Raw genomic sequence first — 112,438 nt, forward strand, 5'->3', positions numbered from 1 at the left:
ATCGACGATGCAGCGAAATCGAAGTGATTCACCTCATTGTTGATACCGATGCAGATGGAACTCACTGAAAGGTGAGTTCCATCGTCGCGTGCCCGAATTTGGTTTCAATTGGGTCGAATGGTGACGAGGAACCATATTGATGAACGGACGTTTATCAATGTGTGCAATCAGGAGGGGACCCTGTGAATCTCGTCGTAGTCTCAAACCGAGTATCGCGCGCTTCGGCGAATGAGCCGATGACCGGCGGTCTGGCAGCAGCCTTGCTGCCCGTGGTGGAGAAATCTGGCGCGATTTGGGTGGGTTCCAGCGGCCGCGTGCGCGATGGCGCGCAAAAGGAACCGTTTGCCGAAATTGAAGCGCTGGGCGCCGGCGCGTTGGCAATGCTCGATCTGCCTGCAGCCCACTACGGTGGTTATTACGAAGGCTTCGCCAATTCGGCGCTTTGGCCTGCGCTGCATTCCCGCACCGACCTGATCTGCACGTCGCACGATGATTATCAGTCGTATCGCGAAGTGAATTCGTTCTTCGCGCGCGCGCTGCTGCGGTTCCGCAAGCCCGATACCGCGTTCTGGATTCAGGATTACCATTTCCTTGCGCTCGGCGCAGAATTGCGCGCGCTTGGCGTGACGCATCCGCTCGGCTTTTTCCTGCATACGCCGTGGCCGGCACGCGATATTTTTGGCGGCGTGCCGCATCATCGCGAGCTGGTCGAGGCAATGCTTGCTTACGATCTGATCGGCTTCCAGACCGAAGGTGATCGCGACAACTTCCTGTCTTATGTCGATGGCGAGCTCAGTCTGGACACGACGGGTGGCGTGGTGATGTCGCGTTACGGCGCGTCGCGTTGCGCGGTATTTCCGATCGGCATCGATCCCGCGAAGTTTGCTGCGCATGCTGCCAAGGCGGCGTCGCATCCCGATGTGTCGCGGCTGCGCCGCAGCCTGAACGGCGAGAAGCTCGCCATCGGCGTCGATCGCGTCGATTACTCCAAGGGTCTCGTCAATCGTCTCGATGCGTTTGACCGCATGCTGGAGCTGCAGCCGCAGTTGAAGCGCTCGGTCTCGCTGTTGCAGATCGCGACGCTGTCGCGTGGCACGATCGAGGCCTATGGCGATCTGCAGAACCAGCTTGCGAAGCTGGTGAGCGATATTAACGGGCGTCACGGCGAAGTTGACTGGACGCCGATCCGCTATCTCAACAAGGGCTTCAGCCAGACCGTGCTTGCTGGTCTCTATCGCACCGCGCAGGTCGGTCTGGTGACGCCGCTGCATGACGGTATGAATCTGGTCGCCAAGGAATATGTCGCTGCGCAGAACCCGGTCGATCCCGGTGTGCTGGTGCTGTCGAAATATGCCGGCGCCGCCAACGAGCTCGATACTGCCCTGCTGGTCAATCCGCATGATGTGGACGGCATGGCGCGCACCATCGCGACCGCATTGTCGATGCCGTTGCTGGAGCGCCGTATGCGCTGGGAAGCCATGATGGCGAAGCTGCGCGCTGGCACGATCCAGGACTGGTTCGCCGATTTCGTCGAGGCGCTTCAGCAAGCCCATGTCGCCAATGACAAGACGCCGGTGGAGACGCTGCCGGTTCAGCCGGCCGTACTCTGGCCGGCCCAATCGCTGGGCGCGGGAGTCGGTAGCCGGTTCCACTGAGCCGCGGCGCCAGCCAGGCGAAATGGGGAGGTCCTCCGCGGCGCGCTGGCGCGGGGATGGCTGTGCCGACGCTTCGCAAGCCGATTCGCCGCTCGCCAGGGCGAGCAGGTGGCGCCAAGGCTCCCCGGAATTCCCTATATCCTTCAATAATTTGAGAAAAACCGCCGGGCCGAGCCGGCGGTCCCTTGCAAATCTCGCTCCGGCCCGTCATGAGAAGGCGCGCCGGAGAGATGGCCGAGTGGCTTAAGGCGCACGCTTGGAAAGCGTGTGTGCGGGAAACCGTACCGTGGGTTCGAATCCCACTCTCTCCGCCAGCAGCCCCTCCTAACTAGATCTCCCATTTGTGAGCCGGCCGTCGTCCCTCCCGCTCGCCGCGCGGTAACAGGATGACGTCTGCGTCGATGGCTAGGTTTTTAAGGAGCCTGTATCGGCAGGCTGGGATTGGAAAGGACGCTCTCGCTCTGGGAGATGGGCCTTCCTGAATGGTGCAAAGTCTGGCAAGGCCAAAATGGCCTAATACGTCAGGCTCGTTGGCTTGATTTGAGCTTGAATTATTGGGTAGCCTTTTTGCGTCGTGTCCGGGGCATCAATTGCGTAGATCTCGAATTGTGATCGCTGCTGCGTCTGTCGGAGCCCTCGCTGCGGCTTTGACGTTATGCGCGTATGTTCGAGAGCCTCAAAATGTACTGAGCTTCTTTAAGGCCAAAAATCCAAGTAGTCCCCAGCTCGACGACGCCTCGTTCGTTCAGCGTTTTCCGCAAGCGTTTGATTTTGAAGTGTCGGCTTCTCATGCCGAATTAGAAGTTCAGCGGGCTAAGTCGCAGCTCGCGCAAGCCATGCGATCGCAGCCAGTGCTTCCCGCCGACAGCTCGCTCGGAATCTCGGCGGCGAATGGAAAAGTGCCGCTACCGAGAGTCCGACCGTCGGCGGCCAATTTGATTGCTGTGTCTCTGCCCGATCCAGCGTCAACACCGTCTGATCCTCTGTCCAACGTCAGCGCGGCACTTAGAAAAGTCTTCGCGATGCTACAGCCGTCTGAAACTGTTTTGGCATCTGCGTCACCCGATGGTGGAATCTCCGGCGACGGAAAGGACAGCGCACCTCCAACCTTGGCGGAAACGCGGGCGGCGCTTTACGATATTTCCGCGCGCACCGTTTACATGCCCGACGGAACGAGGCTCGAGGCTCACTCCGGACTTGGCGAACTGATGGACGATCCAACGCAAGTCCACGTCCATGATCGAGGTGCGACGCCACCGCAGATATATGAACTGAGCAAGCGAGAGAAGCCGTTCCACGGCGTTGAAGCATTGCGAATGAAGCCGGTGGGTCAGGGTGATCTATTTGGCCGCGCCGGATTGCTCACGCACAGCTACCTGATGGGACCAAAGGGAGATTCGAACGGTTGCGTATCGTTCAAGGACTACGCAACGTTCTTGCAGGCTTACAAAGCAGGTGCCGTGAAGCGATTGATCGTCGTACCGAGCCTGACCGATCCGACCGTCATGGTGGCACAAAAGACGTAGATATAGCCGTGTCTGTGAGTACTCAGCTATCGCACTTCGGCTCGAGATTGATCTTCAGAACTAATTTTCGCCCAGATTTAGATTGGTAGTGTGCCAACGCCGAATCGGGGGATTCGCATATGACACCCAGTGACTACGCGCGAATGGCGAAAAATTGCGCTGAGCGAGCTGACGCCTTGGAGCCCGGCCCGAAGAGAGACGAGTTGCTCAAGAAAGCACAGCAGTTTCGGTTTTACGCGAAGGTCGAAAATTGGGTGGCGTCACCGGGACTGCAACCCCCGGATTAATTCCGGCGCAGTCAGAGCGGCAAACTCCGCAGTGCCTGGAAGACGGGACGCAGATAGTCCAGCATTTTTGGCGGGTTCTCCGTCATCGGAAAATGCCCGAGCTCCGGCATCTCTGTCACCACGGCGCCCTCGATCCATTCGGCGAGCGCATAGGCATCGCTCACGGTGGCGGAGAAGTCGTAGTGACCGATCAGAAGATGTACGGGGATCTTGTGGCCATCGATGAGCTTGGCGGTCTGTTCGCCGTCGAACTCGTCCGAATAGAAAGCCAGATCGCCGTCATAGATGCCCGGCGCACCCTGCGAATAGATCCATGCGGCGCGTCGGCGATCCTCTGCGGGGCTGGACGGGCTCATCAATCCGCGCACATAGGCTGCCGAATGCCAGCCGCCATTGACGCCCGCATGGGTGAGATAGTCGTTACGACGGCCGCGTGGGCGCAAGGGCGCTTCGAGCGCGATCACGGCCTTCACGAGATCAGGTCGCTCTGCGGCGAGCGCCATGGCGATGCCGGCGCCCATCGAGCAACCCATCACCACAACGGGTTCGCCGATCGCCTGTTCGATGAAGCTCGCACACCAGTCAAGATAGGTCGGCTGATCGAGCTGATAGATGCTGCCATCCCAGCCGACGGGCGGCATCGAGCGGCCGTGATGCGGCATGTCGAAGCCGATCAGGCGCCAGTCGCGCCCGAGTTCGGGATCGCACATCACGCCGTGAAACTGCCGCGTATCCGCGCCGGCTGTGTGGAGGCACAGCACTGGCCTGCCAGTGCCCGTGGCTTCTGAATAGATTTCGGCAATCTGTCCGCCGGCGCTGTGCACGCGGTGATAGCGGCCCTCAAGGCGCGTGAGATCGACTTCGACCGCATGCGCGGCCGGCGTCGTGAGATTCGCGAACACGGCCTCGAGGAATGCGCGGGCCTGCGCAATGACCAGCGCATTGCCGGTCACGGTGAAACTGGTGTTGCGCAGTTGGATCGATGAAAACGAATGATAGGTCGGCGGCGGGCAGGGCGCCAGCACCTTCAGCCATGCTATGGCTGGTCCGGATAGCACGATGTCTGGCGCATGGCTGGGTATACTAACAACCGGCTGGTTGTTGCGACAAGCGATCGCGACGGCGGCCTCGTCGATCCCAAACTGAATTTCAAGATCCAGTCCGCGCGCAAAGGACTCTACCTCCGGCGCGGTGATCGCGACCGCAAGTCGATTGCGAAGCTCGTCGATCAGGCCCATGCCCAACGTCACCTACTTCCTGGCAGTGAGATAGCGGCCAATCTCGACATGGTCGGCCGATGGTCCAAGCTTCTCCAGCGCGGCATCCCACAGTGCAGCGACTTCGTCTGCCAGCGGCGCATTGACGCCGATCTGGTGGGCGAGTTCATCGGCGGTGCGGATATCCTTCGCCATCAGGGCCATCGCAAAGCCCGAGGTGTACTTTTCGGGAATGACGAATTGCTTGAGCTTGTTTTCGGTCGAGTTGTTGCGTCCGGTGGAGGCGTTCAGCACGTCGACAAGGACATTCGGATCGATGCCGAACTGTCCACCGATAGCAACGGCTTCGGCGGCAGCCGCGAGGCCCGCGGCCGAAACATAGTTGTTCAGCGCCTTGGCGGCGTGGCCGGAGCCGAGCGGACCGGTGCGGAACACCGACTTGCCCATGGCATTCAGCACGGGATCGGCGCGATCGATGGTCTTGCCGTCGCCGCCGGCCATGATCGCCAGCGTGCCGTCGACGGCGCGTTTCACACCGCCCGATACCGGCGCGTCGATGAACGCGAGACCTGCCGCGATCAGTTCTTCGCCGAGCGCGCGCGTGCCCATCGGAGCGGACGAGCTCATGTCGATCACCACCGTGCCCGGTGCGAGCTTGGCCTTGAAGCCTTCGACCGCGGCGCGCACGATCTTGCCGTCGGGCAGCAGCGTGATGACGGCGGCTGCATCCTTGACGGCTTCATCGACGGTGGCCGCCGACGTGCCGCCGGCTTCGGTATGTTTGGCGCGGGCTTCTGCAAACGTATCGAAGCCAACCACCTGATAGCCCGCGCGCGCAATGCATGCGGCCATGGGACGTCCCATATTGCCGAGGCCGATGACTGCGATCTTGGCGGGCGGATTGATGGCGGCTGAATTCGACACGGGCGTTCCTCTTCAAGTTCTTATTTTATTCGATATCTGGCGCGGCAGGTGATCGCGCTTGTCAGGGATTATCGCGCCGCAGCGCTTCCAGCGCTATCGCGGCGGCATTCTTGATGTGCTGGACGCAAGCCTGCTCGGCGCCATCTTCGTCGCCGGCCTCGATCGCGACAAGGATGGTCTCGATTTCGGCAAGACTGCGGCCGATGCGATTGGACTGGGTCATCGATGTCATGCGCAGCACCGTGACGCGGTTCAGCAGCATTTTCAGGAAGCGTTCGACGAAAACATTGCCGCAGCCTTCGAGCAGTGCGGCATAGAATTCAGTCTTGGCGGCCAACAGGTCACTGCGGTCTTCCTGACCGGCTACCGCGCCCATCTGGACGAACTGTTTGCGCAATCGTTCGATGATCACCGGGTCGCGCAGCCGCGCACATTCACGGCCGGCATAGCCCTCCAGCAGCGCGCGCAAATCATAGAGCTGCTCGGCTTCCTCGACGCTGATGGTGCTGACGATCGGGCCGCGATGCGGGATCGTGGTGACGAGGCCCTCTGCCTCCAGTTGTCGCAACGCCTCGCGGATCGAGGTGCGGCCGACGCCGACCTGCTCGCACAGCTCACGCTCGATCAGCCGCTGGCCAGGCTTGAACAGCCCGCTACCGATTGCAGAGCGTAGTCTGTTTTCAACCAACAGTCGCAGGCTGGTCGATTCCCGCGAGACATTCAGGTCCGATTCGATCTTTACCATGCGTCAAGTTGACCGCCTATCAGACAATCTGTCAAGCAGCTTGACCGCTCGTCTGTTTTATGTCGAACTGCCGAGGAAGCCGCAAAGGCCGTTCTGCATTCGGAGAAAACGCCCATGTCCAAGACAACCTCCCATCGTGGTGACCTGAGCCGCCGTACGCTGCTCGCCGGAACCGCGTCGCTGCTGGCGAGCCCGATGATTGTGTCGTCGGCGCGCGCGCAGGCGAAGCCTGTCAATATCGGCGTGATCATGCCGTTGTCGGGCGCCAATGCGCAGTTCGGCATCAATTCGCGTAACGGCATCGAGCTGGTTGCCGATGAGATCAACGCAGCCGGCGGCATCAAGGCGCTCGGCGGTGCCAAGATCAATCTGATCGTGGCGGACGCGACCTCGACACCGACCACCGCGGGCACTGTCGCGCAGCGCCTCATCACCCAGAACGAAGTGACGGCGATCCTCGGCGCATTCGCGTCATCGCTGACCATTGCCATTTCGGAAGTCACGGAGCGTCGCGACATTCCGCTGCTCACCATGTCCTTCGCGGACCAGATCACCGGCCGTGGCTTCAAGAACATCTTCCAGATTGTCGCCAAGGCGTCGGCGCTCGGTAAGGCGCAGCTCGACTACACGCTGGCGATTGCGCAGGCGTCCGGCGCCAAGATCGACAAGATCGCGATCATGTATGAAGACACCGCCTATGGCACCGCGCAGGCGGCCGGCCTTCGTGCCGCTGCCAAGGCGGCCAATATCGACATTGCGATGGACGATGCCTATCCGCTGGGGATCACCGACACCACGCCGTTGATCAACAAGCTGCGTGCATCCGGCGCCCAGGCCGTCTTCCCGGTGTCCTATCTCAATGACAGCCTGCTGCTGATCCGCACCATGCGCCAGCAGCGCATCACGATCCCAGCCATCGGCGGCGCGGCCGGTTATGTCATTCCGGATTTCGAGAAGGGTCTCGGCGAATTCGCGGAGAACGTGCTGTCGATCGCGCCCGCCAATTACGATCTCGCCCCCGATCTCACCGAGCGTTTCCGCAAGCGCTTCGGCTACTTCATGGTGCATGAGGCGCTGGAACACGCCGTCGCGCTCGACGTGCTGGTGCAGGCGATTGAGAAGGCGAAATCAGCCAAGGCCGAAGACGTCACCATGGCGCTGCGCGGTGCGAAGTTCACCGGTGGCTGGACCAAGGCGATGACCGGCGGCGCCGTCGAATTCGACAGCACCGGCCTCAATACCCTGTCGGTTCCCGTGATGGCGCAATGGCGCAACAAGGAGCTCGTCACGGTCTGGCCGAAGGACGTCGCCAAGGGCGCTGCGGTCTGGAAGTCCTGACGAACGGAAGAAAGATCGCAGTGTCATTTCTACAAGCAATAATCGACGGGCTGCTGGTCGGCGGCGTCTACGCCGTCATCTCCATCGGCCTGACGCTGGTCTATGGCGTCATGGGCATCGTGAATTTCGCGCAGGCGGAATTCCTGATGATCGGCATGTTCGTGTCCTGGTTCGCCTGGGCCTATCTCGGCCTTGACCCGGTGCTGGCCGCGCCGCTGTCCTTTGCGGTGGCGTTCGGCAGCGGCTGGCTGGTGCAGGGGCAGTTGATTGCCCGCGTGTTGAAGGCGCCCTCGGTGGCGCAGATCTTCCTCACCGTCGGACTGCTGATCGTCATCGAGAACGGTTCGCTGCTGCTGTTCGGCTCGCAGTTTCGTTCGGTGACCACGTCCTATCAGACCATGTCGCTATCGCTCGGTGCGCTGTTTATCAGCGTGCCGTATCTGATCGCCTTCGGCATGTCGCTGGCCTGCGGCCTAGCCCTTTGGTGGTTCATGCGCACGAGCTGGTTCGGCCGCGCGATGCGCGCGACTGCGCAGAATCCAATGGCTGCACAGTTGATGGGGATCGATACGGCGCTGATGTACAAGATCGCCTTCGCGCTCGGCGTCGGCCTCACGGCCTTCGGCGGCGCGGTGATCCTGCCTTATGTCACTGTGTTCCCTGGGGTCGGTGGCCAGTTCGTCGTGCTGATGTTCACCGTCGTTGTGCTCGGTGGTCTCGGCAGCGTGGCAGGAGCGGTCGTTGGCGGCTTGGCCGTGGGCGTCATTCAGGCATTGTCGTCGCTATTCTTTCCGATCCAGTTGCAGAACCTCATTCTGTTCATCGTCTTTATTTTCGTGCTCGCGGTGAGGCCGCAAGGTCTCGTAGGAGCATCCCGATGAAACGCTGGATCGCAATTCTGGCTGTGATCGCCATTGCGGCTGTGTTGCCGCTGCTGCTCAGCCCGACCGGATACTGGATCCGCGTGCTCACCTTCACGCTGCTATTCGCCGCGATGGCGCAGGTCTGGAACATCATCGGTGGTCTGGCCAATCAGACGTCGCTTGGCCACGCAGCCTTCTTCGGCATCGGCGCCTATACATCCACGATCCTGGTGCTGAAGTTCGGCATCAGCCCGTGGATCGGCATGTTCGCAGGCGGCTTCCTCGGTGGCATTGCCGCGCTGATCATTGCCGTTCCGACCATGCGTCTGCAGGGGCATTACTTTGCGTTGGCCACGCTGGCGTTCGGCGAAGTGATGCGCGTCATCGCCAATGTCTGGACGTCGCTCACCGGCGGTCCTGTCGGTCTGTCGGTGCCGTTCGTGCCGCCAAGCATCGCTGCCTATTCGTTCAAGCAGCTATTGCCGCATGCCTATATCGCGCTAATCGCCTTGATCATCGTGACGGTCATCTTCGAGGCGATCCGGCGCAGTGCCATGGGCTATCGGCTGCGCGCCATCAAGGAAAACCCGGCCGCCGCGGAAGTGATCGGCATCGACACCACCAAGGTGAAGCTGCAGACTGCTGTCATCTCCGGCGTGCTGATGGCCATGCTGGGCACGCTCTATGCGCAGGTCGCCGTATTCTTCGATCCGGATACGGTGTTCAGCGCCGCGTCGATCTCCATCCGCGTCGCATTGATTGCCATTCTCGGCGGTGTCGGTACGGCGATCGGTCCGATCCTCGGCGCGCTGTTCATCATTCCGGTCGAGGAGCTGATGAACGATCTGTTCTCGTCGGGCGCGGCAGGCCTGTCGCAACTGATCTTTGGCGTCATCCTGATCGCCGTCATTCTGTGGCGTCCACGCGGCTTCATCACCGTGTTTGACTCGCTGATGGCACGTTTTTCGAACAAGGCACGCTCATGACCATTCTCGATGTGCGTGGCATCTCGCGGCGCTTCGGCGGCCTTCAGGCGCTGTCCGACGTGACGTTCTCGGTGCCGAAGGGGCAGATCGTCGGCCTGATCGGCCCGAATGGCGCCGGCAAGACGACGTTCTTCAGCACGCTGGTCGGCCTCATTCGTCCCGACAGCGGCACCATCCAGCTCGATGGCACCAGTGTGGTCGGCCAGAAGCCGCACAAGGTCGCGGCGCTTGGCATGACCAAGACGTTCCAGAACGTGGCGCTGTTTGCCGAAAGTTCGGTGCTCGACAACGTGCTCACCGCCGGCCTGTTGCGCCACGATGTCGAGACCGCGCGCAAGGAGGCATTGATCTGCCTCGACCGCGTCGGGCTCAAATCCGTTGCCCACAAGCTCGCCGGCAATCTCTCATTCCCGGAGCGCGCGCGTGTCGAACTGGCACGTGCATTGTGCACCGGCCCCAAGGTATTGCTGCTCGATGAGGTGATGGCCGCGCTCAATCCGGTCGAGATGCAGGAGATCATGGATCTGATCCGCTCGCTGCGCGACGACGGCATCACGCTGCTGGTCGTCGAGCATCACATGCGCGCAATCATGACGATCTGCGATCGCATCCTGGTGCTGAATTTCGGGCGTCTTCTGGCCGATGGCACGCCGGAGCAGGTGGCGAACGATCCGGTGGTGGTCGAAGCCTATCTCGGCCGTTCGATGGAGGCCCACAAATGAGCGCGTCTCAGCCATTGCTCGAGATCAAGGGCCTCAATGCCGGCTACGGTGAGATCGAAGTTCTGCACGGCATCGATCTGCAGATGTTCGAAGGCGAGTTCGTTTGCATCATCGGCGCCAATACCGCTGGCAAGAGCACGATCCTGCGCGCGATCTCGCGCCTGGTGCCACATGTCACCGGCACGTTGCGTTTTGCAGGCAATGATCTGTCGAGCCGCGCCTCGCATGACATCCCCACGCTGGGCATCGCGCATGTTCCCGAAGGACGCCATGTGTTTTCGGACATGATGGTGGAAGAAAACCTGATGCTCGGTGCCTTCACCGCGCGGCATGCCAAGGACCTGTCGTCGCGCATGGAAGGCATCTTCGAGCTGTTCCCGCGTCTGCGCGAGCGGCGCGGGCAGTTGGCAGGCACGCTTTCGGGCGGCGAGCAGCAGATGGTCGCTGTCGGGCGCGCGCTCATGCTGCAGCCGAAGCTGCTGCTGCTGGACGAGCCGAGCCACGGTCTGGCGCCGAAGGTCGTCGAAGAGATGCACGATGCCTTCACCAAGATCCACGGCCGTGGAACGTCGATCCTGCTGGTCGAGCAGAATGTCGGACTGGCGCTGGATGTGGCGACACGCGGCTATGTGCTGGAAAGCGGTCGCATCGCACTGCAGGGTACGTCTGCAGAATTGAATGAAAATCCTGCCGTTCGCTCGGCCTATCTCGGCATATGATCGAGGCAGACGCGCGAACGACGTCGAACCCTGGCAATCGCAAACGGAAGGAATAAACATGAGCTACGATCAGACGATCACCCTCGGCGGGATGTTCGACATCGGTCTTGCCGCACGGCGCGAAGTGCTCGGCGCTGCCTATGTCGACAAGTCGATGCAGTCGACCAATGATTTCATGATGTCATTCCAGCACATCACCACGGAATGGTGCTGGGGCTACGCCTGGAATCGTCCGGGCCTCGATCGCAAGACCCGCAGCATGCTGAACCTTGCAATGCTGACGGCGTTGAACCGCGCGCCGGAAATCAAGCTGCACACCCGCGGCGCAATCACCAACGGCGTCACCGTCGACGAGATCAAGGAAGTGCTGCTGCACGCCACGGTCTATTGCGGCATCCCGGCCGGCCTCGATGCGTTCAAGGCCGCCAACGAAGTGCTCAAGGAAATGGGCAAGGTCGAATAGGTCGTCAGCATAACGCTGGCCACTTGAGGCGGCCTTTGCTGCTGCTCCAAAAGTCCGCTCGATCTGCACAAGATCAAGCGGACTTTTCTGTTTACCCCGACGATACGAACAGGAGCGACTGGCGCAGATACCCACGCCGGGCGCTTCTGTTGCATCTGTGCCAGTCTTGCAAACTCAGGCAGCGGGCTTGGATGCCGTGGTCGTGGATGCCGCTGGCGCTGCCTGAGCCTGGGGCTCGGTTGTGGCCTTGGCGAGCGCGTTCCTGAGCGCCTGCTCCTTGGCATCGTCGAGGGACGTCTTCAACACGGTGCCGCCGGCGTCCTGGATTTCCTTGAGGACCTTGTCTGCAGTGATGCTCTTGATGAGAACGAACAGCGCCGCATTTCCCGGCTGAAGATTTGCCGATAGCTCCTTCATGAAATCGTCGTTGATGCCATAGTCGGTCAGTGCACCGCCCAATGCACCGGATGCGGCGCCCAGTGCCACGCCGAGCAGGGGATTCAGGAACAGCACGCCGATCAATAATCCCCAGAAACTGCCGGAGGCGGCGCCGGCCATGGTCGTATTCATCAACTGGTTCAGTTTGACGGGGCCAGCTTCGGTTTTCACCGCGATAACGGCATCGCTGATCGTGATCAGATATTCCTTCTGCAGCTTGAACAGACGCTGCCGTACCTCTTCGGCTTTGGCCTCGGTTGGATAGATGATCGCAACGAGATCTGACATTTCCAATCCTCCTGACTGAGAGATTTCTATTCCGCCACGTGGTCTGCGTCGTTGATGGTTCCTTATGCGGCTATGCTGCCTTGGTTCTCAGCTGCCACGCGTAAGCGAGCCACGCCAATCCGTGGGAGATCATGTCGACGGCCAGCAGAGTGCCGAGAACCCACAGGCCTGTCCTGGGAAAGCCGGTCAGAATGACCAGGCCTGCCAGAATGCCGAAGAGTCCTGAAGCCAGCATGATCCAGCCCCCATTGCTCCAGCGGCTAAATCCAAGCAGCACGCGAATGAAGCCGGAAACAAGCAGCAATATGCCGAGGACATAGGTGAGGATGATCGCGCCGGCGACGGGCTGCTGCACCAGAACGATGCCGAATGCGACGTAGAGAACGGCGAGAAGGATCTGCCACAGAAATCCTCCCCAGCCCTTGGTCCAGAACGCATGGATCATTTCGAATACACCAGCGACAATAGCGGTCCAGCCGATGAACAGCGTGCTGATGACAGTGGCGAGAACGACATCGCCGAGGATCAGGAGCCCGGCCAAAATCAGAACGATGCCGAGCAGCACGCACATCCAGAACGGCGGGGAAGGCAAGCCGGTGACGCTCACCGAGGAACTATTGCCATACGTCGTCATCCTGTTCTCCCGCTCCTGCGCTGCTTGTGCGCTATGATTCGAGGCCGCCGTATCACTGCGCATTTTCGTCACACCATCAGCGCCACGCGCAGACGCGGCGACCATGACGCCACCAGCACACACGGCGACGACGTCGCGACGATCGATGCGGGTGGTGAAGGACCCTGCGCGCCGGGCGCCCGGCCACAGTCACCTGGGCGTTTTCGGTGAGCGGCTCCACCTTTTTGGCAAGGTCTTTCTCCAGCGGGATTGGCGCGGCCTTGGCTGTCGTCAGAAAGACGCTTGTGCCAAGGCCCGTGGCGACCGCGCTGAACAGAAGGCCCTGCAAGAGGTTTCGCCGATCCATCACTTCCATAGGACTTCTCCTTTCACGGATGGAAAAGGAACGTCAGGGATATAAGGAGACGTCGGGGCTGCACGGCAGAGCCGGTAATCGTGGAGCGCGGACGTGCATAGGCGCGCAAATGGCGGTCGCGAATGATAGTTCGCCAATGAAAGCTATTGTGAAGCGATTTTGGGTTTCAGGCGCCAGCCCTTGAACAGTCTCCGACCAGGTCGATTGCCCGGTCGGGACATCAGGCAGCCCAGCCTGTGTTGCGATCGACTGCGGGTCCATGGGACTCCGTTCCGGCTTTTTGTCAGCCTGATTTTTGATATCGCACAGGGCGAATGGATATTACCAAAGGTGTAGTCCGTCAATCGGAACAGAAAGATGGGTATGCCTCGCTGTCTCAATTTGCGGGAATCTTAAGCCGCTTGATTAGATCGGCATGTCGCAACATGTTCGAGAAATTGAGTGATATTTTCAGTTACCTGTCCGTATTTGTCGTGGGCGTCTCTCGCCATGTCTTAGTAATTACATGATACGAGCGGTGACGTTGCATCGGGTCAAACCCTGATGCGCGTGGATACTGTCGAAGGTGTGATAGTATCACTCTGGTGACGGGGCTGTGCCTGCTCACAAGAGGCGGTGCCATGAACAGAGGGGATGCGGGAGGAGGCAAACCGGCGAGGGGGTGGAACGAAGAAACAATCGACCCGCGGCGGGGCGATATCGAGGATGATGCCGCCAGCCCTGACCAGCGAACCCTGCTCTCGATGGCCGGGAGCCTGCTTGTTGAAGTCAGTCTGCCAAAGCTCCTGTTTGCCTGGACCGTCTCGTTGTTGCTACCGGCGGTGTCGTTGGGCCTCGCGGCATTGGTTGCTTCTGCGTGGCTCTCAACCCTGTCGGACAAGGTTCTCGTACTGACGGAGATCGGTGCGTTCCTGGTAGCTATCGGGATCGTCGCGCTGGGGTGGATCGGCTGGAAGCCTCTGTTTCGGGTGGCCGAGGTCAACTTCTGGTCTCTCAATGCGCTTGCCATTCAGCCGGGATATGTCTTCGGCCGTGAAGGGCTGCAGCATCTGACGGAGAAGGTGCTGGGAAGACATCTGACCGCCGATGGAAGAGCGCGGTTGCGCGCCGTGAATTCGGCAGCGGCCGGAATCGCCATTTCCATCTGCGCCGTGGCGGTCGCGATGTGGGCCTGGCCAGCCTCGCGCTGGACAGGAAGCCTGGAAGATCTTGGTGTTCCTCATCGTTTGATCATTCCGACGCTCGCAAATGCCGCAGTCTTGACATGCGGCTACCTTGCCGGGGCATCGCTTGTCTGGGGTCTGGCCGATGCCCGTATGGCGCAGCCTGTTGATCTCGTCGCTTTCGATGCAGCGCCGGCGCATGCCAGGATCTGGCGCGTGGCTCATTTGTCGGACCTTCATGTGGTTGGCGAACGTTACGGGTTTCGCATTGAAAGCGGGCGCGCCGGGGCGCGAGGAAATGAGCGTCTGCAGCAGGTGATGGCGCGGCTGGCCGCTATTCACGCTGTTGATCCGCTGGACCATGTGCTTATCAGCGGCGATATGACCGATGCTGGACGGGCGACCGAATGGGCGGAGTTTCTGGACGTCCTGTCGCACTATCCGGACCTCGTTGCGCGCACCTTCGTGCTGCCCGGAAATCACGACATCAACATCGTGGACCGGGCGAATCCGGCACGGTTGGATCTCCCGTTCAGCCCGGGCAAACGGTTGCGGCAGGTCCGTACGCTTTCGACCACCGCTGCCATTCAAGGCGATCGTGCTTTTGTGGTGAAGGACGGGAAAGGTCATATAACGACACTGACCGACGCGTTGGCGCCGTATCGCCGTCAGATGGCGGATTTCGCGGATCTCGGTGGCCTGCAGCGTGCAGCCCGGTTGCGCGGGATCTTCGATGACCTGTATCCGATGGTGGTTCCGCCTCTGGAGGAGAATGGACTCGGCATAGCGCTGCTCAATTCCAATGCTGAAACACATTTCTCCTTTACCAATGCACTTGGCCTCGTCTCGATCGAGCAGACCCGCCGGCTGGAGGCTTTTATCGCTGAGTTCCCGAAAGCGCGCTGGATAATCGCGTTGCACCATCACCTGATGGAGTATCCGATGCCAGTGACCGCTTTCGCGGAACGCATCGGAACGGCCGTGATCAACGGCAGCTGGTTTGTACGTCGGCTGGAGGCGTTTGCCGATCGGGCTGTCGTCATGCACGGACATCGCCATATCGACTGGATCGGTACCTTTGGATCGTTGAAGGTTATTTCGGCGCCGTCACCGGTCATGGCCGCTGCTGATGCAGCCAGCACGCACTTCTATATTCACAGACTTGCGGCGGGGCCGGATGAGCAGCTTTGCTTGCTTGAGCCGGAGCGGATTGACGTGCTGGCGGGCGCGCGTGACCGTGCGGATGCGGTGGAAGATATGACCGCCAGATCGTCGATCGCGTAATGCTATCACTCGCAATCGTCGGCAGAAATGGCTCGACCAGAAAGCGCGCCGAGCCGCATCGCGTCGTAACTATTCGAATCGAAATCGAGTCAGCTTGTGAGTTGTGCCTGAGGTGGCGATCTTGCGGCGCTGAATAGCCACTGCCATATTCTCGCGCAGAAAGTGGAGGCTCCCATGATCAAGAAGGCCCTGCTTGGACTTTTCGGCGCATCCCTTTTGCTTTGCGTCTCATCGCTGCCGGCTTCCTCTGCCGCATTCAGGGCGGGAACGCTGACATGTATGAGCAATCCCCGGATTGGCCTGATTATCGGCTCGCGTCAGACGCTGCGATGTGTGTTCAGGGTACGAAATGCGTCCCGGCAGTACATCTATGAGGGAACGGTGCGCCGCATCGGCCTGGATCTCGGGGTGACTCCATCGAGCGCCCTGGTCTGGCGGGTCTTTGCCCAAAACTCACAGGTCGGCCGCGGTACGCTCCGTGGAAATTACGTCGGCGCGAGTGGCAGTGTGGCGTTTGGCCCGGGTCTGGGTGCGAATGTTCTGATCGGGGGATCTCGCAGGACCGTGATGCTCCAGCCACTGTCGCTTGAGCGCCAGATCGGCGTGAGCCTTGCTGCGGGAATAGCGACGCTGACGTTACGCTAGCGTCACTCAACTGATTTTTGTTGCTTGCGCAGCCGCAACTGTCGCTCGCTCGGAGGTCGCGGCATGGCGTGCAAGCGTGGTCGCCCTCTGCGGTGCAGTGTCTGTCCTTGAGGTTGTCGCGGTTGTTCTATGTTGAGCGGGGACGCTGGTGTTTTCAGACGGTTGGTGCGGACATCGTCCCGAATTGCTTCGGAATCCAGCCTCTGACCACGCTCGACGGAATCGCGAGGCTCTGCGATTGCGGATAACGCAGCGCACAAGAAAATCAGCCCTGAACCTGCCGCAGCAATAAAGCGCTTCATGACATCTCCTGTTGAGGACCGCTCGAACGAAAACTCATAAATGAAAAAGCTGCGCATCTCCATGCGGTCTAAACGCAGCTTCCTGGTTTGTCAGATCCGCTAATCGTCGCTTAGCCCAAGGCGCCGGCGAGCCGCTTCGATGTCCGATGTATCTTCATCCGATGTGTCTTTGTGATCGGCAACCGGAGCGCCCGGCGAGGCGGGCCGTGAAGACGCCGTTCGCTCCGATCGACGCGTATCCGTCCGGAGCGACCAGAATGCCATGGCAAGGCCGATCACGAAGACCACAACCAGAATCAGAAAGAGCGCCGATTGCTTGATCCAGGAGATCGCGGGAACTGCCAGAGCCATCGAGAGGCCAAGGAATCCCATTTGCAGTGACATAAGGTTCAGCCCGGCGAGAAAGGTGCCGAGCGCCAGCAATATCAGAAGCACGAGACTCGTCGCAGGCGCAGGCAGAAGCTGTTGAACGCCCGCCAGCAGCATGATGTTCATCGTAACAAGAACCGCGATCCAGTGAAGCGCTTGGGTCCACACCAATCGAACCCGAGCCTGCCTGTCATCGAGCTCGGTCCATTCGGTCACGACGCATACAACGCCAATTGCGAGGGCAAGGAACTCCCAATAGCCAATGAGCGGTTTGCCTGAAAAATTCGTATAGGCCACGCCCGCAATTGCAAGCGCGAGGATGGCGAGAAAGGGTAGCTGCCTGAGGACGATGCTTCTCGTTCTGAAGTGAAGATCTTCAGTATGCCGACCCGGTGGCAGATCCAGCTCACTCATCGACGATCCAGTCGTAATTCTGTCCGCTGTCGCGAATTCCGAAACGTCGCGGCCTCCTTCAAAAAGCTAGCCTAGGCCTCTGCGAGGCCGATGCGATATCGGATGATCACCTTAGGGGACCTGGGGGATTTCCCGATGAGTTCGCAGGCCCCAGTTCGTTTCCGGTTTGGGTGAGGCGCAGCCGGACGCAACAAATGCTGGCGCGATCGGCGTTCCCTAATCTCGATCCTGCGTCTCGCCTTAGGGGAAACACCTGATTGTACTGGTGGCAGCGTCAATGATCTGCTGGGAGTTCTCGGCTCGTCGGACGGTCCCTGCGACGGCCGCGCCAGCACGTCTCGTTGCTCGAAGACGATCGAAGGCTCTATGAGAAACGGTTCGACCGAAAGTGCACAAGTCGGGCGAATAGAGATGAAGCTTCGCAAGGTATCGCAGCTCTTCGATACGCTCGATCCGTCTCCGTTCCGCGAGACTGATCTCGCGCTACAGGCTGAAGATTATATCGTTGATCGCGCGCTGGAGTTTTCCGACCGTGTCCCAATTGAAATCGTCATCTATCTGCCGCCAGACGAACTCCGGAAAACGCATGTATCCGATATCGCTGCCGCGGTCAGATACTACTTCGGCCTTCGAAGCCAGGCCGTCTCACGTGAACTCAGCGAGTTATTCAAGACCGGCCGGCTGTCGCTCGTCGTCGGAATGGTGATTCTTTTCATCTGCCTTGTGCTTGGCTGGAGCTTTTCCCAGCGAATGACGGAGGGACCGCTTTCCAGGGTTTTCTCAGAGAGCTTTCTTATTCTGGGCTGGGTTGCGATCTGGAAGCCTTCGGAAATCTTTCTTTACGCCTGGCCACCCGTTGCAGCTCGCAGAAAACTCTTCGACCGGCTTTCCAGGGCGGCTGTTCTGCTCGATGTGGACGACACTGTGTCGCCCACTGCAGAAGGTGCGAACGGATAGCTGGACCGATCTCGGAGGGACCTGGAAACGGTGTCCTCCTATTGCTGCGCCAATGCTGGTCCTTCATTCGACCGATCGTCTTCCAGCGTCAGGTTCAATAGAAAAATGGGAACATCATCCGATTCATCCGATCAGAAGCTCTCGCGCGGTGCGTTGATTGCGCTCGTGGTCGGCTCGATGGTCGGCTCCGGGATCTTTGCATTGCCATCGGCATTCGGGCGCGCCACGGGCGGTCTCGGGGCCCTGATTGCCTGGTGCATCGCCGGCACCGGAATGCTGATGCTCGCTTTCGTCTTTCAGACGCTGTCCCGGCGTCGGCCAGATCTCGATACTGGCATTTTCGCCTATGCTGAGGCTGGCTTCGGTGAATATGCCGGCTTTGCATCTGCGGCGGGTTACTGGATCGGATGCTGTCTTGCCGATGTTGCGTGTCTTGTGCTGATCAAAGCGACATTGGGGCAGTTCTTTCCGGTGTTTGGCGACGGTACAACACCCGTTGCGATCGTGGCCGCATCGTCGCTGCTCTGGAGCGTTCACATCCTCATCCTCCGGGGCATCAAGGAAGCTGCCGCTCTCAATACGATTGCGACATTCGCGAAGATGATACCGATACTCCTTTTCATCGTCGTTGCCGCTTTTGCGTTCAAGGCCGACGTCTTCGCGCTCAATTTCTGGGGTGGTGAAGAGCCGAGCTTTGCCAGCGTATCGAACCAGGTGCGTAATACGATGCTTGTCACCGTATTCGTGTTCGTGGGGATCGAAGGAGCAAGCGTCTATTCGCGCTACGCAAAGGACCGCAACGATGTCGGGATCGCGACGGTTCTCGGTTTTCTTGGTGTGCTTGCCTTGCTTGTCTTGGTCACCATGATGTCCTACGGAATCCTGTTGCGCCCGGAGCTGGGTGCGCTCGCGACGCCCTCGATGGCAGGCGTACTCGAAGCGATCGTTGGGTCTTGGGGCAAGGTATTCATCAGCATAGGACTGCTGATCTCAGTGCTTGGAAATTATCTGTCCTGGTCGTTGCTCGCCGCCGAGGTTCTGCATTCCGCGGCCGTCAATGGCACGATGCCGCGCTTCCTAACGCGCGAGAACGTCAATAAGGTACCCGTAGGCGCGCTGTGGCTTACCAACTGCCTGATTCAGCTTTTCCTGGTCGTCACCTATTTTGCTGAATATGCCTTCACGCTGGCACTGAAGATGACGAGTTCAATGACGCTCATTCCCTATCTGTTCGTCGCGGCATACGGGCTTAAACTCGCATGGACCGGGGAAACCTATCAGACGGAGCCGCATAGCCGCGCCATCGACTGGGTGCGCGGTGCGCTTGCCACGATTTACGCGGCTGTGATGATTTACGCAGGCGGTCTCACCTTCCTGCTGCTTTCGGCACTTCTCTATGCACCGGTCACGATCCTGTTCGTGATCGCGCGGCGGGAACAGAAAGCGACGGTCTTTGCGTCTGCCGAGGGAATCCTGTTCGGAGCGATCCTCGTGGCAGCTGCCGCTGGCCTCTACAATCTTGCGATGGGCAATATTTCAATCTAGTCAGAGTTTCCCGCCTCTACCTAAGCTCGGGATCGTCGTTCAGGTTATCTCCCAGGCAGTCCTCCACATAGAGTCGAAGAACGGCGACGCGCCCGATCGCGAATAGCGGCATCGCAAGCGCAATTCCCAGGACGCCGAACAGAGAGCCGAGCAGGACGATGGCGACCAGTGTCCATGCGGGGGGCAACTCCACCGCGCGGCGCTGAATGAGCGGGCCGATCACATAGCCCTCGATGGATTGAATAACGGTGTAGATCCCGATGGCCCAGATCACCATCGAGGGACCAAGCGGCATTGCCACCAATCCCACGGGGATACTGGCCAATATCGGGCCGAGATAAGGCACGAAGTTCGACAGACCGGCCTGCAGGCCGAGCAGAAAGGCGCTTGGAAGGCCGAGCAAATAGAGCGCCAGCCACACGCAGGCGGTCATCAGGACGATCCGGATCAGTTGCCCCATGAGCCATGAGCGCAGCACGGCGCCCATTTCATCCAGGACAGAACGCATGCGCTCGCGCGAGGAAGGCTTGACCAGCAATACGACGCCGTCGCGATAGGCCTGCGGATCGAGCGAAAAGAGAAGGCCGAGAAATATGATGACGAGCGTATTGGCAAGAAAGCTTGAGGCCGTCCCGACGGCCGATTGCGCGTGGCCAAAGAGCTTGTCGTGATCGGGAAACCAGCGGGAGAAGTCGCGCCCTCCGTCCGGGCCGAACAGATCCACACCAAAAGCCAGCAGGCGTTGTTGCAGGACGTCCAGTTGGGCGTCCATGACGCGCATCAGGATCCGGGCCTGCTCAGGGATTTTTCCAATCCCCCATATTGTCCCTAGCACGATCACTGCAGTCAGGATGACGATCACGATGGCTAGCCGCCACGCGCGCCCGATAGGAATGTATCGACCAAGCGATCGAGCGCAGGCATCGAGAAGCGATGCAAGCAAGATCGCCGCAAATATGATGAGAAGGCTGGACGACGCGCGCCATGCGAGGAAGATGCCGCTGGCAACCCCCAGAATAACGAGCGCTCCCCCGAGGGTCAGCCGCCGGCCAGCGTTCGCGCCTGCCGTTGGAAGATCCCGACTTCGAACGTCCTTGGCTAGGATGGCTTGATCCACTCTCGGCTCAGGCATGGTCCCCCACATCTTCCATAGCAACTAGGGTCCAATCAGTTTCATGCGAATTGCATACCGGACCAGTTCGGCAGTGGAGGAAACTCCAAGCTTGCGCATGGCGGATGCGCGGTGGGCTTCGACAGTTTTCACGCTGAGATTCAGTACCGTGCCGACGGACTTGTTGGTGTGTCCTTCGGCGATCAGCTGAACAACGTTCTGTTCGCGTAACGACAGCAGGACTTTCGATTTGTCCTTCTTGCGGGCCAGGTAGTCGTGAAGCAGTTTTTCCACGACCACACCGGTGAAGTAAGGCCGGTGATTGAGTAGTGCATCGATCGCTGCAATGAGATGATGTCTCGCATCTGACTTCAGCAAGAAGCCTCGTATCCCCGCCAGGAGGGATTCGGTGAGGATTTCATTGCTTTCATGCATTGTCAGGATGAGCACCTCCGTCCGGGGGTGATGCAACTTGATCTGACGGCTCACCTCCAGACCGTTCAGGACGGGCATGGAGTAGTCGATAATTGCTATATCCGGCTTCAACTCCCTGATCATGGCGACCGCGGCTCTGCCATCGCTCGCTTCTCCGCTCACGGCCCAATCCGCACGACTTTCGACGATCGCGCGTAGTCCGGATCGCACCACTTCATGATCGTCTGCAATCAAGATCTGCTTCACAGTGCCGTTCCCATTCGTTGGAACCACTGGCCATATCCAATTGACAAAAGCAGCTCGCTAGAACGAAGGCCCTGAAATGATATGCGTCACGACTGCCAATTCAGTGAAGGCCGTCGATTATGGTTGCGCAATCATGCTTCTACCAGATTATTTCGAACGGCGTAGCGAACCAGACCTGCAGTCGATTTTACGTTGAGCTTGCGCATCGCCGCAGCTCGGTGGGTCTCGGTCGTCTTGATACTCAAATTCAAAGTCTCGCTTACACGCTTGTTGCTGTAACCCTCGGCAACCAGTTTTACGATTGTCTTCTCTCGCGGCGAAAGCGATCGGCCTGTGCCAATATTTCCGTCGGCCGATCCGACCATCGTGTCACAAGTCTCGCCGGCATAGAACGATCTGTGATGCATCAGTGATTCAACGGCCGCGAGGAGCATTTTGTTGGCATCGGATTTTCGTAGGAATGCGCGAACGCCAACTTGAGATGCTTGTAGCTCGAGCGCGATCGAGTCGTGCATCGTGAAGATGAGCACCTCTGTTGCGAGCTTGTACTCCTTCATCCGCCTTGCAACTTCGAGGCCGGTCATGAATGGCATCGAGTAATCAACGATAGCGACATCCGGATGCTTCTCGATGGCGCAAGCAACGGCCTCTTTGCCATCGCGGGCCTCGGCAACGACCTCCCATCCGGGACGTCGTTCCAGAACTGCACGAATTCCAGCCCGCACCGCGTCATGATCATCGGCTATCATAATCTGCTTCATGGTCCTCAGTGCTCCGATATCATTTCCTTACGGGCGGCAAAATACTCTCATCGAGAAGATCCAAGCCCTGGAGTTCATTGCTCTCGCTGAGCGTCAAATTGTTGCATCCGTTAGCTGACCTTTAGCCATGCGACGGTCGGATCTTCGCCGATCCTCGGCCGCCCTGGTGGATATTCACTGGCTTGTTTCCTTTGCGCGAGATGGCTCGTGGAATAGTCGCGTACACCGTTGTCCCGCTACATACCGCTGTGGATGACGAGTGGATCTCAAACGTGCCTCCCATCTGATCCAGTCTCGCTCTCATGGCCGGAATTCCAACACCAAGCGGCACTGCTTTATAGCCATCTCTCGCTCGAGAAATCGGCATTCCGCAGCCGTTATCGCTAATCCGAAGTGTGACGTTGGTGTCTGTGGCCTTGATCGAGATACTTACCTGCGTCGCTTTCGCGTGCCTGAAGACGTTCGCGAGCGCTTCCTGGACAACTCTCAGCAATGAGCGCTGCGTTTCGTTAGGCAATGCATCGACCGCAGCATCGATCTTGAGACGCGTTTCCAGCGATGTCCGCGATGAAAGCCCCACCACAAACTCCTCGATCGCCGACTTCAATCCGCCGTCGAGCAAATTCTGGGGATGCAGGAGGTAGGTGAAAGCCCTGATTTCCCTAAGGGCCTCACAGATCGACGCGTCGATCTCATCACAAATGTCTATGGCGCTGCCGATGCCAGCGACGGCGCACCTCATTCGCATCATATTCAAACTCGCGGCCAGCAGATGCTGGCAAGTCGAATCGTGAAGGTCTGATGCAATCCGCTGCTGCATATCCTCTTGCAGCGCCAAAAGCTGGATACCAAGGCTTGATTTGCCAAGTTTCGATTTTGTTCGCGCACTAGCAGTGCCGTCGAAAGTGTCGTGACCTACGACCTTTGCCCGAACATGAATTCGACACGATTCGTCTACGTGAGCCTTGTGGGCCATCATGTAGTCCGATGCATCTGGGTCGAGCGATGTGTCAGATAACCACTAAGGTTAAATGCCATCGTTCTTCTGCACGAAGTTAGGCCTACTAAATACCTCTGATTGAATCAGCGTCAAGTAAGATGTCGCAAATCGTCCGATGTCGCGACTGACTATACTCAGTCTGAAAATATACGAAGTAACAATAGAAGTAATTTCAGTTAATTGCCGCGTTTGCTTTGCACAAGGAACTCATCGCCTTTCAACTGGCGCATGGATCTTGCTGCGGTTCGAGAGTGTCCAGCAGGGCGCCGGAGAATCGTTGGTGTGATCAGTAGTTTCCCCGATACCCGGTAGATATCCGCACCCCCAGAATACTCTCAGTCACAGAAGAATTGGCGGGCAAGCGATCACGCAGGCAAAAGCCAGCTATCTGGTTTTGCAAGGCGGTCAGCGAATCTGGCGTGCAATTTTGCTCAGTGAGGGTTTCTTCATGCCTGCGTATGCTCGTCATACCTACCTATGCCGAGTGGCACGATATCGGACGATTATAATTATTCTAACAATTGTGCCGGCGCTTCTGCTGGCGGCGTGTGGAAGAGAGGCCGCTGAGACTGCTCCTGTCGTGCGGCCCGTGCGTACAGTCACTGTTGCGAAGAGCGTTGCGGGCGCGCCGCTTTCATTCACCGGCCGTATCGAAGCGGAAGACGAGGTGGCGCTGGCATTTCGCATCTCGGGCCGGCTCATCGAAAACAACGGAAAAACCGGAGGTCGGGTGCAGCCCGGTCAGGTCATCGCGCGGCTTGAATCCCAGAATGAGTTGAACACGTTGCGCCAGGCCCAGGCGGCAGTCGCGGCCGCGCAGGGGCAACTGACTCAGGCCCGCAACCATTTCGATCGCCAGCAGACGCTGCTTGCGCAAGGCTGGACCACTCGCGTCAATTACGACCAGGCAACGCAGGCGCAACAAACCGCTCAATCGCAGGTCGATGCCGCCGAGGCCCAGCTTAAGACGGCACATGATCTGGTGAGCTTTACCGAGCTGAAGGTCGACGCACCGGGCGTCATAACCGCTGTCGGACCTGGCGCTGGAGAAGTTGTCCAGGCCGGGCAAATGATTCTCCGGCTGGCGCGTCAGGATGGCCGCGATGCAGTTTTTGACGTGCCGGCCCAATTTTTCCGATCGGCACCGAGCGATCCGCAAATAGCCGTAAGCCTGACGGACGATCCCGAGGTGACGGCTCATGGTCGTATCCGTGAGGTTGGCGCCCAGGCCGATCCCGTCACGCGCACCTTTGAAATCAAGGTTGGCCTGACGAATCCGCCGGCGGCCATGCGGCTTGGCGCGACCGTCGTGGGGCGCATGGAAATGGATGCCGTCCCCATCATAGAGATCCCGGCATCGGCATTGACGAGGGCCAATCAACAGCCCGCGGTCTGGATCGTCGATCCCGCGAGCCGCACGGTTTCGATCCGAAACGTGGACGTCTTGCGCTTCGAGCAAGCGCAGGTCGTCGTGTCGCAGGGTCTCGACACGGGGGAGGTCGTCGTGACCGCGGGTGTGCAGGCACTCCACCCCGGCCAGAAAATACGCCTGCTTGGGTCTGAGCAATGACCGGCTTCAATCTCTCGGAATGGGCACTTAAGCACCGTTCCCTGGTGATCTATGTCATGATTGTTGCCGTTATCTTCGGTGTCCTGTCCTATTTCCGGCTCGGTCGCAGCGAGGACCCGTCGTTCATCATCAAGACGATGGTCGTTCAGGCGGCATGGCCCGGAGCAACGGTCGAGGAGACCGTCAAGCAGGTTACGGAGCGGCTCGAGCGCAAGCTGCAGGAAACACCGCATCTGGATTTCCTGCGCAGTTTCACGCGGGCAGGCGTCACCACAATCTTCGTAAACCTGCAGGGGAACGCGAACGCCAAACAGGTCGCCGACACCTGGTATCAGGTCCGCAAGAACATTGGCGACATCCGCCATACGCTGCCGGCAGGGGTGGTCGGACCGGGGTTTAACGATGATTTCGGCGATACGTTCGGAATTATCTATGGCTTCACGAGCGATGGCTTCACGCACCGCGCGCTTCGCGACTATGTGGAAGACGTCCGCTCGAAGCTTCTTCTTGTCCCCGACGTATCGAAGATCGAGTTGCTGGGAGCCCAGGACGAGCGGATCTTCGTCGAATTCTCGATGAAGGAACTGGCAAGCCTTGGCATCGATCGCACGGCACTGCTGTCTGCTCTCCAGACGCAGAATATCATAAGGCCAGCCGGCACGGTTCAAACGGGCGACGAGACGTTATCGCTTCGGGTGTCAGGCTCATTTCAGTCCGAGCAGGATGTTGCTGATATCAATTTCGTTGCCGGCGGGCGCATGATCCGCCTGAGTGATATCGCCCGGATTACGCGCGGCTATTCCGATCCGCCGCAACCCCTCTTTCGCGTCAACGGCGAGCCGGCCATTGGCCTGGCCATCTCGATGCGTGACGGCGGAGATATTCTCGCGCTCGGCAAGAGTCTCAAGCGGGCGATGGCTGCGATCACGGCGGATCTTCCGATTGGTATTGAACCGAAGCTCATTGCCGATCAGGCCGTCACGGTCGAGAGCGCGATCTCCGAATTCATGATGTCGCTGCTGCAGGCCATTGCCATCATTCTCGTGGTGAGTTTTATCAGCCTCGGCGTGCGCCCGGGTCTGATCATTGCGCTGTCCATACCGCTGACGCTCGCCATCGTCTTCCCGATCATGAAGCTCGCGGGAATCGACATGCAGCGCATATCGCTCGGCGCACTCATTATCGCCCTCGCGCTTCTCGTCGATGATGCAATGACCACCACGGATGCCACCCTGAATCGCCTGGCCGAAGGCGACAACAAGGTTCAGGCCGCCAGCTTTGCCTTTCGCACCTATGCATTCGCCATGCTGGCAGGAACGCTGGTGACCATCGCGGGCTTCGTGCCCGTCGGCTTCGCCGCGAGTTCTGCGGGAGAATACACGTTCTCCCTCTTTGCCGTTGTCAGTATCGCGCTGATCGTCTCCTGGTTCGTTGCCGTGATCTTCGCTCCGCTGATGGGCGTTGTCATCCTCAAGCCGCCGAAGGAGCGCAAGACAGATACCCCCGGTAGGGTTTTCAGGTGGTATCGCGGCTTCCTGATATTCGCCATGCGGGCGAAATGGCTGACCATCGCGCTCTCGCTGGTGCTTTTCGTCGGCTCGTTTCTTCTTCTCCCGTTCATCCCCCGGCAATTCTTTCCATCGTCCGATCGACCGGAGTTGCTCGTCGATATCAGTCTGCCGCAGAACGCCTCCATTTATGCCAGCCAGACGGCCGCGCAGAAGTTCGAAGCCGCCCTTCAGGGTGATCCGGACGTTGCGCGCTGGAGCACCTATGTGGGCCGCGGTGCTATCCGGTTCTACCTTCCGCTCAATGTTCAGCTGCCAAATGACTTTTTTACCCAGTCAGTGGTTGTCGCAAAGGATGTCGCAGCGCGTGAACGTATCCGCGCAAAGCTGGAGACGCTTCTGGCCAATGATTTTCCCGGTGCGATTACACGGGTCTCGCCTCTCGAGCTTGGGCCGCCGGTCGGCTGGCCCGTTCAATATCGCGTCAGTGGTCCTGACGCAGGCATGGTGCGCGAAATTGCGTTCAAGCTTGCCCAGGTCATCGCCGCCAATCCCAAGGCGAATGGTGTCAATTTCGATTGGATCGAGCCGGCAAGGCAGGTGCGTATTCGGGTCAATCAGGACAAGGCCCGGCTGCTCGGGCTGAGTTCTCAAGCCCTGGCAGGTGTGCTGAATACGGTCATCTCAGGCACCACGGTCACCCAGGTTCGCGATGATATCTATTTGATCGATATCGTTGCGCGCGCGGTCGATGAGCAGCGCGTCTCGTTGCCCAACCTGCGTAATTTGCAAGTTCCGCTGCCAGGCGGGCAGACGGTTTCGCTCAGCCAGTTTGCAACTTTCGAATACGAGCAGGAATATCCGCTGATCTGGCGGCGCGATCGTGTCCCGACCCTGACGGTGCAGACGGATATCACTGCCGGTGCAATTCCGGAATCCGTCGTCAATTCGCTGACGCCGGCCATTGCTGCCCTGGCGAAGACCATTCCAGCATCCTACAGCATTGTGGTTGGGGGCACTGTCGAAGAAAGTCAGAAATCGCAGGCGTCGGTCATCGCCGTTGTGCCGGTGATGCTGCTGATCATGTTTACGGTCCTCATGATTCAGCTCCAGAGTTTTCAGCGGCTGTTTCTGGTCCTGAGCGTGGCGCCCCTTGGGCTCATCGGCGTGGTCGCCGCTCTTCTGCTGTCAGGCCGACCGCTCGGCTTCGTTGCGATTCTGGGCATTCTCGCACTGCTCGGCATGATCACAAAAAATGCGGTGATCCTGATCGGTCAGATCGACGCTGAGCGCGATGAAGGAAAAAGCGTGTGGGACGCGGCGCTGGATGCCTCGAGCTCACGTTTTCGCCCGATCATGCTGACGGCCGTGTCGACTGTGCTTGGCATGATCCCGATCGCTCCGACGGTGTTCTGGGGGCCGATGGCCTTTGCGATCATGGGTGGGCTCTTGGTTGCGACGGTTCTCACTCTGATCTTTCTGCCCACATTGTATGTGGCATGGTTCAAGGGAAGAGAAGGGGCGTCGGACCCGCTCCGATCGACGTAAGCATAGTCAGATCGTGCCAGTGTCGCGCCGGCATCCGCTTCGGCACTTAGGGTAACTCCCCGTCTTCAACCTAGGGCATCACCCGATATCGTGGTGCATCCCGAATGTGCTTTTCTTTCCAGCAGTTGATGTTGGAAGGGGGCGCATGGTGCAAGACCTGATGTTATTTGCATCTGCCCGCGCCTTGCGCGCACCGGCGTTGCGCCCGCCGTATGAGGCTGCGCAATACAATCGATGCGCACGTCCTTTGCGGTCAATCATTCCTCAATCCCGTCGCCGCGTCTTGCGGGCCCCGGTCGCAGGTGGTCGCCTGCATGTCCCATTTGCTCCGGGCCGACCGCATCTGCACATGGGAGTGCTTCGGCCATGAGCAATGCAGGCGACCAGAAATTGCCGCTTTGGACGCTCACGGCCATGGTGGTCGGCGGGATGGTCGGCGCCGGCGTGTTTTCGATACCGCGTAACTTTGCTCAGGCCACCGGCATCTATGGAGCGCTGATCGCGTGGGCCGTCGCCGGTGCCGGCATGTTGATGCTGGGATTTGTGTTTCAGACGCTGGCCAACCGCAAGCCGGATCTCGATGCGGGCGTTTACGCCTATGCGCGGGAGGGGTTCGGGCCCTATGTCGGCTTCTTCTCCGCCTTTGGCTACTGGGCCAGTGCCTGCGTCGGCAACGTATCCTATTGGATTCTGATCAAGTCGACGCTCGGCGCGTTGTTCCCCGCGCTCGGTCAGGGCAATACGGTCACTGCCATCGCAATATCGTCGGTAGGTGTCTGGGCGTTTCATTTCCTTGTGCTGCGCGGCGTCAAGGAGGCGGCTGCGATCAACAAGATCGTGACGATCGCCAAACTCATTCCGCTGCTGCTGTTCGTGGTCCTGGCGATCTTCTTCCTCAAGCCCGATGTGTTCGTCGGCAACCTCTGGGGCGGCGCAAGCGGGGACTACGGAAATCTCTTCGCGCAGATCAAGGCGACGATGCTGGTCACGGTCTTCGTGTTTCTCGGCATCGAAGGCGCCAGCAACTATTCGCGGTTCGCGCAGCGGCGCGAGGACGTTGGTATTGCGACCGTGACGGGATTTCTGGCCGTGCTAGCCCTGTTCGCGTCCGTGTCCATTCTTGCATATGGCATCCTCCCCCGCGAAGAACTGGCGCAATTGCGTCAACCCTCGGTTGGCGGCGTGCTCGAAGCGGCCGTTGGTCATTGGGGTGCCATCTTCATCGGCATCGGTGTGATTATCTCGGTGCTCGGGGCCTATCTTGCCTGGACCCTGATGGCTGCCGAAGTGCTGTCGGTTGCGGCGAAGCGGCAAGACATGCCGGCATTCCTGGCGCGCGAAAACGCAAACCAGGTCCCATCAATGGCGCTCCTGATGAGCACGCTACTTGTTCAGGCTGTGCTCATCGCGACGTTGTTTTCCGACGATGCCTTCACCTTCGCTCTTTCACTGTGCAGCCACCTGTCGCTGATTCCCTATTTTCTTTCGGCAGCTTTCGCGCTGATGCTGGTCTACCGCAAGGAGACTTACGAGACCGATCCGAGCGATCTTCGCAAGGACACGATCATCGCTGTTCTGGCGACAGCCTACACGATCTTCCTGCTGTTCGCTGGCGGTATGAAATTTCTGCTGCTTGGCTTCATCATCTACGCACCCGGAACAATCCTGTATTTCATCACACGGAGGGAGCTCAACAAGCAGCTCTTCACTCCGGCAGAATGGGTCCTGTTCGGCGTCGCTGTCGTCGGATGCGTAGTCGGCATCCACGGCCTCGCCACCGGCTATATCAGCATCTAGGAAATCGATGGGAGTTCATGATGGCCAGTGCAAAGAAAGTCCCGTTTGGTGTGCACTCCGAAGTTGGCCAGTTGCGCAAGGTCCTGGTCTGTGCTCCGGGCCTTGCGCATACACGCTTGACTCCGTCCAATTGCGATCAGTTGCTGTTTGACGATGTGCTCTGGGTCGATAATGCGAAGCGCGACCACTTCGATTTCGTCACCAAGATGCGGGACCGCGGGGTCGATGTCGTTGAGATGCATAACCTGCTCGCCGAGACGCTGGCGGTCCCGGAGGGCAAGGCCTGGATCCTCGATAATCAGGTGGTGCCGAACCAGGTCGGCCTTGGTTTCATCGATGAGCTCAAAAGCTACCTGTCCGGGCTGGACAATCGAAAACTCGCGGAAACGCTGATCGGTGGCCTGTCGACCCATGACTTTCCGGAAGCCCATGGTGGCGCTGCACTCAGGATGGTGAAGGAGGCCGCGGGGGCGACTGAATACCTTCTGCCGCCGCTGCCGAACACGCTCTATACGCGCGACACGACCTGCTGGATTTATGGCGGTGTCACTCTCAACGCGCTGTACTGGCCCGCGCGACATGAGGAAACGATCCTCACCACCGCGATCTACAAGTTTCATCCCGATTTTGCCGGCAACGTCAATGTCTGGTGGGGCGACCCTACAGAGGACCATGGACTGGCCACGCTGGAGGGGGGCGATGTGATGCCCATCGGCAAGGGGGTGGTGCTGATCGGCATGAGCGAGCGCACCTCCCGTCAGGCGATCAGCCAGCTTGCAGCGACTTTGTTTAAAAAGAAGGCTGCGGAGCGCGTGATCGTTGCGGCAATGCCGAAGATCCGCGCGGCCATGCATCTCGATACTGTTTTCACATTCGCCGACCGCGACTGCGTGCTGCTCGCGCCGGACTTCATGAACCAGACACGTACCTATTCCTATCGTCCGAGCGACCATCCGAGCGGTGTCGAGTTGCATGCGGAGAAGAAGTCATTCGTCGGCGTTGTCGAGGAAGCGCTGGGCCTCAAGAAGCTGCGTGTGGTCGAAGCGGGTGGCAGTGACTACCAGCGGGAACGAACCCAATGGGACAGCGGTGCCAATCTCGTTTGCGCATCGCCAGGTGTCGTCTATGCTTACGATCGCAACACTTACACCAACACGCTGCTGCGCAAGGAAGGCATCGAGGTGATCACGATTGTCGGCGCCGAACTCGGTCGCGGCCGTGGCGGCGGTCACTGTATGACCTGTCCGATCATCCGCGATGCCGTAGATTACTGACGTAATCGGCCATTCTCCGCTCGGGGGAGCGAGATCGTGGGACTGTTATCATCGAAGCCAGAACCACCGACCGACGGAGAGTAATTGTCTGGGGAGTGTGCAATGCGTGGATCCGGAATTGTCCTGGCAGCAACAAGCTTCCTTTATGCCAGCGGGGCAATAGCTGCCGACATAGATCTGACCGAGCTCAGAAAGGTCGAATACACGTCGATGAGCCCGACCTGGAGCGTTGTTGGATCCCTGTCGCCCACCTACACGGCCAATGCTCTGTTTTCTCGCGATGACCGGCGTGGGGATTTTTACTATGAGCCAGATGTGAGCTTGCGGCTGGACGGCAAACTTGCGCCGGACCTGTCCTACCGCATTTTTGCACGTGCTCAGTTCGAAGCATTTTCCAGAGAACACGACGGCAATGCCGCCATTGCGCGTCTCGGCGCGCGGCTGACGAAGAATCTGTATGGCTGGAGGATAAGCGCAACCTACGAAAACAGATATGACTACGACGGCGTGTTTCGCGATCTCGCCTTCACCTCTCACGACGTGACGGGTGCCATCGCACGCGATTTCACCTTCGACAATGTCACGCTCTCGCCGCTCCTCCAGCTCACTTATCGGTTCTCTGATCTCGCCGAGGCCAGGCGCTGGCGTTTCGATGCGCTGGTCGGCATCGAGGTCGAGCTGAACTCCAAATGGTCCATCGTCAGCACGCCATTCATCGAGGCATTCTGGTTCACCGATGGCTTGAACCGCGACCGGGAGGATCAGATTTACTCGGCGTCTCTCGGCTTGAAATACAATATCGCCAGCAACGTATCGCTCACCACGAACGTGATCTACGAAGCACGAAATTCCAACGTGGCGCTGCGTCATTATAGAGATTGGATGATCGGCCCACGACTCGACTTCGCGTTCTAGAGATCAGGATACGAGAGGCGATGATGCGGCAGTTGATTGCGACGACAGGCGCGGCAATTCTTCTTATCTGCACGGCATTTTCCGCCAGTGCGGAGCCACGAGACTCCGTTGAGCGCGGCGATCGGATGGATCGGGATGCCTTGCGGGACGATGTGCGCGTCGATCGTCTGAAGATTCCGCAACACCCGATCGTCGTCGAGGAACCCCAGCAGCCCGTTTACAATACGAAGACCAAGCAGAAATCGAAGCGGAGCACGGACAGCAGTCGCTAGGGTGGCTTCCATGAACTTGATCGACACTGGCAATAGGGGTGAGGCGAGGTGGTCGGATGTCATGGGCAGTGCTGTGATCCGCGCTACCGGCTTCTTCTGCTTCTGGCTGGTGCTGACGCGCGGTGATCCCGGTGATGTGGGGCCCGGTCTGATTGCAGCTGCCGCAGCGACCTGGGCAAGCCTCAAGCTGCTGCCTGTCGAGCAGTGGGGACTTCCGCCCGATCAAATTTGCCGGATTCGTCCTGCACCTCCTCCATCAGTCCATTGTTGCAGGAGTAGACGTGGCGCTGCGGGCGCTTCACCCGCGGCTGCCGCTGCATCCGGGCTTCGTCGCCTATCAGGCGCAGCTGCCGCCGGGCAGGAAGCGGAATACGTTTTGCGCGATCATGAGCCTGATGCCGGGTACGCTCCCGTGCGGAACGTCGGGTGACGGCAGTCTGGCCATTCATTGTCTCGATGTGACGCAGCCCGTCGTCGAACAATTGTCGATGGAGGAAACCCTGTGCATGGGGGCGCTCGGAAGCGCGAAATCCGATGCCTAGCCTGCTGTTGGGTGCTTCGCTCTTTGTACTGCTGACGGTGGCATTGGGCCTGTTCGCCATTCTTCGACGATCGGCCGATGCGGACCGGTTGATGGCCGTCCAGCTGCTTGGCACGGGAGGTGTCGCCATCCTTCTTTTGCTCGCGGTCGCAAGCGAGACGTCGCCTGTCGTGGATGTTGCCGTGATGCTCGCGCTATTTGCAGCATTTGCTGCCGTCGCATTCGTCAGAAGCGCGTCCGGTGCGTCACGCGAAGCCAGAGGGGAGTGAGGGCGCATGAGCCGCGTCATGGATATCTGGACCATTTGCGCGGTCTCCGCAGGAGCGTTGTTCTTCCTTGCGGGCACGGTGGGTCTGTTGCGCTTCCCGGATACGCCGACGCGTCTTCACGCGCTGACCAAGGTTGACAATCTTGGCCTTGGCTTGATCGTTCTGGGCTTGCTGCCGCAGACGGGTAGCCTGCTGTTCGCGGTCAAACTGATCATGGTCTGGCTGCTCGTCCAGCTGTCGGGGGCGGTCGTCACCCAACTGATTGCTGGTGCGGTACGCCAGCACGGAGTTGACGGATGAGCATCGCCTCCGTCTTCGATGTCGCTCTGGTCGCGTTGATCCTGGCGATCGGTGCTTCAACGATCCTTGTGCGCACGGCGTTCGCGGCAGTCGTCATGTTCGCCGTCTATGGGCTGCTTCTGTCCATTGCATGGGTTCGGCTCCACGCTGTCGATGTGGCGCTGACAGAGGCGGCGATCGGCGGCGGAATGACCGGCCTGCTGCTGCTTGGCGCCGCCACGCGTTCCCGCTCCGACGATGTCGATCGTGTGAGGGTTGGTTATGCGGTTCGCCTTGCTGCGGGTGCATTGTGCGCGCTGGTCGTGGCGGGTCTTGCCATCGTCGTGCTCCATCCACCGGCGGCCGTTCCGACACTCGCACCGACAGTGATGGAAAATCTGCCGCCGAGTGGTCTCGGCAACCCTGTCGCCGGCGTGCTGTTCGTGTTCCGGGCGCTCGACACGTTGCTCGAAAAGGTGGTCGTGCTGCTTGCCTTGCTTGGAGTTTGGTCGCTGGCGCCGGATCGTACCTGGGGTGGAATGCCGGGCCTACAGGTTTATGCAAAGCCCGATCCCACGCTGATCTTTCTGGCTCAGCTTTTGCCACCGGTGGGAATCGTGTTCGGAATCTATATGTGCTGGGTCGGCGCGAAGCACCCTGGCGGCGCCTTTCAGGGCGGCACGGTGCTGGCTGCGATGTGGCTCCTTGTCATTGTCGCGGGATTGCAAAAAGCCCCTGCGATCAGTCGGCTCTGGCTGCGTGTTTTGCTCGTTACCGGACCGGTGCTGTTCCTTGTTATTGGCCTTGCTGGATGGGTATTCGCCGACGCCTTTCTGGCTTACCCGGCGGGCTACGCCAAACCGTTGATTGTCGCCGTGGAAGCCGCTCTTACGCTGTCGATCGCTGTCGCGCTTGGCATGCTGGCCGCAGGGCCGCCGGAACGGGCGCAACAGCAATGAACGCGGTAACGCTGTTCGGCTTGTGCGGCGCTGCGCTGGTGGGCATCGGACTGTACGGGCTCATCACGAATCCCGAACCGCTACGCAAGATCCTTGCATTCAATTTGCTCGGGAGTGGTGTGTTTCTGCTGTTCGGTATGATCGCCAGGCGGGCGGCGGCTGGGCTCGGCGGTGATCCGGTCCCCCAGGCGATGGTGATCACCGCGATTGTCGTCGCCTTCGCCGCGACGGCCATGGCCATCGCGCTGGTGCAGCGTCTTGCGGATGAGACCGGCCGGGCATCGATCAGGTCCGACAGTTCCGGCGCCGTCGATGGCGAGGGCAAATCCTGATGCCGGCGACAACCGTGCTTGATGCGACGACTGCCGATGGCGCGCTTCTTGTTCTGGCCATCATATTGCCAGTGGTTGGTATCCTGCTGTCGTTTGTCCTTGGCGGACGGTACGCCGAAAAAATTGCCGGGGTTCTGTTGCCCGCAGGTCTCGGCGTGGCATGCATCGTCTTCCTGAGAGTATGGCAGAGCGGAGAGCCGCTGATCTACATTGTGGGTGGTTGGCAGCCCCCGCTCGGCATCACGCTGCGCGCCGACGGACTTTCAGTCGCGATGATGCTGGCAATGGCCATCGTGATCTGCATCATCGGCGTGTTCGCGCATGCGAATTTCGACAGTCGCGCAGCGTCAGTTGAAACCCGCGCACCGCTGGTGTTCTGGGTCATGCTCATGGCGATCTCGGGCGCGATGAACATGATCTTTCTCGGCGGCGATCTGTTCACACTCTACGTTGCGCTCGAACTGCTGACCTTCGCGGCGGTGCCGCTGGTCTGCCTCGATGGTCGCGCGGAGACCTTGCAGGCGGCGTTGCGCTATCTGCTCTTTGCGCTGCTGGGCTCGATCCTCTATCTGGTCGGAACGGCCTTGCTATACGGAAGCTATGGGACCCTCGACATCGTCTTGATGTCGCAACGCGTGCGTCTTGAGCCGGCGACGCTGGCTGCTGCCACGCTGATGACGGTGGGGCTGTTCGCCAAGACGGCGCTCTTTCCACTGCATCTCTGGCTTCCTCCGGCGCATGCTGGCGCGCCGGCGGCGGCAAGCGCGGTTCTGTCGGCCGTCGTGGTGAAGGGATCGTTCTTTCTCATCGTGCGGCTCTGGTTCGACGCCATGCCGGGATTGCTGAACGTTGCCGGCGGCCAACTCATTGGGGCACTGGGGGCGTCGGCGATCATATGCGGCAATGTCGTTGCGCTACGCCAGCGACGGCTCAAATTGCTGATCGCCTATTCGACGGTCGCGCAGATCGGCTATCTGTTTCTGATGTTTCCGCTCGCTGCCGACCCGTTGCATCTCCAGTATGGCGATGCCCTGACGGGCGGCATGCTCCAGGCCATCTCGCACGCCACCGCTAAGGCAGCCATGTTCATGGCTGCCGGACTTGTCTATGCCGCGCTTGGACATGACCGGATCTCGGAGCTTGGCGGGATCGCGCGCGCGCTTCCCATGACGATGTTTGCCTTCGGCCTCGGTGGCGTGTGCCTGATCGGGTTGCCGCCAACGGGTGGCTTTCTGGCCAAGTGGCTGTTGCTGGAGGCGACGATGGAAACGGCGCAGTGGTGGTGGGCAATCGTGATTATCGCAGGAGGGCTGCTCACGAGCGCCTATATCTACATCGTGCTGTCGCGTGCGATGGGCCCGCCGAGCGCGCCGCTGATACTGCACGCCGCGGTGCCAAAGTATCAGGAAGTGGCGGCGCTGGGGCTGGCATGTCTCTCGGTCTTGCTGGGGCTCGTGGCGCTCGGTCCGATCGATGTCTTGCAAGTTGGTCGTCCGGAGGCGCCAATGGCTGCGCTGCAATGATGGAGGCCTATCCCTTGTTGGCTGGCGCCTTGCTCTTTCCGCTGGGGATGTTGCTGGCCTGTTTCTCGCCAAGAGCATTGCTGCGAATGCCTTCGTATCTGGCCTTTGCTCCGATCCCTGCATTTGCAGCAGTTCTTTTTGTCGCCGACGATTCTCCGCTTGTCGTTGGCCCGGCCCGTCTGCATTTGACTTTCGCCCTTGATCTACCCGGCGCGCTGCTGCTCGGCGTTGCTGCGCTGCTGTGGATCACGGCCGGGGCCTACGCATCGCCATATCTGCAGGGCAGGCCGAACCGCGGGCGGTTCGCCGTCTGCTGGCTCACCGCACTGACGGGGTGCATCGGCGTATTTCTCGCGGCCGATATGGTGGGCTTCTATTTGTTCCTGGCGATGCTGACGCTCGGCGCCTGCGGCCTCATCATCCAGCATGAAACGGCCGATGCGTGGCGTGCCGGCGCGCTCTATATCGGCCTTGGATTGCTGGCGGAGACATTGTTGCTCATCGCCTTCGTGCTGCTCGCGGCAGATATTCCCGGCAACGGGCTGTTAATCGCTGATGCCGCCGCCGCATTACCGACGTCGCCGCACCGCGACCTGATCATTGGCCTGTTGATCGCAGGCTTTGGCATGAAGGCCGGCCTTGTTCCATTTCACGTCTGGATGCCACGCGCCTATGCGGCAGCGCCGACGCCGGCTGCCACAGTGCTGAGTGGCGCAGCCGTCAAGGCCAGCATCCTTGGAATGATCCGCTTTCTCCCCCTCGATACAGCACTGCCCCATGCAGGGACGTTACTTGCAGCTGCGGGTTTGTTCGCAGCGCTCTACGGTGTGGTCATTGGAATGACGCAACGCAGGCCGAAGGTCGTGTTGGCCTATTCCAGCGTCAGCCAGATGGGATTCATCGTGGCCGTCATTGGCATGGGCATGATTGCCGGAGATGGCCGCGCTGCACTGGCGGCGATCTTCTATTCTGCGAACCACGTTCTGGTCAAAGGCGCGCTGTTTCTTTCCATCGGTGTGATCGCCGCGACCGGTCGCCGATATCTGTGGTCCATGCTTCTTCCTGTGGCGATCATCGCAGTCGGTCTTGGCGGGCTGCCGCTGACCGGCGGTGCGCTGGCAAAAATCGTGGTCGACGGACCGCTCGGAGACGGGGCTGCCAACACGGTTGCAACGCTGTCTGCTGTCGGCACGACGCTGCTTATGCTGCAGTTCGTACGAGGTCTTGTGACGACCATATCAACGGACCGGGAGGCGACAGCGGCGCCGAGCCTGTTCTGGCCATGGCTGTCGACCGCCGTAGCGTCGCTCATCGTACCATGGGCGCTATTCCTCGCGGTCCCCGAAGGAATGTTGCCCAATCCTCTGGCGCCCGAACTGCTATGGAAAGCCCTGTTTCCAGTTTTGCTGGGCGCCATATTGGCGGCCGTGCTGTGGCGCTGGGTGCGACGGCTGCCCCATATTCCCGAGGGAGATATTGTCGTCGTTCTGGACAGGTGCGTGAAGATCGCTCCGGCCTGGGGCAAGGCTATCGAGCAAGCGGAAGGCGTGCTTCGCCAGTGGCATGTCGCGGGCATTTCACTGCTCGCACTAACACTGGCTCTCGGAGCGGCGCTGTTGGCCCAGTGAGCCCAAGATCGGTATCTCCTGGGATGCTCCTGATGGCGTCAGGCTGACACCGTCGCCAAATTCCCTAAGTTAGCGACGACGCGCTGTCGAAGTTCAACGCGCTGCCGGGTCGATACGCCCAGAAGATCTGCGGCTCGCCAGATCAGATTCTCTTCGAATTCGTTGACCCGCTGATCCGCGTAAACGATCTCCCACATCAGTTGAACGATCCGTCGGCGTCCATCGTCATCGAGGAATTCATTGAGCTGCCGGGTAAAGCGGTAAAGATCGACCGCGCTGCGGGCGACCGCATCTGCATCAACGAGCAGCTGAGCCGTAGCCGTGTCATCGAGCCCATCATGCGATCTGAAAATAGCGTGCAATCTGGCGCGCCTGATATCCGATAGCTCGTTATGGACGGTGGCAACGCGGATGAGCAATGCCGCAGTCACGATGAGAAGCTCTCTCTGCTCGACGTGTTTCCGTTGATTGGCGTCTTCGATCGCACGTGAGATGAACGCCTTGATTGATCCAAACATCACCTGACCACTCTCTCCAGGAACGACGATGACTGTGCTCTTGCGGCCCGCCATCCGGGCCTGCGATATCTGGGAAGTTGCAGGAGCGATCGTCTGAACTGGAGATGGCGTTCGTCCATCGGCGCCGCAACTTTCTTACAGAATTTTAAAGTTTTCGGATTCGGCCAAAAGGAAGGCAAAGCAGCCGCACTTGTGGCGCTCTGGTCCCTGCGAATGATCTGGAATCTTCTCCGGGCGCGCGCGTTGCTGCGGGTACCTGAATCCAGGTCATTGTTCCCCGGGCAATCCGGGTACTCATCATGACCTGTTCAGGGTTTTTCCCGATTAACTATTGCGTGCTGACGGCTAGCCTCGTGCGGCAGACGTGAGGCTATTTTGTCGCGGCTTCGAGAGGGAAGCAGATGTTCAGCATTCGCATAATGACGGTGGCGTGCGCATTCCTGATCCCGCAGATGCTATCCACACCGGCTCACGCGCAACAGCTTTTCCGCGTCGGCGGACTGACATGCAGTACCGGTCCGAGGGTTGGGCTGGTTCTGGGCTCACGCCAGGATATGCAATGTGTCTTCCTGTCGAGCGTGGCTGCGCGACAATATAACTACAGAGGCACGATCAGGCGGGTTGGCCTCGATGTCGGTGTAACCCGAGGAGGGACACTGTTCTGGGGCGTCTTTGCGCGAAACAGTAATATCGGCCGCGGCACATTGAGAGGCAGCTATGTCGGGGCAAGCGGAAATGTTGCACTCGGCCTGGGCCTTGGCGCCAACGTCCTCGTCGGCGGATCACGCCGTACGATCACGCTGCAGCCGCTATCAGTCGAGGGCCAGATCGGACTGAATCTGGCACTGGGCATTTCCAATCTCGTTCTTCGATAGTTCGCATTTAGCGTCGGCTATCGCCGGTGCCGGAATTGAGGCTCTCGGGACGCAAGTGATCACGAGCAAATTTCGGAGTGGAGACCGATCATGCTGTTTCAGGGTGGCTTCACGTTCGCCAATTTCGTGGCCGATGTGTTCGCAGTGTTCATGTTTGTCCTGTGGTTCTGGCTCTTTATCGTTGTTACCGGCGATTTGTTTCGCCGCCATGACGTGTCCGGTATTGGCAAGGTCTGCTGGGTGATCCTGCTCATTGTCCTGCCCTACATCGGCATCTTCGCTTACCTGCTGGTGCACGGCCGCAGTATGGCCGAGAGAAATGCAGAGCGCGCCAAGGAGGCTCGCGACGACCTGCGCCGGGTGGTGGGATTCAGTGTTGCCGATGAAATCGAGAAACTCGATCGCCTGAAATCGGCGGGATCTATTACAGAGGCAGAATATACGCGCCTCAGAGCCAGTCTGGTCCAATAGGCTCGATATCGCTTTACCGGGTCGGTTGGGCGGTCTTCGCGGGGGCGACAATGCTCTCACCGATCCGGCCGACCATATAGGGGAAGAACGGGTTTGATGATGCTCGCATCAGCGAGTCGAGGCTGGCGATCAGCACGTTGCGTTCCCCGCGCGGCGCCAGGGTGCCGAGGTTCTCGCCGAAATCCTCGGACTTGTCCGGCTCCGCCCCATAGAGGGAATCGCTGACCGGAAATGGCAGCGCCACATGCGACAGCGAATAGAAGCCCCGTGGATAGCTCAGGCCGAGCGGGCGGGAATGTTCGGCGACGGTGCCGGCCTCGGTCACACGCTCGATCACGTCGTCATTATTGTCACCGGAATTGGTAATGACGGCGAGGCGGTAGCGCCGCGGACCGGCGGGTACAATGCGTGCCAGCGCGGTGTCGGTGCTGGTGCGGAGCAGCGGGCCAAATCGGGCGGTGCGGTTGACGTCGAACAGGACGAGTTCGCTCCCATTGGCCGGCAGATGGGCATAGAGGTCGGAGACGATGGCCCGCGTGCTGACAGTGAAATCCATCAGTGACTGGAATGTCAGGATGGGTGGAAACCGGTCCAGTTTGCCTTCATTCGCATAGCGCGCGAGCCTCCCTTGCAGAGCCCTGGTCAGAAGATGCGATTGACGCGCGCCGTTCACCGGGAATGAATTGTACTTGAAGGGGTTGAACTCCGGAACGACGTCGAGCCAGGCGGCCTTGGCGAAGGCGGGCAGAATGGCCGGAAATCCCGCGAGGCCGGCAAAGCGTGCAAAACTGGTGATGCCGACCATCGGCGAAATCAGTATCAGGCGGTCGGGTCGGGACAGTTTTTCGTCGTCGATGGCATCCAGCGCATACATGATGGCCAGTGCACCGCCATTGGAAAATCCCACCAGATGCAGCGGCACAGGCGAATCCATGCGCTTCTTGACTTCCCGCACTGCGAGCCGCGTTGCAGCCAACCAATCTTCCCATTCGACGTCGGTCAGCGCGGCCGGAACCGTGCCATGTGCCGGCAGCCTTGGGACAATCGCCAGGAAGCCTTGGTCGCGGTAGAAGCGCGCAATATGGCGCTGGCTGTAGGGGGAATCCGTCAGGCCATGAAGAAGCACGACCGCCCCGATCGGCTTCCCCTTCGGCTCCAGCACAAAGGAGCGGTTGAAATCCTGCACGAAATGCGGGGGATAGACCGGGCTGCCTTCGAAATACCGATTGGGTGGCACACGTTCTGTCGCATCGAGCTTCTGCGATACCTCGCGCTGGACTTCGTCGAAAAGCACCGCCTCAGCCGCCATATATTGCGCCCAGTCGGCAGTATCCAGCTTGCTCGCATGAAGCTCATGCGGAACGTAGGTATGCCATGTCTCGAGTGGCAGTCCGCGCTGCGAATCGTAGATGCGCACAGCGAAGATCGTCATCAGCGCGATGCCGAAAAACGCCATCAGGATCTTTGCAAATCTGAAGATTCTGGCCCGCACGACCGAACCTCGTAAATGACGACGTGGTGCAGGATAGCCCGGAAAATTTGAAGCGCGACGGGAGATATAAGGGAAAGCACCTGAGCGGGTATCGGGCTTTACCCTGATACTCGGCAACTTCTTCGACGATGTCCCGATCCGCGCATACGACGGCAGCCATATGCGAAGCCGTCAGTGGGCCCGGCATCTGAAAATGCGGTTGCCGTTCTCGTCGAGAACAAACACCAGATGGGACCTGCACAGCGCGCCGGCCTTGCTCAATTCCGTCGCAAGGGCCTGCGCCTGCGTGATCGCAAGCTTCGGATTTGAAAGGCGGCTTCCGACCTCATCGGGAAAAACTTTCGGCCCGTCCAGAATATGGAAAAAGTATCGCATCGCGCTCCAATAATTCGGAAGAGCGGCGTGTCCCAGTGAATAATTAGTAAGGCGCTGACACATGCGGTGGCGCGTGACGCACGCCGGCCAAGGGTTTTTCCCGATGGCTATGGCTCTGCAAGTGCATTTCAAATCGGGGCAGGTGAGGGGGCTCATTTGTCAGGGAGTTACGCATGCGCCGGATCTCAACCTTGCTCGTTCTACTCACGCTGTCTGCAGTGGTTCCGCTGGCGGATGCGCTTGCCCAAAGCGCAGCAGGACGCGGCGCGGTATCCGGCGCCATCATTGGCGGCGCCGTCGGCGGGCGGCGCGGTGCGGCCATCGGTGCTGCCACCGGAGCAGCGGTGGGGAGTCACAGGCGGCATTGGCATAACCGATATTACTGGCGCCATGGTCGTTGCTGGGTCCGCACATCGCACGGAAGATCCCATCCGGTATCGCATCGCTATTGCAGGTGAGCGATACGATTGCACCGTTGCGCCTGCAATAGCCATTCCAGCGCATCACGATCTTTCGCTGTGATCGCAAGGGTGATTCCGCGGCTCGGATCAGGTCAACACCCGATATCGTGATGCAATCGCGTCATCCATTATTTCGACGATTGAAAAGGAGGATGCGATGCAGAACCTGAAGAAGCGTTTTTTATTGTCCCTGCTTGTTTCCACGATCGTAGCGAGCGCGAGCATGGTATTCGTCACCACGCAGAGCGAGGCCAAGGGAAGGGCGTGGTGCGCCAAATCACAGTCGCGCGGCACCGATTGTAGTTATGACACGATCGATCAATGCCGTGCCGCGGTCAGCGGAACAGGTGCCTCCTGTCGCAAGCGCGTCCGTTAAGGCACTGTGTCGTTTTTGAATCGGCAGCCGTCGCCACGTCATCTGGCGACGGTACCTTTATGCACAGACGAAGCGCGGCCTTGTGGCAAGGGCCTTCGTCAAACAGACCTTTGCTCTGATGTAACTGAGCAGCGGGCATAGACCGCGTGTCTCAGCATCTCGCGCTCTCTTTATTCCGCCGCGACTGCGACCTGCCCCAGCCTGTCGAATACGACGTCGCCACCCAGAATGGTGAGGTCGCAGCGGGTGTCTTTCTCGACTTCCTCAGGCGCGCAAGTGAAGACGTCGTGGCTGAGCACGGCGATATCCGCGAGCTGGCCCGGCACCAGACGGCCCATGCGCTCTTCAGCGAATTGCGTATAGGCGCCGAAATAGGTGTAGGCGTGGATCGCTTCCGCCATCGACAGCTTCTGTCCTTCGCCAAGTACCGTATGGCGGTTGGACATGCGCGTCGTCATCGTAAACAGGTTCTTGAACGGATCGGTGGTGGAGACCGGTGCGTCCGAGCTTGCTGCCGGATGCAGGCCGGCGTCGAACCATTTGCGCATGGGATAGGCAACATCGGTACGCGCCTGGCCGAGATTGGTGATGTAGAGATCGCCGAATTCATACATGAAGACCGGCTGCGGGACCGGGTCGATGCCCGCGGCGGCCATGCGTGCGATCTGGCTGTCGCTCAGGAAGCCGCAATGCTCGATGCGATGGCGCCGGCCGAGGATCGGGTTCTCCGTCGTACCCGCTTTCTCGATGCCTGACAGCACCTGCTCGATGGCGGCATCGCCGATGGCGTGGATCGCGAGCTGGTAGCCGAGGCCATGATAATGCGCGAGATAGTCGTGCATTTCCTTGTCGGTGTAGCAGAAGATGCCGCGGTTATCGGGATCGCCCACGAGATAGGGCTCCGACATCGCAGCGGTGAGGCCGCCCGCGCTGCCGTCACCGAACACTTTCATCGCGCCATAGCGCAGCATGCCGACCTCGCGGCCGAAACGATAACCTGCAGCATGTGCCTGATCGCCGATGCCGTCGGTGTTGCCGTAGATACAGACCCAGGTGCGGATCGGCAGCGTGTTCGATTTGGCCAGATGCTCATAGGCATCGATCTCATCCATGCCTGCGGCCATGCCGACCGCGGCGTCCATCACGCTGGTGAAGCCTTGCTCGAGCATGAACCGGCTGGCGCGGTCGATCGCGTCGCGCAGGCGTTCGGCGCTTGGCTTCGGCGCGGCGTCGACGATCAGGCGCAGCGCGCGTTCGGCGAGCAGGCCGGTGAGCTTGTTGTCGCGGCGCTCGATCATGCCGCCATCGGGCTGCGGCGTGTTGTGGCCGATGCCGGCCGCGCGCATCGCCTGCGTGTTGATCACGGCGACATGGCCGCAGGTGCGCTTGAGATAGACCGGATTGTTTGGCGCAACCTGATCGAGCTCTTCGGCGGTGGGGTGTCGCTTTTCCGCGAGCTCGTAGTGGTCATAGCCGCGGCCATTGATCCATTCGCCGGGCTTGGCCGTCTTGGCCTTTTCGGCGACGCGGCGCAGGATTTCGCCGATGCTGTTGGCGCCGGTTTCCGGCCGCAGATTGATCTCGGTCATGGTCAGGCCGAGCGGCAGCAGATGCATATGCGCATCGTTCAGGCCCGGGATGGCGGTGCGACCGGCGAGTTCGATGATGCGGGTCTCAGGGCCGGCAAGTTCGGCGATCTTTTCAGCCGAACCGGTGGCCAGCACGCGTCCCGATGCGATCGCGATGGCTTCGACAAAGCCCTCGTTGAGACCACAGAACACGCGTCCTCCGGTCAGGATGAGGCTTGGCTTTTCCATCTTAAGTCTACCTTTTATTCACGGGATCGAGTGCAGCGACGGGTACGCCAAAATTATTCAGCGGAGCAAGATCGCAGATTGTGCAGTGTGAGCCTGCAGACGGGGCAACGTGCCGCATACCGCGCTTTATGTTGGAGTTTTTCTCGCAGGTCAGGAATTAGACACCAGCCATGCGCGTCACGCAGCGACATTTGCGCGAGGCGCGCGTCGGTGTAGGATTCGCCTGATGTCTGGAGCCGGTGTGATGACGACCAATACTCAAGCTGCAACGCGTGCGACGGCCGAAATCCCGAGCATCCCCTGTGACGCCGAGGGACCGGTGTTTCGCGAGCCGTGGGAGGCTCAGGCCTTCGCTATGGCCGTGACGCTGCATGAGCGCGGCGTGTTCACCTGGACGGAATGGGCTGCTGCGCTGGCCGCCGAGATCAAGCGCGCCCAGGCGGACGGCGATGCCGACACCGGCGAGACCTATTACCGGCACTGGCTGGCGACGCTGGAAAATCTGATCGCCGAGAAGGGCGTGACGACGGCGGATGCGCTGCATCGCTATCGCGATGCCTGGGACCACGCCGCCGATCGCACGCCGCATGGCCAGCCGATCGAACTGACCCCGGCGGATTTCGCGCATCACACCTAGCGGCTTGCTCCGCGCATTGGGCGGCCACGGTGCGCGCTGCGCACCACCGGCCCCCTGTTTGGCATCTCCCGCAATCGTCCGGGCAATTCGATGATCCCTTCGTTGACGCTGGCCCTGTCGTGGCTGCCTGGCGTCGTCGGAGAAAAAGATGCTCGATACAACAAGAACAACCGGCGATTTGCAGGCGCTCGACGGCGCGCATCACGTCCATTCCTTCACCGATCCCGCCGTGATCGCCAGCGGCAAGACCCGTGTGGTCGTGCGCGGCGAGGGCTGCCAGATCTGGGACAGCGACGGGCGCAGATTCCTGGACGGCATGGCCGGGTTGTGGTGCGTCAATGTCGGCTATGGCCGGCAGGAACTGGTCGATGCCGCCACACGGCAGATGGCGGAGCTGCCCTTCTACAGCAACCATTTCCAGTCGACGACGCCGGCGATGACGGAGCTCGCACACAGGCTCTCTCAGCTCACGCCGGAGGGCCTCGACCATTTCCTGTTCACCTCGTCCGGCTCCGAGGCCAACGACACCATCGTCCGCATGGTGCGCTATTTCTGGAAGCTGCGGGGCAAGCCGGCCAAGCGCACCTTCATCAGCCGTACCATGGCCTATCACGGCAGTACGCTGGCAGCCGTGAGCCTGTGCGGAATGCCGCATATGCATGCCATGGACGGCGGCACGCTGCCCGGCTTCGCGCATATCCAGCATCCGCACTGGTACATGTTCGGCGGCGAGCTGACCAAGGAGGAATTCGGACTGCAGGCCGCGCAGGCGCTCGAGCACAAGATTCTCGAACTCGGACCTGACAACGTTGCGGCCTTTATCGGCGAGCCCGTGCAGGGCGCTGGCGGGGTGATCGATCCGCCGTCAACCTACTGGCCGGAAATTCAGCGCATCTGCCGCAAATACGACGTGTTGCTGATTGCGGATGAAGTGATCTGCGGTTTCGGCCGCACCGGCGAATGGTTCGGTGCGCAGACTTATGGCATCACGCCGGACGTGATGACGCTGGCCAAGGGTCTGTCCTCGGGCTATCTGCCGATCGCCGCGGTGGCGATGAACAAGCGGGTGTTCGAGACCATCGGCGCCGGCGGGTTGCTCGCTCACGGCTATACCTATTCGGGCCATCCCGTCGCCTGCGCGGTGGCACTCGCCAATATCGACATCATTGAACGCGAAGGCCTGGTCGACCGCGTTCGTAACGACATCGGCCCCTATCTGCATCAGGCGCTGGCGCAGTTCGAACAGCATCCGGTGGTCGGCGAGGTACGCGGCGTAGGCACGCTGGCGGCGCTGCAACTGGTCAAGGACAAGGACACCCGCGAGATCTTCACGGTCGAGGACGGCGCCGGCATCTTCTGCCGCGAAGCCGCCTACAATCAGGGCTTGATCGTCCGCGCCGTCGGCCAGTCCATCGTGCTCAGCCCATCGCTGGTTATCACCCATGCCGAGATCGACGAACTCGTCGACAAGCTCAGGCGCGCGCTCGACGAGACGGCCCGGCATTTCGGATTATGAATATTGGCAACGTGATTTGGAGAACCGCATGAGGATGAGATCTGTCTTCGCCACCGTCCTGGCCGCGATTGCCGCGGGCGTCGTCTTCGCCGGCATGGCACGTGCGGAGGAGCCGATCCGCGGCGGCACGATGCGGATCGTGATGACGGCGGATATCCGCACGCTCGACGCCTCGCGCAGCGACAATCTCACCGATCACGTCCTCAATCACATCTACGAACAGCTTGTCGCGCACAGGAACGACATGACCATCGGCCCCGCCGCAGCCGAGAGCTGGGACGTGTCGCCGGACGGCAAGACCTACAGCTTCAAGCTCCGCGACGGCATAGTCTATCACAACGGCGACAAGGTGAAGGCCGCCGACGTCAAGTGGCTGTGGGACCGCCGCATGGCGGCCCCGAAGTCCGGTGCGCCATGGGTCTGTGCCGCAAGCTTCGACGGTTCGCGCGGCATGAAGGTCGAGTCGGTGGAAGCACCGGACGACGGAACGGTAGTCTTCACCCTCGACAAGCCGAACACGCTGTTCCTGGTGCGGCTCGCCGACATCGTCTGCAATTTCTGGATTGCCAGCCCGAAGAATGTCGACGCCGAGGGCAATTGGATTGCAGGATCGGCGATCGGTTCAGGCTCGTTCAAGCTGAAGGAATGGCGCAAGGAGCAATATGTCTCGCTGGAGCGCTTCGCGGACTATGTCGCGTCGAAGCAGAAGCGCGACGGCTTCGGCGGCGACCGCACCAGCTATTTCGACGAGGTTCGCTTCGTCGTCATCCCCGACAAGACCGCGGCGGAAACCGCGCTGCTCGCCGGCCAGGTCGACATCGTCACCTATCTTCAGGTTTCGCGCATCGAGGAAATGAGAAAGCGCGGCGCCGTCGTAAAGACCGCGCCGGGCCTGTCACTGTCGGCGATCCTGATCCAGACCACCGACCCCTTGATGTCGAACGTCAAGATCCGCCGCGCTTTGGCGCATGCGATCGACTTCAAGGAAATGGCGGAGACCAAGCTGATGGGTCTTACCGAGTTCAATCCGTCGGGTGTTGCGGAATCCTCGGCCTATTTCGAAAAGTCGTTCCAGGCCTGGCCGAAATACGATCCTGAAGCCGCGAAAAAGCTCTTGAAGGAAGCCGGCTACAAGGGCGAGCCGATCAAGATGCAGACCAACAAGCGCTATATCGGCATGTATGAGAATGCCGTTGTGGTGCAGGCCATGCTCAACGCCGCCGGCTTCAACGTGCAGCTCGACGTGATCGACTGGGCGGCGCAGCTCGAGAACTGGATGAGCGGCAAGTTCCAGCTGCAGTCCTTCGGCTATTCGTCGCGCGCCGACCCGATGCTGATGTATGGCACCATCATCGGCAACAAGGCCAAGGCGCCGACGTCGCAATGGGACGATGCGGAGGCGCAGGCGCTGTATCTCAAGGCGCTAAACGCGACGGGTTTCGAGGAGCGCAAGGCCATCCTCAGGCAGCTTCATGCCAAAATGGAAGAGGAAGTGCCGATCCTCGGCCTTTACTACTATCCCGTGATCGAGGCGGTCTCGCCGAAGCTCGTGAACTACGAGTCGTGGCCGCTCGAAAAACCGCGCGCCTGGGGTGTGTGGAAGAAGCCGTAACTGCCCGCAGCGTTACGGCAGACTTGAAGACCCGGGGCCGGCGATGGCCTCGGGTTTTTTCGTACTCCCCCTCATGGTGAGGAGCGCGCTTTTGCGCGCGTCTCGAACCATGATTGCCGCACTCCGGAGCTCGCGGCCATCCTTCGAGACGCGGTCGAAGGCGACCGCTCCTCAGGATGAGGGCGGAGTGACCGGCAAAGATAGGTACGCTGTTCAAGCCCGCGTATGAAAGCCTGAGTGTATGGCGCTAGACCGCCGTCTCCGCCGCCACCCCCGCGCCATCAAACTTCCGGTCTAGCAGCATCGCCGCATTCAGCAGCCGCTTTGTGTAATCATGCTGCGGCCGGTCGAAGATGTCGTCCCGGCTCCCGACTTCGACGATCTTGCCGTTCTGCATGACGGCGACACGGTCGGCGACCTGCTCGACAGCACCGAGATCATGCGAGACGAACAGACACGCAAAACCATAGCGCTCCTGCAACTCGCGGATCAGTTTCAGGATCTGCTTCTGCACGGTCATGTCGAGCGCCGACACCGGCTCGTCGGCGACCACGAAGGCCGGGCGCCGTGCGATGGCGCGTGCGATGGCGACGCGCTGGCGCTGGCCACCGGACAATTGATGCGGCAGCCTGCGCAGGAAGTCTTGGGACAGACCGACCTCATCGAGCACCTCACGCACGCGGGCATCACGCGCCTTGCCGTCCATCGTAGTGTCAAGCCGCAAAGGCTCGCCGACGATATCGCCGATGCGTTGGCGCGGATCGAGCGAGGAATACGGATCCTGGAAGATGATCTGCATTTCCTCGCGCTGCAGCCGCGCCGCGCGGCCGCGCCAGGTCATGATCTGGCCGCCGCGGAAGGCGATGCTGCCGGAGGTCGGCGTGATCAGGCCGACGGTGGCGCGGCCGAGCGTGGTCTTGCCAGAGCCAGAGCCGCCGACCAGCGCCAGCGTCTCGCCTTCGCCGATGGTAAGATCGACGCCGTCGACGGCGCGCTTGGCCTCGGTACGGCCGAACAAGCGTGCGCGGCCGGGATAGTCGATCACCACGTCGCGCAGTTCGACCAGCGGCTTGGCGGTCCGCGCGCTGCGCAATCCGCCGGCGCTTCGCCGCGGCAGCGCATCGACGAGACGCTGCGTATATTCATGTTGCGGCGACGAGAGCACCTCATAGCTGCGGCCCTGTTCGACGATCCGGCCTTTCAGCATCACGGCGACGTCGCGCACGTAATGCGAGACCATGCCGAGGTCGTGGCTGATCAGCAGCACCGCGGTGCCGTTTTCCTGCGTCAGTTCCACCATCAGATCGAGCACGTCGCGCTGCACCAGCGTATCGAGCGCTGTGGTCGGTTCATCCGCGATCAGCAGGTCCGGCTTCAGCAGCATCACCGATGCCAGCATGATGCGCTGGCGCATGCCGCCGGAGAATTCATGCGGATAGGCATCGAGGCAGTGTGTGGGGTTGGGAATGCTGACACGCGCCAGCATCGCAAGGCAGCGATCGCGGATCTCACCGCGCGACAGCCGGCGGTGATGCAGTTTGAGCCCTTCCGCCATCTGCCGGCCGATGGTCATCGACGGATTGAGCGACACCATCGGCTCCTGGAACACCATGCCGATATGCGCGCCGCGGATCTTGCGCAGCGCTGGCGGTGCGATGCCGACAAGTTCAGTGTGGCGGAACCTGATGCTGCTGCCGGGGGCGGCGATCAGCGGCGTCGGCAGCAGGCCGAGCACGGCGCGCGCGGCCATGGTCTTGCCGGATCCGCTTTCGCCGACCAGCGCCAGCATGCTGCCGGGCATGATGGAGAAGTTGGCATCGTCGACGAGCCTGTTGCCGCCGGGGCCGACGGTCACGGTCAGATGCTCGGTTGCGATCACGGGCTGCGATGGATCGGGTGTCATCATCGCATCACGCCTGCATCTTCGGGTCGAGCCAGTCGCGCAGCGCATCGCCCAGCATGTTGATACCGAGCAGTGTCAGCGAGATGCACAGACCGGGCAGGATCAGCAGATACGGCGCCTGGGTGATGAACGGCCGGCCCGAGGCCAGCATGTTGCCCCAGCTCGGCGCCGGCGGCGGCACGCCGAGGCCGAGGAAGCTCAGCGCGCTCTCCGACAGGATCACCCAGCCGAACATCGTCGTCGCCAGCACGGTGATCGGTGCCATGCAGTTCGGCAGCACATGGCGCACCATGGTCACGAGTTCCGAATTGCCCATCACCCGCGATGCTTCGATATATTCGCGTTCGCGTACCGACAGCACGCTGGCGCGTGCAACGCGCACCACGGCGGGCATATAAGCAACGCTGAGTGCCAGGATCAGCGCCTCGCGGCTGGCGCCGGAGATCGCCATGATAAACAGCGCCAGCAGCAGGCCGGGAAAGGCCAGCAGCGAGTCGTTCAGGATCATGAGTATCCTGTCAGTCCAGCCGCGCAGGAAACCCGCGACGATGCCGAACAAGAGGCCGAGCGAGACGGCGATGGCAACGGTCGCAAGCGCGATCCAGCCGGTGGTGCGTGCGCCATAGATCAAGCGGCTCAGCACGTCACGGCCGAATTCGTCGGCGCCGAACAGATGCGATGCGGAAGGTGCTTTCAGCGCGGCGCGCAGGTTGAGCTTGAGCGGATCATAGGGCGCCAGCATGGGGCCGAAGATCGCGAGCAAGGCCAGCAGCAGGACGAGGCCGCCGCCGATCAGGAGATTGGCGCGGCCGCGCGCGAGGCGGGGGAAATAGCGCGTCATTGGGCGATCTTCGGGTCGAACAGCGGATACAGCATGTCGACGACCAGATTGACGATGACATAGATGACGCTGATGAACAGGATGCAGCCCTGCACCACCGGATAGTCGCGGGCATAGATCGCCTCGACCAGCAGGCGGCCGAGGCCGGGAATGGTGAACACCGTCTCGGTGATGGCGATGCCGCCGAGCAAACCGCCGAGGATCAGGCCGATCAATGTCCAGGTCGGCGCAAATGCATTACGAAACGCGTGGCGCCACATCACCTCGGATTCGGACAGGCCCTTGGCGCGGGCATGGGTAATATATTCGAGCCGGGAGACCTCGATGGTGGAGGCGCGCGCCATGCGCACGATCGGGCCGAGTTCGACCATGATCAGCGTCAGCACCGGCATGAAGATGAACAGCACGCCCTGACGGAAATTCTCGCTCAGCGATACGTAGCCGATCACCGGAAACCATTCGAGCCACATGCCGAATACCAGAAGGATCATCAGGCCAAGCCAGAAGCTCGGGATCGACAACAAGAGCGTCGAGAGTGCCACGGTGCCGTAATCGGCGAAGCTGCCTTGTTTCCATGCCGCGAACATGCCGGCTGGCACCGCGATGAGCGCGGCAAACATCACGGCTGTGACGACGATGGTTGCGGAGACAGCGAAGCGGTCCAGCATCAGCGGCAGCACGTGTTCACCTGACGAGATCGACTTGCCGAAGTCACCCGAGAAGATGTGGCTGAGCCAGGTCAGATATTGCGACGGCAGCGCGCCGGAGAGACCCATTTCCCGGCGCAGTGCCTCGACCTGTTCGGGGGTGGCGAGATCGCCGAGCATCACGGAAGCAGGATCGCCGGGGATCAGCCGCATCGCGAAGAAGATCGCCGCCGATACGATGATCAGTGTCGGCACCGCCTGCAGCAGACGTCCGAGCAGGAAGCGGCCCATCACGCTGCCTTTCGGTTATCGTGTGAGCGCATCGCGGATCGCATGTGTGGCGGCGACGGCCTCGCGGGCGCGCGGCACGCTGGTGACGTCGGGCCAGGTCGAGAGCTTGACGAAGGCGAATTCGGATTCGGGATCGATATAGATGAGCTGCCCGAAGATGCCGCGCGCCAGCATGGCGCGGCCTTTGGGATCCTCGATCCACCATTTGTTGTGATAGGCGCCCTCCGGCAGCGTCTCGCGGAAGAAGCCCTGGAAAATCTCTGTGTTGCCGTTGTTGCGGGTCTCGTCGATCCACGCTTTTGGAATGACCTGACGATCGCCGGACCGTCCGCCATTGATGATCATCTGCGCGAAGCGGCCATAATCGCGCAGGCTTGCGCAGAAGCCGCCATCGGCCAGCGCGAAGCCGCCGTGATCGACGGTGAAATAGCCGTCTTCCTGCGCGCCCATCGGCGCCCATAATTCGCGGCTGACGAGTTCGGACAACGAAGTTGCGGTGGCGCGCTCCAGGATGAAGCCGAGCACGTCGGTCTCGATGGAGCGATACTGGAACAGCGATCCGTGCGGGCGGTCCTGTTCGGTCAGCGTCAGGATCAGCTCCCACATGGTGCGCGGGTAGTCCGGCTGGTCGTTGACGCGCCAGCCGCAGGCATAGCCGAGCTTCACCATATGCGAGCCGGGCGTGGTGTAGGATTCGTCGAACACCACGCCGGTGGTCATGTCGAGCACATGCTGCACACTCGCGCCGCTATAGGCGGTGCGCGACAGTTCCGGCAGATAGTGCGTCACCGGCGCCTTGGGATCGAGCACGCCGCGGTCGGTGAGAATGCCGGCCACCATGCCGACCATCGATTTGGCCATCGACATCGACAGGTGTTGGCTGTGCGGCTTCATATCGTTGAAGTAGCGTTCATAGACGATGGCGCCGCGATGCAGCACCAGCATGCCGTCGGTGGCGTTGTCCGCCAGAAAGCGCGCGAAACCCAGCTCGCGGCCGTCAAAGCTGAAAGCAACCGTATCGAGCGCCTGCAAATTCTCGCGCATTGGCATCACCGGGCCGGGGCCGCGCCAGACCTGTGCGGTCGGCGTCATCTCGCGGATGTGCTGGAAGGTCCAGCGATGCATCGGCGCGCGACTCCAGCCGGTGCGCGGCAGCAGGGGGCCGCCGGGATTGAGCGGGTCGCGGTAGCGTGGCCGTTGAAACAGATCGGTCAGTGTCGTGATCCCCATGCCGCGGCTGCCGCGCAGCGCGCGATCAGCCATCGTTAGACCTCACGAGGGTAACGCCATCAAGATGACCCGGAAGATGCCAATGAGGGGCATGGTGGTGCACCGGGCGCACCGTGCTAGGCTGCCATCTTGCCGCAGCCCTGCCGACTTGCCTCTGTGCACACCGGCATGTCTCTTGCTTCGCTGAATGCTTGTCTCTACGGGACGATCCGCTTGGCGGTCGTGCCGCCAACCGAATGTGGATGGATGATGAAGCCGGTCTCCAGTCCAGGCCCCAATCCTGTCGTGATGGACGATTCCGGAGCCGCGCCGGCCCCGGCGCTGAACCCGCCGTCGCGCAAGTCGATCCCGCCTTTCGAGGCGCTGCGTGCCTTCGATGCGGTGGCGCGACTCGGCGGCGTGCGCCGCGCGGCGCAGAGCCTCGGGCGCGACCATGCGGTGATCAGCCGGCATCTGCGTACGCTGGAATCATGGACCGGCACCAAGCTGATCGACCGGACCTCGTCGAGCATTTCGTTGACCGACGACGGCGTGCGCTATCACCGGCATATTGCGGCGGCGATGGATGCCATTGCCGATGCCACCATCGACCTGATGCGGCGCGGCGACAATCATCGCCTGCTGATCTGGTGCGCGCCGGGCTTCGCGCTGCACTGGATGTCGCGCAAGATCGGATTGTTCGAGAAGGCCAATCGCGACGTCGAGATTGAGCTACGCCCCACCGATCGCCGGCCGGATTTCGCCTCGCACGAGACGGATATCGATATCCGCTTCGAGTCGGTCTATGGCAATCCGCTGCAGCTCGCCCCCGGCTTGCGCTGCATCGAGGCGGCGCGGGTGCCGATCGTCGCGGTGGCCAGCCCGGCCTACCTGGCCTCGATGCCGGCGATCGAGACGCCGCGCGATCTGCTCAGCCAGCGCCTGCTGCATGAAGAGGATTTCGACAGCTGGGCGCACTGGCTGGCGGCGCACGGCATCTATGACGAACTCGACCTCGGCGGTCCTCGCCTGTGGCAGGGCCACATGACGCTGGATGCTGCGGTCCACGGCCGCGGCGTGGCGCTGTCCAACCATATGGTGGTTGCGCATGAGCTGGAATCTGGCCGCCTCGTCGAGATCGGAAAAGGCAATGCGAGCTTTCAGCCTTATTCGGACGGCATCTATTACTTCATCACCCGCGCCGACCGCTGGGATGCGCCACTGATCCGCCGCTATCGCAACTGGCTGATCGAGGCCATCGCGCAAGACTGGCCCGAACTGAGCGTCGCGGCACAGGCGAAGCGGAGCAAAGTGGGGTAGTTCTTCCCTCGCCCCGCACGGCGAAGCGAAGCTTCGCTAGGCGGGGAGAGGGTGGCGTCGCGAAGCGACGACGGGTGAGGGGAGTCTCCATCGACTCCGAGCAAATGGTGAGTCCCCCTCACCCGACTTTCACGCGCTGCGCGCGTTCCAGTCGACCTCTCCCCGCTTGCGGGGAGAGGTTAAGAAGCCAGCCGCTCACTTCAGCGCCTTCACCACCGCATTGAAGAAATCATTGTCCAGAATCGGCGCGTTCAGCGTCGTCGGCTTCGACCGCGCGCTCAGCACCACGCAGATCACGCGCTGTTTTGGATTGATGTACAGCATCTGGCCGAAAATGCCGCGCGCGACGAAGGCGCCGTCATCGAGCGTGCCGTCGGGCGCCGGCACGATCCACCACATATAGCCGTAATCGACGCGCTGGCCGTTGATCTGTCTGGATGCTCCGGCCTCGCGGACCCAGCCTTCCGGCAGCACGCGGGTGCCATCGATCACGCCGTCATCGAGAATGAACCGGCCGAACCGGGCATAGTCGCGCAGGGTGGCAAACATCCCGCTGCCGGCGACTTCCAGCCCGCCGGGCGCTTCCAGCCACCAGGCGCCATCGGCCTCCATGCCGAGTCTGGACCAGATCTTCTCCGAGAGATAATCGCTCAGCCATTTGCCGGTGGCGGCTTTCACCAGCGCGCCGACCACATGGGTATCGCCAGTCGAATAGGTCCATTGCGTGCCGGGCGCCGCGGCGCGCGGGCGCTCAGCCATGTAACGCATGACGGCACCGGGCTCCTGCCCGACCTGCAATGCGAGCATCTTGCGGCGCTCGGAATTCGCATCGGTCTGGTCGTCGCTCCAGCGCAGGCCCGACGTCATCTGCATCAGCGTCTTCACGCTGACGCCCTCGAAGGCGGTGCCGGAGAATTCGGGAAGATACCTGGTCAGCGGGTCGTCGACGCTCTGGATATAGCCGTCCTGGATGGCGGCGCCCACCAGCGTGGTGCTGAAGGATTTCGCCATCGACATCGATAGCCAGCGCGTGGCGGCATTGATGCCGAGGTCATAATGTTCGAGCAGGACCTCGTCATTCTTCATCACCAGAAGTCCGGCGACACGGTTGCGCGAGACATAGTCGTAGATGTCGAAGGTGCCGGCGGTGGAGACGATCGGAAAGTCCGGCAGTGTGCGCTTGCCGTAAGTCAGCGGCCGCACCGGTGCGCCAGCCTTGATGGTGCGCGTCGCGAAATTCATCTCGGGCGTGACGAAGGTCCGCAGATGATCGATGGGCATCGATCGGCCGGCATAGGAATTGATGATCGCGTCGGTTGCGGTCTGGTTTGCGGTCTTGGGGCTCGTCGCGGAAGCTTGACGAATGGTGCTGTTGGCTTCGCCTGCACCCGGCGCCACATCTGTCACAGTCAAAGGGCTGTCCTGCATCTTCGGGCGCGTCGATGCGCCCAAGGATTTACTATGGCAGGGCAGAGGGACTGTCGAGGGTGCCAAGGTTGAAACGCGCGGTGCGCCGGAATCACCGGCGCGTGCCGCTATCCCGGGATCACCGGCGCATCACGCTGATTGAGGTCAAACCGGTCCGGTGTCCTGATGCGACAATCAGCGAACCGCCGTCGTGTTCGAACTGGTGAGGGCGGTCGGCTGGCCGGCCTTGATGACGCGGGCCGTCTGGGTGCCGTCGCTGGTGCCCGTGCGGGCGGCTATGCCGAAACCTGCAACCGCGATGCCGGCAACCAGGGCGACAACGACGATCTTCAGATGCGTGCTGCGGTCTGCGCTGTGGATCGAGTGGTTCATGGCGGCCTCCTGCCGTCTACGCGGCTACTTGTTGCATGGAGGTGTAATCCCGGCCGGTTTCCAGCCGATGGCGTCCGTGTAGAAAATTGTTTCGTGGAAGCGGAGATTTGTTTCGTCGCGTAGCCGGATACTTACGAATGCAGCGGTTTTGGCGCCTTTGGCGGTATTTGCGTCACCCGTATTGTTCGATGCCGGGGAAGCCCGACCCACGCTCGTCATTCCGGGGCAGTACGGACCGCGAAGCGGACCGGACTGAGCCCGGAAGCCCGGTGTGTTTTGCGCTGAACAGGTCGAGATTCCGGGTTCGCGCGCGCAAAGATGCGCGCACGCCCCGGAATGACAGTTTGGGGCGGGCGGCGGGACAGCGCATCCAAACATTTTTTCCTATCTGTTGTTGACAATATCCCCATAAGGTTTATATTCCCTTTCGTCCGGCCCCGATGAGAGGGGCGAGCGCGATCGTCACGTTCGCGGGGTGGGATGCGGTGGACGCCGGAGATGCGGCGTTACGCGGTTTGGGGGTGACGTCTGTCTTCGGGCAGGACGGATCTGCGCCAGCACTGCCACTGGCAAGGAGACGGCCGGCCTTGGGATGGAAAGACCCCTGGACAGTGTGACGGACGACCAAATCGAAACGCGTCCGGCTTACTCGCTTGAGGCTCCCTGTCCCTCCGCCGTGGGACCATCATTTTGGTGATCGGACCGTTCGCCAAGGCAAAGTGCAAGCAAGCCGAAAAAACACCGCAGGCGGAACGCTGGGCACTCGCTCGGCGCGTCCGAAAGTCCTGATGCATTATCCATGCGGAAGACCGCATTCGCATCAGGCCCAAGGGTGCAATGGGCACCCGGCGTTCCGCACGCCCTCTTAAGGGAGGGTGGGAAGGAATGCGCAAAACTCGGACGCGCAAGCGCCGCGAGAATGCGAGCGTGTGTTTCCACGTCACCGAAGCAGGTACCGCCACCCCACTCGATTTAGGTAAGCACTCCTGCTTGTTATTGCGGAGGACGGACCTCAAAACTCCTCCTCGAAGGGCTCATGGGCAGACGAGGATCACATGATCATCAAGCCCAGCGCATCGTGGCACACCCGCTCGACCCTCAGCAGGTTGGCGCACATTCTCGAACGGACCGGACTCGCTTTGGTTGGGGCTGCCTGCGGGCTGTTCGTTGCCGAGGTCGGCCGCTTCATCGAGGTCATCGGTTCGGGTGAAGTCGTGTTCGCCATGATCATTTACGGGGCTACCGGCTTCTATCTCGGGATCGATCTGCCCCAGGTTCCTGCCGATTACCGCATGCATCTGCCGCTATGGCGTGGGCTGGGCAACAGTGCGGATATGGTGGAACTGCTCACTGCGGCCGGTACCTTCATCACATCGGTGACGGCGATCACGTCAGTCTCCAGTATCATTCTGGGTGAAACCGTGCGCCCCAGGACGGCTGGCATCATCTGTTTGAGCTGGGCAATCGGCGCCACCATGCAGATCGCTGCCGGTATCATCGCGCGAATAGAGCTGGGCCGTGCCGTGAAAATGGCGAAGCTCGCGCTCTTCTCCCGGTGAAAGGTCAGGACAATCCCGGCTGACGGAGGTCGAACATGCCGCTCTATATGTATCAGGCTGCCTACACGCCGGAATCATGGGCCGCGCAAATGAAGAATCCGCAGAACCGCGTTGAATCCGTTGGACGGCAGACGACGGAGGCCGTCGGAGGACAATTGATCGGTGGTTGGTATTGCCTGGGCGAGTATGACGTGATGCTGATCGCCGATGTACCGGATATCGAGAGCATGGCGGCCATCGCCGTCGCGATTGCGGCGGGCGGCGCCATCAAGTCCAGCCAGACAACTGCATTGATGACCGGGGCGGAACTTGTGGCGGCCCTGAAGAAGTCGGAGTCGGTCATCAAGGGTTACAAGCCCGCCCGATAGACATCGGTGGCTTCGATCACCCGCTATCGTCCCGGCGTCGCATTCACCAAAGCGAGGATCTCGTCGCCGTAATGCTCCAGCTTCTTGTCGCCGATCCCCGGGATTTCGCGGAGCTGGTCGAGCGTGGTGGGATGTTCGCTGGCGATGCCATCGATGGTGGCGTCGTGCAGCACGACATAGGCCGGGACGTTGCGCTTCTTCGCGACTTCCGAGCGCCAGGCGCGCAGCACGGCGAGCAGATCGGGATTGGCATTGTCGCTGCGCGGTGCCGCAAGATCGCCGCGGCGGGATTTGCTGCGCGGCGCACGGCCGGTACCGCCGGTTTCCTCGCGGAACATCAGCTCGATCTCGCCCTTGAGCACGCCGCGCGCTTCTTCCGTGAGCTTCAGCGCATTGAACGCGTCTGCATCCGCATAGAGAAAGCCGCGCGCCACCAGTTGCCGCATCACGGCGCGCCATTGTTTCTCGGTGAGCTCGCCGCCGATGCCGAATACCGACAGCTTGTCATGGCCGAACTGCTTGACCTTGTCGGTGAGGCGGCCGATCAGGACGTCCACCAGATGCATGGCGCCGAATTTCTGCCCGGTGCGATAGGCGCAGGACAACAGCTTCTGTGCGGCGACGCTGCCGTTCCAGACTTTTGGCGGCGAGAGGCAATTATCGCAATTGCCGCAGCGGGTGCCGGTCGCCTCTTCGCCGAAGTAACCCAGCAGCCGCGTGCGCCGGCAATCGACGGTTTCGGCGAGGCCGACCAGCGCATCGAGCTTCCCGATCGAGACGCGCTTGAAAGTCTCCGAACCCGTGGACTCGTCGATCATGCGGCGCTGCTGCACGATGTCGGAAAGGCCATAGGCCATCCACGCATTGGACGGCTTGCCGTCGCGGCCGGCGCGGCCGGTTTCCTGATAATAGGCCTCGATGCTCTTCGGCAGATCGAGATGGCAGACGAAGCGCACGTCGGGCTTGTCGATGCCCATGCCGAAGGCGACGGTGGCGACGATCACCACGCCGTCCTCATTGATGAAGCGATCCTGATTGGTCTCACGCAGGCGGGCATCCAGCCCGGCGTGATAGGGCAGCGCGAGAATGCCGGCCTTGTTCAATGCGGCTGCGGTGTCCTCGACCTTGGCGCGCGACAGGCAATAGACCACGCCGGCCTCGCCGGAATGCCGGTCGCTGATGAAAGCCTGCAACTGCTTCTGCGCGTTGGTCTTGTCGACGATTTCGTACTTGATGTTGGGCCGGTCGAAACTCGCCACGAAATTCGGTGCGTCTTCCAGGCGGAGGCGTTGCACGATCTCCTGCCGGGTCAGATCATCGGCGGTGGCGGTCAGCGCAATGCGCGGAATGTTCGGGAACCGTTCGGCGATGACCGAGAGGCCGATATATTCGGGCCGGAAGTCGTGGCCCCATTGCGCGACGCAATGCGCCTCGTCGATGGCGAACAGGGCGATCCTGGCGCGGCCGAGCATCGCCAGGCAGCGCGGGGTCACTAGCCGTTCTGGCGCGACGTAGAGAAGGTCGAGTTCGCCGGCGAGCAATTGCCGCTCGACCTCGTTGGCTTCGTCCCAAGACAGGGTCGAGTTCAGCACCGCCGCCTTGACGCCTGCCTCGAGCAGGCCGGCGACCTGGTCGCGCATCAGTGCGATCAGGGGCGAGACGACGATACCGCAGCCCGGGCGCAGTAGGGATGGCAACTGGTAACACAGCGACTTGCCGCCGCCGGTCGGCATCAGCACCAGGCAATTGCCGCCATCGGTCACGTGGCGGACAATATCTTCCTGTGCACCGCGAAAACCCGGCAGGCCGAACACCGAATGCAGCACGGACAATGCGTCCGAGGTCTGGAACACGTCTGGCTGATTTTTCGATTGACGCGAGGCGCCGGCGGGAACGGACATGGGGCAGGTCTATTCCTGATTCGAGGGTCGCGTATATCCCGGGAAACGCGTCGTTCCCCCTGGAGAACGTGTCATTCCCCGGGGAATGCTTCATTCTCTTGGCATCGCGACCTTTCGCCTTGATCGCGCCGCTTTACCCCTGTCGATGATCCGTTCTAAGAGAATGAGTGCGCGACCGCGCCAGCGTCGCTGCAACCGGGCAAAAAGAAAAGCCGTATGCCATTCATTTTGCGAATCTTTTCTTGGCTTCTGAACCGCCGGCGTGGGCCGCGGATCCGCTGGCAGGCGGCCAATGAGAATGCCGCGCGAAAAGTGCGCCGGAAATTCAAGAAGGGGCCGAAATCCGCGATCCTGTCCCATGTCATCGCGCATCGGCCATCCGTGACGCTGGTGGGGCGGCTGCCCGCGGTCGAAATCTGGAACCTGTCTGATCCGAAACGTGTCGCGCTGCTCTATCTGCAGCATGGCCGCCGGTTGCGGTTGCCAGCGCCCAAGGCGCTGATGGACGATGCCATGAAGCGGGCCCGCGCCGCGGAATAGTAAGAGTGGTCCACGCAGGGCCACTTGTACCGTGTGGCGTCATGGGCTTGACGGGCCAGTTCCGAGCGGGGATGGTCGCGCCCGGGTCACTCCGTTCCACACTCAATGAAAGACTTCTGCATGATCAAGCGTCTCGGTCCCGGCAAGCGTCTCAGCCAGGCTTCCATCCATGGCAACACCGTCTACCTCGCCGGTCAGGTGCCGGATGAATATTCGGGCGACGTCAAGACGCAGACCAAGCAGGTGCTCGACAAGATCGACGCGCTCCTCAAGGAAGCCGGCACCGACAAGAACAACATCCTGAGCGCGACCGTCTGGCTGCCTGATATCAATGACCGCGATGCCATGAACACGGTGTGGGATGCCTGGGTGCCCGAAGTTGGCCCAGCGCGCGCCTGTGTCGAGTCGAAGCTCGCCGACCCCGCCATCAAGGTCGAGATCGCCGTCATCGCAGCGATTCCGTAAATCATGCCCCCCGTTGCCATTGCGGTCGCCCCAAACGGCGGCCGCAAGGTCAAGGCCGACCATCCCGCCGTGCCGCTGACGCCGGCGGAGTTGGCGGTGACGGCCGCGCATTGCCTCGAGGCAGGCGCGGCGATGATCCATGCCCATGTGCGCAATGCCGACGGTAGTCACCTGCTCGATGCGGCGGCCTATCGGGACGCCATCGCGGCGATCCGCAGTGCAGTCGGCGACAGGCTCGTGATCCAGATCACCTCCGAGGCGCTCGGCAAATACACGCCGGCGGAGCAGCGCGCCGTGGTGCAGGCGGTGAAGCCGGAAGCGGTGTCGCTGGCGCTCCGTGAACTGGTGCCCGATGCCAGCGAGGAGCCGGCCTTCGCCGATCTGCTCGGCTGGATGAAGCGCGAGCGCGTGACGCCGCAAATCATTCTCTACGATGCGGCGGATGCCGTGCGGCTTGCGGAGTTTCGCAAACGCGGGCTGGTGCCGTTCGACCGTTTGCCGGTGTTGTTCGTGCTCGGCCGTTATACAGCGGGGCAGACATCAAGCCCGGCCGATCTGCTGCCGTTCGTCGTGCCCGGCGCGCCAACATTCGAACACTGGAGTGTCTGCGCCTTCGGTGCGCAGGAGACGGCCTGCGTCACTGTTGGCGCATTGCTGGGCGGCCATATCCGCGTCGGCTTCGAGAACAACGAGCTGCTGCCGGATGGCTGCCGCGCGAAGGGCAACCAGGATCTGGTTGCGGCGGCGCGACGCGCGATCGAAGCTGTCGGGCTGAAGCACGCGAGGGCGGATGAGTTGCGCGCCGCGACGGCGGATTGACTCTGTCCCTCATCCTGAGGAGTGCGCACTTCGCGCGCGTCTCGAAGGATGATGCCACAGCTCATGGTTCGAGACGGCGCGAAGACGCGCCTCCTCACCATGAGGGTCTCTACTCAAACCACGGCCATTCCGCGCCGCCGTCGTGTGTCACGGCGCCGCCGGGGGCCTGTCCGACGAGCTTGGCATATTTCGCCAGCGCGCCGGCGCGGTGGCGCGGCGGACGCTGTGTCCACGCCGCCTTGCGCGCGGCGAATTCGGCATCACTGATCATCAGATCCAGTCGCCGCGCCGGCGCGTCGATGCGGATCTTGTCATCGTCGCGCACCAGTGCCAGCGGGCCGCCGATATAGGCTTCCGGCGAGACATAGCCGATGCACATGCCGCGGGTCGCGCCGGAGAAGCGGCCGTCGGTGATCAGCGCGACTTTCTCGCCCATGCCCTGACCGTAGATAAGCGCGGTGACCCCGAGCATCTCGCGCATGCCGGGGCCGCCGACCGGACCCTCATTGCGGATGATCAGCACATCGCCTTCCTTGTAGTTCTGGTCCTTCACCGCGGCGACGCAGCTTTCCTCGTCCTCGAACACGCGGGCCGTGCCTTCGAACACTGTCTTCTTCAGTCCGGCGACCTTGATGACCGCGCCATCAGGCGAGAGGTTGCCCTTCAGCACCGCGACGCCACCATCGGGCATGATCGGCTTCGCTGAGGAGTAGATGATCTCGCCATCGGCCTTGTTGGCATTGCCGTATTCTTCCGCAATCGTGCGGCCGGTAATGGTGATGCAGGAGCCGTCGATATGGCCGCTCTCAAGCAAGGCACGGATCACGACTGCGGTGCCGCCGATATCGTAGACATCCTTGGCGACATATTTGCCGCCTGGTCGCAGATTGCCGATCAGGGGCGTGCGCGCGAACACCTCGCCGACATCGTCGATGGTGAATTTGATACCGGCCTCGTTGGCGATGGCCGGCAGATGCAGCGCGGCATTGGTCGAGCCGCCGGTGGCGGCGACGATGGCGGCGCCGTTTTCGAGAGACTTGCGCGTGACGATGTCGCGCGGCAACGGGCCATCGTTGCGCAGCATGTCCATGACCAGACGTCCGGCGCGCCGTGCGAATTGCGCGCGCTCGGCATAGACGCCGGGAATCATCGAGACATTGGGCATCGTGATCCCCAGCGCTTCGGACACCATCGCCATCGTATTGGCGGTGAACTGGCCGGCGCAGGCGCCGATGGTCGGCAGACACGCGCGCTCGATGGCTTCCAGCTCCTGCTTGTCGATGTCGCCGGTCATGAAGGCGCCGACGGCTTCATAGGAATCCAGTGCGGTCAGCGTCTTGCCCTTGTGCAGTCCCGGCAGTGAGCTGCCGCCATAGATGAAGATCGACGGCACGTTGCAGCGGACCATGCCCATGATGACGCCGGGCAGCGTCTTGTCGCAGCCGCCGAAGCCGATCAGCGCGTCGTAAGCGAGGCCGTGCATCACGGCTTCGATACTGTCGGCGATGATCTCGCGCGATAGCAGCGAGAACTTCATGCCCTCATGGTTCATGCTGATGGCATCGGAGACCGAGATGGTCGAGAACTCGCGCGGCGTGCCGCCGGCTTCGGAAATACCCGTCTTGGCAGCGTCGACCTGAAAGTCGTGGGTCATGTTGCAGGGCGTCTGTTCGCCCTTCATCGACACCACGCCGATCATGGGTTTTGCGATCGCCTCGTCGTCGAGGCCCATGGCGCGCATGAAAGCGCGGTGCGGGGCACGGTCGAGGCCGTCGGTGGTGACGCGGGATCGCAATTTCTTCATGGGGCGTATCTTTCCGTTTCTTGGTCTTGTCGTCCAATGCATTGAGGCCACGCCGTGGGCGTGGCCTCAGGACATCATACAATGAGATGTCGCGTCTTGCTCTACTGGAGCGGAGCCACAATGGTCGGGTGCTTGAACTGCATCGCGTCCATCTTCGGCAGCATGCCGGCCTCGGTATAGATATCGAGCATCTTCTGCATGGCTGGGAAGTTCGGTGCTGCGCCCGGGTCGCGGGCGAAGTCGTTCTCCTTCAGCAGATAGGTCTCAAGCACCGGGATCGGTGCCTTCATGACTTCGTTGACGACCTTCAGCGTTTCCTCGCGGTTGGCCAGCGCCTTCTTCATGCCAAGGGTGATGTCGGCGACATAGGCCTTGGCGAGTTCGGGGTTCTTGTCGACGAAATCGGCGCGGCAGGCTTCAAGGATATGCACGATGTTCGGCATCGCTTCGTTCAGCGAGAACAGCTTGCGCGTGCCGCCCTTGGCTTCCATGCGCGCGGCAAATGGCTGGTTCATGTTGATCGCGTCGACGCGGCCCTGACGCAGCGCATCTTCCGAGGCCGCGAAGCCGATCTCGATCAGCTTGACGTCCTTCTCGGGATCGACGCCTGCGCCCTTCAGCAGCATCTTGAACGGCCCGTAGGTGCCGCCGCCAATGACGGAAATGCCGACATTCTTGCCCTTGAGGTCGGCTATGGTCTTGATCGGCGAGTCATCCTTCACGGCCCAGTAGACCGAGAAGCTGCCGGGCTTTTCCGACACGTGCTGCGCGACGATATAGGCCTTGAGGTTGCCGCCGTTGACGCCGTTGGCGAGCGACAGCACGCCCTGGGTGGCGCAATCCAGCGCGCCGGCGGCGAGCGCCTGGGTCATCGGCGAGGTGCCCTGAAACTGCGTCCACTCGATATTGTATTTCGTGCCGAGATTGGTGAATTCGGTCGGGCGCTTCATCATCCAGTATTTGGATTCTTCGGCCGGAATGGTCCAGCCGACCTTGATGGTCGGAATCGTCTGCGCGTGCGCCGCACCCGACACCGCTCCCGCCGCGAGAGCCGCCGCCACCAGCCACTTCGAAGAACCCAGCTTCATGCCCGCTCACTCCGTTTGATGATGGCCAGACCCGGCCAAAAGAAAAGCCCCGCTGTCTTGAAGCCTTTCATGCTTCAAATATTCTGGCAAGCGAGGTGCGTGCCCAACATTCATTCGTGCTGTGGCGCAACAATTGGCAGTCTCGCCGGCGTTGATATCATCGTTGCTGCGGCTGCGGACGCAGCGTAGATAGCTCGCAGATGCGAGCAGTGTGGCTCGGCGGCAGAAGGACAACGGCGTCAAAATGGTGGATTCAGCGGGCGGCAAAGAGAAGCTCGGTTACCTCGGCCTCGGCCTGATGGGACTGCCGATGACCAAGCGGCTGCTCGGCGCCGGTTACGATGTGGCCGTCTGGAATCGCTCGCCCGGCAAGGCCAATGCGCTGGTGGAGGCCGGTGCGAAAGCCGCCGCCAGTCCGCGCGATGTCGTCGCTCATGCCAGCATCATCTTCATGTGCCTCACCGATGCATCGGCGGTGGAGGAGGTCGTGTTCGGCGACAACGGACTGTCCGGCAGCGATGGCAAGGGCAAGCTGGTCGTCGATTTCTCCTCGATCCATCCGGACAAGACGAAGTCCATAGCGGCGCGGCTGCAGGCGGCGAACGGCATGGGCTGGATCGATGCGCCGGTGTCGGGCGGCACCAAAGGCGCGGAGGAAGCCACGCTTGCGATCATGGCCGGCGGCGAGGCCGCCGATGTCGAACGTATCAGGCCCTATATTCTGGCGATGGCGCGCAACTTCACACATATGGGGCCGACCGGCGCCGGGCAGATGACCAAACTCTGCAACCAGGTGATCGTCGGCTGCACCATGGCGGTCCTGGCAGAAGCGACGCGGCTTGCTGTGAATGCCGGTATCGACGCCAAGCGCCTGCCGGAAGCGCTCGCGGGCGGCTTTGCAGATTCGATCCCGCTGCAACTGTTCGTGCCGCGCATGGCGCAGGGCATTCATTCACCGCCGCTCGGCCACATCCATACGATGCTCAAGGATCTCGATACGGTCGTCGATGTGGCACAGGACACCTCGACTCCGGTGCCGATGGCGGCACTTGCGGCGCAGATTTTCCGCATGTGCAAGGCGGTGCGCGGAGCCGATGCCGATGCGCTTGAGATCTACAAGCTGTCGGCGCCCAAAGAGTGAAGATCAAAGAATGAAGGTCCTGGTAATTGGCGCGGCCGGCATGATCGGCCGCAAGCTCTGCGAGCGGCTGTTGAAGGACGGTCATGTCGGCGGTGGGGAAATCGGCGATCTGGCGATGGCTGATGCGGTCCCCAGCGATCTGGTCGGCGCGCGCAGCATCATGGTCGATCTCGCAAAACCGGATGCGCCCGCAGCACTGCTGGCGTCAAAGCCCGACCTGATCTTCCATCTTGCTGCGGTCGTCTCCGGCGAAGCCGAGCAGAATTTCGACAAAGGCTACGCGGTCAATCTCGACGGCACGCGCAATCTGTTCGAGGCGATCCGCGCGATGGGGGGTAGTTATCGCCCTCGCATCGTCTACACTTCGTCAATCGCGACCTTCGGCGCGCCCTATAACGGGCCGATCGCCGACGATTTCTTTCACACGCCGCTGTCGAGCTACGGAACGCAGAAGGCTATTTGTGAATTGCTGCTGGCCGACTATACGCGGCGCGGCTTCTTCGACGGTATCGGAATTCGCCTGCCAAATATCTGCGTACGGCCGGGCAAGCCCAATGCAGCAGCGTCGGGTTTCTTCTCCAATATCATTCGCGAGCCGCTGGCCGGGCGCGAGGCGGTGCTACCAGTAACCGACGACGTCGGGCAGACCCATGCCAGTCCGCGCGCGACAACGGAATTCCTGCTTCATGCTGCGACGCTTGACAGCGCCAAGCTCGGCGCACGCCGCACGGTGATGATGCCCGGCGTGCGTGCGTCCGTTGCCGAGATGATTGCCGCGCTACGCCGTGTGGCAGGTGACAGTGTTGTGACACGCATCAAGCATGTGCCCGATCCCGCTGTCATGGCGATGGTTGCGGGATGGCCTACGATGTTCGATACCAAACGTGCACTGGCGCTGGGTTTCCAGGCGGAACAGAGTTTCGATTCCATCATTCATGCTCATATCGAGGATGACCTCGATGGCGTCTTTGTGCGTTAGCGGTTAAGGACAATCATGGCGCGCGATATCATCATGGCGGCGGGAGGCATTGTCGTACAACGGGGCGAGACGCCGCTGTTCGCCGTGGTCTGCCTGCGCAAGCGCGGCGACTGGGTATTGCCGAAGGGCAAGCTCGACAATGGCGAGACGCCGCGCGACGCGGCTGAGCGCGAGGTGCTGGAAGAGACCGGCCATGCCGCGTCTGTGCATGACTATCTCGGTGCCTTGGCCTATCCGCTCGGTGAACGGACCAAGGTCGTGCATTTCTGGCACATGGAGGCCGCGCCCACGCCATCACGCAAGCTGATGAAGGATATCAGCGAAGTCGCCTGGCTGCCCTTCGACGCCGCGTTGGCGCGGCTGACGCGTAGCCATGAACATGCATTCCTCGCGCAGGTCGGGCCCATGGCGCTGGCGGCAGCAAGGGCGGCGCCGGTTGTGGATGGCGAGCCCGTGCGGCCAATTGCCGTTGGGCCTGTCAGCGTGCGACGTGACACGGGGTTCTTCGCGAAGATCCGGAACTGGTTGAACGGGTAAGTTCTCTCGTTGCAGCGACGGCTGAAGCGGCGGGCTCAGTGCGTGTTGGTCGCGTCATCGAAGCGCAGCACATTGCCGAACGGGTCGGTGATCTTTGGGGCCGTATCGGTCGGACTCGGGCGCGCGAAACGGGCCTGCTTGTCATGCAGCTCCTTTGCGAAAGCCGCGATATTGCTGCCGCGGATATGGACCACGGTGCCCGGCGTTCCGTCGCCATAGTGCTCGCTGAGATGCAGCTTCACGCCGCCGCGCGACACCTGCATGTAAAGTGGGAAGTCCGGCCCGTAGCGATGTTCCCAGTCGATCGCAAAGCCTAGGAAGTCGACATAGAATTCCTTCGCCTTGACGATGTCATAGATGCGCAGAACCGGAATTGCCGGTTCGAAAGTGACGTCGGTCATCGCTGTCTCCCGCTTGTGACGGGCGGGAGCTTATCGCAGCGAGATTGCCAAGCGCCAGATCGTGCGGCTAGGCGCCGCGCATGATCACGCCGTACCAGCCGAGGCCTTTGTAGGTCTCATAGCCCGGTGTGGCATGAAAGGCGACGAGGCCGCCGGAACGGTCATGATAGAAGCCACTGCGGCGGCCGTTCAGGGCCAGTGCGATGCGTTCGGTGAGCAGGCCCTGGCCGTCGGACGAGGCGATGACGCGCAGGTTCGAATCCACCAGCAACACACGCGTCTTGTCGTCATCGACGCGAACGCCTTCGACGATGGCGCGAGCCTGGGCTTCCCAGTCGAAATGAATCGCGAGCACGCCGATGGCGCGGCCATTGACTTTGCCACCTTCGCGCACGCTGGCGCAATAGGTAGCGACCTGCGCATTGTTCAGGAGCGGTTGGCGCTCGACATCGCCCGCGGTGTAGTCGTCGCCGGAGCGCAGCGTACGGGCATCGCGAAACCAGGCGGTGCCGGCGATATTCTGGCCCGTGACATTGAAACGATCGCCACGGCCGCTGGCGATGACATTGCCTTGCATGTCGCACAGCCAGAGATCGAGATAGACGGTGTAGGCGCCGAGGATCACGGCGAGCCGCTCCGATACATGGGCGATAGTGGCGTCGCTCGGTGCTGCTGCGCAATCGACGACGGCCGAGTCGGTTGCCCACCAGCGGACGTCGCAGGTCCGCTCATAGAGATTGCGGTCGATCAGCTCGATGGCGTTGAGCGACAGATCGACCATGCGTTCGCCGCGCGAGCGTTCGGTCATCTTCTCGATCGACGACATCAGGCTGCCGGTGCGGGCGGTGAGCTGCGATTCCAGATCGCGCGCGATGGTTTCGACCTGCTGGCCGACATTGCGCACTTCCTGTGCCACGACGGCGAAGCCCGCGCCCTGCGCGCCGGCGCGCGAGCTTTCGATCAGCGCATTCAGCGCCAGCATCTTCATCTGGTTGGTGATGTGCTGGATCGACCTGGTCTTTTCGCAGGCGATCTCGTTGACCTCGGCGGTCAACCGCCCGATCAGCGCGGAGATATCGGAGCTGTCGTCAGCCTCTTCAGTCGCATTGGCAAGCGCAGAATTGCTGCTGCGATTCATCGCCAAGACCATCGTCGCATCCCCGTTGACAGCAATCAGTTACCTTCGCTTTATCGCCCGATCATGGTTAATCGTGGCTTAATTTTCCGTGTGCCGGGTTCCGCCGACTTGCACGAATAAGCGGCAGAAGTGCGCAACAGGCACTATCTCATTGCGTCTAGTCATGCGCGGCCGCATCCGTAGGACGTTCGGTGCCCCCTAACGCTACAAATTAGGGCGTCATTAGTGATGCTTACGCACGCGCTCCCGATTGCTCCGACGAACAACGCGATATCAACCACACTCGTGCAGGCTCAAAGCTTCATAGGCCGAGCCATTGTGATGAGCGTTCTTGAAGACCTGACCGGTGCGACCACGTCGGAACTGTCCGACGAATTGATCTTCCAGATCGCCTCGGCTTCCAGCCCCGAGCAGCGCAAATACGCGGCTGACCTGTTCCGGTATTTCGCCAAACAGCTCGAATTCGAGTCCTATCGGCGCGGGCAGCAGAGCATGGCCGTTCCACAGCTTCCGTCGCCGGCCATGATTATCGACGCGACGCCCGAACAGGACGAAGCGCCCACGATCCAGCCGTCGGATGACCCTGGCGATGACCCGTCCGTCGGTCTGATCCCGCCGGTGAGTTGGCAGGATTGACGGCGGCGCGACAGTTTTACGTCAGATCCGTTGCTTCCTACCGATTGGCTTAACCATTCGCAGGCCAAATGAGTCGCGAGTGATTCGAACGTTGCAATCGTGAAGAGCGGGCGTGCCAGTGAGCGTAGTTATCCCTTTCCCCATGCGTGTAGCGGCCCCCCAGGCCGATGAGTGTGAAATCGATCTGCTGAGCGCCGTCGATCTGGCGATCCGCGATCTCCGCGAAATCTCCCAGACCGCCAACGACATCGCGCAGGCGCGTGCGCGCGAATGCCTGGCCATGCTGGAAAGCGCCTATGCGGGCGCCCTACAGGGCTGAGGCATTCTGCTTCAGAGAAGAGAAAATCCGCGATGCTGTTTCTGGTGATCTCGAATCCGCGCGCGGATCGTCCGTCGGACATGGCGGCAACCCGGCAGAGCTTTTGGCCGTGGATGGCGGCCTATCAGGCTTCAGGTGTCTGCCAGCACATCTATCCGCGCGTCGGCCGCGGCGTGGTCGCGGTGTTCAAGGTCGATGGCAATGAAGTGCTGCATCGCATCCTGAACGAATGGGCCGACATCATTCCGGCGCAGTTCGAAGTCTATCCGCTGGTAGATCTCGACGCCACGACCAGGCTGCTGGCCGCGCAAGTCGCAACCTCAAAGTAACGGCAGCAACTACAGTTCCCGGTGAGGTATTTTCACGCGGAATCCATTGGTTTGCACCATGGACTCGGCAAATCCGCGTCGCTATATGCGTCATCTCTCTTTTACCAGTATCGGGCACTTTTCATGACGACCACTGACACCGCTGCACCCGTTTCCCAGCCGTTCCAGGCCGAAGTCGCCGAATTGCTGAACCTGATGGTTCACTCGGTCTATTCCGAGACCGACATCTTCCTGCGCGAGCTGATTTCCAACGCGTCCGACGCTTGCGACAAGCTGCGCTACGAGGCGATCGCCAATCCCCAGCTGATCCCCGAGGGCCAGTCGCCCAACATCACCATCATTCCGGACAAATCAGCCAATACGTTGTCGATCGTCGATACCGGCATCGGCATGGACCGTCAGGAACTGATCGACAATCTGGGGACCATCGCGCGCTCCGGCACCAAGTCATTCCTGTCGCGGCTGACCGAGGCCAAGGACGGCTCGAACCTGATCGGCCAGTTCGGCGTCGGTTTCTATGCAGCCTTCATGGTGGCGGAGAAGATTGTCGTCACCAGCCATCGCGCCGGCACTCATGATGCGTTCACTTGGACCTCTGCCGGTGGCGCGGGTTTCGAGATCGCCCAGGTCAGTGACGGCATGAGCGTGCCGACCGGCACGTCCATCGTGCTGCATCTGAAAGATGACGCGAAGAAGTATCTCGAAACTTACGAGATCGAGCGCATCGTGTCAGCCTATTCGGACAACATTCAGTTTCCGATCATGCTCAAGGACGGCGATGCCGAGCCGCGCCAGATCAATTCGGCCAGCGCATTGTGGCAGCGCTCCAAGTCCGAGCTGAAGCCGGAAGATTACAGCGCGGCCTACAAGTCCATTGCGCATGCCTATGACGAACCGGCGATGACGCTGCATTACCGCGCCGAGGGGCGTTACTCCTATGCGGTGCTGCTGTTCGCGCCGTCGCAAAAGCCGTTCGACCTTTTCGAGCCGAACCGCAAGGGCCATGTGAAGCTCTATGTCCGCCGCGTGTTCATCACCAACGATGCGGATCTGCTGCCGTCCTATCTGCGCTTCATTCGCGGCGTCATCGATGCCGAGGATCTGCCGCTGAACCTCTCGCGCGAGATGCTGCAGAACAATCCGCAGCTGACGCAAATCAGGAAAGCCGTTGCCACCCGCGTCATCGGCGAACTCGAAAGCCTGAGTGAGAAAGACGCCGAGACCTTCGCCAAGATCTGGGACGCCTTCGGCCCCGTGATCAAGGAAGGCATCTATGAAGACTTCGAGCGCCGCGAGAAGCTGCTGGCGCTGTCGCGCTTCACGACGACCTCAGGCGAAAAGCGCTCGCTGAAGGATTACGTGGCCGACCTGAAGCCGAACCAGACGGAGATTTATTATCTTGCCGGCGATAGCCTCGACCGCCTGAAGTCGAATCCGAAGCTGGAGGCCGCCAAGTCGCGCGGCATCGAAGTGCTGCTGCTGACCGATGCGGTCGATGCATTCTGGAGCTCGGCGCCACTCGATTTCGACGGCAAGCCGCTGAAATCGCTGAGCCAGGGCGAGGTCAATCTCGATCTGATCCCGCGTATTGATGAAGACGCGACCAAGGACGAGCCGAAGACCGAGACCGACGAGGCCGCGACCATTGCCGTCATCAAGGATGCGCTCGGCGAGCGCGTCTCCGATGTGAAGGTCTCGACGCGTCTGACCACGTCGGCCTCGTGCCTCGTGGCCGGCGGCGCCGGCCCGGATCGTGAACTCGAACGCATGCTGGCGATGCAGAACCGAGGCTCTGTCACCAAGCCGATCCTCGAGATCAATCTGCGCCATCCGCTGGTGGCGAAGATCGCGGGCGCGGACAAGGCGGCGGGCGGTGAGGCGTCGGACATCGCGTTCCTGTTGCTGGAGCAGGCGCAGATCCTCGACGGCGAATTGCCGGAAGATCCGGCCGCGTTTGCCAGCCGTCTCAACCGGTTGGTGCTGCGCGGTTTGTGATCGCCGACCATTCACGGCGCGGGGCATTCGTCCCCGCGCTTTTGATGCCAAGGAATTCCACCATGAGCACCGTCTTCGAAAAACTCATTGCGAAATATGCCGAGCGTGGCGATTTTGAGCGTTTGAAGGGCTACAAGACAGACCGGATGGCCATCCTGAAAAGCATCGAGGATGGCACTTACGAGAAAATGCATCTCATTTCCGACGCCGATCCGGTTTCGATGGTCGCCGAAATCGAGCGGGAACTGGCTTGTATCGATGCGGCACTGAAGAAGCAGCACTAGCAAGAGTGCGTTGCAGCAAATGCCGCGCAGATCGTTCTGCGTGATGACGCAAAGCTGATCTGCAAATTCTGTCTAGGCCGAAAGATTATCTGGTTCGACCTTCGCTTCTAAAATAGCGTGCGCCCAAATTAAAATCTGGGAGGCATTGATGAAATTCGGACTGTTGTCGACGGCTGCGCTGTGCGGTCTTTTGCTGGCCGCGCCGGCCTCGGCGCAAGGCGTCAAGATCGGCATTCTCAACGACCAGTCCGGTGTCTATGCCGACTACGGCGGCAAGTGGTCACTCGAAGCCGCCAAGATGGCGATTGAGGATTTTGGCGGCGAGGTGCTCGGCGGCAAGGTCGAGATCGTCACCGCAGACCATCAGAACAAGCCCGATCTGGCCGCCGCCATCGCGCGTCGCTGGTATGATGTCGAGAACGTCGACATGATCACCGAGCTCACCACCTCGTCGGTGGCGCTGGCGGTGCAGGAGCTCTCGGCCCAGGCCAAGAAGATCGATATCGTGGTCGGTGCGGCGACCTCGCGCATCACCGGCGATGCCTGCACGCCCTATGGCTTCCACTGGTCGTTCGACACCCGCGCCCTCGGCGTCGGAACCGGTGGTGCCTTGACGGAAACCGGCGGCGACACCTGGTTCTTCCTTACGGCGGACTATGCCTTCGGTTATTCGCTGGAGAAGGACACTGGCGATATCGTGAAGGCGAAGGGCGGCAAGGTGCTCGGCGCCGTGCGTCATCCGCTGAACTCGTCGGATTTCTCGTCGTTCCTGCTGCAGGCGCAGGCGTCCAAAGCCAAGGTCATCGGCCTTGCCAATGCCGGCCTCGATACCACCAATGCCGTGAAGCAGGCCGCAGAATTCGGCATCGTCGCCGGTGGCCAGAAGCTCGCCGGTCTCTTGCTCACGCTGGCCGAAGTGAACGGTCTCGGGCTGCAGGCGGCGCAGGGTCTGGTGCTGACCGAGGCGTTCTACTGGGATCGCGACGACAAATCGCGTGAATTTGCCGATCGCTTCTTCAAGCGCACCCAGCGCATGCCGAACATGATCCAGGCCGGCACCTATTCGGCGACGCTGTCCTACCTGAAGGCGGTGAAGGCCGCCGGCACCAAGGACGCCGCAGCGGTGGCCAAGAAGCTGAAGGAGCTGCCGGTCGATGACGCCTTCGCTCAGGGCGGCAAAGTGCTCGCCAATGGCCGCATGGTGAAGGACCTCTATCTGTTCGAGGTCAAGAAGCCGTCGGAATCGAAGAAGCCATGGGATTACTACAAACAGCTCGCAGTGGTGCCCGGCGACAAGGCCTATCCGACCGCAGCCGAGAGCGGCTGTCCGCTGACGAAGTAACGTCATTCGCTATTAGCTGCGATAAAAACTCTGTCATGCCGGGCTTGTCCCGGCCATCCACGTCTTAACGGTGCGCTCGACAAGATAGGCGTGGGTGCCCGGGTCAAGCCCGGGCATGACGGGGATTGTGGTGGCTATCGCACCTCAATACCCCGTCATTTCCAGATAGCCCATACCGCTGTGGGTGCCGGTGAAGCTCACCGGCCCTTCCCAATACGGGAAGCTCGTCGTCATCCAGCTCTTGGCATTCAGCGGCGAGGTTGCGATCTGCAATCCGCGCGATGCGATCGATACCTTCCATGACGTCGGGATCCTGCGGCCGGCGATCTCCGTCATGACTGTCGGCGTCATATCTATAGCGCCGGGGGCAAGCTGTTCGGATTTTCCGTCCGCGGTGATCCAATTGCCGGCAAAATAATGCGCGCCATCTTTCTGCCTGAGACGAAACAGCATCAGCTTCGCATTGTCAGGCAGATGTAGCGAGAACCAGTCCCAGCCGGTCTGGTCGGAAGCCAGCGGCTGGCTCGAATATTCCCTGTCCATCCAGGCGTGGCCGGTGACGGCGATCTCCTTGCCGTCGATGGCCAGCACGCCCGATGCGGTGAAATAGGGCTGGCTGTAGTAATACGATGCTTGGCCGCGTTCGGATTTGCGACTGAAACCATTTTCGCCCTGCAGCACGAGCGGCTGCTTTGCATCGAGCCGTAGCCGGTAGCTGAAATCCGCTGACGCTGCCGACACAGCGAGCGGCGCAACCGACCTGTCGTCGAAGTTCTCAAGCCCGCGCATTTCCCACGCATCGATCCATGCACGGAACGGTGTTGTCGTGACACCGGCCTGACCGATGCCGCCGCGGGCAAAATTCTCGGCCGCATGATGCGCGGTCGCCGATGTCACCGCCGCGTGGCCCATCCAGATCTGCGGCGTCGCCCAGCCGTCGCCCTGCGCGCCCGCCGCCATCGCCTGACGAAACAGTGTCCACTGCGCGCCATAGGCATTACCTGATGCGTCCGTGAGATTGGCGGTGAGGTACCACCACTCGATGCGGAAGTCCGGATGCGGGCCGTGATCGGCCGGAAAGGTGAGGGGGCGTCCGGGCACAACGCTGGCAAAACCTTCGGCGTCGCGGCCGAGACCAGCGAAACCTTGCGCGAGCGCGCGCGAGCCGCCGAGCCCGAACAGTGCGATGCCGCCGATCAAACTGCGACGCGTGATGAGGCTAGCGCTCATTGGCGAATACCTTCACCAGTGTGGCCGGCTGCATGCGCAGCAGTTTCAGAATCGGTAGCAAGGCTGCGAGCAGCGACGCCAACATGGCAACGCCCAGCAATTGGACCAGTTGCAGCGGAAACACATGGAACGGCAGGCGCCAGCCGAAGGCCTTCACATTGACGATGGCGATGAGGCACCATGCCACCAGCAGGCCGAGCGGCAGCGCCAGCAGTGAAGTAATCAAGGCGACCGACAGCGTCTTCAACAGCTCGATGCCGGCAAGGCGGCGACGCGTGATGCCAATGGCCCAGAGGGGCGCCAGTTGGGGCAGGCGCGAATTGCTCAGTGTGAGCAGGCTGGTGAGCAACGCGACGCCTGCGACGCCGAGCGTGAAGGCATTGAGCGCTGCAGTAACCGCGAAGGTGCGGTTGAAGATTGCAAGCGATTCCGTTTTCACCGTCGTCTGGTCGGCCACGTTGCGACCATCGAGGCCGAAGCGCGTGCGGATGGCACCGATCAGCGCGGGGACGGCCGCGGGGGCGATGCGCAGGCCCATGCGGGTCTGCGAGATGCCAGGGAAATGTTTGACCAGTGCATCGATATTCACGCCGATCTGGCCTTTTGGATTGCCGTAATCGGCATACACGGCCACGACGTCCATCGGCCATGTGCCGGTCGGCGTCGGCACGTCCAGACGATCGCCGAGTTTGAGCTTCATCCGCAGCGAGAGTTGCTCGCTGACAAGCGCGCCGTCACCGCTGCGCACGCGATCCCATGCATCGCTGGTGGAATCCAGCAGCGGCCATTGATCGCGATAGGTGGCGTGATCGGCGAAGCCGAGAAGCTCGATCGGCGCGCCGTTGAACTGCAGGTCGGTGCGGCTGCCCGGCAGAACGGCCTGCACGTCGGGGCGCGTCTTCAGCCAGGTCTTGATCTCGGTCGCCTGCTTCTCGCTCGCCGCATTCAGATAGATCTCGGACGCCAGCCGCCCGTCGAGCCAGCCCGTAAAGGTGCGGCTGAAACTCTCCACCATGGTGCCGACGCCGACATTGACGGCGAGCGCCAGCAGCAGCGCCATCAGCGCCAGCGACAGGCCCGAGAGTTGCAGCCGGCTGTCGGCCCAGAACCATGTGACGAGTGGCCGTCGGGTGCTGCGTTCGCCGCCGGCAAGGACGATACCGAGGATGACCGGCAATGCGAGCGCCGCGCCGAGCAGGAGCGCGGCCAACACGAAGAAGCCGGCAATCAGTGAATCGCCAAGCCAGAGCGCGAGCCCGGCAGCGATGAACACGAGCAATGCGCCCGCGCCTTGCAGCCGCAGCCAGCGATGCTGTGCCTGTTGCCAGGCATAGGGCTGCGCGGTGGCGAGCAAGGGGAGGCGGACAGCTTTCAGCAGGCTCGATGTCGCCGCCAGCAGCGCGCCGATGATGGAAATCGCGAGGCCAGCGAACCACCATTCGGGCTTCAGCGTAAGTTGCCCCGGGATTTGTGCGCCATAGAGCCCGCGCAGGCTGGCCGCAACATCGGGCAGCAGCGATGCAGCGATGAAATAGCCGCAGACGAGACCGATGACGCCGGCGATCAGTGCGATGCTGACGAGTTCGAGGATCAGCACACTGTTGAGCTGCCGCGCCGAGACGCCGCAGGCACGCAAGGTGCGCAGCATCGGCAGGCGCTGTTCGAAGCCGAGGCCGATGGCCGAATTGACGATGAACAGCCCGACGAAGAAGGACAGCAGGCCGAAGGCGGTGAGATTGAGATGGAAACTGTCGGTGAGACGTTCGAGGTCTGTCTCGGCATCGGGCTGCACCAGCCGCAACTGGTCGCCGGCGACGCTGCCGAGCGATGCGCGGGGACCTTTGGCGCTGCCGATCAGCAGGCGCGAGATCTGGTCCGGCATCTTCAACAGTTTCTGGGCGATGCCGATATCGACCACCAGCACGCCGGGCGCGAGCTGAGGCTGCAGTTTCAGGGGCGGCAGCAGCGCTCCGTCGTTGAGCGCAGGCGTCGTGCCCTCGGTGAGGCCGAGGCTGGCCAGTGTCTCCGGCGCGATCAGGGCTTGCCCGGGCGGCGTGAGAAAGGCCTGCGCGCCGGTCCTGCCAATCTCGGTGGTGGCGCTGGCTTCTACAGGCATGGTCACCGGCTCAATGCCGAGCAGGCGCACCGAGCGGCCGCCGATTTGCACGCGGCCTTCGACGACGGGCGAGACCGGCCAACCTGCGCGGCGCAGATCGACAAAGAGCTGTTGTGCAAACGCGCCGCCATTGGTTGCGACCAGCATCGGCGTGCGCGTTCCGCCGAAGGCCGCGGCGGCGCGGTCATAGCTGGTGCGCGCCTGCTGGTTGAGCGCCTGCACGCCGCTCCACAATGCGGTGGCGGCGATCAGGCCGATCAGGAGCGTGGCGAACTGCATCGGATGCCGGCGCCAGTGGCTGAGCAGTACCGCAAGGATCCAGAGCGCGCGTCTCACGCGATCAATCCTGCATGGAGATGGACATGACGATCGAGCGTCGCAGCAAGACGCTCGCTATGGGTTACCATCAGGAAGCCGCAGCCGGTGCGCGCCACGAGATCACGCGCCAGCCTCAAGACTTCGTCAGCCGTGTCCTCGTCGAGATTGCCGGTGGGTTCATCGGCGAGCAGCAGCTGCGGCTTCGAGGCCAGCGCGCGGCCGATGGCGACGCGCTGCTGCTGGCCGCCGGAGAGCTGTTCGGGATAGCGTTTGAGCAGCGCGCCGAGGCCGAGGCGCTCGGTGAGTTCGCGCTGCCAGGCTGCGTCGTGCTTGCCGGCGATGCGCGACTGGAACGCCAGATTGTCCGCCACCGAGAGCGACGGGATCAGGTTGAACTGCTGGAACACGAGGCCGAGCCGGTCGCGGCGCAGCGCAGCGCGGGCGGAATCATGGAGGCCAGTGACAACGATGTCGCCGAGTTGGATCTCGCCGCTGTCGGCTTCATCGAGGCCGGCGATCAGATGCAGTAGCGTGCTCTTGCCGCTGCCGGATTCGCCGGTCAGCGCCACGCTCTCGCCGGCGGCAACGCTGAGATCGACGCCGCGCAGAACGGCGACCTGTTCCTGGGCTGAACGATAGGATTTGGTGAGATGGCGAACCGTGAGCATGCCGCGCGAGCATAGCAGAAGCACATCGCCTGCGCGATGGCGCCAGCGTTACCGCTTGCGTTCCGATACCAGCGCCAGCAGCACTGTCGCGGCCATAAAGCAGGCCGAGGCGCCGAACACCCAATGCGGCAGTGCGTGGTCCATGAACCAGCCGAACAGGATGGGGCTGATGATGCCGCCGAAATTGAAGCCGGTGGAGACGATGCCGAAGGCGCGGCCGGCAGCGCCGGGAGGGGCAGCTTCGCGCACCAGCATGTCGCGCGACGGTGTCAGCACGCCGCCGAGGAAACCCGCGGTGGTCATGGCCGCGACGATCACCGGCGTCGGCAGCGTGAACACCGCGATGGCACAGATGATGGCGGCATTGATCGTGAAACACACGGCGGCGACGCGGTTGTGGTGTCTGGTCCGATCGGCCAGCCAGCCGCCGGCAAGCACGCCGACGGCGCTGGCCGCGAGAAAAGCGGTGAGCGCGATATTCGCCGATGACAGCGATGTGCCGTAGCCGTTCATCAGCGCGACGATGCCAAAGCTGTTGATGCCGTTCTGCGACAGCGACAGCAGCGTGAAGAACAGCGTCAGCATCAGGATCGCGGGGGTCATCATGCTGACCTTGGGAGCTTCTGCATTTTTGGCGTCATCGCCATCCGCCATGGCGCCAGCATCGGGAATGCCGACCACGATGAGCATCAGCGCGATGGCCACGCCAATGGCGCCCGCGACGATCAGCGCGCCCTGGCCACCGATACCGACCAGCAGTGCCGCCATCAGGGGAGGCGCGACCGCGCCACCGACAAAGCCGGCAAAGGTATGGATCGAGAATGCGCGGCCCATCTTCGACTCGTCCATATGTGCGGCGAGGATGGCGTAGTCGGCCGGATGATAGACGCTGTTGGCGAGGCCAAGCAGCGCAGCGCAGACGATCAGGGCGGGATAGCTCAGCAACAGGCCGAGCGTGATCAGCGCACAGCCGCCGAGCATGACGCCGAGGATCAGGATCTTGCGCGCGCCGATGCGGTCGACGAGATAGCCGATCGGCGCCTGGGTGAGGCCGGAGACGACAGCGAACGTGGTGAGCGCAAAGCCGAGTTCGATATAGCCAACGCCGAGCCGGTCCTTCAGGAACGGGAACAGCATCGGCAGCACGAAGATGTGGAAGTGACTGACCCAATGCGCAGTGGAAATCGCCGTCAGCGTCCGCGTCGCCGAAGGGACGTGGTCACGCGACGCGAGATGCGAGGTCGAGGCCGGAATATCGACCATATGCGTTTCCACCCAAGGCGGCTGACGGCCGCTTTTTGCAGCCTCGAAAAGGTACGCTATGCCTACGTTCTCAGCACGTTAATGTCTATCAGCGCTGCGACATGCAGGTGTTGCGGCCCGTGCAGGGCGGCAGCGGGAAACGCGACCACGGCCCGGGAATGCGACATGATTGAGCATGATGACGAGCAGCCCGAATTTTAAGCCGCTGCGGATACTGCTGTCGGAAGGCACCAGCACCTCCGCGCGGGAGGCTGTCACCGTGCTCGGCCTCGCCGGCCATGTGGTGGATGTCTGCGATCCCGCCGCTGCCGGGTTGGCGCGGTTCTCGCGATTTGTCCGCATGTATCACCGCTGCCCGGGAATGAGGGACGATCCCCTGGGCTTCCTGCGGTTCATCGATGGCTTGCTGGCGACAGGCGATTACGACGTGTTGCTGCCGATCCACGAGCAGGGCTTCCTGTTCGCGAAAGTGCAGGAGCGGCTGAGGCCGCTGGCCGGCCTGGCCTTGCCGTCATTTGAAAGTTACCGGATCGCGCACAGCAAGGCCGGCTTCCGCCGCATGCTCAGTGAGCTTGGATTGCCGCAGCCCGAAACGCAGATCGTCGCCAGCGCCGATACGCTCCGCGCCGCGGTCCGTTTTCCCTGCGTCATCAAGACGGCCATCGGCACCGCGAGCCGCGGCGTCTGGATGGTGTGCAATGATGCTGACCTTGCGCTGGTAATGAAAGAGCTTGAGGCCGGCAACGGCTTTGCCGGTGAGGTGCTGGTACAGGCCCACGTCACGGGCGCGACCGAGAAGGCGCAGGGCGTGTTCTGCCGCGGCGAACTGGTCGGCTTTCACGCCTATCGGCAGATCATGGAGGGTGCCGGCGGCGGCGATGCCATCAAACGCAGCGTGCGGCGTGAGCGCGTGCGCGACGATCTCGCCACCATCGGCCGGCATCTCGCCTGGCACGGCGCGCTGTCGATCGACTTCATCATGCCGGACGATGACAGCGGGCCATTCTATATCGACTGCAATCCGCGGCTGGTGGAGTCGATGGCCGCCTGGCTCGCCGGCGTCGATCTGGTCGACCTGCTGCTGCGCGTTTCGATGGGCGAGACGCCGGATGTCGCACCGGCGGCGCGCGAGGGCGTGGTTACGCATCAGGCCATGCAGGCGCTGCTCGGTAGTGCGCACCGCGGCCGCGACAGGCACGATCTGCTACGCATCTGCTGCGATATCGGGTGTCGTCGCGGCGACTATGCCGGTAGCACCGAAGAGCTCACGCCGGTGCGCGTCGACTGGTTCAGCGCCGTGCCATTGGTCATGACCGCACTGTTGCTGCTGGTGTCGCCGAGGCTGTCACATGCACTGGTGAAACGCGGCTGGGGCCAGCATCTGCTCGATGCCGGGGCGGTTGCGGCCATCGAAAACGAGATGTTTTAGTTTCATCCGGCCGCGTTAGAGTTGAATAGTTGCGGCAGACGCGGCCGGCTCCCTCTCCCCGCTCTGCGCGGGGAGAGGGGTGGGGTGAGGGGCGTGGCACCTCAGCCACTGCCATCTCCGCTTCTTCGATTCGATAGGTCTTGCTAGGCGGCAACTGCAGTGCGCCGCCCCTCACCCGGATCACGCGCGATGCGCGCGACCCGACCTCTCCCCGCGCAAGATGCGGGGAGAGGTAAGAGGCGATTGATGTGTATCAATGTGTGCCGCGCGGATCCGGTTATCCCAAAGTGCCCCGCACCTCTGCGAGGCCAAAGAAACCGGGATGCGCATGACAAAGCTGATGGCTGCATCGTCGTTCGCTGCGCCTTGTGCGAATGCTACTGCGCAGCCGGGCGGCTTCCTGTCTCATCTGGGTGCCGCCGATCTGCGCCAGTTGATGGGCCTGGGCGAGCGGGTGCCCTACACTTCGCAGGATGTTCTGTTCACGCAGGGAGCGCCGGCCGGCAAGTGCTTCAGCGTGGTCGAGGGTGTGCTCGGCATCTACAGGACCGAATGCGGTAATCGTCGCCAGATCATAAGTTTTGCGCTGCCGGGCGACGTCCTCGAGATCGCAACGCAGGGGCATCATGAAGTGTCCGCCGCTGCAATCGGTCCTGCAGTGGTGTGGGAAATCCCGCGTGACAAATTCGCGCAATTCGCCAGTCACCGGCCTTATGTGCTGAACGAGATCGTCGCGCTGATGGCGGCCGAGATCGCCGACGCGCATGACAAGATGTTCTCGCTGGGCCGCCGCGTGGCTGAAGAGAAACTAATTGTGTTTCTGACAAGCTGGCGTGACCGGCTGGTACGGCTCGGCCGCGATGTCGATCCGCTTCCGGTGCCGATGAGCCGGCGCGATATCGCCGATCATCTCGGCCTCACCGTCGAGACGGTGTGCCGGACGCTGGCCAAGCTCGAACGTCGCGGCGCAATCGAGATTCTGCCGGGCCGCATTCGGTTGCTGGACACCGATTCCGTCGTGGCTCCCGCTCTCGCCTGACGACTCGCGCAGCGAGCACGCGAGCTTCCCCCGACTTTGATTTCAATCAATTCACTGAGCGCGCCGCCGTGATTGATGGGTGCGTGCTCGGGAAAGAATCATCATGACGAACCAGACTGACAGCGTGAAGTGGATGACGATCGGTGAGGCCGGTCTGAGCGTGATCCTCGCAGCCACCGTATTTCTCTCCATCATCGCAGCAGCCAAGGCGGAAGATGCGGCCTATGCCTTCCACGTGACGCTGGCCGGCTTCGCCAGCCTGGCCTCCGTGTTCGTCATCCTCAATCGCTATTTCGAGCGCGGCGCATTGCCGCCGCAGGAAATCGACGGGCGGCCGAATTACAATTTCGAGCCGATCAAGTTTGCGACTGCGGCCTCGGTGTTTTGGGGCATCGCCGGCTTCACGGTGGGGCTGCTGATCGCCATGCAGCTCGCCTGGCCTGATCTGAACTTCAATCTGCCCTGGACGAGCTTCGGCCGGCTGCGGCCGTTGCATACGTCGGCGGTGGTGTTCGCCTTCGGCGGCAACGTGCTGATCGCGACGTCCTTCTTCGTGGTGCAGAAGACCTGCCGCACACGGCTCGCCGGCGATCTCGCGCCATGGTTCGTGGTGCTGGGCTACAACTTCTTCATCGTCATTGCCGGCACCGGCTATCTGCTCGGCGTCACGCAATCCAAGGAATACGCCGAACCGGAATGGTATGCCGATCTGTGGCTGACCATCGTCTGGGTGACTTATCTGATGGTGTTCCTGATGACGCTCGTGAAGCGCAAGGAACCGCATATCTTCGTCGCCAACTGGTTCTATCTCGCCTTCATCATCACCATCGCGGTGCTGCATCTCGGCAACAATCCGGCGCTGCCCGTCTCGGTCTTCGGCTCCAAGTCGTATGTCGCCTGGGCCGGCGTGCAGGATGCCATGTTCCAGTGGTGGTACGGCCACAACGCGGTGGGCTTCTTCCTCACCGCCGGCTTCCTCGCCATCATGTATTACTTCATTCCGAAGCGCGCCGAGCGGCCGGTCTATTCCTATCGGCTGTCCATCGTGCACTTCTGGGCGATCATCTTCCTCTATATCTGGGCCGGTCCGCATCACCTGCACTATTCGGCTTTGCCCGACTGGACGCAGACGCTCGGCATGACCTTCTCGATCATGCTGTGGATGCCGTCCTGGGGCGGCATGATCAATGGCCTGATGACGCTGTCCGGCGCATGGGACAAGCTGCGCACCGATCCGGTGCTGCGTATGCTGGTGGTGTCGGTGGCGTTCTACGGCATGGCGACCTTCGAAGGTCCGCTGATGTCCATCAAGGTGGTCAATTCGCTCAGCCACTACACCGACTGGACCATCGGTCACGTGCATTCCGGTGCGCTTGGCTGGGTCGGCTTTGTCTCCTTTGGCGCTCTCTATTGCCTCGTGCCGTGGCTGTGGAATCGCAAGCAGCTCTACAGCCTGAAGCTGGTCGAGTGGCACTTCTGGATCGCGACGCTCGGCATCGTTCTGTACATCTCGGCGATGTGGGTGTCAGGCATTCTGCAGGGTCTGATGTGGCGCGCTTATACGTCGCTGGGCTTCCTCGAATATTCCTTCATCGAGAGCGTCGAAGCGATGCACCCATTTTACATCATCCGCGCTGCGGGCGGCGGGCTGTTCCTGATTGGCGCGCTGATCATGGCCTGGAATTTGTGGATGACCGTGCGCGTTGGCGAGGCGGAAGAGGGCGCGCTATCGAGCCCCGGCGCCACGTTGCAGCCGGCGGAGTGAGGATCAATCATGTCTTTCTGGAGCCGGCACCAAATCTTCGAGAAGAATTCGATCGTCCTGATCGTGGGTATCGTTCTCGTCATCGCCATCGGCGGCATCGTCGAGATCGCGCCTTTGTTCTATCTCAAGAGCACCATCGAGGCGGTCGAGGGGATGCGGCCTTACACGCCGCTCGAGCTGGCAGGGCGCAACGTCTATGTCCGCGAGGGCTGCTATCTCTGCCACTCGCAGATGGTGCGGCCGCTGCGCGACGAGGTCGAACGTTACGGGCATTACTCGCTGGCGGCGGAGAGCATGTACGACCATCCGTTCCAGTGGGGCTCGAAGCGCACCGGGCCCGATCTCGCGCGTGTCGGCGCGAAATATTCCGATGAATGGCACGTCACACATCTGAGCAATCCGCGCGCCATCGTGCCGCAGTCGGTGATGCCGTCCTACAAGTTCCTGGCCGAAGCTCCTGTCAGCGCCGAGAACGTCGCTGATCACCTGCGCACCAACCGTGCGGTGGGTGTGCCCTATACGGATGATCAGATCGCCAATGCGGTGGCCGACCTGAAGACTCAGGCCGATCCTGACAATGGCGATACCGATGCGCTGCTCAAGCGCTATCCGAAATCGGTGGCACGCAACTTCGACGGCAAGCCAGGCCTGCCCACCGAGATGGATGCACTGGTCGCCTATCTGCAGATGCTGGGCACGCTGGTCGATTTCAAACTCTACAACGAAAAAGCAAACCTCCGCTGAGGAGATGGAAGCATGCGCGCAATCCTGACCGTCGAGAACTTCGCGTCGAACCTCGTCCTGACATTCTGGACGCCGGTCTTTGTCGGAATCTTCATCGCAATTCTGACCTACGCATTGTGGCCCCGCAACAAGGCGATGTTTGACGCAGCCGCGCGTCAGCCGTTGCGAGAGGATTGATCAGATCATGAGCGATCACGAAGGCGAATTCGACAAGGCCACTGGCAAGACCACCACAGGTCACTCCTGGGATGGCATCAAGGAACTCAACACGCCACTGCCGCGCTGGTGGGTGATGACCTTCTATCTCACCATCGTGTGGGCGATCGGCTATTGGGTCGTGTATCCGTCCTGGCCGCTAGTGCAGAGCTACGCGACAGGCGTCATGGGCTATTCGTCACGCGCGGACGTCGCTGCCGATCTCGCCAATCTCGAGAAGGTCCGCGGAGGCAAGATGACGGTGCTCGGCGCTGCACCGCTCGCGGAAATCGAGAAGGATCCGGCGCTGCTGGCACTGGGGCGCGCCAGAGGCCGTGTGGTGTTCGGCGACAATTGCGCGCCGTGTCACGGCACTGGTGCGGCCGGTGCCAAGGGCTTCCCCAACCTGAACGATGACGACTGGCTGTGGGGCGGCACGCTGGAGCAGATCCAGAAGACCATCCAGTTCGGCGCGCGTTCCGCCCATGCGGAATCGCATGAAGGATCGATGCTGGCCTTCGGCCGTGACGGTATGTTGAAGAAGCCGGAGATCGAGACGGTTGCGAACTACGTGCGCTCACTGTCGGGATTGCCGACGGCCAAGGGTTACGACGCCAATGCCGGCCAGAAGCTGTTCGCCGACAACTGCGCCTCGTGTCACGGCGACGCCGGCAAGGGAAATCCCGACATAGGGGCGCCGAACCTGACCGACAATATCTGGCTTTACGGTTCGGACGAGACGACCATCGTCGAGACCATCACCAACGGCCGCAACGGCGTGATGCCGGCCTGGATCGGCCGTCTCGATCCGGCGACCATCAAGGCGCTGACGGTCTATGTTCACTCGCTGGGGGGTGGACAATAAGTCATAGCGCGCGCGGGCAATCCCGCGCGTGCCTTTGACGTACATCAATTGCATCGCGCCGGCGAAGTCTAGGGTCATTCCAAAGACGAGAGTGACCTCCATGAACAAGCTTGTTGCGCCAGAGGAATTCGACTACGGCCCGCTCTATGCGGCGCAGAAGAAGGTCTATCCGCAGAAGGTCTCCGGCAGGTATCGCAACGTCAAATGGGCGCTGATGGCGGTCTGCCTTGGCATTTATTATCTGCTGCCCTTCGTGCGTTGGAATCGCGGTCCCGGTGCCCCCGATCAGGCAGTGCTGGTCGATCTGCCGAACAGTCGCTTCTATTTCTTTTTCATCGAGCTGTGGCCGCAGGAAGTGTATTTCTTCACCGGCCTGCTGATCCTTGCAGCCCTCACGCTGTTCTTGATGAATGCCGTCGGCGGCCGTGTCTGGTGCGGCTATCTCTGTCCGCAGACAGTCTGGACCGACCTGTTTTTTGCCGTCGAGCGCCTGATCGAGGGCGATCGCCGCGAGCGGATGAAGAAGGAGGCCGAAGGGTTCACGCTGCAGCGTGTCGTCGAACTGACCATGAAGCATTCGATCTGGCTCCTGATCGCATGGTGGACCGGCGGCGCCTGGGTGCTCTATTTCAACGATGCGCCGACGCTGGTGAGGGAACTCGTGACGTTCCAGGCGCCGGCGCTGGCTTATATCTGGATCGCGATCCTGGCGGCGACGACCTACACACTGGCCGGCTGGATGCGCGAGCAGGTCTGTATCTATATGTGCCCGTGGCCGCGGATCCAGGCGGCGCTGACGGATGAGTGGGCGCTCAACGTCACCTACAAGACCGATCGCGGCGAGCAGCGCACCTCGCTGAAGAAGGCGGCGGAGTTGCGTGCGCTCGACCAGCCCGCAGGCGACTGCATCGACTGCTATCAATGCGTGAACGTCTGCCCGGTTGGCATCGATATCCGTAATGGATTGCAGATGGATTGTATCCAGTGCGGGTTGTGCATCGACGCCTGCGACGGCGTGATGAGCAAGATAGGCCGACCGACGCGGCTGATCGGCTACGACACCGACATCAACATTGCCAGGCGCAAGGCGGGCAAGCCGGAGATTTATCGTATTATCCGGCCGCGTACGGTGGCCTATGTCGGCAAGATTGTCGCTGTCGGTGCGGTGATGCTCTATGCTCTGCTGAACCGCTCGTTGCTCGACATCAACGTGCTGCACGACCGCAATCCGGTCGCCGTGCGCCTCAGCGACGGTTCGATCCGCAATGCCTATACGGTGCGCCTCTTGAACAAGCGTGGCGCCGGCCGTGTGGTCACGCTCGATGTCAACGGGCCGGTCAATGCCACCGTGCATGTGGTGGGCATGGATGCGGTGTCGTCAGGCCGCCCGGAGATCGTGCTTGGACGCGACCAGACTACCGAACTGCGTGTGCTGGTGACGGCTCCCGCGGCGGGCAATTCCGAGAAGTCGATCCCGCTTGTGATGCGGGTCACCGATGCCGCCCATGGTGACATGGCGTCAGCGACCGATCATTTCGTTGCACCGTGAAGGAGAACAGCATGAGCGCCGCCGTTGCCGCACCTCGTCCGATTACCGGCCGGTTCGTCCTGATCTGCCTGGTTTTGTTTTTCGGCATGATCATCGGCGTCAATGTCGTCATGATGAAATTCGCGCTGGAGACGCTGCCGGGTGTCGAGGTGGATAGTCCCTATACAGCGAGCCTTGCTTACGGCAACGAGATCGAGGCCGCGCGCAGCCAGATCAGTCGCGGCTGGAAAGTCAGCGCGCATGTCGAGCGCGATGCTGCAGGTGATGCCGCCGTCCGCGTCGAGGCACGCGACCGCAACGGCAATCCGATCACGGGGCTGACCTTCACTGGGCGGCTGGAGCGGCCGGCGGATCGTCGCGCGGACCGGCCGGTTGAGCTCGTCGGGGCCGGCGGCGGCGTGCTCTATCGCGGCAAGGTCGCCGAACTTGCGCCGGGACTGTGGGATCTGGTGCTTGAGGGCGAGGCCGGCGGACAGCGCATGTTCCTGTCGAAGAACCGCCTCGTGCTGAAATAGGGCCCAACCATGCAGTCCCTTGTCGTCCTCGTGCCGCTGGCGCTCGCGCTCGGGTTGCTTGGCCTGTGGGCCTTCATGTGGTCGCTGAGATCAGGCCAGTTCGACGATCTCGACGGCGCCGGCTGGCGCGCCATTCTCGATGACGATCCGCCTGCGAAGAAGCCCGGCGATCCCCTCTGAGGCGGTTCTTTCCGTTCAATCCATCACCGCTACAACTTGTGGCCATATCTTTCCAGCCGCCATGCCTTTGCCGCGCGTTGCCTCTGCAGCGCGTCTGCTGGCGTCTGCCGCGCACCGGGCGCATAATGGTAGGAACGGATTTTGCACGCGTTCGGCCGGTCAATATCGGCGCAAGGCGCCGCAGCAGAAAGAAATGAAGCACTATGTATGATGTGATCGTCGTCGGCGGTGGATCTGCCGGCGCTGCCGTGGCTGCCAGGCTTTCCGAAAATCCCGCTACGCGTGTGCTGCTGCTGGAAGCCGGGCTCGATTGGCGTGCTGCCGATGCGCCGTGGGAAGTGACCACGGCGAACCCGATCCCGATCATTCACCAGCGCGAATTCCAGGAAAAGTGGCAATGGCCGCAGCTGAATTCGCGTCGCGTCGCGGGGCAAGACCAGCGCTTCTACTGGCGCGGCAAGGGCCTCGGAGGCTCGTCGATGATGAACGGCCAGATCGCGATCCGCGGTGTCGCCGCCGCATTCGACGAATGGGCGTCGCTGGGGTGCACCGGCTGGTCGGCCAGGGAGATCATGCCGCTGTTCTCGGTGATCGAGGACGATCTGGAATTCGGCGACAGGCCCGGCCATGGCCGCGGCGGTCCGCTGCCGGTCTATCGCGCACCGCCCGGGACATGGGGGCCGATCGACAAAGGCTTGCGCGATGCAGCGCTGGCCTCGGGCTATGCGTGGTGCGACGACGTCAATGGGCCGGATGGCGAGGGCGTTGCCTGCTACCCGATCAACAGCCGCGATCTGCGGCGTATCTCCACCAATGAAGCCTATCTTGAGCCGGCGCGCGGTCGCGCCAATCTCGAAATTCGCGGTCATGCGCTGGTCGATCGCGTTGTGATCAAGGACGGTCAGGCGACCGGCGTGATCGTTCACATCGAAGGGCAGGGCACGCAGGAAATCAGCGCGCGCGAGATCGTGCTATGCGGTGGCTCGATCCACAGCCCGGCGATCCTGCTGCGCTCGGGCGTCGGTCCGGCGGACGAGCTGAAGGACATGGGCATCGCCGTGGAATGCGATCTGCCCGTCGGCCAGAATTTCTTCGATCATCCGCTATTCCGTACGACGATCAAGCTGCATGACGATGTCGCGCCGAAAGACAAGGACACTCGCCACACCAATTGCTGTGTGACCTATTCGTCGAGCCTTGCCGAGGGCGGCAAGCGCGACATGATCTTGATCGCGTTCAATCATCGTGGCATCGGCAATCCTGGTGCCATCGGTGCCGGTCTGTTCAACGCCTTCTCGCGCGGCACGCTGAAGCTCGCATCGACCGATGCGTCGATCGACCCGATCGTCGAGGAGAATATGCTGGCTGACCCCCGCGACATGCTGCGGATGGTCGATGCCGTGAAGCGGCTTGCCGTGATCACCACACAGCCGGCGCTGGCGGGCATCGCTGACTGGATCTGCCTCACCGATACCGACATGACGCTGACGCAGGCGGCGGCTCTGCCGACGCGCGAGCTCGAAGCCGTGCTGCGCCGTGATACCGGCGACATCCAGCACGCTGCCGGCACCTGCCGCATGACCGGCTTCAAGGACGCGGGCGGCGTGGTCAATCCGGACGGTACCGTGAAGGGCCTCAAGGGCCTGCGCGTCGCCGATGCGTCGATCATGCCGTCGGATTGCCGCGCCAACACGCACTTCACCACCGTGGTGATCGGCGAAGCCATCGCGCGCATGATGATGCGCAAGTCGAATGTAGCGTCGCCCGCCGTGGCGATGGCGAAGTAAGAACGCGCAGCGCAAGCGCTCAAGAGTGACCGAAGGACAATTCATGTCGAACACCACCGAAACCCGGATCACCGAATGGCTGGCCTCGCAAAAGCAGCCGATGATCGACCTGCTGCGCGACGTCGTGAATATCGATTCCGGCTCCTTCGACAAGCAAGGCGTCGACGCCGTCGGTGCTCGTTTCGAGCAGCACTTCGCCGAGTATGGCATCGAAACCTGGCGCGAGCCCCATGACGTCTATGGCGACGCGGTGCATGGGCTGATCAGCAAGCCGGGCAGCAACGAGAAGCCAATCCTGCTGATGGGCCATCGCGATACCGTGTTTCCGAAAGGCGAAGTCGCCAAGCGTCCCTTCACGATCGAAGGCAATCTTGCCCGTGGGCCGGGTGTGGCCGACATGAAGGCCGGCGTCGTCATCAATGTGTTCGTTGCTGCGGCGCTGAAGAAATTTGATGCGGCGCCATGCCCGATCAAGCTCTTGATTACCGGCGACGAGGAGATCGCATCGCGTTCGTCGCGGCCGATCATCGAGCGCGAGGGTCGTGCGGCACGCACGGTCTATAATTCGGAGCCGGGGCGTCCGACCGGGAATATCACTACCGGCCGCAAGGGCGGCGTGTTCATGCGCTTCGAGGTGTTCGGCAAGGCTGCGCATTCCGGCAATAACTTTGCGGTGGGCATCAGCGCCATCGGCGAGCTCGCGCATAAGATCGTGCAGATTCATGCGCTGACGGACATGGACAAGGGCATCACGCTGAATGTCGGCTTGGTGTCGGGCGGCCAGTCGGTCAACACCACGGCGCCCCATGCGGAAGGCGAGATCGATTTCCGTTACATCGATCCGGCCGATCGTGCGACCATCATGGACGCGATTGAAACGATCATTGCGACGTCGACCGTGCCGGGCACAACGGCAAAGCTGCACATCAACGGCGAATTCCTGCCGCTGGTGCAGGACGCGGCCGCCAAGGCGATGTTCGAAGCCTATCAGGCTGCTGCTGTCGACTCGGGCCTCACCACGCTGACCGGCGAATTTGCAGGCGGCTGTGCGGATTCAGGTTTCACCGCCAGCGTTGGCACGCCGACATTGTGCGGGCTCGGCCCGGTCGGCGGCAATGTCCATACCGATCTGGAGTGGCTGGATATTGAGAGTATCGTTCCGCGTGCACAGACGCTGGCGCGGGCGATCCTGCGCACGGAGATGTGACGGCGGGGATATGGGTGGCATGGTTTTGGCACAGTGATGGTTGCTGACAAAGCTATCGTTTGAAGAGACACTCGCCTGACCATGACATCATCTTCTCCCGTGACCTCGGTTCCCATCCATCTCGAATCCGACGTTCTCGTCATCGGCGCGGGAGGTGCGGGCATGTATGCCGCGCTGGAAGCCGCCAAGAACGGCGCTTCTGTAATCCTTGCCGATCGCAGCCTGATTGGGCGCGGCGGCGCGACCGTCATGGCGCAGATGACGGTGGCGGCGGCGCTCGGCGAGCAGACGTCAGATCACTGGGAACATCACTTCGCCGATACGCTCGCGGCCGGCCGCGGGCTCTGTGATGAGCGCCTTGCTGCGTTGTTGTGTGAAGATGGTCCGCAGCGGCTGCGCGAGATGGATGCGTGGAAGGTCGGCTGGGCGCGCGAGGACGGCCATATCAAACAGGCGCAGGCGCCGGGCCATGATCGGCCGCGCTGCGCCTATGTGGATTTTCTCTCGACGGGCCCCGCGGTGTCGAGGACGCTGCGCACGCAACTGAATAATGCGAACGGCATTCGCCGCATCGGCGATCTCACTATCGTGGACATTGCTCTGCGTGACGGCGAAGCCTGCGGCGCGACGGCCCTGCATCTGCCGACCGGGCAGGCAGTGACGCTCGCGGCGAAGGCCGTGGTGATCGCGACAGGCGGGCTCACCGGTCTCTATCGGCGTAACAGTGCGTCGTCGAATATGGGCGGCGACGGTTATGCACTGGCACTCCGCGCCGGTGCCGAACTGATCGACATGGAATTCGTGCAGTTCTTCCCGATTGGCCATCTCGCGCCGCGCCTCGTTGGCATGGATCCGATCATGTGGGACCCGTTCCGCTACAAGCTCGGCGGCAAGCTGCTCAATTCAGAGATGCGCGAATTCGAAGAGGACTATGCAACGCGGGACAAGCGCAGCGACGGCACCTATGTGCTGACGCGTGATCTCGCCACCTATGCGATCACCAAGGAAGTCGAAGCGGGCCGCGGCAGCCCCGCCGGCGGCGCCTATCTGAGCTTCCAGCATGTGCCTGAGGCCGAGATCCGCAAGGCATTCGGGCCGGTGGTGGACCGCCTCGCCGAAAACGGCATCGATCTGGCGCAACGTCCGGTCGAGGTCGCGCCGATCGCGCATTATCATATGGGCGGCATCCGCGTGGACGAGATGATGCAGACCGGCGTGCCCGGACTGTTCGCTTGCGGTGAAGCGGTCGGCGGTGCCAATGGGGCCAATAGGCTGTCGGGCAATGCGATCACCGAGGCCTTTGTGTTCGGCGCGCGGGCAGGCCGCAGCGCCGCGGAGCGCGCAAATGCGTCGATGTGGTCAGCGGATGCGGCGAAGCCGGCAATCGATCTGTTGCGCAGTGCCAGCAAACGTGACGCGCCAAATCCTGCAGCGGTGATCGTAAAACTGCAGGCCGTGATGGCCGATGATGTCGGTCCGTTCCGCACAGATGCGAAATTGCGCTCGGCGATATCAGCCATCGCGCAATTGAAGGCCGATATCGGCGATACACCGTTCGCGTCAGCGGAAAGCTTCGATCCCGTGCTGGCCGACTGGCTCGACCTGCGCAACATGCTGGCCGTTGCGCAATCCGTCGCTGCCCCCGCGCTCGCACGCACCGAAAGCCGCGGCGCGCATCAGCGCGACGATCATCTCGGTCTGGATGATGCGTGGAGCGTCAACCAGATTGTTGCGATGTCGGATGGCGACATGACCCTGCGCAAAGTGATGCCCGCCACCGGAAAGGCTGCCGCATGAAGGCGACACTCAGCATTCAGCGCGGTGCCTTTGGCGAAGCGTCGCATCAGGACACGTTCGACATTCCCTTCGAGCACGGCCAGTCCATTCTCGATGGCTTGCGTGCCATCAGGCGCAGCATGGATCCCTCGCTGGCGTTTCGCTTCTCCTGCATCAATGCGAATGCGTGCAAGGAATGCATGATGCTGATCGACGGCAAGGTCGATTACGCCTGCACGGTTCGGCTCAAAGAGGGAATGACGACGCTGGCGCCGCTGCCAAAAAAGGCGCTGATCCGCGATCTCGTCACCGAAATCGCACCGCCTGATGAACGGCTGATGCTGCGGTCCTGAATATTGTCTGCCTGCGCCGCGATCAGGCTGATTAATTTATAGCCGTTCTAATCTGGGAAGGGCCGTCTCGGCGACCCTTAATCCGATAGATCAGCGGCTCCGTCGCGGCTGCTGTTCGCTGCGACAATGCGCTGCATCATGGCAATAAACGCAGTTTGTTCCGTCTTGGTGAGGTTGCCGAGCGTGGCGCGGTGCGCCTCGCGTGCGGCGGTCTCGATCTTGTCGAGCAGGGCTGCACCGGCCGGTGTGAGCCGGCAGACGCGGGCGCGGCGGTCGTCGTCGCTGACCGGGCGCTCGACCAGCCTGCGTGCTTCGAGGCGCTTTAGCGCGCCCGTCGTCGTCGTGCGATCCAGAGCAATATCAGCAGCTAAGCTGGTTTGATCGGCCGTTCCGCGCGCCGCCAATGCGGACAGCAGGCTGTATTGCAGTGGCGTCATCTCAAAGGCACTGCAGGCTTCCTGGAACAGCGCGACATGGATCTGGTGTAGCCGTCTGATCAAAAACCCCGGTCGCTGGGCCAGCGGCCAGGGCTTGTGGATGGGCTTGTCACGGCGCGGCTTGGCCTGGGGCAACGCAGTCTCTCCTTGTGTCGGCTACTGCTCGTATGGTGCGAGCGCGTTGAAAAACTACCGCATCGCAATGTTTATGGCACGGACTTTGCTTTTGTAAAATACGAAGTATGCTTCGTATTTTGGCGAACCTCTAAAGAGGGCCCGCCAAAGCGTAAGGAGATCGCCATGTCTGTTACTGCCTCATTCGACCTGCTGCTACGCGGTGGTCGCGTTATCGATCCCGCAGCCGGCATCGACGGCCTCAAGGATGTCGCCATTCGCAACGGCAAGATTGCCGCGGTGCAGTCCGATATTTTGCCAACCAGTGCGAAGGAGGTGATCGACGTCTCAGGCAAGCTGGTGCTGCCGGGCATGATCGATACCCACGCGCATGTCTATCAGTATGTCAGTGGCCGCTTCGGCATGCAGCCCGATATGGTCGGCGTGCAGTCCGGCGTCACTACGCTGATCGATCAGGGTGGTCCGTCCTGCATGACGCTGCCCGGCTTTCGTCATTTCATCGCCGAGCCCGCGAAATCACGCGTTTACGCGTTTTTATCGACCTATCTCGTCGGTGGCCTCGAGGGTCACTTCTATCCCAATCTCTACAGCCCGGATGGCGTCGATATCGATGCGACTGTGAAGTCTGCCGTCGCCAATCGTGACCTTGTGCGCGGCATCAAGGCCCATGCCGAAATTGGCGGCTTCGCGCGCTGGGGCATTCGCGTGATGGAAATGGCAGCGGAGATCGGAAAGCGCGCCGAATTGCCGGTTTATGTGCATTTCGGCCAGCTTTGGGGTCTGCCGGAATCGGGCAACAACGGTGAAGACGTCGATACGATCCTGGAACGTGTGATCCCGCTGCTGAAGGAAGGCGATGTGCTCGCGCATCCGTTCACGCGGCATCCCGGCGGCTTCGTCAATCGCGAGGGCGAGGTGCATCCGGTGATCCAGGCGGCGATCGATCGCGGTCTCAAGATCGATGTCGGTCATGGCAGCCACTTTTCCTATCGCCTCGCCAAGAAGGCGATTGCGGCCGGCATCGTGCCGAATACGCTCGGCGCCGATATCCATGGCTACAACACCGAAGTGCCCGCGCCGGCCGGCACGCCGGACGAGCACGAGGATGACGAGAACCATCCGTTCAAGGGCCAGGCCAAATTCAGCCTGGTGCAGGCGATGAGTTCGATGATTTCGCTCGGCCTCACGCTGGAGCAGGTCGTGCCGATGGTGACGTCCAATCCGGCGAAGATGATCGGGCTGTCCGACAAGATCGGCTCGCTCAAGGTCGGCATGGATGCCGATGTCTCGGTGCTCGTCGAGAAGTCGGGCCGTTACATCCTGCGCGACAACGAGAATACCGACGTGATTGCGAACGGCCTGCTACAGCCGGCGTTCTGCCTGCGCGAAGGCGTCCGCTTCGATCCGATCGCTCCGATCCTGCCTCAAGCCGTCGCGGCCTGAGGTTTGCAAGCCCATTGGGAAGACGCCGGGAGTCCGTCGATGCGCAATGAGCGAGATATCTCGCCCGCCGCGCCTGCTTCAAAGCAGGGCGTCGGCGCTCGCGTGCCGCGCAAGGAGGACGATCGCCTCATGCGCGGGCGCGGGCAATTTGTCGGCGATATCAGGCTGGCGGGATTGCAGGACGTCGCTTTTGTCCGCAGTCCGTTGGCCCATGCGCGAATCCGGGCGATCCATGTTCCCGAGCGTTATCGCGATGTGGTCTTCACGTCCGCCGATCTCGTCGGCATCAAGCCGATCCGCGCGATTACGGGGCTGGCCGGATTCAAGCCGTCCGATCAACCCATTCTGGCGACCGATAAAATTCGTCAGGTCGGCGAACTCGTCGCCATGTGCGTCGCGCCGACGCGTGCCGAAGCCGAGGATATCGCAGCCTCCGTCACGCTCGATCTCGAAGAACTGCCCGCCGTCTACGACATGTTGAAGGCGCGCGAGCCCGGCTCGCCGCTGGTGCATGAACACTGGAGCGACAACGTCTTTCTCGAAAGCTTCTTCGAATTCGATATTGCCCAGGCTCTCGACGCGCCGATCAAGGTGACGCGCGAAATCTCGACCGCGCGGCAATGCATGTCGCCGCTCGAAGGTCGGGGTGTCGTCGCCACGTTCGATCATCGTCTCGATCAGCTCACGCTCTATACGGGCAGTCAGATGCCGCACATTGTGCGCAACGGTCTGTCTGACTGCCTTGAGATGGATCAAGGACAGATCAGAATCGTCTCGCCGGATGTCGGTGGCGGCTTCGGCCACAAGGGCATCTTGCTGCCGGAGGAAGTCTGCCTGTCATGGCTCACCATGAAGCGTGGCTTCCCGGTGCGCTGGATCGAGGATCGCCGCGAGCATCTGGTCGCCAGCTCCAACTGCCGCGAGCATCACTACAAGATTACAGTCTATGCCGATCGCGACGGCACGCTGCGCGGCATCGACTGCGAAGCCACGGTCGATTCCGGCGCCTATTCGTCTTACCCGTTCTCGGCCTGCCTTGAAGCCGCGCAGGTGGTCAGCATCTTGCCCGGCCCCTATCAGATGCCAGCCTATCGCTGCCGCACCTATTCCGTGGCCACCAACAAATGTCCGATCCTGCCCTATCGCGGCGTCGCCCGCACCGGCGTGTGTTTCGCGCTGGAGCTGATGCTCGATCTTGTCGCGGCGGAAGCAGGGCTTGAGCCCGGCGACGTCCGGCTGCGCAATCTGGTGCGGCCGGAGCAGATGCCGTTCGACAACATCACCAAGAAACATTTCGACAGTGGCGACTATCCCGAGGCGTTGCGCCGTGCCGTCGCGCAGATCGATATCGATGGCATCCGTGCGCGTCAGCGCAAGGGTGAAGCCGACGGACGGCTGATCGGTGTCGGTCTCTCGATCTATTGCGAGCAGGCGGCGCATGGCACCTCGGTCTATTCCGGTTGGGGCATTCCCATGGTGCCTGGTCATGAACAGGCCACCGCGCGACTGACGCCGGATGGCGGACTTGAGCTTAAAGTCGGCGTGCACTCGCATGGCCAGGGGCTCGAGACGACGCTCTCGCAGGTCGCGTTCGAAATGCTCGGCGTCGATGTCGCCAAGATTCGCGTGGTGCATGGCGACACGGCGATGACGCCGTATTCGACCGGCACCTGGGGCTCGCGCTGCATGGTGATGGCCGGTGGCGCCGTGGCGACGGCGTGCCACGAACTCGGCGAACGCGCCAAGAAGATCGGCGCGAAACTTTTGCAGGTCGACGAAGCCAATGTGGTGCTGGTGGATGGCGAGATCCGCGGGCCCAATGGTAGTGTGACGCTGAAGGAAATCGCGCACACCTGGTATCGCCGCCCGCAGGATCTGCCGGGCGATGTCGATCCCGGCGGCCTGGAGGCCACCTCCGGCTACAAGCCGCAGCGTGACAGCGGCACGTTCAGCTATGCCGCGCATGCGGTCACGGTCGCCGTCGATCCTGATTTGGGCGATGTGGAAATTCTCGATTACGTCATCGTCGAAGATGGCGGCGTGCTGGTCAATCCGATGATCGTCGATGGCCAGATCTATGGCGGCCTCGCGCAGGGCATCGGCACGGCGCTCTACGAGGAGATGCCGTTTGATCGCGCCGGTCAGCCGCTCAACACCACGCTCGCCGATTATCTGCTGCCAGGGCCGACCGAAGTGCCGATGCCGTGGCTCGATCACATGGAAACGCCGTCGCCTTACACCAAGTTCGGGGTCAAGGGCATCGGCGAAGGCGGGGCCATCGCGCCGCCGGCGGCGATCGGCAATGCGGTGAACGATGCACTGCGCAGCCTCGGCGTCGAGATGCTGCAGTCGCCGATCACGCCTCGCCGCGTGCTGGAAGGCATTCTGGCCGCGCGGAATGCGAAGAGGACCGCCGCATGAAGCCGGCACCTTTCGCCTATGAGCGTCCGCGGGATGTTGCCTCGGCTCTGGCCGCAATGGCTGGCGATGGCGTGATCAAGATCATGGCCGGAGGCCAGTCGCTCGGTCCGATGCTGAATCTGCGTCTGGTGGCGCCTGACACAATCGTCGACATCACCGGGCTCGCCGAATTGAGGCATGTGGAAGTCACCGGCGATGAGCTGGTGATCGGTGCCTGCGTCACCCATGCCGATATCGAGGACGGTCGCATTCCCGACGTCACCCGCGGCGCGATGCAGCGCGTGGCTAGTGCCATCGCCTATCGCGCGGTGCGCAACCGCGGCACCGTCGGTGGCTCGCTCAGCCATGCTGATCCCTCCGCCGATTGGGTCTCCACGTTCGCAGCGCTCGGCGCAACGCTCTCGCTGCGCAGCGCCAAAGGCGCGCGCCGTGTGGCGATGAAGGATTTCATGCTGGGTGCACTGGAAAGCGTGCTGCAGCCCGGCGAAATGCTGGAAGCCGTGCGCGTGCCAGTGATGTCTTCCTCCGCGCGCTGGGGCTATGTGAAGAGCTGCCGCAAGACGGGTGAGTTTGCCCATGCCATCGGTGCGGTGCTGATCGATCCCGAGGCCAGCAAAGCTCGCATTGTCATCGGTGCGGTCGAGGCGGCTCCCATTATCGTCGACAATGCTGAAGAGCTGTTCGGCGGCCGCATCACCAGCGATTTCAAGACGAAATTCGACCCCCGAGTCGCCGATAGCCTCCTGTCGAAAGCCGGCATGAGCGACGCGGCCGACCGGCACATCCATGTCACGGTGCTGCGCCGCGCCGTTGCGGAGGCCGCGGCATGAATTCGGTCGAACTCACCGTCAACAAGCGCGTGATCCAGAGGGCGGTCGAACCGCGCACGAGTCTCGCCGACATGATGCGCGATACGCTCGATCTCACCGGCACGCATCTCGGCTGCGAACATGGCGTCTGCGGCGCCTGCACGATCCTGGTCGACGGCGTGCCGACGCGCTCTTGCATCACTTATGCGGTGGCCTGCGATGGCGCCGACGTCACCACCATCGAAGGCCTCGACCACGACGAGATTGCGACCGAATTGCGCGCGGCCTTCACGAGCGAACATGCCTTGCAATGCGGTTACTGCACGCCGGGTATGCTGGTCTCCGCACGCGATCTGGTGAAGCGCCTGCCGGATGCCGATGAGAAGCAGATCCGTATCGGCATGTCGGGCAATCTCTGCCGTTGCACTGGTTATGTCGGCATCGTCCGCGCCGTGCAGTCGGTCATCACCGAGCGCCGCGCGCGCGATATCGCGCCGGAGGATGGCGGGCGCAAGGTGCTGGGACCGGCAGGGTCAGGGCACAATGGGTGTGTCAGCTCCCAGAAGCTGATGCCCGCGCAGCCTGCTGTATCCGAACCGGCTGCCGCCGTCGCACCGCTGAACATTCCAGACTTCACGCCATCGACCACGCTGGAGCAGCAATTCACCGTCGCGCATCCACCCGCGAAAGTGTTCGCACTGTTCGCTGACATCGCGGCCGTCGCCTCGTGCCTGCCGGGCGCCACGCTGGTCGGCACGCCCAGACCCGAGCGGGTCGAAGGCGCGATCCGCGTCAAGATCGGGCCGATTTCCGCTAATTTCAACGGCGCTGCACGCGTCGAGCGCGACGAGGCGAATCTCTCCGGCCGCATTCTCGGCGTTGGCAACGACCAGCGCAGCCGCTCTACGACCCAGGGCGAGATTCGTTACCGGCTTGTGCCGGAGGTTGACGGCGTGGCCACGCGTGTGGAGCTTTCCATCGGCTACAGCCTCACCGGCATGCTGGCACAGGTCGGTCGCAGCGGGCTGGTGCGCGATCTCGCGGGCCGGCTGGTCGCGGAATTCGCCGGCAACCTCGATCGCCGCCTGTCGGGCGATGTGACTTCGGCGCCGTCAGCGGCAGCCGATCTGAATGGTGTTTCGCTAATCCTTGGTCTCCTGCGTGAGCGCGCGATGCATGTCGTTCGCCGACTCACCGGGCGTGGAGGATCGGCGTGAGAGATCGACGTTCGCACGGACATGCGAGCGGCGGGGTTTGGACTGCGCAAGCTTCATCAGCGTAACACTGGAGGACCACATGATACGGACAATCAAAGCCGCCTCGGCGACCGCCCTGGCCATTGCTTTCCTGAGCAGCGCCGCAACTGCGCAAACCATCAAGATCGGCGTCAATGAGCCGCTGACCGGCGCCTTCGCCGCATCGGGCACCTATGTCGTCAACGGCGCCAAGATTGCCGCCGATGAAATCAATGCCAAGGGCGGCCTGCTCGGCAAGAAGATCGAACTCGTCATCGAGGACAACAAGAGCAATCCAACCGAAGCCGCTGCCGTCGCCGAGAAGCTGATTACCCGCGACAAGACGCCAGTGATGCTCGGCGCCTGGGGCTCGAGCCTCACGCTGGCGGTGATGCCGAAACTGGTCGAATACGAAACCGCGATGGTCGTCGAGACCTCGTCGGCCAGCAAGATCACCACGTCGGGCAATCCGTACGTGTTCCGCATCTCGCCGCCGTCCTTCGTGGAAGCGGCTGCGTTCAAGAACATCGTCGACAAGCTGGCGCTGAAGAAGGTGGATTTCCTTGTGATCAACAATGACTGGGGCCGCGGCACCGCCGAGGACTTCAGCAAGATGATGAAGGAGAAAGGCATCACCATCGGTCTGGTCGAGACCATGGACCAGTCGGCCCAGGACATGAGCGCGCAGCTCGCCAAGATCAAGGCAACGGACTCCGAGACCGTGATCATCACCGCCGCGGTCGACCAGCTCACGCTGATCTTCAAGCAAGCTGCAGCGCTCGGTCTGAAGAAGCGGATCATCACCACTGGCGGCTCGCAGAATCCCGATCAGATCATCGCCCAGGCCGGTGCCGCCGCGAACGACACCATGCATCTGACGACCTTCCTGCCCTGGATGCCGGAAAAGACGCCAAACCCGGAAGCCACCACCTACTTCATCAACGAGTGGAAGAAGCGCGGCTTCGATTTCGCCGGCTGCACCGAGAGCTTCCGCGGCTATGACGGCATCCGCACCATTGCGGCCGCCATCGAGAAGGCTGGCAAGGCTGAACCCGCAGCGATCAAGGACGCGCTCTGGAAGATCGATGTCAAGGGTCTGAACGGCGACATCGTGTTCAAGAAGTCGGGTCCGGCAGGTTCGGAGAGCGGCCAGAGCTTCCCGAACGTCTATCTGGTCGAGATTTCGGGCGGCAAGATCGTGATGAAGGATCTCTGATCCTCTTCTCCCTCTCCCCGCTTGCGGGGAGAGGGGCGGGGTGAGGGGGAGCCTCCACAAGCTCGGAGCAAGTGGATAGCCCCTCACCCGCCCGGCTTCGCTGCGCTTCGCCGAACGACCTCTCCCCGCAAGCGGGGAGAGATTAGTCAACCACTGAGATGGGATTACCCGTGGACCAGCTCCTGCAACATCTCGTCAATATGCTTGTGCTCGGCGGCACTTATGCGCTGCTCGGCATCGGGCTGACGCTGATCTTCGGCATCATGAACGTGGTGAACTTCACCCACGGCATCCTCTACACGTTCGGCGCCTATATGATGTTCATCGTCGTGCATCAGCTTGGTCTGAATTTCTTTGTCGCGCTGCCGGTGGCGATTGTCGCCGGCTGGCTGCTGGGCGCCGTGATTGAGATCACGCTGCTGCGGCCGCTGCGCGGCGCCGATATCGACACCACCATGCTGGTGATGATCGGCGCCTGGATCGCGATGCAGTCCGGCGCGCTGTGGATCTGGGGTGGCGTCGCCAAGTCGATCGACAATCCGTTTCCCGATGCACCGCTGGTGATCGGACCCGTGTCCGTGTCGTGGCTTCGACTGTTCGTGCTGTTCGCAGCGGCGCTGCTGATCGTGCTGGCTTACTCACTGATCAATCTCACGAAACTCGGCAAGGCGATGCGCGCGACCTTCCAGGATTCCGATACCGCCGCACTGATGGGTGTCAATGTCAGCCTGATCTACACCTCGACATTTGCCATCGGATCGAGCCTTGCTGCCGCCGCCGGTGCCTTGCTCGGTCCGGTCTATGTCGTGTTCCCGCAGATGGGCGATCTCGCTGCGGTGAAGGCCTTCGCCATCGTCATCCTTGGCGGCCTCGGCAATATCACCGGTGCTGTGATCGGCGGTTTCATTCTCGCTTTGGCTGAAGAACTCGGCGCCGGCTATGTCTCATCGGGCTATCGCGATGCCATGGGCTTCCTGATCATCATCATGGTTCTGATCTTCAAGCCGACAGGATTGTTCGCACGGGCGGAGCGCGTCGGATGAAACAGATCGTCACGCTCCTTTGTCTCGCCTTCTTCGCCTCCGTGCCGATGTGGCTGACCGACCCGTATCTGCTCAATGCGCTGATCACGACCGGCATCTTCATCATCGGCGCCATGAGCCTTAATCTGTTGCTCGGCTTCACCGGACAGCTCAGTCTTGGCCATATCGCCTTCTTCGGTATCGGCGCCTATGTCAGCGCGCTGACCTCGCTGGGCTTCGATGTGCCGATCTACGGTGATTTCCATATCGTTCACGTGCCGTGGCCGCCGATTGCTGGCTTCTTTCTGGCGATCCTCATCTCGGGCTTCTGCGGCTATCTGGTCGGACGCCTGTCCTTCAGCGTGCGCGGCGCCTATTTCGTCATCGTCACGATCTCGTTTGCCGAAGTTGTCAGGTTGGTGGCGCTGAACTGGGTCGAGCTGACGCAAGGCCCGCTGGCGCTGACCAATATTCCGTCCATCACCATAGGTCTGCCGGGGCTTGGTTATCTCGTGCTGAAGACCAAGTTTCACAATTATTATCTTGTGCTCGCAGTCGCCGCGATGTCGTACTTCCTGATCTCGCGTCTCGTTCATTCGCATTACGGCCGCGCCATGCGCGGGCTGATGGAGAACGAAACGCTGGCCGTGGCCGTCGGCATCGACGTCACCAAGACGCTGACACTGGCCGCCGTGATCTCTGCCGGTATTGCCGGCGCGGCGGGAAGCCTTTACGCGCATTACATCCGTATCATCGATCCCGACGTCTTCGCTTTCATCTCGACGGTGACCATGGTGATCATGGTGGTGTCGGGCGGCAAGGGATCGCTGGCCGGGCCCGTCGTCGGCGGCGTCATCTTTGGCCTTCTGCCGGTGTTCCTGCGACCGATCATGCCGCCGGAGGCGCAGTGGATCACCTATGGCGTGGTGCTCATCGTCATTTTGTTCGTGATGCCGCGCGGCATCGTGCCGTCGCTCGCCGCGAAACTCGGTTTGGCCCGTGCCGGCGGAACCAGACGGGCGTCCAGCGCCGTTTCCGAGCGCACCGCGGAGGAGCATGCGTGATGGCCGAGACAGTACTCAGCATCGAACACGTCGCCGTCCATTTCGGCGGTCTCGTCGCGATCTCGGACATGAACTTCCACGTCAACAAAGGTGAGATCGTCAGCCTGATCGGGCCGAACGGTGCCGGCAAGACCACGGCCTTCAACGTCATGACCGGCTTTCTCTCGCCCACCAAAGGCGCGGTGAACTATTGCGGCGCGGACCTCAAGGGCAAGAAACCGCATGAAATCGCGGATCTCGGGCTGATCCGCACCTTTCAGCGCACCAGCGTGTTTCCCAACGACACCGTCTACGACAATGTGCTGATGGGTCTACATCGTCAGGGTAAAGTTGGTCTCGCCGAAGCCATTCTCGGCCTGCCGCGCGCCCGCGCATCCGAGAAAGCGCAGCGCGCCCGTGCCGCCGAGCTGGTGCGCTGGATCGGACTGGAAGCGCGTGCCAACGATCTCGCCGGCTCACTCTCCTATGGCGAGCAGCGGCTCGTCGGTGTGGCATTGGCGCTGGCGGCGCAGCCGAAGATGCTGCTGCTCGACGAGCCTGTGTCCGGCATGAACGCATCGGAGACGCATACATTCGTGCAGTTGATCCGCAATATCCGGGATCGTGGCGTCACGATCCTTCTGGTGGAGCACGACATGCCGATGGTGATGAGCGTGTCGGATCGCATCGTCGTGCTGAATTACGGCCGCATCATCGCTGAGGGACCGCCCGACGAAATCCGCAAGAATCCCGCAGTGATTGAAGCCTATCTCGGTCAGAGCGGGAAGGATGTGGTCAAGGAGGTCGCAGTCCATGCTTGAGATCCGTGACATGGTCTGCGCCTATGGCCAGATCTCTGCCCTCAAGGGCATTTCGCTTTCGGTCAAGGCCGGCCAACTCGTGGCGCTGATTGGCGCCAATGGCGCCGGCAAAAGCACGACGCTGCGGGCGATCTCGGGCCTCGTGCCATCGCGCTCCGGCAGTCTGCATTTCGACGGCGAAGACATCACCGGCATTGGCGCGCAGCGGGTGCTCACAAAGGGCATCGCACATTGTCCGGAAGGACGTCGCGTTTTTCCGCATATGACGGTGGCCGAAAATCTCGACATGGGCGCCTATCTGCGCTCGGACACGAGCGAAGTCGCAGTGGACCGCGATCGCATTTATGGCGAGTTCCCGCGCCTCGCCGAACGCCGCAAGCAGGCGGCAGGCACGCTGTCCGGCGGCGAGCAGCAGATGCTGGCCATCGGCCGTGCATTGATGTCGCGCCCGCGCCTTGTGATGTTCGATGAACCCTCGCTCGGTCTCGCGCCCAACATCGTCGAGCGCACCTTTGCGATCATCCGCGCGATCCGCGACGCCGGCACGACTGTTTTGCTAGTTGAGCAGAATGCCTTTGCGGCGCTCGAGATGTGCGATCATGCCTATCTGCTGGAGTCTGGGCGTGTCGTGCTGTCCGGCGCGGGAGCGGAGCTGATCGAGAACGAGCATGTGCGACGGGCCTATCTTGGCGGATGACGACAATCCCGCCCGATGGGTCGCGGTCTGCTCACGCGAGCGCGTGACCGAACAGACGATCGTTTGCGTCAACGTGGCTGGCCTCGGTGTTCTCATCGTGCAGGATGGCGAGACGATCTACGCCTGCGAGCGCGCCTGTCCGCATGAGCAGGCCGATCTCAGCCTTGGCCGCGTCGCCGATCGCCGGCTGCACTGTCCGCGTCATTTGGCTTGGTTCGATCTGGCAGACGGCAGCATGTCGCCGGGCTGGCCGAGCAGGGGTTTGCGGCGCTATCCGGTGCGCGAAAGCGATGCGCAAATCTGGGTCGACGCAGCAGCCATCGTCCCGAAGTAACGAAACTTCGCGGCAGTTACCCGGCTTCGGGCCTGGATGCAGCATTCGTTGGCGCTGCAGCATTCAATTGGTGCAGTTGCGGTATAATAATCATGCTTGCCCCCTCGTAAAGCGCGGATAATACTGCCGAAAAGTCGGACTCCCGAGTGTGTCTGGCCATTACAAAAATGGGCGCAAGACCCATGCTTCTCGTCGATCTTTCAAGCGATCTCCGTCAAGGGCTAGGGATGTGACCATTATCGATTTCGGCAGGGCCATCCCGTCGTCGCAAGCACGTGGCTGGCAGCAATGGCCTGGCCATGAAGACTTTTCACTGCAGTTCCTGCGCGTGCTGCGCGCGGCGCAGGAAGGCGGAAGTACCGTTTCGGAATGTTTCCTGGCGGCGGAGCGCATCAATCCGCGCGATGACGAGAGCTGGTACCGCGAATGGCATAGCGCGGCTGATATCAACCGTGAGCGCGCCGCGGAGGCGCTGGCCAGCGGCCGCATCCCGACGGCGCTGAGCAACTGGCTGCGCGCAGCCAACTACTATCGCACCGCTCAGGTCATGCTCGCTTGCAGCGATCCGCGGCAAGGCGCCGCCATTGCCCTGATGCAGGATTGCGCCCGACTTTATGTGCAGCATGCAACGCCTGCCGGCGAGGTCGTCGAGATCCCATGGCGGGACGGTGTGTTGCAGGGATACTTCGTTCCTGCGCCGCGCGCGACGCGGCCGCTGCCGGTCGTTCTCTGCGTCGTCGGACAGGGCCACTACAAGGAAGAGCATTTGCACAGGGTGCCCAGCTACGCGCTGGACCGCGGTCTCTCGCTATTGCTCGTCGATTTGCCCGGTCAATCCTATAGCCAGGAGATGATCGGGTCGCATTGTCGGTATGAGGTCGAAACGGCGATCAGCGGCTGGGTCGATTTCCTGGCCGACCGCAGCGATATCGATCAGGAGCGAATTGCGATCTTCGGAGATGGCCTGGGAGCTGCCTTTGCGACGCGCGGCGCCAATCTCGACGACCGCTTTGCAGCAGCTGTTTGCGATGCCGGAATCTGGGAGCTTCACGAGCGCGCATTTATTGCCAGCCGCATTTCAGGCCGGGCTGGTCTGGGCTGTCCGAGTGAAATCGAGGGCTTCAACAGCAGTAGTGTCGCCGCCAATATCAAATGCCCGGTCCTGGTTGCGATGGGCGAGCGCGACTGGCTCGATGTCGATCACGTCACGGAATGTTGCCGCGTCATGAAACAAAACGGCCTCGACATTGAACTGAAGATCTTCCGCGCGTCGGAGACGGTGGCGCCGCCCGCCCAGATCGATATTCCGACAGTGGGCAACGAGTTCATCTTCGACTGGATTGTCGATCGTTTGAGCTCAAGGACGAAGTAGTCGGACGCGGCGCGCTCGATTGACCGGCCGCTCATCCGGCGATGGTCAGCTCTCGACTTCCAGCATCAGTGTCGCTTTTTCGAGGCGATTCTTGAGCCGGGACATGTGCTGCGCGATCTCCTTCAAGGCCTGCTCGTCGAAATCGCTAAGAATGAAATCCCCGAGCGACTCCCTGCGAGTCGATAGCGCCGAGATCTTCTTGCTGGCCTTGTCGGACAGCGACATCAGCACGACGCGGGCATCCTCGCGGGACGCGACGCGCCGCATGAACCCATTCTTCTCGAGCATCTTGGATTGGGTGGTGACGAAGGAGGGGTCGACATGGAGCATGGCTGAGACGTCCTTGACCGGTACGCCGTTGCCGCGATCAAGGTCGCTGACCGCCATCAGGATCATCCATTGCGGTCCGCTGATGCCGAGCTCCTTGGCCCAGAACTGGCGGATTCCCTCAAGGTGAACGTTGATCGAAGCGATGTCCCAGATGAACTGTCGGATGACTTCCTGATTCTGGCCGGTCACCCAAATAGAAAGCTCATTTTCGTTCCAGCCCGCAGATCCCCCACGCATAGTTGCTGTCGCCCCGCCGGCCATTCCCACCGTCTCACAGATTTCAGATTTCTATAATTGTATCAGTGAATTGTGACGCGCAAACCACGATTTCGTGTGTTGCCGGGAAACCACACTGCATCGCGATAAAGTTACCTGAGTTCATAAAGTATTTTGCTTCTAAGAATTGCGCAGGCATTCTCAGTTCCGGCGATGGGGAAACCCTCAATCGTCCCGTTGAAGTAGTTCGCTTGAGTGCCTCGCGTTATGCGGGTGTTTCCGAAAGCGCGAAGTGCTCTAGCGGTTAGTTTGGGGACTTGGGGGACTAAATCTTCGGGCGTTCCGCCTGGCAGATCCGGAACCTTCCCTTTTGGACAACTTGGAGGTTAACATGACAACGATTAAGGGCCTTATTCTCGGCTCGGCGGCAGGTTTGCTCGCCATCGGCGGAGCTCAGGCAGCCGATCTTCCGGTGAAGGCCAAGGCAGTTGAATACGTGAAGATCTGCTCGCTCTACGGCGCAGGCTTCTACTACATTCCGGGCACCGATACCTGCATCAAGATCGGCGGCGCGATCCGTTTGGACGTTGCGTTCAACGGCAGCACCTACGACGTTCCGTTCTGGCAGGGTGGTGCCGGCGGCAACAACCTCTGGACCAAGAACTATTTCTCGACCCGTGAACGCGTCAACTTGACGACGGACACCCGCACCGCGACCGAATACGGCGTGGTTCGTACCTACGCGAACATTCAGTTCGACTTCCTCCAGGATCGTGAATCGATCGCTGGTGGTTACACCGAAGTCGACTACGCGTTCATCCAGTTCGCCGGCTTCACCTTCGGTAAGGCCGTCTCGCAGTTCGATCCCCAGTGGGCACTCGCCAAGCCGTATATCTCGTCGGGCTTCAACGCTGGTTCGAACAACGCGACCGGTATCCCGCAGTTGGCCTACACCGCCTCCTTCGGTAACGGCGTGTCGGGCACGATCTCGATCGAAAACGCCTCGCCCTACCGCAACGCCGGTCTCTGGAACACCAACACGTTCATCGTCGGCCCAGGCGCGAGCACCTTCCCGGGTACGTTCTACGGCACGAACTCGAACACCTTCGTGGGCAACGCCTACGGCGGCAACCACATTCCTGATATCGTCGGCAACATCCGCCTCGATCAGGCTTGGGGCACCCTGCACTTCGGCGCTGCAATGCATGCGATCACCCCGGGCCTTTACTCGGGTGCGAACGAGCAGCTCGGTCACGCTGACGACAGCTACGGCTTCGCAGTTACCGGTGCGGTCGAATTCAAGAACCTGCCCACCGGCGCAGGCGACAGCTTGAAGATCGAAGCGTCATACGGCAAGGGCGCAGCCAAGTATGTCTTCGGTGGCACGACCGACACCTCGGGTGGCGGCCGCTACGCGAAGGTTGATGGTAACAGCCTCGGCTTCGGCTACGTGCTCGATGGCGTTTACGCCACCAACGGCCAGATCATCCAGAGCTCCGCTTGGGAAGTTAGCGCTTTCTACGAGCATTACTGGAACCCGGCTTGGCGCACGTCGCTGTTCGGTAACTACAGCCATATCTCCTATGGCTCTGGCAACGACCTGATGATGGCCGCCTTCACCGGCGTCAGCACCGGTGGCCCGGGCTTCAGCTCGTCGGCGGCTGCTGCCGCTCGTGCTGGCACCTTCGCCGGCACGGGTAACTTCGACCTGGGTCTCGCCCAGATCGGCACCCGTACCGCCTGGACCCCGGTTCAGAACCTGACCCTGTCGGCTCAGTTCACCTACAGCCGCCTCGATCAGAACCTGAACGGCACCTATACCACCATTGGTACTGGCATGTCGGGCAAGCCGGCCGGTACGGTCTTCAACACCGCCGACCAGAACCTCTACAACGGTTCGGTGCAGATCCTGCGCTCCTTCTAATTCTGATCGTCTCACGACGACCAGTCTTTGAAACAAAGACCCCCGGCAGGAAACTGCCGGGGGTTTTTGGTTTTATGGAGCCGCGCCCAACTTCGTCCGCTCGACTAGGCGTTCTCGACGTCGCGGAGGCGGGCGTCTATACCGGCGGGGTTGCCACCGGCCAGGCAAGCCGCACAGCCCGAAGTCCGCAGGATCATGGCGTCTCAAGCTGAACTGTTTCAAAGCGCATTCGCAGCCTTCCAGCAGGGCCGTCTCCAGGAGGCCGAGCGCGGGTTCAGCAAGTTCTTGCGCAAGGATCCGAAACATTTCCCGGCACTGAATATTCTCGCCATCGTGCTGGTCGCGCTGAAGCGCCATGCGGAAGCCGAGCCGCATCTGAAAGCGGCCCTACGCATCAATGCGACATCGGATGCCACATTCTATAACTACGGTCTGGTGCTGAAGGCGCTGAACCGGCCGGATGAGGCGCTGCAGCACTTCACCGAAGCGCTGGCGCTCAATCCCGGTAATGCCGAAACGCTGAATAGCCGTGGCACGGTTCTGAATGATCTGCGCGACTACCCCGCCGCGCTGGCGGACTTCGATCGCGCACTGGCGCTCAATCCGCGCTACGCCGCAGCCTTTTCCAACAAGGGCAAGTCACTCGCGGAGTTGAAGCGTTATGACGAGGCCCTCGCGGCTTGCGAGTCGGCACTCGCCTTGCAATCCGATCTCGCGGAAGCGTGGTTTGGCCGCGGCTACATCTTTGGCCAGATGCGGATGCCGGCTCGAGCAGTGGAGTCCTACGGGCGCGCGCGCCAGCTCAATCCGGACATGCCACTGCTGAAGGGCAACCTGCTGCATCAGAAGATGCTGGTCTGCGACTGGCGTGACGTGAATGCGCTGATTGCGGAGATCGAGGCCGATCTCATAGCCGGCAAGCTGGCCGCCGAGCCGTTCGGTTGGCAAGGCGTCGCCACATCGGAGCGCAGCCTGCAGCGCTGCGCCGAACTGACCAACGCCTCGCGTTTTCCCACGCAAGATTCACCGCTGCGTGCCTCCTCGACCGGGCCGGATGCAAAAATTCGCATCGGCTATCTCTCCGGCGAATTTCGACAGCAGGCGACCTCGCTGCTGCTGGTCGGTGTGCTGGAGCAGCACGACAAAAGCGCGTTCGAGATTTTCGCCATCGACAACGGGTATGACGACGGCAGCGACATCAGGCGACGCATCGCTGGCGCCGTGGATGGGATCGTCGATATCTCCACATTGAGCGATCCGCAGGCGGTGGCCGTCATTCGCGCACAGCGCATAGACATCCTCGTCAATCTCAACGGCTATTTCGGCGAGCAGCGCACCGGCGTATTCGCGCGCAGGGCCGCGCCGGTGCAGGTCAATTACCTCGGCTTTCCCGGCACGCTCGGCGCGGGCTTCATGGACTACATCCTCGCGGATCAGCATGTGCTGCCGCCCGAGCACCGGCAGTTCTATAGCGAGAAAGTCGCGTGGTTGCCGAATTGCTATCAGGCCAATGACGATCGCCGGGAGATATCGACGCGTGCATTCACGCGTGCCGAGGTCGGCTTGCCCGCGCAGGGCTTCGTGTTCTGTTGCTTCAACAATGCCTACAAGATCACGCTCGACGTCTTCGATAGCTGGATGCGGATCCTCTCCGCGGTTGACGGTAGCGTTCTCTGGCTGCTGGAGGACAGCGCTGCGGCCGTGGCGAATCTGCGCCGCGAAGCGGAATTGCGGGGCGTCGACCCCGCGCGTCTGATCTTTGCCGCGCGCATGTCGCCGGCCGAGCACCTGGCGCGACATCGTTGTGCGGATCTGTTTCTCGATACGTTGCCGTACAATGCGCATACGACAGCGAGCGACGCATTATGGGCTGGATTGCCTTTGCTGACGTGTCGTGGAGAAACCTTTGCAGGGCGCGTTGCCGCAAGTCTTCTGCAGAATCTGGGTGTGCCGGAGTTGATTGCAGGAAAGCGAGATGACTATGAGCGTATGGCGATCGAGCTGGCGGAAAATCCCGAGCGGTTGTCGTCGATCCGGGAGAAATTATCGGCCAATCGTCTGAAGATGCCGGCCTTCGACACCCGGCGTCTTGCGCGTGATATCGAAACCGCATTTCGCAAGATGTCCGAACGGGCCCGGGCAGGGCTGGCGCCAGCCCACATCATGTTTCCTGCTAACGATAGCGGCCAATAATATATTTGATTGAGCAAATCAGGTATTGCGCTCAACATTCTGGCTCATGTAATATTTTCGTGCGCAGCCGGCAAATTTTTTGACGGCCCTAAGTCTTCAAGGAGACTCGCGCACTCTGCTGTAAATCTCCGAAACCACCGGCAATGCCCTGCCGGTGGTTTTTCGGCTTTTTGGGGCCAATTTCGAGTGGCCCGGCTGGTATTCCATGATTATTGCTAACGCGGAAAGCGCGCGGGAACTGTGTCATGGCGGCACGCCCTTGAATCAGTCCAACCCCCTCTGAAAACGACAGAATTGCTGCTGACCGGATCGGCAGCATGAGATGGAATCTGTCGCAGCGGCGTCCAAATTATGACCTGTTGCCCATCGTTGCATATCAGGACTGACGAGCTATCTGACCGAAATTGCTAGAGATTTCTTGCTTTTTGAGCAAGTTGTGGCTAAAAGCCGCTCATCGTGGAGAGTATGAATAATGGCGCATAACTACGCAATTAATGAGGACGTTCACCACCAGCTGCAGGGGCCGCAGGGCCGTTCCACCATCAAGGAACGCAGCATCTACACCATCACCTCTCGCCTTCCGATCGAAGCCGATGGTCGCCCGCGTTACCGGATCAAGAGCAAGTCCGAGAACATCGAGCGCGTCGTGACCGAAGAGCAGATCAGCCGCCTGGGTTGATCTCGGATCAGCCTTCTTGCTGATCGTACTTGCCGTTTGCTGTCGTCGCCGGGGCCTTGGACCCCGCGACGAAGCAGACCGCCCCAAAGACCCTAACCAGATTCTATCTTGAAGCGGGAAGCTTGGCCGGGGCTGATCTCTGCTCGTCCTGCTGCGATGGTTGCGGCAAAGCGGCTTCGCACCATATGCTTTGCCCCGAGGGCGGGCACCGAAGGCCACACACGCGATCGTCGCGCCGCACCTCGACAAAAATGATGTGGCCGGAGCGGGGCGTCCCTTGATCGAAAAACTTGAACTGCTGTTGTCGTTGGCGAAGGAACGGCATTTCGGCCGTGCCGCCGAAGCATGTGGCGTCACCCAGCCCACCATGTCCACCAGCCTCAAGCAGCTCGAGGACATGCTCGGCGTGATGCTGGTGCAGCGCGGCTCGCGCTTTCAGGGGTTTACGCCGGAAGGCGAACGCGCGCTCGATTGGGCACGCCGCATTGTTGGCGATGCCCGCGCAATGAAGCAGGAAATCAACGGTCTCAAGGACAGTCTGTCCGGCGAGATCCGCATCGCTGCAATTCCCACGGTGCTCGGCATGGTCGCCTCGCTGACGACGCCGTTTCGCGCGCGGCATCCCGATGTGCGCTTTCGCATCGTGTCCTGCACCTCGGCGGCGGTGCTCGGTCTGCTTGAAAATCTCGAAGTCGATGCGGGCCTGACCTACATCGAGAACGAACCGCTCGGCAAAGTGCGTTCGATCCCGCTTTATAAAGAAAGCTACCGGCTGCTGACCTCGCCGGACAGCATGTTCGGCGATCGCAAGACGGTTACCTGGAGCGAAGTCGGCCAGGTGCCGCTGTGCCTGCTGACCCCCGATATGCAGAACCGCCGGATTATTGATCGGGCCCTGAAGTCGGTTGGCGCCGAGGCGATGCCGATGCTGACGTCGAATTCGATTATCGTGCTCTATACCCATGTGAAGACCGGCCGCTGGGCCAGCGTGATGCCGGCCAAGCTGGCGGAGACGCTGGGTCTGACCGCCAATGACTCGGTTCGTATGATCCCGATCGTCGATCCCGTGGTGAATTACGGTGTCGGCCTCGTGGTACCCCAGCGCGATCCAATGACTCCGCTGGTGGCGACTCTGGTGCAGATCGCCCGGGAAGTCGCGCCGTCGCTGGAGGCGTAAGACCTTCGTTTAGGGTGCTGTAATTGCTGCATTGCAACCAAGCTAACCATTTCAAATTCATTGGTTTCGCCGGGTGTCGATACCGTTTCCGTATCGCAGCATGAGACAGCTTTATTGATCTTTGGATCGATTCCAATTTTGATTGGTTTTCCAGTCATAAGATCAATCGAGTACCGGGATGAACGCAGCCTACGAGCCCAATGCTTATGAGCCCTGGAGTGCCGACCGAGGCACCGAGATCATCGAGAGCCTGTCCCATGTGGAAGGCGGCGTGATCGTGATCCTGCATGCGATGCAGGAGGCTTTCGGTTATGTGCCAGAG

At 61.4% G+C, this 112,438-nt stretch carries 108 protein-coding genes and 1 tRNA gene (2 of these 109 running past the window's edge); 76 read left to right on the forward strand and 33 right to left on the reverse strand.

Going from position 1 to position 112,438, the window contains the following annotated elements; translation table 11 throughout:
• From otsB to AB8A38_RS21200, 4 genes are all read left to right on the forward strand, one after another.
• On the forward strand, positions 1-27 hold the 3' portion of the coding sequence (gene otsB, locus AB8A38_RS21185) for a trehalose-phosphatase (RefSeq protein ID WP_315844268.1). The gene continues 789 nt to the left of window position 1, outside the view; 27 of the gene's 816 nt are visible here — the last part of the coding sequence; its start codon lies beyond the left edge, outside the window; it ends in the stop codon at positions 25-27.
• A 155-nt stretch (positions 28-182) separates the two neighbouring features.
• Positions 183-1,655, forward strand: coding sequence for a trehalose-6-phosphate synthase (locus AB8A38_RS21190; RefSeq protein ID WP_439087284.1), 1,473 nt, complete (start codon positions 183-185; stop codon positions 1,653-1,655).
• Between the two features lie 224 nt (positions 1,656-1,879).
• Positions 1,880-1,969 (forward strand) — tRNA-Ser (locus AB8A38_RS21195).
• Between the two features lie 294 nt (positions 1,970-2,263).
• Entirely contained in the window at positions 2,264-3,181 is a 918-nt protein-coding gene (locus AB8A38_RS21200) for a DUF2778 domain-containing protein (protein WP_439087285.1), read from the forward strand.
• A 298-nt stretch (positions 3,182-3,479) separates the two neighbouring features.
• Here the strand turns inward: AB8A38_RS21200 and AB8A38_RS21205 are convergent, their stop codons facing one another.
• From AB8A38_RS21205 to AB8A38_RS21215, 3 genes are all read right to left on the reverse strand, one after another.
• Positions 3,480-4,718, reverse strand: a complete 1,239-nt coding sequence (locus AB8A38_RS21205; RefSeq protein ID WP_315839680.1) for an alpha/beta fold hydrolase — start codon at positions 4,716-4,718, stop codon at positions 3,480-3,482.
• Positions 4,719-5,609 carry an NAD(P)-dependent oxidoreductase gene (locus AB8A38_RS21210; protein ID WP_439087286.1) on the reverse strand — a complete coding sequence of 297 codons (891 nt, stop codon included), beginning with the start codon at positions 5,607-5,609 and terminating at the stop codon, positions 4,719-4,721. It lies immediately after the preceding gene.
• 61 nt (positions 5,610-5,670) lie between these two features.
• Complete coding sequence (locus AB8A38_RS21215; protein ID WP_315839678.1) at positions 5,671-6,354, reverse strand: GntR family transcriptional regulator; 684 nt, start codon at positions 6,352-6,354, stop codon at positions 5,671-5,673.
• A 114-nt stretch (positions 6,355-6,468) separates the two neighbouring features.
• Between AB8A38_RS21215 and AB8A38_RS21220 the strand changes: the two genes are divergently transcribed.
• The 6 genes from AB8A38_RS21220 to AB8A38_RS21245 are packed head-to-tail and all read left to right on the forward strand — an operon-like array spanning position 6,469 to position 11,445.
• On the forward strand, positions 6,469-7,692 hold the full coding sequence (locus tag AB8A38_RS21220) for an ABC transporter substrate-binding protein (RefSeq protein ID WP_439087287.1): 1,224 nt from the start codon (positions 6,469-6,471) through the stop codon (positions 7,690-7,692).
• Between the two features lie 20 nt (positions 7,693-7,712).
• A complete protein-coding gene (locus tag AB8A38_RS21225) occupies positions 7,713-8,573 on the forward strand; it encodes a branched-chain amino acid ABC transporter permease (RefSeq protein ID WP_439087288.1) in 861 nt (286 codons plus the stop codon).
• Positions 8,570-9,541 (forward strand): branched-chain amino acid ABC transporter permease, encoded by a 972-nt coding sequence (locus tag AB8A38_RS21230; RefSeq protein WP_068729684.1) that lies wholly within the window; start codon positions 8,570-8,572, stop codon positions 9,539-9,541. Before AB8A38_RS21225 ends, AB8A38_RS21230 begins: the two co-directional genes overlap by 4 nt.
• Positions 9,538-10,263 (forward strand): ABC transporter ATP-binding protein, encoded by a 726-nt coding sequence (locus AB8A38_RS21235; RefSeq protein WP_149533342.1) that lies wholly within the window; start codon positions 9,538-9,540, stop codon positions 10,261-10,263. Before AB8A38_RS21230 ends, AB8A38_RS21235 begins: the two co-directional genes overlap by 4 nt.
• Entirely contained in the window at positions 10,260-10,982 is a 723-nt protein-coding gene (locus tag AB8A38_RS21240) for an ABC transporter ATP-binding protein (protein ID WP_439087289.1), read from the forward strand. Before AB8A38_RS21235 ends, AB8A38_RS21240 begins: the two co-directional genes overlap by 4 nt.
• Before the next feature lie 58 nt (positions 10,983-11,040).
• Positions 11,041-11,445: a carboxymuconolactone decarboxylase family protein gene (locus AB8A38_RS21245; protein WP_068729678.1), complete on the forward strand. Its 405-nt coding sequence runs from the start codon at positions 11,041-11,043 to the stop codon at positions 11,443-11,445.
• 174 nt (positions 11,446-11,619) lie between these two features.
• Here the strand turns inward: AB8A38_RS21245 and AB8A38_RS21250 are convergent, their stop codons facing one another.
• From AB8A38_RS21250 to AB8A38_RS21260, 3 genes are all read right to left on the reverse strand, one after another.
• On the reverse strand, positions 11,620-12,171 hold the full coding sequence (locus AB8A38_RS21250) for a DUF1269 domain-containing protein (protein ID WP_439087290.1): 552 nt from the start codon (positions 12,169-12,171) through the stop codon (positions 11,620-11,622).
• A gap of 70 nt (positions 12,172-12,241) precedes the next feature.
• The gene (locus tag AB8A38_RS21255; RefSeq protein WP_439087291.1) at positions 12,242-12,910 is read right to left on the reverse strand and encodes an HdeD family acid-resistance protein; all 669 of its coding nucleotides are present in this window, start codon (positions 12,908-12,910) and stop codon (positions 12,242-12,244) included.
• Positions 12,882-13,160 carry a hypothetical protein gene (locus AB8A38_RS21260; RefSeq protein ID WP_439087292.1) on the reverse strand — a complete coding sequence of 93 codons (279 nt, stop codon included), beginning with the start codon at positions 13,158-13,160 and terminating at the stop codon, positions 12,882-12,884. Before AB8A38_RS21260 ends, AB8A38_RS21255 begins: the two co-directional genes overlap by 29 nt.
• Before the next feature lie 620 nt (positions 13,161-13,780).
• On the opposite strand from AB8A38_RS21260, the gene AB8A38_RS21265 reads away from it, so the two are divergent.
• Both AB8A38_RS21265 and AB8A38_RS21270 read left to right on the forward strand, forming a co-directional pair.
• Positions 13,781-15,607, forward strand: a complete 1,827-nt coding sequence (locus AB8A38_RS21265) for a metallophosphoesterase family protein (protein WP_439087293.1) — start codon at positions 13,781-13,783, stop codon at positions 15,605-15,607.
• Between the two features lie 174 nt (positions 15,608-15,781).
• Positions 15,782-16,252: a DUF992 domain-containing protein gene (locus tag AB8A38_RS21270; protein WP_439087294.1), complete on the forward strand. Its 471-nt coding sequence runs from the start codon at positions 15,782-15,784 to the stop codon at positions 16,250-16,252.
• Between the two features lie 401 nt (positions 16,253-16,653).
• Here the strand turns inward: AB8A38_RS21270 and AB8A38_RS21275 are convergent, their stop codons facing one another.
• A complete protein-coding gene (locus AB8A38_RS21275) occupies positions 16,654-17,337 on the reverse strand; it encodes a hypothetical protein (protein ID WP_439087295.1) in 684 nt (227 codons plus the stop codon).
• 411 nt (positions 17,338-17,748) lie between these two features.
• Between AB8A38_RS21275 and AB8A38_RS21280 the strand changes: the two genes are divergently transcribed.
• Together AB8A38_RS21280 and AB8A38_RS21285 are read left to right on the forward strand one after the other, a co-directional pair.
• On the forward strand, positions 17,749-18,294 hold the full coding sequence (locus AB8A38_RS21280; RefSeq protein WP_439087296.1) for a hypothetical protein: 546 nt from the start codon (positions 17,749-17,751) through the stop codon (positions 18,292-18,294).
• A gap of 105 nt (positions 18,295-18,399) precedes the next feature.
• Positions 18,400-19,839 (forward strand): basic amino acid/polyamine antiporter, encoded by a 1,440-nt coding sequence (locus AB8A38_RS21285; protein ID WP_439087297.1) that lies wholly within the window; start codon positions 18,400-18,402, stop codon positions 19,837-19,839.
• Positions 19,840-19,855: 16 nt separating this feature from the next.
• On the opposite strand, the gene AB8A38_RS21290 is transcribed toward AB8A38_RS21285, so the two are convergent.
• From AB8A38_RS21290 to AB8A38_RS21305, 4 genes are all read right to left on the reverse strand, one after another.
• Positions 19,856-20,956: an AI-2E family transporter gene (locus AB8A38_RS21290; protein WP_315839666.1), complete on the reverse strand. Its 1,101-nt coding sequence runs from the start codon at positions 20,954-20,956 to the stop codon at positions 19,856-19,858.
• A 39-nt stretch (positions 20,957-20,995) separates the two neighbouring features.
• Positions 20,996-21,631, reverse strand: coding sequence for a response regulator transcription factor (locus AB8A38_RS21295; protein ID WP_439087298.1), 636 nt, complete (start codon positions 21,629-21,631; stop codon positions 20,996-20,998).
• 131 nt (positions 21,632-21,762) lie between these two features.
• A complete protein-coding gene (locus AB8A38_RS21300) occupies positions 21,763-22,392 on the reverse strand; it encodes a response regulator (RefSeq protein ID WP_439087299.1) in 630 nt (209 codons plus the stop codon).
• Between the two features lie 121 nt (positions 22,393-22,513).
• Positions 22,514-23,368, reverse strand: a complete 855-nt coding sequence (locus tag AB8A38_RS21305; protein ID WP_315839663.1) for a sensor histidine kinase — start codon at positions 23,366-23,368, stop codon at positions 22,514-22,516.
• A 472-nt stretch (positions 23,369-23,840) separates the two neighbouring features.
• Between AB8A38_RS21305 and AB8A38_RS21310 the strand changes: the two genes are divergently transcribed.
• From AB8A38_RS21310 to AB8A38_RS21330, 5 genes are all read left to right on the forward strand, one after another.
• The gene (locus AB8A38_RS21310) at positions 23,841-24,962 is read left to right on the forward strand and encodes an efflux RND transporter periplasmic adaptor subunit (protein WP_439087300.1); all 1,122 of its coding nucleotides are present in this window, start codon (positions 23,841-23,843) and stop codon (positions 24,960-24,962) included.
• Positions 24,959-28,018, forward strand: coding sequence for an efflux RND transporter permease subunit (locus tag AB8A38_RS21315; protein WP_439087301.1), 3,060 nt, complete (start codon positions 24,959-24,961; stop codon positions 28,016-28,018). The genes AB8A38_RS21310 and AB8A38_RS21315 overlap by 4 nt, the downstream gene beginning before the upstream one ends.
• Positions 28,019-28,384: 366 nt before the next feature.
• Positions 28,385-29,815 (forward strand): basic amino acid/polyamine antiporter, encoded by a 1,431-nt coding sequence (locus tag AB8A38_RS21320; RefSeq protein WP_439087302.1) that lies wholly within the window; start codon positions 28,385-28,387, stop codon positions 29,813-29,815.
• Between the two features lie 20 nt (positions 29,816-29,835).
• The gene (gene arcA / locus AB8A38_RS21325; RefSeq protein WP_244528053.1) at positions 29,836-31,089 is read left to right on the forward strand and encodes an arginine deiminase; all 1,254 of its coding nucleotides are present in this window, start codon (positions 29,836-29,838) and stop codon (positions 31,087-31,089) included.
• 102 nt (positions 31,090-31,191) lie between these two features.
• Positions 31,192-32,004 carry an outer membrane beta-barrel protein gene (locus AB8A38_RS21330; protein WP_439087303.1) on the forward strand — a complete coding sequence of 271 codons (813 nt, stop codon included), beginning with the start codon at positions 31,192-31,194 and terminating at the stop codon, positions 32,002-32,004.
• Here AB8A38_RS21330 and AB8A38_RS21335 read toward each other — a convergent pair.
• Positions 32,001-32,339, reverse strand: coding sequence for a hypothetical protein (locus tag AB8A38_RS21335; protein ID WP_439087304.1), 339 nt, complete (start codon positions 32,337-32,339; stop codon positions 32,001-32,003). The two genes, AB8A38_RS21330 and AB8A38_RS21335, sit on opposite strands and share 4 nt — an antisense overlap.
• Positions 32,340-32,428: 89 nt before the next feature.
• On the opposite strand from AB8A38_RS21335, the gene AB8A38_RS21340 reads away from it, so the two are divergent.
• The 7 genes from AB8A38_RS21340 (at position 32,429) to AB8A38_RS21370 (ending at position 37,807) form a co-directional block, all read left to right on the forward strand.
• Positions 32,429-32,818, forward strand: coding sequence for a Na+/H+ antiporter subunit E (locus tag AB8A38_RS21340; protein ID WP_439087305.1), 390 nt, complete (start codon positions 32,429-32,431; stop codon positions 32,816-32,818).
• On the forward strand, positions 32,811-33,086 hold the full coding sequence (locus tag AB8A38_RS21345) for a monovalent cation/H+ antiporter complex subunit F (RefSeq protein WP_439087306.1): 276 nt from the start codon (positions 32,811-32,813) through the stop codon (positions 33,084-33,086). Before AB8A38_RS21340 ends, AB8A38_RS21345 begins: the two co-directional genes overlap by 8 nt.
• A gap of 6 nt (positions 33,087-33,092) precedes the next feature.
• Positions 33,093-33,386, forward strand: coding sequence for a monovalent cation/H(+) antiporter subunit G (locus AB8A38_RS21350; protein ID WP_439087307.1), 294 nt, complete (start codon positions 33,093-33,095; stop codon positions 33,384-33,386).
• Complete coding sequence (locus AB8A38_RS21355; RefSeq protein ID WP_439087308.1) at positions 33,383-34,324, forward strand: MnhB domain-containing protein; 942 nt, start codon at positions 33,383-33,385, stop codon at positions 34,322-34,324. The genes AB8A38_RS21350 and AB8A38_RS21355 overlap by 4 nt, the downstream gene beginning before the upstream one ends.
• The gene (locus AB8A38_RS21360; RefSeq protein ID WP_439087309.1) at positions 34,321-34,656 is read left to right on the forward strand and encodes an NADH-quinone oxidoreductase subunit K; all 336 of its coding nucleotides are present in this window, start codon (positions 34,321-34,323) and stop codon (positions 34,654-34,656) included. Before AB8A38_RS21355 ends, AB8A38_RS21360 begins: the two co-directional genes overlap by 4 nt.
• Positions 34,656-36,179 carry a complex I subunit 5 family protein gene (locus AB8A38_RS21365; protein ID WP_439087310.1) on the forward strand — a complete coding sequence of 508 codons (1,524 nt, stop codon included), beginning with the start codon at positions 34,656-34,658 and terminating at the stop codon, positions 36,177-36,179. The genes AB8A38_RS21360 and AB8A38_RS21365 overlap by 1 nt, the downstream gene beginning before the upstream one ends.
• 86 nt (positions 36,180-36,265) lie before the next feature.
• A complete protein-coding gene (locus AB8A38_RS21370; protein WP_439087311.1) occupies positions 36,266-37,807 on the forward strand; it encodes a proton-conducting transporter transmembrane domain-containing protein in 1,542 nt (513 codons plus the stop codon).
• 38 nt (positions 37,808-37,845) lie between these two features.
• Here AB8A38_RS21370 and AB8A38_RS21375 read toward each other — a convergent pair whose 3' ends face one another.
• A complete protein-coding gene (locus AB8A38_RS21375; RefSeq protein ID WP_439087312.1) occupies positions 37,846-38,379 on the reverse strand; it encodes a TerB family tellurite resistance protein in 534 nt (177 codons plus the stop codon).
• A gap of 398 nt (positions 38,380-38,777) precedes the next feature.
• Here AB8A38_RS21375 and AB8A38_RS21380 point away from each other — a divergent pair, with 398 nt between their 5' ends.
• Together AB8A38_RS21380 and AB8A38_RS21385 are read left to right on the forward strand one after the other, a co-directional pair.
• A complete protein-coding gene (locus tag AB8A38_RS21380; RefSeq protein ID WP_439088574.1) occupies positions 38,778-39,200 on the forward strand; it encodes a DUF992 domain-containing protein in 423 nt (140 codons plus the stop codon).
• 90 nt (positions 39,201-39,290) lie between these two features.
• Positions 39,291-39,671 (forward strand): PLDc N-terminal domain-containing protein, encoded by a 381-nt coding sequence (locus tag AB8A38_RS21385; protein WP_439087313.1) that lies wholly within the window; start codon positions 39,291-39,293, stop codon positions 39,669-39,671.
• Between the two features lie 13 nt (positions 39,672-39,684).
• Here the strand turns inward: AB8A38_RS21385 and AB8A38_RS21390 are convergent, their stop codons facing one another.
• Together AB8A38_RS21390 and AB8A38_RS21395 are read right to left on the reverse strand one after the other, a co-directional pair.
• The gene (locus AB8A38_RS21390; RefSeq protein WP_439087314.1) at positions 39,685-41,127 is read right to left on the reverse strand and encodes an alpha/beta hydrolase; all 1,443 of its coding nucleotides are present in this window, start codon (positions 41,125-41,127) and stop codon (positions 39,685-39,687) included.
• A gap of 207 nt (positions 41,128-41,334) precedes the next feature.
• Positions 41,335-41,694, reverse strand: a complete 360-nt coding sequence (locus AB8A38_RS21395) for a DUF6894 family protein (RefSeq protein ID WP_439087315.1) — start codon at positions 41,692-41,694, stop codon at positions 41,335-41,337.
• Positions 41,695-42,156: 462 nt separating this feature from the next.
• On the opposite strand from AB8A38_RS21395, the gene AB8A38_RS21400 reads away from it, so the two are divergent.
• Positions 42,157-42,375, forward strand: coding sequence for a DUF3551 domain-containing protein (locus tag AB8A38_RS21400; protein ID WP_089263548.1), 219 nt, complete (start codon positions 42,157-42,159; stop codon positions 42,373-42,375).
• A gap of 170 nt (positions 42,376-42,545) precedes the next feature.
• On the opposite strand, the gene AB8A38_RS21405 is transcribed toward AB8A38_RS21400, so the two are convergent.
• Complete coding sequence (locus AB8A38_RS21405; protein ID WP_439087316.1) at positions 42,546-44,192, reverse strand: amidohydrolase; 1,647 nt, start codon at positions 44,190-44,192, stop codon at positions 42,546-42,548.
• Between the two features lie 244 nt (positions 44,193-44,436).
• Here AB8A38_RS21405 and AB8A38_RS21410 point away from each other — a divergent pair, with 244 nt between their 5' ends.
• The 3 genes from AB8A38_RS21410 (at position 44,437) to AB8A38_RS21420 (ending at position 47,957) form a co-directional block, all read left to right on the forward strand.
• A complete protein-coding gene (locus tag AB8A38_RS21410; RefSeq protein ID WP_315839644.1) occupies positions 44,437-44,829 on the forward strand; it encodes a nitrile hydratase accessory protein in 393 nt (130 codons plus the stop codon).
• Between the two features lie 148 nt (positions 44,830-44,977).
• The gene (locus AB8A38_RS21415; RefSeq protein WP_439087317.1) at positions 44,978-46,345 is read left to right on the forward strand and encodes an aspartate aminotransferase family protein; all 1,368 of its coding nucleotides are present in this window, start codon (positions 44,978-44,980) and stop codon (positions 46,343-46,345) included.
• A gap of 28 nt (positions 46,346-46,373) precedes the next feature.
• Positions 46,374-47,957 carry an ABC transporter substrate-binding protein gene (locus AB8A38_RS21420; RefSeq protein WP_439087318.1) on the forward strand — a complete coding sequence of 528 codons (1,584 nt, stop codon included), beginning with the start codon at positions 46,374-46,376 and terminating at the stop codon, positions 47,955-47,957.
• A gap of 247 nt (positions 47,958-48,204) precedes the next feature.
• Here the strand turns inward: AB8A38_RS21420 and AB8A38_RS21425 are convergent, their stop codons facing one another.
• Genes AB8A38_RS21425 through AB8A38_RS21440 form a run of 4 tightly spaced genes read right to left on the reverse strand, consistent with a single transcriptional unit; the run spans position 48,205 to position 52,902 of the window.
• Positions 48,205-49,860 (reverse strand): ABC transporter ATP-binding protein, encoded by a 1,656-nt coding sequence (locus AB8A38_RS21425; protein ID WP_439088575.1) that lies wholly within the window; start codon positions 49,858-49,860, stop codon positions 48,205-48,207.
• Between the two features lie 7 nt (positions 49,861-49,867).
• Complete coding sequence (locus tag AB8A38_RS21430; protein WP_439087319.1) at positions 49,868-50,701, reverse strand: ABC transporter permease; 834 nt, start codon at positions 50,699-50,701, stop codon at positions 49,868-49,870.
• Complete coding sequence (locus AB8A38_RS21435) at positions 50,698-51,639, reverse strand: ABC transporter permease (RefSeq protein WP_439088576.1); 942 nt, start codon at positions 51,637-51,639, stop codon at positions 50,698-50,700. The genes AB8A38_RS21430 and AB8A38_RS21435 overlap by 4 nt, the downstream gene beginning before the upstream one ends.
• A gap of 15 nt (positions 51,640-51,654) precedes the next feature.
• Complete coding sequence (locus tag AB8A38_RS21440) at positions 51,655-52,902, reverse strand: serine hydrolase domain-containing protein (protein WP_439087320.1); 1,248 nt, start codon at positions 52,900-52,902, stop codon at positions 51,655-51,657.
• 135 nt (positions 52,903-53,037) lie between these two features.
• Between AB8A38_RS21440 and AB8A38_RS21445 the strand changes: the two genes are divergently transcribed.
• A complete protein-coding gene (locus AB8A38_RS21445; RefSeq protein WP_439087321.1) occupies positions 53,038-54,168 on the forward strand; it encodes a LysR substrate-binding domain-containing protein in 1,131 nt (376 codons plus the stop codon).
• A 195-nt stretch (positions 54,169-54,363) separates the two neighbouring features.
• On the opposite strand, the gene AB8A38_RS21450 is transcribed toward AB8A38_RS21445, so the two are convergent.
• A complete protein-coding gene (locus AB8A38_RS21450; protein ID WP_439088577.1) occupies positions 54,364-55,575 on the reverse strand; it encodes a serine hydrolase domain-containing protein in 1,212 nt (403 codons plus the stop codon).
• A gap of 195 nt (positions 55,576-55,770) precedes the next feature.
• Entirely contained in the window at positions 55,771-55,968 is a 198-nt protein-coding gene (locus AB8A38_RS21455; protein WP_089263559.1) for a hypothetical protein, read from the reverse strand.
• 1,055 nt (positions 55,969-57,023) lie between these two features.
• Between AB8A38_RS21455 and AB8A38_RS21460 the strand changes: the two genes are divergently transcribed.
• Together AB8A38_RS21460 and AB8A38_RS21465 are read left to right on the forward strand one after the other, a co-directional pair.
• On the forward strand, positions 57,024-57,527 hold the full coding sequence (locus AB8A38_RS21460; RefSeq protein ID WP_210269244.1) for a hypothetical protein: 504 nt from the start codon (positions 57,024-57,026) through the stop codon (positions 57,525-57,527).
• A gap of 35 nt (positions 57,528-57,562) precedes the next feature.
• On the forward strand, positions 57,563-57,895 hold the full coding sequence (locus AB8A38_RS21465; protein WP_089267827.1) for a GYD domain-containing protein: 333 nt from the start codon (positions 57,563-57,565) through the stop codon (positions 57,893-57,895).
• Between the two features lie 23 nt (positions 57,896-57,918).
• Here AB8A38_RS21465 and recQ read toward each other — a convergent pair whose 3' ends face one another.
• Positions 57,919-59,796: a DNA helicase RecQ gene (gene recQ, locus AB8A38_RS21470; protein WP_439087322.1), complete on the reverse strand. Its 1,878-nt coding sequence runs from the start codon at positions 59,794-59,796 to the stop codon at positions 57,919-57,921.
• Positions 59,797-60,108: 312 nt separating this feature from the next.
• Between recQ and AB8A38_RS21475 the strand changes: the two genes are divergently transcribed.
• From AB8A38_RS21475 to AB8A38_RS21485, 3 genes are all read left to right on the forward strand, one after another.
• Positions 60,109-60,336 carry a hypothetical protein gene (locus AB8A38_RS21475; RefSeq protein WP_439087323.1) on the forward strand — a complete coding sequence of 76 codons (228 nt, stop codon included), beginning with the start codon at positions 60,109-60,111 and terminating at the stop codon, positions 60,334-60,336.
• A gap of 120 nt (positions 60,337-60,456) precedes the next feature.
• Complete coding sequence (locus AB8A38_RS21480; RefSeq protein ID WP_439087324.1) at positions 60,457-60,801, forward strand: RidA family protein; 345 nt, start codon at positions 60,457-60,459, stop codon at positions 60,799-60,801.
• A 3-nt stretch (positions 60,802-60,804) separates the two neighbouring features.
• Complete coding sequence (locus AB8A38_RS21485; protein ID WP_439087325.1) at positions 60,805-61,620, forward strand: 3-keto-5-aminohexanoate cleavage protein; 816 nt, start codon at positions 60,805-60,807, stop codon at positions 61,618-61,620.
• A 109-nt stretch (positions 61,621-61,729) separates the two neighbouring features.
• Here the strand turns inward: AB8A38_RS21485 and ilvD are convergent, their stop codons facing one another.
• Together ilvD and AB8A38_RS21495 are read right to left on the reverse strand one after the other, a co-directional pair.
• The gene (gene ilvD / locus AB8A38_RS21490) at positions 61,730-63,424 is read right to left on the reverse strand and encodes a dihydroxy-acid dehydratase (protein ID WP_439087326.1); all 1,695 of its coding nucleotides are present in this window, start codon (positions 63,422-63,424) and stop codon (positions 61,730-61,732) included.
• Between the two features lie 101 nt (positions 63,425-63,525).
• A complete protein-coding gene (locus tag AB8A38_RS21495) occupies positions 63,526-64,512 on the reverse strand; it encodes an ABC transporter substrate-binding protein (RefSeq protein WP_439087327.1) in 987 nt (328 codons plus the stop codon).
• A 244-nt stretch (positions 64,513-64,756) separates the two neighbouring features.
• On the opposite strand from AB8A38_RS21495, the gene AB8A38_RS21500 reads away from it, so the two are divergent.
• The 3 genes from AB8A38_RS21500 to AB8A38_RS21510 are packed head-to-tail and all read left to right on the forward strand — an operon-like array spanning position 64,757 to position 67,169.
• On the forward strand, positions 64,757-65,653 hold the full coding sequence (locus AB8A38_RS21500) for an NAD(P)-dependent oxidoreductase (RefSeq protein ID WP_439087328.1): 897 nt from the start codon (positions 64,757-64,759) through the stop codon (positions 65,651-65,653).
• Positions 65,654-65,663: 10 nt separating this feature from the next.
• Positions 65,664-66,632 carry a D-erythronate dehydrogenase gene (gene denD / locus AB8A38_RS21505; RefSeq protein ID WP_439087329.1) on the forward strand — a complete coding sequence of 323 codons (969 nt, stop codon included), beginning with the start codon at positions 65,664-65,666 and terminating at the stop codon, positions 66,630-66,632.
• Between the two features lie 15 nt (positions 66,633-66,647).
• The gene (locus tag AB8A38_RS21510; protein ID WP_439087330.1) at positions 66,648-67,169 is read left to right on the forward strand and encodes an NUDIX hydrolase; all 522 of its coding nucleotides are present in this window, start codon (positions 66,648-66,650) and stop codon (positions 67,167-67,169) included.
• Between the two features lie 35 nt (positions 67,170-67,204).
• On the opposite strand, the gene AB8A38_RS21515 is transcribed toward AB8A38_RS21510, so the two are convergent.
• Both AB8A38_RS21515 and AB8A38_RS21520 read right to left on the reverse strand, forming a co-directional pair.
• Positions 67,205-67,570: a glyoxalase superfamily protein gene (locus AB8A38_RS21515; RefSeq protein WP_439087331.1), complete on the reverse strand. Its 366-nt coding sequence runs from the start codon at positions 67,568-67,570 to the stop codon at positions 67,205-67,207.
• Between the two features lie 67 nt (positions 67,571-67,637).
• On the reverse strand, positions 67,638-68,708 hold the full coding sequence (locus AB8A38_RS21520) for a methyl-accepting chemotaxis protein (RefSeq protein ID WP_439088578.1): 1,071 nt from the start codon (positions 68,706-68,708) through the stop codon (positions 67,638-67,640).
• A 321-nt stretch (positions 68,709-69,029) separates the two neighbouring features.
• Here AB8A38_RS21520 and AB8A38_RS21525 point away from each other — a divergent pair, with 321 nt between their 5' ends.
• The 6 genes from AB8A38_RS21525 (at position 69,030) to AB8A38_RS21550 (ending at position 73,613) form a co-directional block, all read left to right on the forward strand.
• Complete coding sequence (locus AB8A38_RS21525) at positions 69,030-69,344, forward strand: hypothetical protein (protein ID WP_089267817.1); 315 nt, start codon at positions 69,030-69,032, stop codon at positions 69,342-69,344.
• 142 nt (positions 69,345-69,486) lie between these two features.
• On the forward strand, positions 69,487-69,663 hold the full coding sequence (locus tag AB8A38_RS21530; RefSeq protein ID WP_286144438.1) for a hypothetical protein: 177 nt from the start codon (positions 69,487-69,489) through the stop codon (positions 69,661-69,663).
• Between the two features lie 32 nt (positions 69,664-69,695).
• A complete protein-coding gene (locus tag AB8A38_RS21535) occupies positions 69,696-69,992 on the forward strand; it encodes a DUF3303 family protein (RefSeq protein ID WP_315839625.1) in 297 nt (98 codons plus the stop codon).
• 123 nt (positions 69,993-70,115) lie between these two features.
• Complete coding sequence (htpG, locus tag AB8A38_RS21540; RefSeq protein ID WP_439087332.1) at positions 70,116-71,987, forward strand: molecular chaperone HtpG; 1,872 nt, start codon at positions 70,116-70,118, stop codon at positions 71,985-71,987.
• Positions 71,988-72,049: 62 nt separating this feature from the next.
• Complete coding sequence (locus tag AB8A38_RS21545) at positions 72,050-72,271, forward strand: hypothetical protein (protein WP_439087333.1); 222 nt, start codon at positions 72,050-72,052, stop codon at positions 72,269-72,271.
• A gap of 148 nt (positions 72,272-72,419) precedes the next feature.
• Entirely contained in the window at positions 72,420-73,613 is a 1,194-nt protein-coding gene (locus AB8A38_RS21550; RefSeq protein WP_439087334.1) for an ABC transporter substrate-binding protein, read from the forward strand.
• A 144-nt stretch (positions 73,614-73,757) separates the two neighbouring features.
• Here the strand turns inward: AB8A38_RS21550 and AB8A38_RS21555 are convergent, their stop codons facing one another.
• From AB8A38_RS21555 to AB8A38_RS21570, 4 genes are read right to left on the reverse strand one after another with little or no spacing between them, the layout of a single operon-like run.
• Positions 73,758-74,843, reverse strand: coding sequence for a lipocalin-like domain-containing protein (locus AB8A38_RS21555; RefSeq protein WP_439087335.1), 1,086 nt, complete (start codon positions 74,841-74,843; stop codon positions 73,758-73,760).
• A complete protein-coding gene (locus AB8A38_RS21560; protein ID WP_439087336.1) occupies positions 74,833-77,295 on the reverse strand; it encodes an FtsX-like permease family protein in 2,463 nt (820 codons plus the stop codon). The genes AB8A38_RS21555 and AB8A38_RS21560 overlap by 11 nt, the downstream gene beginning before the upstream one ends.
• Positions 77,292-77,945, reverse strand: a complete 654-nt coding sequence (locus AB8A38_RS21565; protein ID WP_439087337.1) for an ABC transporter ATP-binding protein — start codon at positions 77,943-77,945, stop codon at positions 77,292-77,294. Before AB8A38_RS21565 ends, AB8A38_RS21560 begins: the two co-directional genes overlap by 4 nt.
• 48 nt (positions 77,946-77,993) lie before the next feature.
• Positions 77,994-79,208, reverse strand: coding sequence for an MFS transporter (locus AB8A38_RS21570; protein ID WP_439087338.1), 1,215 nt, complete (start codon positions 79,206-79,208; stop codon positions 77,994-77,996).
• A gap of 175 nt (positions 79,209-79,383) precedes the next feature.
• Here AB8A38_RS21570 and AB8A38_RS21575 point away from each other — a divergent pair, with 175 nt between their 5' ends.
• The 13 genes from AB8A38_RS21575 (at position 79,384) to AB8A38_RS21635 (ending at position 92,612) form a co-directional block, all read left to right on the forward strand.
• Positions 79,384-80,637, forward strand: coding sequence for a hypothetical protein (locus tag AB8A38_RS21575; RefSeq protein WP_439087339.1), 1,254 nt, complete (start codon positions 79,384-79,386; stop codon positions 80,635-80,637).
• A gap of 322 nt (positions 80,638-80,959) precedes the next feature.
• Entirely contained in the window at positions 80,960-81,676 is a 717-nt protein-coding gene (locus AB8A38_RS21580; protein ID WP_439087340.1) for a Crp/Fnr family transcriptional regulator, read from the forward strand.
• A 133-nt stretch (positions 81,677-81,809) separates the two neighbouring features.
• On the forward strand, positions 81,810-83,441 hold the full coding sequence (ccoN, locus tag AB8A38_RS21585) for a cytochrome-c oxidase, cbb3-type subunit I (protein WP_439088579.1): 1,632 nt from the start codon (positions 81,810-81,812) through the stop codon (positions 83,439-83,441).
• A 9-nt stretch (positions 83,442-83,450) separates the two neighbouring features.
• Positions 83,451-84,185 (forward strand): cytochrome-c oxidase, cbb3-type subunit II, encoded by a 735-nt coding sequence (gene ccoO, locus AB8A38_RS21590; RefSeq protein WP_439087341.1) that lies wholly within the window; start codon positions 83,451-83,453, stop codon positions 84,183-84,185.
• A gap of 12 nt (positions 84,186-84,197) precedes the next feature.
• On the forward strand, positions 84,198-84,362 hold the full coding sequence (locus AB8A38_RS21595; protein ID WP_068729582.1) for a cbb3-type cytochrome oxidase subunit 3: 165 nt from the start codon (positions 84,198-84,200) through the stop codon (positions 84,360-84,362).
• A 7-nt stretch (positions 84,363-84,369) separates the two neighbouring features.
• Positions 84,370-85,245: a cytochrome-c oxidase, cbb3-type subunit III gene (ccoP, locus tag AB8A38_RS21600; protein ID WP_439087342.1), complete on the forward strand. Its 876-nt coding sequence runs from the start codon at positions 84,370-84,372 to the stop codon at positions 85,243-85,245.
• A gap of 100 nt (positions 85,246-85,345) precedes the next feature.
• A complete protein-coding gene (gene ccoG / locus AB8A38_RS21605; protein WP_439087343.1) occupies positions 85,346-86,794 on the forward strand; it encodes a cytochrome c oxidase accessory protein CcoG in 1,449 nt (482 codons plus the stop codon).
• Between the two features lie 11 nt (positions 86,795-86,805).
• Positions 86,806-87,309, forward strand: a complete 504-nt coding sequence (locus AB8A38_RS21610; RefSeq protein WP_439087344.1) for a FixH family protein — start codon at positions 86,806-86,808, stop codon at positions 87,307-87,309.
• Positions 87,310-87,318: 9 nt separating this feature from the next.
• Entirely contained in the window at positions 87,319-87,489 is a 171-nt protein-coding gene (gene ccoS / locus AB8A38_RS21615; protein WP_439087345.1) for a cbb3-type cytochrome oxidase assembly protein CcoS, read from the forward strand.
• Positions 87,490-87,692: 203 nt separating this feature from the next.
• Entirely contained in the window at positions 87,693-89,276 is a 1,584-nt protein-coding gene (locus tag AB8A38_RS21620; RefSeq protein WP_439087346.1) for a GMC family oxidoreductase, read from the forward strand.
• A 43-nt stretch (positions 89,277-89,319) separates the two neighbouring features.
• Positions 89,320-90,483, forward strand: coding sequence for a M20 family metallopeptidase (locus AB8A38_RS21625; RefSeq protein WP_439087347.1), 1,164 nt, complete (start codon positions 89,320-89,322; stop codon positions 90,481-90,483).
• A gap of 81 nt (positions 90,484-90,564) precedes the next feature.
• Positions 90,565-92,280 (forward strand): FAD-binding protein, encoded by a 1,716-nt coding sequence (locus tag AB8A38_RS21630; RefSeq protein WP_439087348.1) that lies wholly within the window; start codon positions 90,565-90,567, stop codon positions 92,278-92,280.
• A complete protein-coding gene (locus AB8A38_RS21635; RefSeq protein ID WP_439087349.1) occupies positions 92,277-92,612 on the forward strand; it encodes a 2Fe-2S iron-sulfur cluster-binding protein in 336 nt (111 codons plus the stop codon). Before AB8A38_RS21630 ends, AB8A38_RS21635 begins: the two co-directional genes overlap by 4 nt.
• A 77-nt stretch (positions 92,613-92,689) precedes the next feature.
• On the opposite strand, the gene AB8A38_RS21640 is transcribed toward AB8A38_RS21635, so the two are convergent.
• Positions 92,690-93,184 (reverse strand): MarR family winged helix-turn-helix transcriptional regulator, encoded by a 495-nt coding sequence (locus AB8A38_RS21640; protein ID WP_315839594.1) that lies wholly within the window; start codon positions 93,182-93,184, stop codon positions 92,690-92,692.
• Between the two features lie 165 nt (positions 93,185-93,349).
• On the opposite strand from AB8A38_RS21640, the gene AB8A38_RS21645 reads away from it, so the two are divergent.
• The 11 genes from AB8A38_RS21645 (at position 93,350) to AB8A38_RS21695 (ending at position 105,597) form a co-directional block, all read left to right on the forward strand.
• Complete coding sequence (locus AB8A38_RS21645) at positions 93,350-94,627, forward strand: amidohydrolase/deacetylase family metallohydrolase (RefSeq protein WP_439087350.1); 1,278 nt, start codon at positions 93,350-93,352, stop codon at positions 94,625-94,627.
• 39 nt (positions 94,628-94,666) lie between these two features.
• Entirely contained in the window at positions 94,667-97,048 is a 2,382-nt protein-coding gene (locus AB8A38_RS21650) for a xanthine dehydrogenase family protein molybdopterin-binding subunit (protein ID WP_439087351.1), read from the forward strand.
• The gene (locus tag AB8A38_RS21655; RefSeq protein WP_439087352.1) at positions 97,045-97,878 is read left to right on the forward strand and encodes an FAD binding domain-containing protein; all 834 of its coding nucleotides are present in this window, start codon (positions 97,045-97,047) and stop codon (positions 97,876-97,878) included. The genes AB8A38_RS21650 and AB8A38_RS21655 overlap by 4 nt, the downstream gene beginning before the upstream one ends.
• Entirely contained in the window at positions 97,875-99,074 is a 1,200-nt protein-coding gene (locus tag AB8A38_RS21660) for a xanthine dehydrogenase family Fe-S subunit (RefSeq protein ID WP_439087353.1), read from the forward strand. The genes AB8A38_RS21655 and AB8A38_RS21660 overlap by 4 nt, the downstream gene beginning before the upstream one ends.
• A 79-nt stretch (positions 99,075-99,153) precedes the next feature.
• Entirely contained in the window at positions 99,154-100,308 is a 1,155-nt protein-coding gene (locus tag AB8A38_RS21665) for an ABC transporter substrate-binding protein (RefSeq protein ID WP_315839585.1), read from the forward strand.
• Positions 100,309-100,478: 170 nt separating this feature from the next.
• The gene (locus AB8A38_RS21670; RefSeq protein ID WP_170849610.1) at positions 100,479-101,351 is read left to right on the forward strand and encodes a branched-chain amino acid ABC transporter permease; all 873 of its coding nucleotides are present in this window, start codon (positions 100,479-100,481) and stop codon (positions 101,349-101,351) included.
• The gene (locus AB8A38_RS21675; protein ID WP_439087354.1) at positions 101,348-102,394 is read left to right on the forward strand and encodes a branched-chain amino acid ABC transporter permease; all 1,047 of its coding nucleotides are present in this window, start codon (positions 101,348-101,350) and stop codon (positions 102,392-102,394) included. The genes AB8A38_RS21670 and AB8A38_RS21675 overlap by 4 nt, the downstream gene beginning before the upstream one ends.
• Positions 102,394-103,194 (forward strand): ABC transporter ATP-binding protein, encoded by an 801-nt coding sequence (locus AB8A38_RS21680; protein ID WP_439087355.1) that lies wholly within the window; start codon positions 102,394-102,396, stop codon positions 103,192-103,194. Before AB8A38_RS21675 ends, AB8A38_RS21680 begins: the two co-directional genes overlap by 1 nt.
• Complete coding sequence (locus tag AB8A38_RS21685) at positions 103,187-103,891, forward strand: ABC transporter ATP-binding protein (RefSeq protein WP_068729545.1); 705 nt, start codon at positions 103,187-103,189, stop codon at positions 103,889-103,891. Before AB8A38_RS21680 ends, AB8A38_RS21685 begins: the two co-directional genes overlap by 8 nt.
• On the forward strand, positions 103,881-104,225 hold the full coding sequence (locus AB8A38_RS21690) for a Rieske (2Fe-2S) protein (protein ID WP_439087356.1): 345 nt from the start codon (positions 103,881-103,883) through the stop codon (positions 104,223-104,225). Before AB8A38_RS21685 ends, AB8A38_RS21690 begins: the two co-directional genes overlap by 11 nt.
• 229 nt (positions 104,226-104,454) lie before the next feature.
• On the forward strand, positions 104,455-105,597 hold the full coding sequence (locus AB8A38_RS21695; protein ID WP_439087357.1) for an alpha/beta hydrolase family protein: 1,143 nt from the start codon (positions 104,455-104,457) through the stop codon (positions 105,595-105,597).
• Between the two features lie 45 nt (positions 105,598-105,642).
• On the opposite strand, the gene AB8A38_RS21700 is transcribed toward AB8A38_RS21695, so the two are convergent.
• Positions 105,643-106,116, reverse strand: a complete 474-nt coding sequence (locus AB8A38_RS21700; RefSeq protein ID WP_315839571.1) for a MarR family winged helix-turn-helix transcriptional regulator — start codon at positions 106,114-106,116, stop codon at positions 105,643-105,645.
• A gap of 418 nt (positions 106,117-106,534) precedes the next feature.
• Here AB8A38_RS21700 and AB8A38_RS21705 point away from each other — a divergent pair, with 418 nt between their 5' ends.
• From AB8A38_RS21705 to AB8A38_RS21725, 5 genes are all read left to right on the forward strand, one after another.
• The gene (locus tag AB8A38_RS21705; protein WP_315839569.1) at positions 106,535-108,067 is read left to right on the forward strand and encodes a porin; all 1,533 of its coding nucleotides are present in this window, start codon (positions 106,535-106,537) and stop codon (positions 108,065-108,067) included.
• A gap of 195 nt (positions 108,068-108,262) precedes the next feature.
• Positions 108,263-110,260 carry an O-linked N-acetylglucosamine transferase family protein gene (locus tag AB8A38_RS21710; protein WP_439087358.1) on the forward strand — a complete coding sequence of 666 codons (1,998 nt, stop codon included), beginning with the start codon at positions 108,263-108,265 and terminating at the stop codon, positions 110,258-110,260.
• Positions 110,261-110,732: 472 nt separating this feature from the next.
• Positions 110,733-110,939, forward strand: coding sequence for a hypothetical protein (locus AB8A38_RS21715; RefSeq protein WP_068729538.1), 207 nt, complete (start codon positions 110,733-110,735; stop codon positions 110,937-110,939).
• Positions 110,940-111,216: 277 nt separating this feature from the next.
• On the forward strand, positions 111,217-112,116 hold the full coding sequence (locus AB8A38_RS21720) for a LysR family transcriptional regulator (protein ID WP_149529976.1): 900 nt from the start codon (positions 111,217-111,219) through the stop codon (positions 112,114-112,116).
• A gap of 178 nt (positions 112,117-112,294) precedes the next feature.
• Positions 112,295-112,438, forward strand: partial view of a formate dehydrogenase subunit gamma gene (locus AB8A38_RS21725; protein ID WP_089267785.1) — the 5' end (the start) only. Its footprint extends 348 nt past the window's final position; 144 of the gene's 492 nt are visible here — the first part of the coding sequence; it begins with the start codon at positions 112,295-112,297; its stop codon lies off the right edge, out of view.

Source organism: Tardiphaga sp. 839_C3_N1_4 (genome assembly GCF_051811045.1).
GTDB lineage: Bacteria > Pseudomonadota > Alphaproteobacteria > Rhizobiales > Xanthobacteraceae > Tardiphaga.

Excerpts from the sequence above, each read along its gene's own strand:
- AB8A38_RS21215 (WP_315839678.1), bottom strand. The coding sequence starts at position 6,354 with ATGGTAAAGATCGAATCGGACCTGAATGTCTCGCGGGAATCGACCAGC.
- AB8A38_RS21220 (WP_439087287.1), top strand. The coding sequence starts at position 6,469 with ATGTCCAAGACAACCTCCCATCGTGGTGACCTGAGCCGCCGTACGCTG.
- AB8A38_RS21230 (WP_068729684.1), top strand. The coding sequence starts at position 8,570 with ATGAAACGCTGGATCGCAATTCTGGCTGTGATCGCCATTGCGGCTGTG.
- AB8A38_RS21235 (WP_149533342.1), top strand. The coding sequence starts at position 9,538 with ATGACCATTCTCGATGTGCGTGGCATCTCGCGGCGCTTCGGCGGCCTT.
- AB8A38_RS21240 (WP_439087289.1), top strand. The coding sequence starts at position 10,260 with ATGAGCGCGTCTCAGCCATTGCTCGAGATCAAGGGCCTCAATGCCGGC.
- AB8A38_RS21245 (WP_068729678.1), top strand. The coding sequence starts at position 11,041 with ATGAGCTACGATCAGACGATCACCCTCGGCGGGATGTTCGACATCGGT.
- AB8A38_RS21250 (WP_439087290.1), bottom strand. The coding sequence starts at position 12,171 with ATGTCAGATCTCGTTGCGATCATCTATCCAACCGAGGCCAAAGCCGAA.
- AB8A38_RS21255 (WP_439087291.1), bottom strand. The coding sequence starts at position 12,910 with ATGGTCGCCGCGTCTGCGCGTGGCGCTGATGGTGTGACGAAAATGCGC.
- AB8A38_RS21260 (WP_439087292.1), bottom strand. The coding sequence starts at position 13,160 with ATGGAAGTGATGGATCGGCGAAACCTCTTGCAGGGCCTTCTGTTCAGC.
- AB8A38_RS21265 (WP_439087293.1), top strand. The coding sequence starts at position 13,781 with ATGAACAGAGGGGATGCGGGAGGAGGCAAACCGGCGAGGGGGTGGAAC.
- AB8A38_RS21270 (WP_439087294.1), top strand. The coding sequence starts at position 15,782 with ATGATCAAGAAGGCCCTGCTTGGACTTTTCGGCGCATCCCTTTTGCTT.
- AB8A38_RS21275 (WP_439087295.1), bottom strand. The coding sequence starts at position 17,337 with ATGAGTGAGCTGGATCTGCCACCGGGTCGGCATACTGAAGATCTTCAC.
- AB8A38_RS21280 (WP_439087296.1), top strand. The coding sequence starts at position 17,749 with ATGAAGCTTCGCAAGGTATCGCAGCTCTTCGATACGCTCGATCCGTCT.
- AB8A38_RS21285 (WP_439087297.1), top strand. The coding sequence starts at position 18,400 with ATGGGAACATCATCCGATTCATCCGATCAGAAGCTCTCGCGCGGTGCG.
- AB8A38_RS21300 (WP_439087299.1), bottom strand. The coding sequence starts at position 22,392 with ATGAAGCAGATTATGATAGCCGATGATCATGACGCGGTGCGGGCTGGA.
- AB8A38_RS21305 (WP_315839663.1), bottom strand. The coding sequence starts at position 23,368 with ATGGCCCACAAGGCTCACGTAGACGAATCGTGTCGAATTCATGTTCGG.
- AB8A38_RS21310 (WP_439087300.1), top strand. The coding sequence starts at position 23,841 with ATGCCTGCGTATGCTCGTCATACCTACCTATGCCGAGTGGCACGATAT.
- AB8A38_RS21315 (WP_439087301.1), top strand. The coding sequence starts at position 24,959 with ATGACCGGCTTCAATCTCTCGGAATGGGCACTTAAGCACCGTTCCCTG.
- AB8A38_RS21320 (WP_439087302.1), top strand. The coding sequence starts at position 28,385 with ATGAGCAATGCAGGCGACCAGAAATTGCCGCTTTGGACGCTCACGGCC.
- arcA (WP_244528053.1), top strand. The coding sequence starts at position 29,836 with ATGGCCAGTGCAAAGAAAGTCCCGTTTGGTGTGCACTCCGAAGTTGGC.
- AB8A38_RS21330 (WP_439087303.1), top strand. The coding sequence starts at position 31,192 with ATGCGTGGATCCGGAATTGTCCTGGCAGCAACAAGCTTCCTTTATGCC.
- AB8A38_RS21335 (WP_439087304.1), bottom strand. The coding sequence starts at position 32,339 with ATGACATCCGACCACCTCGCCTCACCCCTATTGCCAGTGTCGATCAAG.
- AB8A38_RS21345 (WP_439087306.1), top strand. The coding sequence starts at position 32,811 with ATGCCTAGCCTGCTGTTGGGTGCTTCGCTCTTTGTACTGCTGACGGTG.
- AB8A38_RS21350 (WP_439087307.1), top strand. The coding sequence starts at position 33,093 with ATGAGCCGCGTCATGGATATCTGGACCATTTGCGCGGTCTCCGCAGGA.
- AB8A38_RS21355 (WP_439087308.1), top strand. The coding sequence starts at position 33,383 with ATGAGCATCGCCTCCGTCTTCGATGTCGCTCTGGTCGCGTTGATCCTG.
- AB8A38_RS21360 (WP_439087309.1), top strand. The coding sequence starts at position 34,321 with ATGAACGCGGTAACGCTGTTCGGCTTGTGCGGCGCTGCGCTGGTGGGC.
- AB8A38_RS21365 (WP_439087310.1), top strand. The coding sequence starts at position 34,656 with ATGCCGGCGACAACCGTGCTTGATGCGACGACTGCCGATGGCGCGCTT.
- AB8A38_RS21370 (WP_439087311.1), top strand. The coding sequence starts at position 36,266 with ATGCCTTCGTATCTGGCCTTTGCTCCGATCCCTGCATTTGCAGCAGTT.
- AB8A38_RS21375 (WP_439087312.1), bottom strand. The coding sequence starts at position 38,379 with ATGGCGGGCCGCAAGAGCACAGTCATCGTCGTTCCTGGAGAGAGTGGT.
- AB8A38_RS21380 (WP_439088574.1), top strand. The coding sequence starts at position 38,778 with ATGCTATCCACACCGGCTCACGCGCAACAGCTTTTCCGCGTCGGCGGA.
- AB8A38_RS21385 (WP_439087313.1), top strand. The coding sequence starts at position 39,291 with ATGCTGTTTCAGGGTGGCTTCACGTTCGCCAATTTCGTGGCCGATGTG.
- AB8A38_RS21390 (WP_439087314.1), bottom strand. The coding sequence starts at position 41,127 with ATGGCGTTTTTCGGCATCGCGCTGATGACGATCTTCGCTGTGCGCATC.
- AB8A38_RS21395 (WP_439087315.1), bottom strand. The coding sequence starts at position 41,694 with ATGAGCCCCCTCACCTGCCCCGATTTGAAATGCACTTGCAGAGCCATA.
- AB8A38_RS21400 (WP_089263548.1), top strand. The coding sequence starts at position 42,157 with ATGCAGAACCTGAAGAAGCGTTTTTTATTGTCCCTGCTTGTTTCCACG.
- AB8A38_RS21405 (WP_439087316.1), bottom strand. The coding sequence starts at position 44,192 with ATGGAAAAGCCAAGCCTCATCCTGACCGGAGGACGCGTGTTCTGTGGT.
- AB8A38_RS21410 (WP_315839644.1), top strand. The coding sequence starts at position 44,437 with ATGACGACCAATACTCAAGCTGCAACGCGTGCGACGGCCGAAATCCCG.
- AB8A38_RS21415 (WP_439087317.1), top strand. The coding sequence starts at position 44,978 with ATGCTCGATACAACAAGAACAACCGGCGATTTGCAGGCGCTCGACGGC.
- AB8A38_RS21420 (WP_439087318.1), top strand. The coding sequence starts at position 46,374 with ATGAGGATGAGATCTGTCTTCGCCACCGTCCTGGCCGCGATTGCCGCG.
- AB8A38_RS21425 (WP_439088575.1), bottom strand. The coding sequence starts at position 49,860 with ATGACACCCGATCCATCGCAGCCCGTGATCGCAACCGAGCATCTGACC.
- AB8A38_RS21430 (WP_439087319.1), bottom strand. The coding sequence starts at position 50,701 with ATGACGCGCTATTTCCCCCGCCTCGCGCGCGGCCGCGCCAATCTCCTG.
- AB8A38_RS21435 (WP_439088576.1), bottom strand. The coding sequence starts at position 51,639 with ATGGGCCGCTTCCTGCTCGGACGTCTGCTGCAGGCGGTGCCGACACTG.
- AB8A38_RS21440 (WP_439087320.1), bottom strand. The coding sequence starts at position 52,902 with ATGGCTGATCGCGCGCTGCGCGGCAGCCGCGGCATGGGGATCACGACA.
- AB8A38_RS21445 (WP_439087321.1), top strand. The coding sequence starts at position 53,038 with ATGTCTCTTGCTTCGCTGAATGCTTGTCTCTACGGGACGATCCGCTTG.
- AB8A38_RS21455 (WP_089263559.1), bottom strand. The coding sequence starts at position 55,968 with ATGAACCACTCGATCCACAGCGCAGACCGCAGCACGCATCTGAAGATC.
- AB8A38_RS21460 (WP_210269244.1), top strand. The coding sequence starts at position 57,024 with ATGATCATCAAGCCCAGCGCATCGTGGCACACCCGCTCGACCCTCAGC.
- AB8A38_RS21465 (WP_089267827.1), top strand. The coding sequence starts at position 57,563 with ATGCCGCTCTATATGTATCAGGCTGCCTACACGCCGGAATCATGGGCC.
- recQ (WP_439087322.1), bottom strand. The coding sequence starts at position 59,796 with ATGTCCGTTCCCGCCGGCGCCTCGCGTCAATCGAAAAATCAGCCAGAC.
- AB8A38_RS21480 (WP_439087324.1), top strand. The coding sequence starts at position 60,457 with ATGATCAAGCGTCTCGGTCCCGGCAAGCGTCTCAGCCAGGCTTCCATC.
- AB8A38_RS21485 (WP_439087325.1), top strand. The coding sequence starts at position 60,805 with ATGCCCCCCGTTGCCATTGCGGTCGCCCCAAACGGCGGCCGCAAGGTC.
- ilvD (WP_439087326.1), bottom strand. The coding sequence starts at position 63,424 with ATGAAGAAATTGCGATCCCGCGTCACCACCGACGGCCTCGACCGTGCC.
- AB8A38_RS21495 (WP_439087327.1), bottom strand. The coding sequence starts at position 64,512 with ATGAAGCTGGGTTCTTCGAAGTGGCTGGTGGCGGCGGCTCTCGCGGCG.
- AB8A38_RS21500 (WP_439087328.1), top strand. The coding sequence starts at position 64,757 with ATGGTGGATTCAGCGGGCGGCAAAGAGAAGCTCGGTTACCTCGGCCTC.
- denD (WP_439087329.1), top strand. The coding sequence starts at position 65,664 with ATGAAGGTCCTGGTAATTGGCGCGGCCGGCATGATCGGCCGCAAGCTC.
- AB8A38_RS21510 (WP_439087330.1), top strand. The coding sequence starts at position 66,648 with ATGGCGCGCGATATCATCATGGCGGCGGGAGGCATTGTCGTACAACGG.
- AB8A38_RS21515 (WP_439087331.1), bottom strand. The coding sequence starts at position 67,570 with ATGACCGACGTCACTTTCGAACCGGCAATTCCGGTTCTGCGCATCTAT.
- AB8A38_RS21520 (WP_439088578.1), bottom strand. The coding sequence starts at position 68,708 with ATGAATCGCAGCAGCAATTCTGCGCTTGCCAATGCGACTGAAGAGGCT.
- AB8A38_RS21525 (WP_089267817.1), top strand. The coding sequence starts at position 69,030 with ATGAGCGTTCTTGAAGACCTGACCGGTGCGACCACGTCGGAACTGTCC.
- AB8A38_RS21530 (WP_286144438.1), top strand. The coding sequence starts at position 69,487 with ATGCGTGTAGCGGCCCCCCAGGCCGATGAGTGTGAAATCGATCTGCTG.
- AB8A38_RS21535 (WP_315839625.1), top strand. The coding sequence starts at position 69,696 with ATGCTGTTTCTGGTGATCTCGAATCCGCGCGCGGATCGTCCGTCGGAC.
- htpG (WP_439087332.1), top strand. The coding sequence starts at position 70,116 with ATGACGACCACTGACACCGCTGCACCCGTTTCCCAGCCGTTCCAGGCC.
- AB8A38_RS21545 (WP_439087333.1), top strand. The coding sequence starts at position 72,050 with ATGAGCACCGTCTTCGAAAAACTCATTGCGAAATATGCCGAGCGTGGC.
- AB8A38_RS21550 (WP_439087334.1), top strand. The coding sequence starts at position 72,420 with ATGAAATTCGGACTGTTGTCGACGGCTGCGCTGTGCGGTCTTTTGCTG.
- AB8A38_RS21555 (WP_439087335.1), bottom strand. The coding sequence starts at position 74,843 with ATGAGCGCTAGCCTCATCACGCGTCGCAGTTTGATCGGCGGCATCGCA.
- AB8A38_RS21565 (WP_439087337.1), bottom strand. The coding sequence starts at position 77,945 with ATGCTCACGGTTCGCCATCTCACCAAATCCTATCGTTCAGCCCAGGAA.
- AB8A38_RS21570 (WP_439087338.1), bottom strand. The coding sequence starts at position 79,208 with ATGGTCGATATTCCGGCCTCGACCTCGCATCTCGCGTCGCGTGACCAC.
- AB8A38_RS21575 (WP_439087339.1), top strand. The coding sequence starts at position 79,384 with ATGATGACGAGCAGCCCGAATTTTAAGCCGCTGCGGATACTGCTGTCG.
- AB8A38_RS21580 (WP_439087340.1), top strand. The coding sequence starts at position 80,960 with ATGCGCATGACAAAGCTGATGGCTGCATCGTCGTTCGCTGCGCCTTGT.
- ccoN (WP_439088579.1), top strand. The coding sequence starts at position 81,810 with ATGACGATCGGTGAGGCCGGTCTGAGCGTGATCCTCGCAGCCACCGTA.
- ccoO (WP_439087341.1), top strand. The coding sequence starts at position 83,451 with ATGTCTTTCTGGAGCCGGCACCAAATCTTCGAGAAGAATTCGATCGTC.
- AB8A38_RS21595 (WP_068729582.1), top strand. The coding sequence starts at position 84,198 with ATGCGCGCAATCCTGACCGTCGAGAACTTCGCGTCGAACCTCGTCCTG.
- ccoP (WP_439087342.1), top strand. The coding sequence starts at position 84,370 with ATGAGCGATCACGAAGGCGAATTCGACAAGGCCACTGGCAAGACCACC.
- ccoG (WP_439087343.1), top strand. The coding sequence starts at position 85,346 with ATGAACAAGCTTGTTGCGCCAGAGGAATTCGACTACGGCCCGCTCTAT.
- AB8A38_RS21610 (WP_439087344.1), top strand. The coding sequence starts at position 86,806 with ATGAGCGCCGCCGTTGCCGCACCTCGTCCGATTACCGGCCGGTTCGTC.
- ccoS (WP_439087345.1), top strand. The coding sequence starts at position 87,319 with ATGCAGTCCCTTGTCGTCCTCGTGCCGCTGGCGCTCGCGCTCGGGTTG.
- AB8A38_RS21620 (WP_439087346.1), top strand. The coding sequence starts at position 87,693 with ATGTATGATGTGATCGTCGTCGGCGGTGGATCTGCCGGCGCTGCCGTG.
- AB8A38_RS21625 (WP_439087347.1), top strand. The coding sequence starts at position 89,320 with ATGTCGAACACCACCGAAACCCGGATCACCGAATGGCTGGCCTCGCAA.
- AB8A38_RS21630 (WP_439087348.1), top strand. The coding sequence starts at position 90,565 with ATGACATCATCTTCTCCCGTGACCTCGGTTCCCATCCATCTCGAATCC.
- AB8A38_RS21635 (WP_439087349.1), top strand. The coding sequence starts at position 92,277 with ATGAAGGCGACACTCAGCATTCAGCGCGGTGCCTTTGGCGAAGCGTCG.
- AB8A38_RS21645 (WP_439087350.1), top strand. The coding sequence starts at position 93,350 with ATGTCTGTTACTGCCTCATTCGACCTGCTGCTACGCGGTGGTCGCGTT.
- AB8A38_RS21650 (WP_439087351.1), top strand. The coding sequence starts at position 94,667 with ATGCGCAATGAGCGAGATATCTCGCCCGCCGCGCCTGCTTCAAAGCAG.
- AB8A38_RS21655 (WP_439087352.1), top strand. The coding sequence starts at position 97,045 with ATGAAGCCGGCACCTTTCGCCTATGAGCGTCCGCGGGATGTTGCCTCG.
- AB8A38_RS21660 (WP_439087353.1), top strand. The coding sequence starts at position 97,875 with ATGAATTCGGTCGAACTCACCGTCAACAAGCGCGTGATCCAGAGGGCG.
- AB8A38_RS21665 (WP_315839585.1), top strand. The coding sequence starts at position 99,154 with ATGATACGGACAATCAAAGCCGCCTCGGCGACCGCCCTGGCCATTGCT.
- AB8A38_RS21675 (WP_439087354.1), top strand. The coding sequence starts at position 101,348 with ATGAAACAGATCGTCACGCTCCTTTGTCTCGCCTTCTTCGCCTCCGTG.
- AB8A38_RS21680 (WP_439087355.1), top strand. The coding sequence starts at position 102,394 with ATGGCCGAGACAGTACTCAGCATCGAACACGTCGCCGTCCATTTCGGC.
- AB8A38_RS21685 (WP_068729545.1), top strand. The coding sequence starts at position 103,187 with ATGCTTGAGATCCGTGACATGGTCTGCGCCTATGGCCAGATCTCTGCC.
- AB8A38_RS21705 (WP_315839569.1), top strand. The coding sequence starts at position 106,535 with ATGACAACGATTAAGGGCCTTATTCTCGGCTCGGCGGCAGGTTTGCTC.
- AB8A38_RS21710 (WP_439087358.1), top strand. The coding sequence starts at position 108,263 with ATGGCGTCTCAAGCTGAACTGTTTCAAAGCGCATTCGCAGCCTTCCAG.
- AB8A38_RS21715 (WP_068729538.1), top strand. The coding sequence starts at position 110,733 with ATGGCGCATAACTACGCAATTAATGAGGACGTTCACCACCAGCTGCAG.